Here is a 115,343-nt window from a genome sequence, read left to right on the forward strand (position 1 = left end):
GTTCACCACCCAATCGAGCCTGCGCAATGCAGGTAACTGCTCGATTGCTGCTACGCGCGCCGCCGATCTGACCCACTCAAGCGTCACGGCGTGACGATGTAACGAGTGGCTTGGTGGCTCTGCTGACGAGCTCAACTTGCACGCGTTCGTACCTCACCACATAACGACGTCTGGGTAACAAGTACGTGCGCATGCTCGCCCTACCGGCTTGGCGCCGGTGGCGTGCGGGTCCGAGCGATCTGCACTGCAACCTTAGGAACTTTCGGAGGTGCGTATGTCTTTCCGGCAATTTCCCGCAATCGGTGCAGATGGCGAGTCTTACGTCATCGTCGAATTCCGCGACGAACAGCAACCACGCGCAAATGCGCGATCGGCACCGCGTTACGAGCTCCCTGACGGACGACATCTGCAACGGCAGGGGCAGCGCTTTGTCACCGATGGCGGCGAGCTGCGCCTTTCTACGTTCTAAAGCGGCAGTTAACGGTAGCGAGCAGTTGTCTGTTGGGCCTGGACGGCGCGCGTGGGGACCGGTGTACAAGAGCGTCGCCGATTCCGAGCACCAGCCGCGCCCGACTGACAACTGCGCAGCAGATGCGTTGCGTGCTCTACACGGCACTGGTCAATTTTTCACCACTGAATGCGCAACCCTTGCGCGGCAGGGGCTGTGCGCATTTATCCACATGCTTGTGCAAGCTTCATCCACACCCTGTGTGGATGAAATCGATGGCGGCAGAAAGCCGTCCTCGTATCGCTGCATCGCAATCAGGAATCGGATCGCTCCAGTACACGGCCAATCCCACTGCGATCAATCTCGCTCGCCGCTTGCGCTAATGCCGCGCGATCACTTTCAGCCTCAAAGCCAATACGGAAATGCAGCTCGCCCATCGGCGTGCGCGATGAATGGATCGACGACAGGTTCACGCCGTGTCGCTCGAACACATGCAGCAAGGCGCGCAGCGAACCGGGCTGGTCTTCGGGTAGATACACGCTCAAGGTGAGCGGTTCGGTGAGATCGGCCAGCAGGTAGCCCACGCGCTCATAGGTGTAATTGCCTGCCGCAAGTGCGTCCTGCTGCAACGCTTGCGCGTTGTCGTGCAGGAATTGGCTGCGGAACTGCGCACGCGCCGCATCGTCGCCCTGCGCCACCAAGGCACGCAGCTGCTGCAATTGCAGCAGCAGCCGGTCGAGCATCTCGCCAACATATGGGTTACCGAACTGGATGTCTTCGTAGATCGATGGGTTGAGCGAGAGAATGCGCGCGATCACCGCGGTATCCAGTTCGAACGATGCCGAGCGATACGGCATCAGCGCGCGCAACTCGCCCAGCAGTGGCGCGTAGTCGCGCAAGGTGCCGGCCTGCGCCAGATGGGTGGCGTGCACCATCGCCTGCACCAGCGCCATCACGCGGTCGTGGTGCTCGGGGGTGGCGTACACGCATTCGGCCTGCAGCGCGCCGCACAAGCGCTGCACCCATGCCGACCAGTGCTGCAACCGCGCCGCGCAGACCACCATGACGCGCCCTTTCAAGGTCGGCGATTTGGGTGGAGCGGTCATTGGGTGCAGGCCGACGACTTCCGCCTGCGAGGTCAACATCGCAGCGACCGGCGCCTGCTTGATCGAGGTGACATCCAGCCACAACTGCGAGGCAGCGCGCGCGCCGGCAAGTTCCACATAGCGCTCGATCAATGCAGTGGTGTGCCGGATCGGCGCGGAAAAAATCAGCACGTCCGCGCGTTGCGCGAGCGTGGCCTCGTCCATGCTGCCGCTGTCGGCCGGGTCGAACCCGATCACCTCCAGCTGCATGCGCGCGCGCACGAACTGTGCCAGCCAGCGCCCGTACGCGCCGGCGATGCCGACGATGCCGACCACCGGCTGCGCGATCATGCCAATCGCTCGACGGCGAATCGCGGCGCAGCGGCAAGTGCTGCCGGCGCAGCAGCCATGACGTCGAACTCTTCGTAACCCGCCGCCAGTGTGGCTTCCAGCGCGCTATGCACGCCGCTGAGTGCGTGCCCCACCGCCTGCTCGAATGGCACATTGCGCAATAGCAGGCCGATCAGCAGCGCCATCAGCACATCGCCGGTGCCGGCAACATCCACCGGCAGATGCGGGCTGGCCCAGCGATACACCGCCGCGTCGCTGACCGCCAAGGTCACCAGCTCACCCGCGGCACCGGCCACGCTATGCGCAAGCACCCACTGCGGCCCACGCGCCAGCAACGCGCGCGCAGCAACGATGGCATCGTCCTGTTGCAGGCTCGGCAAGCCGGTCAACCGACCCAACTCAAACGCATTCGGTGTGACCAGCCAGGCATGCGGCAGCAAGCGCTCGGCGAACACGCGTTCCAGCCCGGGTTCCACATACGGGCCAGTGTGCGTATCGCCGATCACCGGATCCAGGCAATAGCGCAGCTGCGGCGCCTGCGGCAAGGTTTGCTCCAGCCAATCGGCGAATGTTTCGCCGTTGGCCAGGCTGCCGAAATAACCGGACACCAGCATGCGCGCACGCTGCGGCAGCCCGCGCTCGGTAGCGCCCAATAACAGATCCGCCAGCCAGTCGGCCGGCAGAATGCGCCCGCGCAGGGTTGCGTAAAACGGCGCGTTGCTCAGAAGCGTGGTCGGCACCTCCGCTACACGCACAGCCCCAGCGCGCGCAGCGGCGGCACCGCAGCGCTATTACCGGCATGGCCATAGACCAACTGCGATTGCACGGAGATCACATCGATCGGCGAAGGACCATCCGGACGCTGGCGGCGACCATGGACGAGGTGGTTGTCGGTTGCATCGCTCATAAAGGCGGCCGTGCTGGAAAGAGAAGGCAACGATTATCCGCGCAACCCTGCAAGTGTGCTGTGGATGCACGCTGCAATCGGCACCTAGCGTTTTGGAAATGGTGCACGGGCGATCTCACCATATCGAAACCAGATGCCGACGCCAACCGGCGCAGCGGTGCGCAATACCGCAGATATTCCCAACGAAACCGCTAAAAGTATGCCCGATTATGATGCACTTCGCTGGCCCGGCTTGCATCATTCAAGGCACAGCTTCGCTAGCGTTGCAGGCGACAGTGTTCTCGGCCAGGAAAAGCCGCGGGTGCGTCAAACGGGCATGTGTCACGCGAGCAACCCCGGCTGCTTCCGTCGCTTCACGCACACACGTTTGCATGCGCGTGATGTCTTGCAGCCAGCAAAAAAAATGGCCCGGCGTGCAGTCTGCTGCACGCCGGGCCATCGGTGCATCAGAAGGCTAAATCAGGACGTCATCCGATCCCAAAAACCCTTGACGCCGTCGATGAATGTAGCCGACTTGGGTGAGTGCTTACGTGCATCCTCACCGGTGAACGTCGCCTCGAACTGTTGCAGCAGTTCGCGCTGATCGGCCGTGAGATTGACCGGGGTTTCCACCACCACGCGGCAATACAGATCGCCTTCGCTGCGGCTACGCACCGAACGCACACCCTTGCCACGCAGGCGGAACAGCTTGCCGGTCTGGGTCTCGGCCGGGATGCGGATTTCCGCCTCGCCGCCCAGCGTTGCCACGCGCACGGTGTCCCCCAGTGCCGCCTGCGAAATACGGATCGGCACTTCGCAGTGCAGATCGTCGCCGTCGCGCTGGAAGATCGCATGCTCGCGCACGCGCACTTCCACATACAGATCGCCCGGCGGTGTACCGGCCGGGCCGGCCTCGCCTTCGCCTGCCAGACGAATCCGGTCGCCGGTGTCCACACCGGCCGGCACCTTGATCGACAGCACCTTGTCTTCTTCCACGCGACCGGCGCCGTGACAGACCTTGCACGGGTTCTGGATCAGCGTGCCGCGTCCATCGCAATGCGGGCAGCTCTGCTGCATGGCGAAGATGCCGCGCTGGATACGCACCTGGCCGCGTCCATGGCAGGTGCCGCAGGTTTCGATCTTGCCGTCTTCCGAACCGCTGCCATGGCAGGGTACGCATTCGATCAAGGTCGGAATCTCGATCCGTCGCTCGATGCCGGCGACGGCTTCTTCCAGATCCAGTTCCAGCACGTAACCGACGTCGGCGCCACGTCGCGCAGCGCGCGGACCGGCGGCGCCACCGCCGAAAATATTGCCGAAGATATCGCCAAAGATATCTCCCATGTCCGGGCCACCCGGCCCACCTCCACCACCGCCCATGCCGTGCTCGAAGGCCGCATGGCCGTGCGCGTCGTAGGCACGCCGCTTATTGCCATCGGACAGCACTTCGTAGGCTTCCTTGCATTCCTTGAACGCCGCTTCGGCAGCAGCATCGCCAGGATTGCGGTCCGGGTGGTGCTTCATCGCACAGCGCCGGTACGCCTTCTTCAGCTCCTCGTCGCTGGCGCCACGGGCAACGCCCAGCACTTCGTAGTAATCGCGTTTGCTCATAAGCGGGGATTTGGAATTCGTGATTTGAGATTCGTTGAAACGCAAAAGCGGACAGCATGTGCTGGTCCGCCTTGGCGACGCGACGCGTAAAGGATATCGGGATGGGGATCGGCAAGCTTTAGCGCTTGCCAATCCCCACTCCCCGACTCCCAAACCACGACTTACTTCTTGTCGTCCTTGACTTCAGTGAACTCGGCGTCCACCACGTCATCGGCGGCCTTGGAGGCCTGTGCGTTGCCGCTGGCGGCATCGGCGTTGCCGCCCTGCTCTGCTGCCGCAGCTGCTGCATACAGCGACTGGCCGGCTTCTTCCAGGGTCTTGCTGCGGGCTTCGATCTGCGCCTTGTCGTCGCTCTTCATGGCGGTTTCCAGATCCGACAATGCCGCTTCCACCTTGCCGATCACATCGCCACCGACCTTGCTGCCATGCTCGGTGATCGCGGTGCGGGTGGCGTGGATCAAGCCATCGGCCTGATTGCGGGCCTGCACCAGTTCCTGGAACTTCTTGTCTTCTTCGCGGTTGGCTTCCGCATCGGCGACCATGCGCTGGATCTCTTCATCCGACAGACCCGAACCGGCCTTGATCTCGACCTTCTGTTCCTTGTTGGTCTTCTTGTCCTTGGCCGACACGTGCAGGATGCCGTTGGCGTCGATGTCGAAAGACACTTCCACCTGCGGCATGCCGCGCGGCGCCGGCTCGATGCCGGACAGGTCGAACTTGGCCAGCGACTTGTTGAAGCGGGCCTGCTCGCGCTCACCCTGCAACACGTGCACGGTCACGGCCGACTGGTTGTCTTCGGCGGTGGAGAAGGTCTGCGACGCCTTGGTCGGGATGGTGGTGTTCTTTTCGATGATCTTGGTGAACACGCCGCCCATGGTTTCGATACCCAGCGACAGCGGGGTCACGTCCAGCAGCAACACGTCCTTGACGTCGCCGGCCAGCACGCCGCCCTGGATCGCAGCGCCTACGGCCACGGCTTCGTCCGGGTTGACGTCCTTGCGCGGTTCCTTGCCGAAGAAATCGGCAACTGCCTGCTGCACCTTCGGCATGCGGGTCTGACCGCCGACCAGGATCACTTCATTGATGTCGCTGGCGCGCAGGCCGGCGTCGTTCAACGCGGTGCGGCACGGCTCGATCGACTTCTTGACCAGGTCTTCCACCAGCGCTTCGAGCTTGGCACGGGTCAGCTTGATGTTGAGGTGCTTCGGGCCTGATGCATCGGCGGTGACGTACGGCAGGTTCACTTCGGTCTGCTGGCTGGTCGACAGCTCGATCTTGGCGCGCTCTGCGGCGTCCTTCAGGCGCTGCAGTGCCAACGGATCCTTACGCAGATCGATGCCCTGATCCTTGTTGAATTCGTCGACCAGGTACTCGATGACGCGGTTGTCGAAGTCTTCGCCGCCCAGGAAGGTGTCGCCGTTGGTGGCCAGCACTTCGAACTGCTTCTCGCCATCGACTTCAGCGATTTCGATGATCGACACGTCGAAGGTGCCGCCGCCCAGGTCGTACACGACAATCTTGCGGTCGCCGCCTTTCTTGTCCAGGCCATAGGCTAGGGCAGCCGCGGTCGGCTCGTTGATGATGCGCTTGACGTCCAGACCGGCGATGCGGCCGGCGTCCTTGGTGGCCTGGCGCTGGCTGTCGTTGAAGTACGCCGGCACCGTGATCACGGCCTCGGTGACCTTCTCGCCCAGGAAATCCTCGGCGGTCTTCTTCATCTTTTCCAGCACGCGCGCAGAGATTTCCTGCGGCGCCATACGCTTGCCGTCGCTGGTCTGCACCCAGGCATCGCCGTTGTCGTGGGCGAGAATGCCGTACGGCACGTGCGAGATGTCCTTCTGCACTTCGGCGTCGGTGAACTTGCGGCCGATCAGGCGCTTCACCGCGTAGAAGGTGTTCTTCGGGTTGGTCACCGCCTGGCGCTTGGCCGAGGCGCCGACCAACACTTCGCCGTCCTTGGTGTAGGCGACGATCGAAGGCGTGGTGCGATCGCCCTCGGAGTTTTCGATGACGCGGGCCTTGCCGCCGTCCATGATCGACACGCACGAGTTCGTGGTGCCGAGGTCAATACCAATGATCTTGCCCATGGATATGCTCCTGATGATTCTTCAGCTGTGTCCGGCGACGCCGGGTCTGGCTGAGATGTGGGGGTGGTGCGCAGGTGTTCAAGCCACCGGCGCACATCTGTGTTTCATGCCTGCGCCTGGCAGTTCAGCCGGCACTTCGGTTCAGTCGTGCTTGGCCACGACCACCAGGGCCGGGCGCAGCAGACGCTCGTTGAGCAGGTAGCCCTTCTGGAACACCTGCACCACGTGGCCCGGCGCGATGCCCTCGGCCTCGCCCTGGCTGATCGCCTGGTGCTGGTCCGGGTTGAACGGCTGGCCGACGGGATCGAGCAGGGTCAGGCCGTTGTCGGCGGCGACCTTGAGCAATTGCTTGTAGGTCATGTCCAGGCCATCGCGCAGCGGGCTGGGCTCGGTACCGGCTGCGGTCAGGCCGGCGTCCAGGCTGTCGAACACCGGCAGCAGTTCGCCCAGCAGCTTCTCGTTGGCGAACTTGCGCGCGTTCTCGACATCGCGCGCGATGCGCTTGCGCTGGTTTTCCAGGTCGGCGCGCTCGCGCAGGGCATCGGCCTTGACCAGCGCGATCTCGCTGCGCAGCGATTCGATCTCGGCCTTGAGCGGATCGGTCTCGGGCGGGTTCTGGGACAGGTCTTCGGAGTCGAATTCGGGGTGGTCTTGGTTCATGTGCAGTTCCCGGGCAAGCGGAACGCCCGCCCCAACGTCACCCCGTATATGGGCGCTCGCGCGCGTTTCAAGCAAACACGATCGCGCCGATCGATGCCGGTTATCGCGTGCCGGGCGACTCCATGGCCGCGCCCAGCACGTCGGCGGCGGTCTGCACCAGCGGAATCAGCCGGTCGTAGGCCATGCGTTTGGGCCCGATGACCCCCAGCACGCCCAGCACTTGGCCGTTGGCGGCGTAGGGCGCGGTGACCAATGAGACGCCTTCCAGCGAAACCACGCCGGTTTCCTCGCCGATGAAGATACGCACGCCCGGCGCCTGGATGGTGCGTTCGAGCAGCTGCAGGATCTCGCGCTTGCTGGCGAAGGCCTCGAACAGTTCGCGCAGGCGGTCCAGATCCGACAGGTCCTGCACGCCCATCAGCCGGGTCTGCCCGGCCATCACCATATCGTCGGCATCGGCCGGCACCAGCGCCTCGCTGGCCAGGTCAACGCTATGCGCCAACAGCTGTTCCATTTCGTTCTTGGCCATGCGCAGCTCGCGCAGCAGGCAGGCGCGGATGTCCGCCAGCGCGCGCCCGGCGAACTGCGCATTGAGATAATTGGCCACCCGTTCCAGCTCGGCAGGCTCGTAGGCGCGACGTGGCTCGATCACCCGGTTCTGCACCTCGTTGTCGGCAAACACCAGGATCGCCAGCACCCGGCGTGCGTCCAGCGCCACGAAATCGATATGCCGGAACGCGAACTGCTCGCGCCGCGGCGCACTGACCACTCCGACGAAGTGGCTCATCGCCGACAGCATCTGCGAGGCGCTGCCCAGCAGCGACTGGGTGCCGTTGCCGCTGGCCAGTTCCGCGCGCAGGCGGCGCACTTCTTCTTCGCCGGGCGGCTGCATCTGCACCAGGCTGTCGACGAATACACGGTAGCCATGCGCAGTAGGCACGCGCCCGGCCGAGGTATGCGGGGAGCTGAGCAGGCCCACGTCTTCCAGATCGGCCAGAATATTGCGGATGGTGGCCGGACTGACATCCAGCCCCGCATGCTGGGCCAGCGTCTTGGAGCCCACCGGCTCGCCATCGCGGATGTAGCGCGCGATCAGCGTGCGCAGCAACTGACGGGCGCGGGGGTCGAGCATTGGGGACTGGGACGCGCGCATGGGATCATCCGGTGAGACTGGGCATAGATAATGTCTGGCCCCGGGGATGGCAAGCGTCCGATTCCTTGTCTGCCCCCTTCCACCCTAAGCTTCCCCAAAGCGTTCACACTCGACCTCATGCTCAGACACCTCTCGATCAAGGATTTCGCCGTTGTCCGCGCCACCGAACTCGAATTCGGTCCAGGCATGACCGTGGTCTCGGGTGAAACCGGTGCCGGCAAGTCGTTGATGGTGGACGCGCTGGGCTTTCTGTCGGGCCTGCGCGCCGACAGCGGCGTGGTCCGCCACGGCGCTGACCGCGCCGAACTGTCTGCCGAATTCCAGCTGCCGGCCGAGCATCCGGGCCTGAGCTGGCTGGCCGACAACGAACTCGATGACGAGGCGCAATGTCAGCTGCGCCGGATCATCCGCGCCGACGGCGGCTCGCGCGCCTGGATCAATGGCCGCCCGGTCACTTCCTCGCAGCTGGCGGAACTGGCCTCCAGGCTGGTCGAAATCCACGGCCAGCACGAACATCAGGCGCTGATGGCCCGCCACAGCCAGCTCGCCCTGCTCGATGCCTATGCCCGTAACAGCGCCCAGCGCGAACAGGTGCGCCAGGCCAGCCAGCGCTGGCAAGCGCTGCTGGACGAGCGCGATGCGCTGTCGGCGCAAGGCGATGTCTCCGACCGGATCGGCTTTCTGGAGCACCAACTGGCCGAACTGGAACGCGAGGACCTGGACCCGGCCGCGATCGCCGCGCTGGACGTCAACCATCGCCGCCAGGCGCATGCCACCGCGCTGATCGGGGCCTGCGACAGCGTCGCCCAGCAGCTCAACGGCGACGACGGCGCCAGCGCGCTGGGTCTGTTGCAGGACAGCCGCCACGATATCGCCCGTGTCGCCGAGCACGAACCGCGGCTGGGCGAAGTGGACGCACTGCTGGACAGCGCCGTCATCCAGATCGAAGAAGCGCTGGCCCTGCTCGACCGCGTGCGCGACGACCTGGAGGCCGACCCGGCCCAGTTCGAAGCCATGGAGCGCCGCCTGGGCCGCCTGCACGACCTGGCCCGCAAACACCGCGTCACCCCGGACGAGTTGGCCGCGCACCGTGACCATCTAAGCGCCGAAGTCGAGAGCCTGCGCGGCGCCGACGAGCGCCTGCAGCAGCTCGACAAGCACATCGAAACCGCCACCGCGGCTTGGCGCAGTGCCGCCGGCGTGCTCAGCGACAGCCGCAGCACCGCCGCCGAAGCGTTGTCGGCCGCCACCACCACGCTCATCGGCGAGCTCGGCATGGGCGGCGGGCAGTTCCTGATCCAACTGCAGCCGCACGACAGCGCGCGGCCGGACCCCAACGGCGCCGAACGGGTGGAATTCCTGGTCGCCGCCAACGCCGGCCAACCGCCGCGCGCGTTGCGCAAGGTCGCCTCCGGCGGCGAACTGTCGCGCATTTCGCTGGCCATCGAAGTGGCGGCGCTCGGCCTGGACAGCGTGCCGACCATGGTCTTCGACGAAGTGGATTCGGGCATCGGCGGCGCAGTGGCCGACATCGTCGGGCAGAAGCTGCGCGCGCTTGGCGAAGAGCGCCAGGTGCTGTGCGTCACCCACTTGCCGCAGGTAGCCGCCAAGGGCCACGCGCATTACCGGGTCAGCAAGGCGCCGGTGGACGGCATGACCCAGAGCGCGGTCGAGCTGCTCGGCCCGCAGGCCCGCCAGGAAGAGCTGGCACGCATGCTGGGCGGCGTGGAAGTGAGCAAGGAAGCACGCGCAGCAGCCCGCAAGCTGTTGCAGAGCGCCTGATCCAGGCAAATAGCTCGCAAACTGTTGTAAAGCACCTGATCGGGCCGGCAGCGCTGCACCGGTGCTGCTAGGCCGGTGCTGCTACGCCCGTGCGATGGCGGCAACGCTAGACACGCGTAGCTTCACCGACGTTTTCGATGCATGCAGTGCCGTAACTGATCGGCGCCCCTGAAGCCGCCTGGGCGGGCTTCATGCATTGAGGCCCCATCCCAAGCTCCGTTCGCTTGTCCCGTTCGCGAGGCGCCCTCCCTGCCCGCGAGGTCTCTACTGACGAGACTCCTTGTTCTCGTCAGCGAGGTCAGATTCCCCGCTAACGGGGCTCCATCGCCCCCGCCAACGGGGAAGCGGCCGGAGGCCCGATTGAGCCGCGGGCCATGCAGCGAATCCACCACCGCACCCCACAAATGCAAAAGGCGGCCGAAGCCACCTTGTGCTTGCACCTGCAAAACGCGGAACTCAGCGCGGGCGTTTCTTGCGCACGTACAGCACCAGCGAGTGCTCTTCGAGCTCATAGCCGTGCTTGGCAGCGATCTGGCGTTGCAACGCCTCGATTTCCTCGCTCTCGAACTCGATTACATGACCGGTATCCACGTCGACCATATGGTCGTGGTGACCGCCGCGATCCAGCTCGTACACAGCCTGCCCGCCTTCGAAATTGTGCTTCAGCACCAGGCCGGCGGCCTCGAACTGGGTCAGCACCCGATACACCGTGGCCAGACCGATCTCGTCGCCGTGGTCGAGCAACTGGCGATAGATGTCTTCTGCGCTGAGGTGGTGGTGATTGCTCTTTTGCTCGAGCAATTCCAGGATCCGCATGCGCGGATGGGTCACCTTGAGCCCGACTTTGCGCAGGTCGTGGGTTTCCATATGTTCTCCGTTCATTGGCGATTTAGCGCCAGCTGCCATCAAACGGGTCGCGGCGACCGACGGAAGTGTATCATCGGCGTGATTTCCTCAGCACTTAATCCCCGATGCGTAATCTTCTGCTGGTCGCCGCCGTTGCTCTTTCCACCGCTGGCTGCGGCATCATCTACAAGCAGCCGATCTACCAGGGCAATCTGATCAAACAGACCGCCGTGGAGCAACTGCAGGTAGGCCAGAGCAAGCAGCAGGTCAGCGCGTTGCTGGGCACCCCTTCGATTCCCGACCCGTTCCATGCACAGCGCTGGGACTACACCTCCACGCAGCGTGTGGACCGTCTGGCGCACACCGAGGTCAAGAACTTCACCGTGTTCTTCGAGAACGAGCAAGTTGTGCGCTGGGAAGGCGACTATTTCCCGTCGCAGGACGAGCAGCTGGCCAAAGCCGCGCCCAAGCAGTTCGGCCGCAACCTGGCACGTGACAAGAAGAAGCAGCGCGGCCGTTGATGCGGTTGCTGGGCGGTCTTGCGATCGCCTGAGGCTGGCGGGACCAAAAAACGCATCCCGTCGAACGGATGCGTTTTTCATTTGCATGATCGGAAAACATGCTCGATAGAGTTGCAGCACCGAACTGGCTGGCGTCTCCGAAGATCGGTTCTTAATACCGCATCGCTTCTTCGACGAGCTGCTTCCTGCCGACCAAGACCTCGCACGTTCGCCAGGCGTTGCGCGTCGAAAAGCGAGTGCTCGAATCCAACGACAACGAATACGTTTGGCCCACTGCTGGGCAGTGATCGGAAGAGCTCGCTCTACCGCACAGCGCACGCATACCGCAGCACCGGCAAACCGGTTAGGTGTTGGGGCCGGCCTTTTTGCTTGGTCCGGCACGCCGACGCCGCGCCTCCTTTGGATCCAATAGCAGCGGCCTGAGCAATTCGACCCGGTCGCCTGCGCGCAATACCTGCTCCGGGCGCGCGATGAGCCCGTGCACTGCAAGTGCCACAGGCGTTTGCTCCAACGCCAAACCGGATGCGGCGACTGCTTCTGCCACGGTTGCGCCATCGGGCAACTCAAGCTGCACCACGTTATAGCGATCTGGCCAGGCCAGCACGACCTCGATGCGCATCCTGCAGTACTGCCTAGACGTCGCCGCGGTCGGCGACGCGCACGAAATCATTGACCATGCGGTCCGCCAGGCCCTGGAACCCCAATGCCAGCGCCGGACCCAGCAGGCGCGAGCTGGTTTCGACTTCCAGGGTCAGACTCACCTTGCAGGCGTTGTCGCCTAGCGCCTGGAATTCCCACAGCCCTTCCAGTCGCTTGAACGGGCCGTCGCGCAGATGCATGACGATGCGCTCGGGACGCTCAAGGATGTTCTCGGTGGTGAACCAGGTGCGGAACGACCCCAGCCCCAGATCCAGGCGCGCCACGATGTGCGCCTGGTCCTGCTCGAGCACATGGGCAGCGTCGCACCAGCCGAAGCGGCGCGGATAGGCTTCGACATCATTGACCAGATCGAACATGCGGGTGGTGCTGTGTTCGACCAGGGCGCTGCGACGGATGGTAGGCATTCGCTAACTTGTGAAAGACGGAAGATCGTTTGACGACACCGAATCGGCGACAATGGGCGGATGAGCAAGAAACCAACCAAGGATAAAGCAAACGGCGCGAAGGCCACGAAAACCATCGCGTTGAACAAGCGTGCGCGCCACGAATACCACCTGGAAGAACGCTACGAAGCTGGTCTGGCGCTGCAGGGCTGGGAAATCAAGGCGATCCGCGCCGGCCGCGCCAACATCGTCGACGGTTACGCCTATGTCCGCTCCGGCGAGATTTACCTGATCGGCGCGCAGATCACCCCGCTGATCCAGGCTTCCACCCACACCGTGCCGGTGGAACGCCGCGACCGCAAACTGCTGCTGCACCGGGCCGAGATCGACAAGGTACTTACCCGCGTGGAGCGCGAGGGCTACACCCTGGTGCCCACCGCGCTGTACTGGAGCAGCAACAAGGTCAAGCTGGAGATCGCCCTGGCCAAGGGCAAGCAGAATCACGACAAGCGCGACGCCGCCAAGGACCGCGACTGGCAGCGCGACAAGCAGCGCGTGATGCGGCGGCATAACCGTGATGCGTGAATCGGGAATTGGGAATTGGGAATCGCAAGGCAAGATCGCTTCCCGCGCCGGCCGGCGTTGTAGCTGCCTGAGCGCGAACTGAGGTCGTGCACGCTACGCCGCTTTTACAATTCCCGATTCCCCACTCCCAATTCCTCACGTCTTTCCAAGCATCCGCATCAAATTCGGCACGCCCCTGCCCTGCACATAGCGGTCGCGCTGCAGGTCAGTGCTGGTGTCCAGTAGCAGTTGCTTGACGCGGTCCGGGAAGCCGATGAACTCACGGCGCGCCGATAAGAAACCCGCTAGCACGCCGGAGACATGCGGTGCGGCCATGCTGGTGCCGCTCATTTCCACCATCAAACTGGCCGGATCGTTCGGGTCGAAATCGTAGTAGGCCGAGAGGATTTTTTCCCCTGGCGCGACCACGTCCGGCTTGCTGCGACCATCGGCGGTGGGCCCCCGCGAGGAAAAATACGACACGCCATAGTTATGCGGGCTGCTCTTGTGCACTGAGCCGACCACGATGGCGTCTTCCAGATTGCCAGGGTCGCTGATCGATAGATCCATGTTGGCCGCATATGCATCGCCATCGTTGCGCATCAACCAGGCCAGGCCTTCGTTGCCGGCAGCAATCACCACCAGCACACCTTGCCGCCACAACCGGCGCAATTCGTTACACAGCGGTGTAAACCCGCAGCCGTAGCTCTCCGGATCGAAGCAGCCACCCAGGCTCAGATTGACGCCATGAATGACCAGCTCGCCGGCGCGCTCGTTGATTGCAGCGATCTGCTGGATTGCTTTGATCATCCACGAATCGCGGCCATTTCCGGCATCGTCGAGCACCTTGAAGCCGTACAGCTGAGTGTCGGGCGCCATGCCGGCAAATTCCAGTGTGCGGCCGGGCGCACCACTCGCATCGGTAATCGAAGCGCGACACTCACCGGCAATGATTCCGGCAATGTGCGTGCCGTGGCCATGCCGATCGAGCCGGGTAAACGTGGCGCCGTCGGCACGGGTTAGTCGCTTGGGCGCACCACGCCGCGTGCAGTCCCACTGCGCCACCACGTTGTCGCGCTCGCCCTTGACGAAAAAATGCGGGTGACTGGCCGCGATGCCGGTATCCAGTACCGCCCACCCAATCTGTTGACCACGCGCGCGATACGCCGTGCGCGCCGCATCGGAATGCAGCACATTGCCGGATTCATGGATCAACGCGCGTTTGCCGGCGTCGCGCCACACCCGTCGAAAGCCCAACGCGCGATAGCGATCCTGCAGCAATTCGATCTCGAATCGGGTCAGCCGCGCAGACACGAAACGCTGCAGACTGTCTTCCAGTTCGATCGCCTCATCCAGCGCATCGCCGCTCAGGCCGGTGGTGCGTGCAGCGGCTTCGCGCACGTGCTGTACCAGCAGTGCGCGCACACCGGCGGGGTCGTTGCCCAACACGCGGCGATCCAGTTCGATCAGCACGTCGTGTCGGTGCTCCGGGCCATGCGCTTCGAGCTGCTCGCTCAGATCCTTGATCAGCACCGCATTGGACACTGGCTGATCGAAGCCCACGCCCACGGCCTGGCGCACCGCGGCGCGCACCTGCGGAATCGACAGATACCCAGAGCCCGAATGCGGGTTGTGCTGCCAGTCCGGATTCAAGCGCGCAGCGGCTAAATTTTCGAAGCGTCCTTTTGCGTTGGCGATGTCGTCGGTGAGATCCGGGTCCAGCGCGATCGCGTCGCGCGTTTCTGCAACATTGATCCAGCGCTGCACACACTCGGGAAACGGCAGTTTGCGCGTACCGGTCCAGCGCTTGAACATGCTGCGCACCTGCGGCAACCCCAGTGGCGAGCCCAGAGTGACGAACAGACTGACCTGGCAGTCGGCGGCCTTCAGCTGGCGCAGCACATTAGAAGGCGATCATCGAGCCCTGGCTATGCGCCACCACCACGAACGGCCCGCCCCCTGCGCGCAGCCGCTGCGCCAGACTTTCGCGCATCAGCGCCGCACGCTCCGGCACGAAGAACAGGTCGTGTACGTCCTGCAACAACGCAGCGGCAATCAGCCGTAGCAGCACCCGGTTGATCGCATCGATGGCGCCCATGGCTTGTACGCTGCCGGGTGCGGACGCCCCCTCCAGTTCGTCCAACAACTGATGCAGATCCGCGCGTTCCTGCTCGCTCTGCGCCAGCGCATCGGCCAACAGGTGGGGGGCCTGCTCGCCCGTTACCGGGCCGAGCGTGCTCAGGGCGCGCTGCACGCTCTGATTGAGCGCCGGCCCCACATCGCGCGCATCGCAATTGCCTGGCTCGGCCACCGGATAGCGCTCGCGATTGACCCAGTACGCCAGCCGCGTGCGCTCGCCCATCGGCCGCCCGAACAAAGCCTTGTCCCACTGACACCGCAGCACATCGGCCGGCGGCTTGTTGCCGATACCATGGATGTAAATCACCGTGCGCGCCTTGCCCTGCACGCGGGTCACGCTGGGCTCCTGCGGCTCGGCCTGCTGCGCGCGCCTTGCACGCGGCCGTGCCGGTTTTTCCGTGCTTGCAGCCGCCTTGCGCGGTGCTGCGCGCGCAGGCGTCGAACGTGGGGGCTTGCCTGTCGCCATCGCATCGCTCCTTCGTTTGCAGATTGTTCCGTTCGGTACGGACTGAAGCCACTGTAAGCGCTTCGCATCTCGCCACTTGTGAGAGGGCGCGCCGATCCCTACACTGGGCGAGTCAGCGTTTTAAAGCTTTCCCCGGGGGTGCACTGGTTTCGACGGGGGTCGCGAAGTCGCTTGGCGCATGCCGAGGGGGCAGCTTTCCTCGTTAATCCAGCAGCAAACTTTTAGTTGCCAACGATGACAACTACGGTTCGGACTTCGCTATCGCCGCTTAATTGGCTTTAGTTGTAGTTCTACAGCCGCCTAAGGCGAACCCCCGAACCTACTTGTGCCCGTGCTCGTAGGTGTAGGGTCATTATCACGGAACCATCGGTAGTGGCTGCCTGTCAGCTACCGGTTAGATAAAGCAGGCTGGTTTCCAGGTGCGCTTTGCCAACCGTGCTGCCTGGGAATGAGATCTAACGGAGGGCTAAGCATGTAGTGCTGGGGATGGAGTGCTTCCGGACGGCGGTTCGATTCCGCCCACCTCCACCATCTGATCGCGGAAAAGAGCAGTAAGTGCTTGATTTCGCGAAGGTTAGGCCCGGGGTTTGATGTTCAGTTTGAGCCTGCGTTAGGTATCAAACGAGGTATCAAACCCCGTGCCGAAGCCGTATTTTCTGCGCCGCCCTGCTGGGCTGTATGTGCGCTTCTTCGTCCCGACTGACCTTCAAGCCCTCATCGGCTCGCGCTACCTGGTCCGTCCCGTTCGCTTGTGTCTTGGTGATGCTGGCCGTTTGGCCGTAACACGAACTGCTGTGGCACTCTCGGAAGCATTCGATCGGATGCGGCAGGGAGAGGGCATGCAGGACGATTTGCTGAGCCAGGCTCTGGCCGCATTGCAAGGGAACGAAGCACGCCCCTACACCATCAAGGTCGGTGGCGTGGAGCTCTCTGCCAACAGAGCAGACGATCATGCGCGGCTGCTGGACGCACAGAAATACCTCCCCTTTCAGCAACTGGCTTCTGTGAAATGTAATGACCCACCGGTTTCTGCACAGGTCATGCGGTTAATGTAGCGGCATAGGCCGCGTTTGGGGTCATCATCTTCAGTGCCTGATGAGAGCGCTGTTGGTTGAAGGCGATCCAGTCAGCAATCACGCGCAGCGCGTGGGTTTGGCTCTCGAAGCGATGCCGGTGTACGCACTGCTCCTTCAGCGATCGGATCTGAGCCGCCCCGGGATTCCCGCAGGCTCCAACTCTTGAGAGGATGGAGTCATGAGCAAAGCAATGAAGGATTCGCCAGAGGTTCGTGAGCAAGCGGTGCGGATGGTGTTTGAGCACCAGAAGGATCACACCTGGCAGTGGGCGGCGATCGCATCGATCGCCGGGAAGATCGGTTGCACGGCGCAGACGCTCTGCAACTGGGTACGGCAGGCCGAGCGCGACCAGGGGCGGCGTGAGAAGCTGAGCACGTCCGAGCGCGAGAAAATGAAGTCGCTGGAACGCGAGGTGCGGGAGTTGCGGCAGGCCAACGCGATCCTGCGCAAGGCATCAGCGTATTTTGCCCAGGCGGAGCTCGACCGCCGGTTCAAGCCATGACGGGGTTTATCGACGAACACCGCAATGTCTACGGGGTCGAGCCGATCTGCAAGGTATTGCCGATCGCCCCCTCGACGTACTACCTGCATGCGGCCCGGCGTGCCGATCCCTCCAGGGCGTCGGCGCGTGCGCAGGCAGACACGCAGCTGTGCGCAGCCATTGGGCGGATCTGGGGAAGACAACCGCCGCGTTTACGGCGTGCGCAAGGTCTGGCGACAGCTGCGGCGCGACTGCGTGGAGGTGGCGCGGTGCACGGTGGAGCGGTTGATGTGCCGGCTGGGCCTGCGTGGGGTGGTGCGCGGCAAGGCAGCCAGGACCACGTACAGCGACAAGGCGCAGCCGTGCCCCCTGGACCGAGTCAACCGGCAGTTCCATGCCGCGCGACCGAATGCGCTGTGAGTGAGCGATTTTACGTATGTGTCGACCTGGCAAGGGGTGGTGTACGTGGCCTTCGTGGTCGATGTGTACGCCCGCCGTATCGTGGGCTGGAAGGTGTCCGGTTCAATGACGACGGACTTTGTCCTGGACGCGCTGGAGCAGGCCGTACATGCCCGGCAGCGAAGCGACGAGCAGACACTGATCCACCACAGCGACCGTGGCGTGCAATACCTCAGCATCCGTTACAGCGAACGGCTGGTCGAGGCCAGGATAGAACCGTCGGTCGGCAGCGTGGGCGACTGGTATGACAACGCACTGGCCGAGACGATCAACGGACTGTACAAGGCCGAGGTGATCCACCGCAGAGCGTGGCGCCATCGCGAGCAGGTGGAACTGGCCACGCTGGACTGGGTGCCCTGGTACAACCACAAACGCCTGTTGGGGCCGATCGGATACATCCCGCCAGCGGAAGCCGAAGCGGCTTATGATCGGCAGCAAACCGGTCAGGCCGAGGCGGCCTGACTCAAACCAAACGGCCTCCGACAAAACCGGGGCGGTTCACTCGGCGGCGTCCTGAGCACGTCGGAGCAAACCGCGTGCCAGCATTCAGGATCGGGCGCTCAGGCGTGTTCGCGCTGTTCTTGCGCCTTGGCGTACATGGCTTCGAGCGTGACCATGCCGGCGATGCGGGCGGCGGCCATGGCGCTTCGGTGGTCGGGGAAGGTTGACGAGAGCGCCGCACCTGCCAAATTCGCGGCCCGGCCGACGCCGATCTGCGCGACATCCCAGCCGGCAACCCAGCCGTGGGCGAGCGTGTCGTCCTTGGCGGCGTGACAGGTGAGCTGGTAATTACCTAGGAAAATGACCACGGGCGTTCTTCTGAATAGGTGCCTAGGAGGATACCGCCACGTCGCTGCGACCGGGCGCGCTGTGCCGTCTGCCAGCTGACTCAGTAAGCAGAGTGAAGCGTAGGCACGCGCCTTGCATCGGCCTCGACCAGACAATCGTGCCGGGGAACGCGGTGGTAACTAAACGAACGAAACGCCGCGCTGCCGGGGCACTGCTGGTGGGCGGGCTGATCTTTGTGCTGATCGGCGTGGGTGGTTATTTCACGACGCGGCAGTCGCTGTCGGATGCCAGCTGGGTGACGCATACGCAGGAGGTGATTGCCAGCATCGATGAGATTCAGGCCGGCATTCTGTCGGCGGAATCGTCGGTGCGCGGCTATGTGCTAACCGACAACGAGGCCTTTTTAGGGGTCTATGCCGATGCGATCGGCCGCTTGCCCGAACGTCTCGTGCGGCTGGATGCCTTGGTGCAGGACAACCCGCAGCAGCAGCGCAATGTCGCAACGCTCAGCCGGCTGGTGGATGGGCGCTTGGTGCAGATCGACGATCTATTGCACAGCTATCGCACGCAGGGCCTGGACGGCGCACGCACCTCGATTGCGCGCGGCATGTTCCAGACCTCTTCGTCGCTGCGCCGCCAAGTGCAAACCATGGCGGAGCTGGAGCGTCGGCAGTTGGTACTTCGTAACGACGCCACCACGCGCAGTGCGCAATGGGTGCTGTGGGTGACCGTGATCGGCATTGTCAGCGGGCTGCTGGTGATGCTGCTGGCCTACCGCTTGCTGTCGCGCGAGCTGGAACGGCGTACGCGCGCCGAAGACCAAGCCAGCCATACCAGCGAGCGTCTGACCGAATCGTTTGCGGCGCTTGAACGCACCTCTGCGGGTCTGGAGGCGCTGTCGCGCTACTCAGGATTGCTGCAGAACTGCCGCGATGCCGAAGAAGCGCTGGAAGTCACTGCCCGCACGATCGCGCCGCTGATGCCAGGTGCAGCAGGCGCGGTGTACCTGCTGCGTGCCTCGCGCGACCGCGCCGAACAAGTCGTCGCCTGGGGCGCGATGGCCGACGACGCCGGTGCCAGCATCGCACCGGACAACTGCTGGGCGTTGCGTCGCGACCGCACCCATGTGGTGATGGACGCCAGCCAGGGCATGCTGTGCCAGCATGCCGGCGTCAATCTCCCGCCGCAGGCGGGCACGGCCTGCATTCCGCTGTCGGCGCAAGGCACGCAATTGGGAATGCTGGCGTTGCGCAGCGAAGATCCAAGCGACCTCGCGTCGCTGACCGTCGCCGAGGCGGCAGCCGAACAACTGTCGTTGGCGCTGCACAACCTGCGCTTGCGCGAAACGCTGCGCCAGCAATCGATCCGCGACCCGCTGACAGGTCTGTACAACCGCCGTTATCTGGAAGAAACCCTCAATCACGAACTGGCGCGCTGTACGCGTCGGGTGCTGCCGCTGTCGGTACTGATGCTCGATGTGGATCACTTCAGGCAGTTCAACGACCTGCATGGACACAGCGGCGGCGACCGCGTGCTGGCGGCCATCGGCGCGTTGTTGTTGTCGCAGACGCGTGGCGAGGAAATCTGCTGCCGGTACGGCGGCGAAGAATTGACGATCATCCTGCCCGAGGTGGATCTGCTTACCGCCTGCATGATGGCCGAGAAGCTGCGCGTCGGCATCGAGGCTTTGCAGGTGATGGGCGATGGCGTCTCACTGCCCAAGGTCACCGCATCGTTCGGCGCGGCCAGCTTCCCCGATCACGCCGGCACCGTGGCGCAGTTGCTGCAGCGGGCGGACGAGGCGCTGTATCGCGCCAAACAGGGTGGCCGCAATCAGGTCGTGAGTGCGCACGTGCTCGCAACCGCGGCCTGAGCGCAGGCGTCACGCGTGCTCGCTGACCTTCTGCAAAGACATCGGTTATGTGGTCGATTTTTGCGCCCGCATCAAGCGCTTGCGCCAAGCGGTTCTAGGCGCGAGCGACTGCACGATGACGCTTGCGTCATTCACCCAAGCGCATTGCAGTGATGATCTATAAATCATACGAACTCGCACGTAGGGCGAAACATCAACCGCAGGAGTGCCCAGCGTCATCGCTAGGAATCAGGCCGGCGCCGGCCAGCATGCCATCGATGCGCGTGCGCACATAGGCTGCATCGTCCTGGGTCGCGCTGCTGATGATCGCTTCGGCACGCGCCTGGAAATCCAAATAGTCGAAGTCCGCATCTTCATCTGCAGACAACTTCGGCAACTGTTCCTGCAACGCGTCCAGGCGCATCTCGAGTTCTTCGCGGGTGGGCATGGCAGACTCCGACGACCAAAACGACACGGTTGCGGCAAGGCCGTCAAGGATGTGCGAAACCTTGCGCTGCAACGCTTCATTTTCCTATCCGACGCGCAGATGAAGACACGCTCAACTTTGACGACACCCCGCCGATAATGTTGCCGACTCCTACAGAACCTTTCCTGTGATCCTTCACCTGCGGCGGGATTTCCGCCTCGGCATCGTCAAGATGCTTGGGCCAATCACTGCGCTGTTGCTTTGCCTCTATGCGGTGTACCTGGCCATGACTGGTCAGGTGGTTGCTTGCCTGGTCACCACCTCGCTCGGCTTGCTGGCGATATGGCGCGGCTGGCAGATGCGCAGTGCCGAAGACACCGGCGCCGGCGGCGTGTGGCTGGCGTCGATCAATGTCGGCGGGTGCCTGGTGGCTTGCTGGACCGGTGGCGACGGCGCCCTGCCCTGGCTGTTCCCGGTCCTGGCCACCAATTATTTATTGTGCGGGCCGCGACGCGCGGTGTTGTTGAGCTTGCCACTGCTGGCGGCATTGCTGTTCTTGCCCGGTTTGATCACCAGCCCTGGCCAGGGCGTGTCGACGATTGTGGTGACACTGGTGACGCTGGCGGTGGGCTACGCGTTTTCGCTGCGGATGCAGGACGACCGCGTGCATCTGGAAGAGCTGGCCTCTCTAGATGCGCTGACGGGCTTGCCCAATCGCCGCATGCTCGAACGCGCACTCACCCATCAGATCGATCAACGCCAACCGCACGACCGGCTCAACAGCCTGATCATTCTGGATCTGGATCATTTCAAAGAGGTCAACGATCTGTACGGGCATGCCGCAGGCGATGCGGCGCTCTCGGATCTGGCCACCATCCTGCGCTTCGAAGTGCGCGAACCGCATCAGGTGTTCCGTTTTGGCGGCGAAGAATTCGTAGTGCTGCTACGTGCCGGTTCGCTGGCGGAACTGGAAGCGGCCACCGAACGCTTGCGCAAGGTGATTCGCACCGGCCTGCGCGGACCAGGCGGGCGTATCACGGTCTCGCTGGGTGCGGCACGTCACGACGGCGAAACGCATTGGCAAGACTGGTTCTCGCGTGCCGATGCAGCGCTGTATCTGGCCAAGAACAGCGGCCGCGATAGCGCACGGGTTGCCGACTAAGCGCCACCAGTAAGCGTCCATGCGACTGCGCATGCAGACGCACGCGGCAGATGGAGTGAAAGCAATCGGTCACGGATACGTTGCGCTGTCGACCGTGTCGGTAGCAGCGCGAAGCCCGGCGTGAGCGAACGCACGTCGACGGAGGCACGGCCGATCTTGCCAACGGTCATGCGTAATCGCGTTGGATCACAACCAACTGCCTATCGCTCTATCGCAACAACCAAACCGCGGGGCGACCCATTGGCCGCCCCGCCTGCATCGTTCAACGGTTGACCACGGCCACCGGTGCCGCAGGTGCTTGGTCCTGCTTCCAGCCACCGAGCGCCTTGTACACGCCGACCACCCCGACATTCACTGCCGCTTCGGCCTGCGCCAACGCATCGTCGGCGGCCAGCTGGGTGCGTTGCGCATCCAGCAGGGTGAGGAAGTCTTCCGAGCCCTCGCGGTAGCGGATTTGCGCCAACTGCTCGGCACGCCGCGCCGCTTTGGCCTGCTCCACCACGATGGCCAGACGTGCCTGCTGGCGGCCATAGCCAATCAACGCGTTTTCGGTGTCTTCCAGCGCCAGCAACACGGCTTGCTGATACTGCGCCAACGCGCCTTCGGCCTGCGCCTTGCTGGCACGCAAGCGCGCACGCACGGTGCCGAAATCGAAGGCGGCCCAGCTGATCGATGGGGTGATCGACCATGCCTTGGCGTTGCCCTCGGTCAACCGGGCCGCATCGCCGGACAGGAAGCCGACAAAGCCGCTTACGCTGATGCGCGGAAACAGATCGGCAGTGGCCACGCCCACTTGCGCGGTGGCTGCCGCCAATCGACGTTCGGCAACGCGCACATCCGGGCGCTGACGCAGCAAGCCAGCGGTATCGCCCAGCGGCAGCGGGCGCGCGAACGCGGGCATGGTGCGCGCAACCAGGGTGGCGTCCAGCGCATCCGGCTGCTGGCCGAGCAACACGGCCAGGCGATGACGGTATTGCGCTTCTGCGGTTTCCAGCAATGGAATATCCGCTTCGATCGCCTTCAACCGCGCCAGGCTGCTCTGCACATCCAGCTCGCTGCCGGCACCCAGGTCCCAACGCGTTTGCGTCAACTTCTGGGTGTCGTGCAGGTTGGCCAGCGTGCGCTTGGAGACCTCCAACTGCTTCTGGGTGCCGCGCAATTGGAAATAATTGCGCGCCACTTCGGCTGCAACGGTGACCTGCACGTCCTGCAGATTGGCCTGCTCGGCATCCAGGTCGGCACGCGCCGCCTCCGATGCACGCCGCTGCCGACCGAACAGATCCAGCTCCCAGGCCGCATCCAGACCGAGCGTGGTCTGCTCGGTGAGGAAGCGCTGATTGCCGGCGACCACCTGCTGCTGTTCGCGACGATCGAAACTACTTTGCGCGGTGATGTGCGGCGCCTGATCCAGACGGCGTTCGACGAACACCGCGCGTGCCTGCTTGACGCGCGACACCGCGATGCGCAGATCGTGGTTGGCGAACAAGGCGTCGCGCACCAGTTGCTCCAGCACCGGGTCGTCGAACTGAGACCACCAATTACCTACCGGCGACTCGGCGCTGTACGCCGGATCCTGCGCGCCTTGAAGCGTCACGGCGGCAGGCGGATCGGGACGGTAATCCGGCCCGACCGCGCAACCGCTGAGCACAAGCGCGGCCAGGGCCACGCTCAGGAAGTTTCTTACCATGGCAACACTTCTCCCAAATGCGTGAAGCTGCCGGTGGCACCGTGCGCGTCGAGCAGCGCCATCTGCACGCTGCTATGCGCACCCTGCTCCACTTCGATTTCGCCGCCACCACCGTTCATGTCGGTTTTGACGTAGCCCGGATGCACGGTGTTGACTTTGATGGCGGTGTCGCGCAACTCATGGGCCAGATGCACCGTCCAGCTGTTGACCGCGCTCTTGGAGGCGTCGTAGGCGGGAATCTTGAAGTCGTAGATCGGCGAGCCCGGCTGGGTATGCAGGGTCAGCGAGCCGAGCATGCTCGACACGTTGACGATGCGCCCGGCCAGCGAGCGACGCAGCAGCGGCAGGAATGCCTTGGTCACCTCGACCACGGCGAACAGGTTGGTGTCGAAGGTGCGCTTCCACACCTCCAGGCTCTGCTGCGACGGGGCGCGCTGCATGTCCTCGATCATGATGCCGGCGTTGTTGATCAGGATGTCCAGGTGGCCATGACGCTGCTCAACCGTGCCCACTGCGGCAGCAATGCTGATCTCGTCGTTGACGTCGAGCTGGATAGCCTCCACCGGCAGACCTTCGGCCTGCAACTTGAGTGCGGCGGCCACTGCGTCGTCGCGCTTGCGGCCTGCCAGCAGCGTATGCACGCCGGCGGCGGCCAATTGCCGAACGGTTTCCAGGCCGATGCCGCGGGTGGCGCCGGTGACCAATGCGATCTTGGTGTTGCTCATGTCTAAGTCCTTCGAATGTCTGTAGGGGGATGTAACGCGCTTAGGCGTTGACGTGCAGGTGATCGTGCGCAACCGCAGGCGGCGTCGCGGGCCCGCGACGGGTCACCCACTTGCGCAGCGCCACGTAGAACACCGGGGTCAGGAACAGGCCGAACAAGGTCACACCGAGCATGCCGGCGAACACTGTGATGCCGGTGACCGAGCGCACTTCGGCGCCGGCGCCATGGCCGAACACCAGCGGCACCGTGCCGGCGATGAAGGCGATGGAGGTCATCACGATCGGACGCAGACGCAGGCGGCAGGCTTCCAGTGCGGCTTCAACAATGCCCTTGCCATGCATTTCGAGTTCGCGAGCGAACTCCACGATCAGGATCGCGTTCTTGCACGCCAGGCCCATCAACACCACCAGGCCCACCTGCACGAACACGTTGTTGTCGCCACCGGTGAGCCACACACCGAACAGCGCAGACAATAAGGTCATCGGCACGATCAGGATCACTGCAAGCGGCAGGGTCCAGCTTTCGTACAACGCGGCCAGCACCAGGAACGCCAGCAACACCGCCATCGGGAACACGATCAACGCCGAGTTGCCTTGCGTGGACTGCTGATAGCTCAGATCCGTCCACTCGATGTTCATGCCGTTGGGCAGCACCTGCGGCGCCATGCTGGACAGCTTCTGCATTGCTTCGGTGGACGACAGCACGCGCGGGTCCGCTTCGCCGATGAGGTCGGCGGCCGGGTAGCCGTTGTAGCGGATCACCGGGTCCGGGCCGTAGGTCTGGCCCAACGTGACCATGCTGCCGATCGGCACCATGTCGCCGTTGGCATTGCGCGTGCGCAGGTTGGCAATGTCTTCGACGCTGTCGCGGAACTGTCCATCGGCCTGGGCGATCACCTGATAGGTGCGACCGAAGCGATTGAAGTCGTTGATGTACGAAGAACCCAGATAGGTCTGCAGCGTGTCGAACAGGTTGGTCAGCGGCACGCCCTGCGCCTTGGCCTTGTCGCGGTCGACCTTGGCGTCGAGCTGCGGCACGTTGGCCTGGTAGGTACCGATCGGTAACTGCATGCCGGGCGTTTGCGAGATCGCACCGGACATCGCATTCACCGCGCTCTGCAGCTGGCCATAGCCCAGACCTGCACGGTCCTGGATGTACAGCGAGTAGCCCGAGCCCTGGCCCAAGCCCAGAATCGGCGGCGGCATGAAGGCGAACGCAAAGCCCTGCTGGATCTGGCTGATACGCGCATTGATTTCCGCATTGATCTGCGCGGCAGTCCGGCTGCGCTGGCTGAACGGCTTGAGCGTCAGGAACACCGTGCCGGTATTGGGCGTATTGGTGAACTGCAGCGGGTTCAAACCGGGGAACGCGATGGCGTGATCCACGCCTTCGGTCTGCAGCGCGATCCGGGTGATCTGGCGAATCACCTCATTGGTGCGCTCCAGCGACGAACCTTCCGGCAGCTTGGTGCCGGCGATCAGATACAGCTTGTCCTGAGTCGGAATGAAGCCGCCCGGCACCACCTTGAACATGAAGCCGGTACCCACCAACAGCAGCAGATACACCACAAACACGGCACCACGCTTGCCCAACGCACGCGACACCGCACCCTGGTACTTGTGCGAGCTGGTGTTGAAGAAACGGTTGAACGGGCGGAACAACCAGCCGAACAAACGGTCGATCAACCGCGACGGACCATCCTTCGGTGCGTCGTGCGACTTGAGCAGCATCGCTGCCAGCGCCGGCGACAAGGTCAGCGAGTTGATCGCAGAAATCACCGTGGAAATGGCGATGGTCACCGCGAACTGCTTGTAGAACTGACCGGTCACGCCCGACAGGAACGCCATCGGCACGAACACCGCGCACAGCACCAGCGCAATGGCGATGATCGGCCCGGACACTTCGCGCATTGCCTGATGCGCCGCAGCCAGCGGGCTCAAGCCTTCTTCGATATTACGTTCGACGTTTTCCACCACCACGATCGCGTCGTCGACCACGATGCCGATCGCCAGCACCAAGCCGAACAGGCTCAACGTATTGATCGAGAAGCCCAGCAGATACAACGCGGCAAACGTACCGACCACCGACACCGGCACTGCCAGCAACGGAATGATCGAGGCGCGCCAGGTCTGCAGGAACAGGATCACCACCAGCACCACCAGCAGCACCGCTTCCAGCAGCGTGTGCACCACCGCGCTGATCGAGTCACGCACGAACACGGTCGGGTCGTACGCGGCCGACCACGCCATGTCCTGCGGGAACTGCTTTTGCAGCTCGGCCATCTTGGCGCGCACCGCATCGGACAATTCGATCGCGTTGGCACCGGGCGACTGGAACACGCCCATGCCCACGGCGTTCTGGTTGTCCAGCTGCGAACGCAAGGTGTAGTTACCGGCGCCCAGCTCCAGACGCGCCACATCGCTCAAGCGCACGATCTCGCCGCTGTTGCCGCTGCGGATGACGATATTGCCGAACTCTTCTTCGGTGGTGAGGCGGCCCTGCGCATTGATCGAGAGCAGGAAATCGCTCTTGTTGGGCATGGGCTCGGCACCGAGCTGGCCGGCGGAGACCTGCACGTTTTGCTCGCGGATGGCGGCGACCACATCGCTGGCGGTGAGCCCACGCGCGGCCACCTTGTCCGGGTTCAACCAGATGCGCATGGCGTAGTCGCCGGCACCGAAGATCTGGATCTGGCCCACGCCCGGCAGCCGCGACAGCTCGTCCTTGACCTTCAAGGTGGCGTAGTTGCTCAGGTACAGCGAGTTGTACTTGCCCTTGGGAGAGGTCAGATGCACGACCATGGTCAGCGTCGGCGATTGCTTCTGCGTGGTTACGCCCTGCCGGCGCACGTCTTCGGGCAGACGCGCCTGCGCCTGGCTGACGCGGTTCTGCACCTGCACCTGCGCCTGGTCCGGATCGGTGCCAGGCTTGAAGGTCACGGTGACCACCAGCACGCCGTCCGAGCCGGCCACCGACTTCATGTACATCATGTTTTCCACGCCGTTGATGGCTTCCTCAAGCGGCGTGGCGACGGTTTCGGCGATGACCTTGGGATTGGCGCCCGGATACACCGCGCGCACCTGCACGCTCGGCGGCACCACTTCGGGGTATTCGCTGATCGGCAGCAACGGCATGGCGATCAAGCCGGCCGCGAAGATGATGATCGACAGCACCGCGGCAAAGATCGGCCGGTCGATGAAAAAACGGGAAAAGTCCATTGGGATGGTCCTGAAAGAGGTTGCCGCCGGGTGGCGGCGCGGCACAGCGGGCCCGGGCCGGCCTGATGACGAGGCCGGCAGTCATGGGGTGCGATGCAGCGATGAATCAGTACAGCCGTGGCAGGTGGTGCGCAGTCGCCGGGCAGGCACGACGGCGCGCAACGTGCGTTGGCGATATCTAATTGGAAGCGGTGCGCTTGTCCGCCGCCGGCGCCATGGCCACGGTCTTGGCGTCCACCGGCATGCCGGGCATGAAGATCTTCTGCACGCCATCGACCACCACGCGGTCACCGGCAGCCAGGCCGCTACGCACGATGCGCAGACCATCTGCACTACGGCCAAGCTCCACATCGCGGCGCTGCGCCTTGCCGTGCTTGTCCACCACGTAGACGTACTTGCGGTCCTGGTCGGTCAGTACGGCCTTTTCATCGACCAGCATCGCCTTGAACTGGCCGCTGCCCAGCAACTGCACGTGCGCGTACAACCCCGGCGTGAACTGCCGCTGCGCGTTATCCAGCACCGCCCGCACGCGGATGGTGCCAGTGCTGCGGGTCACCTGGTTGTCCAGGAAATCCACGCGCCCGGTATGTGGGAAGCCCTGCTCGCCAACCAGCCCGATGCGCACCGGCAACTCGCCGCCACGTTCGTCGGGGCGCTCGCCGTTGCGGGCCATCTGCGAATAGCGCAAGAAGGTGCCTTCGTCGGCATCGAAATAGACGAACACCTTGTCCAAGGACACCAGGGTGGTCAGCACACTGGCGCTGTCGCCAGCCGTGACCAGGTTGCCGGCGGTCACCATCGCACGCCCGGCGCGGCCGTCGATGGGAGCGCGCACACGCGTCCAATCCAGGTTGAGCTTGGCGGTGTCCACCGCGGCCTGGGCGGCCTGCAGGTCGGCGTCGGCCTGATCGGCGGCAGCGCGGCGCTGCTCCCAGGTTTCGGTCGAGATCGCCTGCTGCTCGGACAACTTGCGGGCACGCGCTGCCTCGCTACGTGCCAGCGTGGCCTGGGTACGGGCACGCACCAGCGAGGCATTGGCACGCGCGAACTCGGCACGGTAGCTACGCTCGTCGATGGTGAAGAGCACATCGCCCTTCTTCACTTCGGCACCTTCGGTGTAGTTGACCTTGTCGATGTAGCCGGACACGCGCGGACGCAGCTCGACGCTTTCCACCGGCTCGATGCGGCCGCTGAATTCGTCCCACTGGCTGATTTCCTTCGTCAACACCGGCGCGACGCTGACGCTGGGCGGCGGCGGCGCGCCGGTCTCGGCGGCCTTGCTGCCGCAGCCGGCGAGCACGACCGCGAGCACGGCGCCCGCCAACACGGTACGTAAGGGAAAACGGAACGGGGTGGCGTTCGTGGTCATGGGGAAATCTCTCGGGTGGGGATGGGAAATTGCAGACCGGCGAGCCGGCTCGCCGACGGTGCGGCCGGCGGGCGACGACTGACGGTCACGATGGCTTGTCCGGGCTGGCCAGGCCCGGCAATGAGGGAAACGGCAGCGCGACCGACATCGATGGCGCGAATCCATTCCGGACACGCGTCCTTGGCGCGGCCGGGGTTACACACCGGCTGCTCGACCGACAGCAGATGCACGCGGACGCCCAATGGTTTGGCTTCCTCGTGCAACACCTGCGCGAGCATGCGGGTGGCGGAGGCGGCAACCGAGCGATCGCCATGCGCCGACCAGGCACGCAGCGCGCACGGGCTACCGAGCAGCAGATAGCGGCCACCGCCATCGGCCTCGGCCAGTAATGGCAGCAGATGGCGCGCGGCGGCCAGATGCGGCAGCACGTCGCGCTCCAGGCGGCGACGCAGCGCGGCCACCGGCCGATCCAGCAGACGCCCGGCCTTGGGCGGGCCACCTAGGCTTGCGATCACCGCGCCCAGCGGTCGGTGCCGCTGTGCCAGCTCTGTGGCCAGGCGCTGCGCGGACGCATCGTCGGCCACCGATCCCTGCACGATGTCCAGCAGTGGCGAGTCGCCATGCTGCGCGCGCAGGGCGTCTAGCTTGGCGGCGTCGCGTCCAATCACCACGGTCGGCATACCGGCGTCGAGCAGCGCAGCGACGATGCCCGCGCCCACGTTGCCCGCGCCACCGATGACGGCCGTCTCGGCTTGGACCATCCCAATCATGGGACTTTCACTCTCGAGATCGGGACAATTCCGCGCTGCACCCAGCGCGCTTGCAGTCCAGTCCGCTGCGCCGGCGCGCCGCCAGCCTGGCGTCGTGGCGAGCTGGAGAATTCGCGCGACACGCTGCTGCGAGACCGATTTCCGGCGGAAACGACCGGATCGAAGGCACTTTCGATGGCACTGCGGGAATTGGAAGAGGCGCCGAAAACCTTGCACAACCACATGGCCGTGCTCCTGCATGGAGGGGATGCCGCATAAGTTAGGCTTCAAAGCAGCACTTGATTAGTCTGGATTTAGGGGAATAATCGTCCCGCAAGCGGTCTAATCCCTCCTGACCCCGGAAGGCGTCCCATGACTCACGATCTCAACGACACCCTGATCTTCGTCAAGGTGGTCGAACAAGGCAGCTTCATCGCTGCCGCCAACGCGCTTGGGCTGCCCAAGACCACCGTCAGCCGCAAGGTGCAAGAACTGGAAACCCGGTTGGGTGCGCGGCTGTTGCACCGAACCACGCGCCGCATCGGCCTGACCGAAGCCGGCTCGGTGTATCACGAGCATTGCCAGCGCATCTCACGCGAACTGGAAGAAGCCGAAAGCGCGGTGGGGCAATTGCAATCCGGCCCGCGCGGCTGGTTGCGTTTCACCGTGCCGTATTCGCTGGGCATCACCTGGATCGCGCCATTGCTGGGCGAATTCCACGCGCAATACCCGGAAATCCAGTTGGACATGCATCTGGGCAACGAGAAGCTGGACCTCATCGGCGGCGAAGCCGATCTGGCCTTGCGCGTCGGTGCCCTGCCCGATTCCAATCTGGTGGCGCGCAAGCTCGGCAGCTTGCGCACGCAGGTATTCGCCAGCCCGTCGTACATCGAACGTTATGGCGAGCCGCTGCATCCGGATGAATTGCAATTCCATCGCACACTCGCTTTGCGCAAGAACCGCAACGTGCACAACAACCGCTTCTTCTGGTCGCTCAGCGATGGCAGCGATGTGCGCGATTTTCCGGTCAATCCGCTGATGGTGGCCAACGATCCGGCCGCGCTCAACGGCGCAGTGCTATGCGGCGAAGGCCTGTTGCTGACCGGCGATGTGATGGCGAAACCGTTCGTGCAATCGGGCCTGGTGCGGCGCGTGCTGGCCGGTTGGACCGGACCGGAAGTGGACTTCAACGCGGTGTTCGCCGGCGGGCGCCTGGTGTCGCCAAAAGTACGTGCGTTCGTGGACTTTTTGGTAACGCGCATGAACTTCGACGCGGACTACATGATGGCGCAATGCCCTGCCCGTCTGGCCGCACAAAAGGCCGATAACGACGCGAAAGTCCACGTGGGCGCAGACGCGAAATTGCGCGCCGAGGGCAAGCGCATTCTGGAAGATGTCACGGCGTAGTGCCGGATCGAATGCGCCGATGGTGTGAGCCGTCTGGCGCAGGCCGCAAGTTCATCGATGTAGCTGCGTGAGTGCATCTCTGTCACCAAGTTGCGTACAGCCGACGACAGATCGGCTGCTTTGCAAATGATCTCACTGCACTGAGTGGTGAGTTGGGAAGAAGAGACGTCAGTCGTGGTGTCGTTGCATGCGATCACCTGATGCGCGAAAGCAAACTTAGTCGGGCGTGCGGTGCCTGGCCACTCGCGTGACACGCCGTAAACCCGTCCATGGGGGCGCGATGGCGGCATCCATGCCGCCAACGGTCCCGCAATCGGCAAGGCACCGCACCAGCACGTTGGTCATTGCTTCGAGAAAAAGTGCTCGTTTTACCCAAGCGAAACGCAGGATGGCGACGCGCCAACGTTGAAGGAATGGTGAAGACCGGCTTGTTGCTTGGGCACTGCGAACTAGCCGCAACTCGCCACTAACCAGCGAACGTCGCCCATCGCATGCATCAACACACCGACCATCGCGACTGGTCCTTGCCCGCTCACCGTCGCGGGACCCCTGGCGGACGCCGCCACGGAGCTGACATGGACGTCGTTGCGGCGTGTCCTGCGATGGTGAGCGGGCAAGGGCCCTACAGCAACACTCAGATGCGCAGTTTTGAAGTTCTACAGTTCCGCAGACGCACCAGCCGAACGCAAGAAGGATCGAGACCTCAAAACCATGCAGACCAGCCGCTTTAAACCCAAACGATTGAGTTAGCTGCCCTTGATCACACCATGCAGCACAAAAAACAGGCCGCTTCCGCGACCTGTTTTCAATACATCAGCACATCGCGGCGAGTCATCCGACTCGCCGCGATTCACTGCATCACACTCAACGCATGCCGGTGTTGCTGGCAGCGCCTTCGGCACGCAACGGAATCAGGCGGATTTCGACGCGACGGTTCTTCGCGCGGCCGGCATCGGTGTTGTTGTCGGCAATCGGATAACGCTTGCCCGCGCCCATGGTTTCCATGCGCTCGCGCTGCACACCCTGCGCTGTCAGGTACTGCGCCACTGCACCGGCGCGCTCTTCGGACAAGCGCTGATTCACTGCATCGCTACCGACGCTATCGGTGTGCCCAACCACTTCCACCATGGTCTGGTTGTACTCGCGCAGCGTGGAGGCCACACCGTTCAGCGCGGTATAGAACTCGGGCTTCAATGCAGACTTGCCGAAGTCGAAGGTGATGCCGTCCGGCAGGTTCAGGCTGATGTTGTCGCCCTGACGCTGCACTTCGATGCCGGTGTTGGCGGTGCGCTCGCGCAACGCGCGCTCCTGCCGATCCTGGTACTGGCCGATTGCCGCGCCGCTCAGCGCACCGATACCGGCACCGACCATTGCGTGCTGACGACGCTCGGTGGCGCTGTCGCCGGTGAGCAGGCCCGCAGCCACACCGATAGCCGTACCGATCAGCGCATTGCGGCCGGTCCGATTCTGCTGTTGCGTCTGGTCGCCGTACTGATCACGCTGCACATACGAGCCGCCGGTGGCGCAGGCGGACAGCGCAATGGCGCTAGCCAGGGCAACGGCAAGACTCTTGGTGGCTGCTGGGGACATGATGTTCTCCTATGGCCGGACCATCCGGCACTCAATTCGTGTGCGCGAGGATAAACAGGCCCACGCGACTGCCGCATGATGAAAGCGCCGAAACAAACGCGTAGCAGGTACGTCATTCAGGAAAACGTTTTCGGCATGAAAACGCCACATTGCGCCATCAACTTCGCCAGCGCATGCCCGCAAATACATGCGCTCCCTGCCCCCGTAATATCTTTTGGGACGACGCGGCGCGCGCTGTAGCAACAGGCACACGCGCATCATTCAGCAGCGACTAAGCGCGCGATTTCGCATAGGCTGCCAGTGCCGCATCGCGCCCTTCGGCCAGGCCAATAATCGGTGCACGCGGGTACTCTGACGCAAAGCGCGCCAACGATAACGGGTGCAGCCAGGGCGCAAAGCGTTCCTTCACCGCAAGCTTGCCCAGCTCGGGCACCCAGCGTGTGATGTACGTGGCTTGCGGATCGAATTTTTCCGCCTGCGTCACCGGGTTGAACACGCGGAAATAGGGCGCTGCATCGGCGCCGGTGCCGGCCACCCACTGCCAGCCCAACGTGTTGTTGGCCAGGTCCGCATCCACCAACGTGTCCCAGAACCAGCGCGCGCCTTCGATCCAGTGAATGCGCAAATGCTTGCACAAAAAACTGGCGACGATCATGCGCACGCGGTTGTGCATCCAGCCGGTGTGCCAGAGCTGACGCATGCCGGCATCGACGATCGGAATGCCGGTGCGGCCGCGCTGCCAGGCCTGCAGCGCAACCGGATCGACCTTCGTCCAGTCGAATCCTTCGAAGCGCGGATTGAGGTTCTGGTTGGTGGTGTCCGGGAAGTGATGCAGCAGGTGATAGGCGAAATCGCGCCAGCCCAGCTGGCGGATATAGCCATCGATTTCTGCGCCATTGCGCGCAGTGCGACGCGCTTCCAGCGTGCTGGCAATGCGCCACGGCGCGATCTCGCCGAAGTGCAGATGCGGCGAGAGTTGCGAGGTGCCAACGCGATCGGGGCGGTCGCGGTTTTCGCGATACCCGGACAGCGCGCCATCGATGAAGATCTCCAGCATTTCGTGGGCGCCGGCTTCACCAGGCTGCCCGTGCTCCCAGAAGCCCTGGTCCCAGTTCAAGCTGGGCACCAACTGCAGCGTGTCGAGTGCATCCGTCTTCAACGCCGCAGGCAGCGGCGGCAGGCTGCGCGGCGCAGGCACGGCGGCGGGCAAGTGCAGCTGCGTCAGCGCATTGCGCCAGAACGGCGTAAACATTTTGTACGGGCCGCCCTGCTGCGTGGACAGCTGCCACGGTTCAAACAGCAATGCGGAATTGCAGCTCTGTGCCTCGATGCCACGCTCGCGCAATGCGCGCTTGATCTGCGCATCGCGCGGCTGCGTGGCCGGTTCGTATTTGCGGTTCCAATACACCGCTACCGCGCCGGTCTGCGCGATCACCTCATCCAGCACCTGTGCGCTATCGCCGGCGCGGATGACCAAGCCACTGCCACGCGCACGCAACGCATCATCCAGCGCTGCAAGCGAGCGATGCCGCCAGGTGCGCGATGCGACGCCGGGCGTCCATTCGCCTTCTTCGTGCGGTGCGTCGATATACAGCGGAATCGGGTGGTGCCCGGCGTCGAGTGCGGCACGCAAAGCCGGGTTGTCTTCCAGACGCAGATCGCGACGGAACCAGACGATGGCGTATGACATACGAACTCGGCAGCGAACGATGAGGCTGCGCAGCATAAGCCAGCGGGCGCAACGATGGCGCGATGCCGGGCGACGGGTGGCCGCCCAGCGGGTCCACTGCGCTTACTCGAAACTGCCCACCGAATCGTGCGCCAGATTGTCGAACCGGGTGTATTCACCGAAGAACTTGAGCTTGCACGACCCGGTCGGACCGCCGCGGTGCTTGCCGATGATGATCTCGGCCAGGCCCTTGTCCGGCGAATTTTCCTTGTTGTAGTAATCGTCGCGGTAGATGAAGACGATCATGTCCGCGTCCTGCTCGATTGCGCCGGATTCGCGCAAGTCGGCCATCACCGGGCGCTTGTCGGTACGCGTTTCCAGCGAGCGGTTGAGCTGCGACAACGCGATCACCGGCACGTTGAGTTCCTTCGCAAGACCCTTGAGGCCACGCGAAATTTCCGAGATTTCGGTCGCGCGGTTTTCGCTGTTGCCGGGCACAGACATCAGCTGCAGGTAGTCGATGACGATCAGGCCCAGGTCGTGTTCGCGCTTGAGGCGGCGGCACTTAGAACGCAGCACTTCCGGCGATACGCCCGGGGTGTCGTCGATGAAGATCTTGGTTTCCTTGAGCATCTTGATCGCGCCGGTCACGCGCGCCCAATCCTCGTCCTCCAACGCACCGGTACGCAGGCGCTGCGCATTGATGCGGCCATTGGAAGAGATCAGACGCATTGCCAGCTGCGAGGCCGACATTTCCATCGAAAACACCGCCACGCCTTTCTTCGACTTGATCGCCGCGTATTCGGCGATATTCAGCGCCAGCGTGGTCTTGCCCATCGCCGGACGTGCGGCAAGGATGATCAGATCGGTCGGCTGCAAGCCGGCGGTCATCGCATCGAAATCGGTGTAGCCGGTCGGCAGGCCGGTGATATTGCCGCCGTTTTCGAAGCGGTTACGCAACTCTTCGAAGGCGTCCTTCAAGGCGCCCGGCATTGCGACGAAATCGGTCCGCCCGCGTGCGCCGGCTTCGGCGATCTTGAACACCGCTTTTTCTGCAGAGGCCAGCAGCTCCACGCTCTCGCGGCCTTCCGGCTGGAAACCGTCATTGACGATCGTGGTGCCAACTTCGATCAGCTGCCGCAGCACCGCCTTGTCGCGCACGATTTCCGCATACGCGGCAATGTTGGCCGCCGACGGTGTGGTGCTGGCCAACTCGATCAGGTAGGCGCCATCGCCCACCTGCTCCAGCTTGCCCTGTGATTCGAACCATTCGCCCAGCGTCACCGCATCGAACGGACGGTCTTTTTCGTTCAATTCGCGAATGGCGCGGTAGATCAGCCGATGGTCGCGTCGGTAGAAGTCGTTTTCGGTGAGCTGATCGTTGACCCGGTCGAACGCGTCCGGCGCCAGCATCAAGCCACCCAGCACCGCCTGCTCGGCCTCGACCGAATGCGGCGGCACCCGCAACTGGTCCAGACGCGGCTCGGGACGATCGTAATCGTCGTCGTCGCGATCGCGATTGCGCTTGGAACGGAAACCAGGACGAGCGGACATGGACAAACAAACCTGACGCGGGGAGACGAGGGCAGGAAGCATAGTCATCGGCGGCGCCGGCGACTATGCACAACTCTGTGGATAACTGGTGGATAGCCGTGTACCGGCGTTCTACGCGCCGGCCGTCGCAGATGCCGAGACCCTTGCGCCTATTGGCCTTCCGCCCTGCCCCCAAGCCCAGCGGAGCGCCGCACGCGAGCGCGGCGCCGCTGTGGTCAACTCAGCGCTTGAGGTGCCTGATCAGGTCCAGGAACTGGTCGATGAAACCCTGCAGGAACTTGCGGCTGTCGGCATTGACAATCTGGTCGTCGGCGCCGAACAGGCCGTCCTTGTACTGCAGAAACACTTCCGGCTGACCGAGCACGTGCATGTTCAGATACGCCAGCACGTTGCGCAGATGCTGCTGCGCGGTGGCGGTGCCAATCGCGCCGACCGAAATGCCGACCACCGCCGCCGGCTTGCCGGAAAACGCGCTATCGCCATAGGGGCGCGAGCCGGTGTCGATGGCATTTTTGAGCACGCCGGGAATCGAGCGGTTGTATTCGGGGGTCACGAACAGCACCGCATCAGCAGCGCGGATCTGCTGCTTCAGACGCGTGCCTTCGGCCGGGTAATCGCCGTCGCGGTCCTGGTTGTACAGGGGGATATCGCCGATCTCCAGGTACTCGAACACGGCCTTGTCGCCAGCCAGATGCTCCAGTGCACGCGCCAGCTGACGGTTATACGACTCTGCGCGCAGGCTGCCGACCAGCACGGCAATGGTGAGCTTGCTCATGGGAATCTCCGTGGAAACAGGCCCCACCCTACTCAGCTCAATGCTCAGAGCTGGTGAAACGCCGCCCGGTGGCGTCTGCGTTCACAGACGGCGTGAGCAACTGCCAACCACTGTCCACACCGCAGCGCCAGGCGTCAGCGCACCACCGCCGCGCGCTGTTCGCGCCAGTGCGACTGCCAGGCCTGGAACATCAGCACCGTCCACAGGTGCGTATGCCATTTGCGCTCACCACCGTTGAAGTCACGCCACAAGCCAGCCACCGTATCGGCGGCGAACACGCCCTCGCGCTCCAGCGCGCCGTGGGCCAGCAGATCGTCGGCCCAGCCGTGCAGATCGCCACGTAGCCATGCGCTGACCGGAGCGCCGAAGCCACGCTTGCCGCGGTACACCATCGTGTCCGGCAGGTAGCGGCACAACACGCGCTTGAGCAGATATTTGCTGACTCCATCGCGGTACTTCAGCGACAGCGGCAGCGACCAGGCGAATTCGGCCACGCGCCAGTCCAGCAGCGGTGCGCGTGCTTCCAGCCCCACCGCCATTGTGGTGCGGTCCACCTTGCACAGCAGATCGTCGGGCAGATACGCGGCGAAGTCCGCCAGCATCATCGCGTCGGCCGGCGTGCCGGACCCATGCAACGGGTCGGCCAGGCTGTAAAAACTATCGGGTTCGGTGGCACCCAGCACCACCGCGGCCGGGTCGCGCCAGCGCGAAATCCGGTTGCGATAGATATCGCCGATGCCGCGCGCGCCGGCCTCGGCCACCAGTGCGGCCAACCCACCGGTGCGCGAAGACTCGCCAGTACTGCGTGCCGCCACCGCCATCAGGCGACGCAGCGGACCGGGCACCAGGCCGTGCATGCGCCAGTTGCGCAGCGCACGTTGATAACGGCCATAGCCGAAGAACAATTCGTCGCCGCCGTCACCAGACAGCGCCACCGTCACTCCGCCGCGCGCCAGGCGTGCGACCAATGCAGTCGGCACTTGCGAGGCGTCAGCGAAGGGCTCGTCGAACATGTCCGGCAGGTTCGGCACCACCGCAAGCGCATCGGCGCCGCTGACATAGAGCTCGGTGTGGTCGGTGTGCAGGTGCGTGGCGACGTCACGCGCCAGCGGCGCTTCGTCGTGGTGCGAGCCCTCGAACCCGATGCTGAAGGTGTGCACCGGCTGCGCGCTCTGCGCCTGCATCATTGCGGTGACGATGGACGAATCGGTACCGCCGGACAGGAACACGCCCACTGGCACATCGGCCACCATGCGCAAGGCCACCGCATCCCGCAGCACGCTATCCAATTGGTCTTCGGCCTGCGCGTCGGTGCCGGTGAACGGTGCGGCGAGCGCGCGTTGCATCGCTTCGCGCGCATTCCAGAACGGTTGCTGCGCCTGATCAGGGCGATGCGCGGCAGCGCCGGCTGCCACCGCCTGCGCATCCATGCGCAGCACGCGGCCAGGCATCAGCTTGAAGGTGTGCTCGTGGATGCAGGCCGGTGCGGGGATATAGCCCAGCCGCAACAGCAGCGTGAGCGCATTGCGGTCGACGCCGTTGTCGAAATCCGGGTGCTGCCACAAGGCCTTGAGTTCGGAACCGAACACCAAGGTGTCGCCGGCCCACCCGTAGTAGAGCGGCTTCTTGCCGACGCGATCGCGGGCCAGAAACAGGCAGTTGTCGCGCTCATCCCACAAGGCAATGGCGAACATGCCGTTGCAGCGGGCCAGAGTGTCGTCCAGGCCCCACTCCACTACGGCCGCCAGCAATACTTCGGTATCAGAGTGGCCGCGGAAGCGATGCCCGAGCGCGGACAGTGCCGCGCGCAGCTGCGCGAAGTTATAGATCTCGCCGTTGTAGGCCAGTACGTAGCGGCCATCGGCCGAGCGCATCGGCTGATGGCCGAGCGGCGACAGATCCAGAATGCTCAAGCGCTGATGCGCCAGCGCAACGCCGGCCTGCGCATCGCACCAGGTACCCGCATCGTCCGGGCCACGATGGCGCACAGTGGCGCCCATCGGCCGCACCAGCGCATCGAGCTGTTCGCCATGCAGACGCGGCGACGCCAGCAATAGTCCTGCCAATCCGCACATCGTCAGTGCTCCTGCCTGCCGGTAACGGGGAGTAACCGGAGGTCGCCCACACGCGTCACGCGCAGCGCGCGCCCGTGCAAGTGCGCGGCGAATGCGGATGCGGATGAAAAAGAATTAAGACGGGCATCCACCAAACACGCAGTAGTGCTGCCGGCAGCGTCATGCAGATCGCGCGCGCCGCTCATGCCGTCACCGACACAACTGCCGGCATCGGCACAAAGCGCGGCAGCGCATGCACGCGTTGCAACCAGTCCGTGATCGCCGGCCAGCGCTCCAGATCGAAACCGCCGTCTTCAGCGCAATGGGTATATGCAAACAGCGCGATATCGGCGATGCCGTAGTCGCTGCCGGTAAACCAGGCCTGCTGCTTAAGGTACTGCTCCATCACCGCCAGCGCCTGCTCGCCGCGCGCACGCAACTGCGGCAACTCGGCGCGGCGTGCGGCATCGCGCGGCGTCCACAAGCTGATGAAACGCGCCACCGCCACATACGGCTCATGGCTGTACTGCTCGAAGAACATCCAGCTCAGTGCCTGCGCGCGCTGCCACGCATCGGTGGGCAGATACGGGGTGCCTTCGGCCAGCCAGAACAGGATCGCATTGGACTCGGTCAGCACGCGGCCGTCGTCGCGTTCTACCATCGGCACCTTGCCGTTGGGATTCTTGGCCAGGTACTCGGGCGTGCGGGTCTGCCCGGCCACGCTGTCCACCTCAACCCAGTGGTAGCGGCTGCCCAGTTGCTCCAGCAGCAAACGCACCTTGTAGCAGTTGCCGGAACTGGACATGCCATGGACGGTCAACGGGGGACGCACGGTCGACATCTAGCTGGCTCCGCGGCAGCAACAAGGGTTGGCAGTGTCACAGCCCGGCGTGCCTTTGCAAAGCCCTGCACACAGCGGCGGCACGCCGATGCCACGCTTGCGTGCGCTGCCGCCGCCGGGCCGTGCACGCGCTGTCGCGCCAACCCGTTCAGGCGAATGCCAGCACCGCCACCGGCACACTCAAGACGGCGATCAGGATGCCCAGTGCCGCCACCGTCAGCGCCCATGCACCGAATGCGCGCGGACGCGCACAGCCACTGGCGGCAGCCACCGCCTGCACTGCACAGACCGAACACCACAGCGCGCCCAGCATCAGCAGCAAGATGCATGTCGCCAATTGCGCCATGCCGGCCGGATCGGTCGCGCCGGTGCGCAGCAACGCCACTTGACCCTTAAGCGCGACCACGGCTGCCAGCAGGCACACCAGCCACGGCAAAGCGCAGCCCGCCATGGCCGGCAACACGTGCGTGAGGCGCGTGCCGCTGCCCATCCAGCGCAAGATCAGCTTGAGCAGCACGCATCCCAGCACGGCGATTGCCACGACCACGATGACGCCACCGGCCTTGGCCCACCACGGCAACGCGTGCAGCCACACCCATGCCGACAACAGCGTGGTCGCCGCGAACACGGCCCAGGCGCTCTACCGCAGCCCGGCGTGCTGCGGCATCCGCGTCACCGTGGCATAGGGATCGAACATGATTCCGCCCAGCCCACCGCCGCGCCACCAGAGCAGGCACGCCACCAGCAGCACCACCAGGGCGATCAAACCGGCCAGCGGGTAGCTGAGCGCGCGCCACTCGGGCGGCTGGGTACGTCGCTGCGGCTTGAGATCGTGATTGAAGTACAACAGGTCGCGCGCGCGTTCCATGTCGGCGCAGCACGCGCCACGCCGTTGGCCGGAATGCGGTCGGTGAAGCGCTGCCATTCGCCCACGATGACCAGCTTGCCGTCGCGCATCGCGATGCTGCGCGAAAAGCGGAACCACGGGTTGGCAACCACTTGCGTGTCCGCTTCTACCTGCGTCGCCGGGTCGCTGTGCACGCGCACGGTCTGCCGCGCCAGCCGCGGGCCGCCCAGCGCCAGCGGACCTTTACGCGCCTGCTTCGGTAGCGCATCCATCCACTCGCCGAGCTGGAACAATGGGAAGCCCAGTTCATCGCCCTCGTTCGCCGGCCATTCCAGCCGGTAGGCCTCGTGCGTGCGCACATTCAGCGGGTCGGCATCATCGATGCTCGGCACGCTCACCTGCGTCAGCGCGGTGTAGTACTGCTGCATGAATTCCAGATAGTGCTCGCCCACCGTCTGCGCACCATCGTCGTCGAAGCTGCTGGCGACACGCTCGGCGCGGCCCTGGCGATAGATGGTATCCACGGTGAAGCTCGCCCAGCGCTGCGGCTTGCGCAGCGAAATGGTGATGTCTTCGTTCACTTCGATTTGCGGCAACGCAGGCATCGGCGCTGGCACTTCGACCAAGCTGTCCTGCCCTGCCATCACCGGCAAGCCGCGCACGAAAGGCAGCGGCCGGCGTTGCGCCAACGGACCGTCCTCGCGGTCGCGTGTGGCATCCACCCACACCTCGCCCTGCGGCAGATGCGCGCGCACCACCACATGATCGAAGGCGTACGGACTGGGCAGCCGCTTCTCCAGCCCGTGGCCCTGGTCGCTGTTGACCAGCACCGGCTCGGCACGGATGCCGGCCAATTGCAGCAGTGCGATCAGCAGCGTCGCCTTGTCCTTGCAGTCGCCGTAGCGGTTACGCAGCGTCACTTCGGGCGCGTGCGGGGCGTGCGAGTTTTCGCCCATGTCCAGGCCGACGTAGCGGATCTCGCCCTGCACGAACGCCACGGCGCGCAGCAGTGCACCTTGCGGGTCGTCGCTGCGCAATTTCAGGCTCTGCACCATCCTGGCGGCCACTTGCGCGTCCTTGAACGCCTCCGGATACAGCTGCGCCGCCCAGGCAGCCACCGCGCCCCAACTGCCGGCGCTGGACACTTCAATCAAACCGTAAGGGTCGAGATCGTCCGGCGCGTCTTTTTCCTCCTGCACCGCCGCGATGTTGCTCGCGCCGATGTTCAACAGTGTCACGCCATCAACCGTGCGCACGTTACGGCCAAAACCCGGCGCGCTGATCCGCCACTGCAACGCCATGCGGGAGGGATAGCGCACCCGCACCCGGCGCTCGCCCAACGGCACGCCGTAGCGCGCTTCGAACACGTCGTAATAGCCTTTGCCGAACACTGGATTGCTGCCGCTGATGGTCACACCGTAGTCGACCCGGTCACCCACGCGCAGGTCCGGCAAGGTGATCGACAGCGTCAGCGCGCCATCGATCAAGCCGTTCTCCAGGCCGCTTTCGCGCCGCAATTTGGCGTAATGCGCCGAGGTGCGCATATCGATGCGCTTGCCGGCGCGCCAGACATCCAGGCTGTTGAGTTCCAGCTGCTGATACTGCGGCTGGTAATCGATGGAAATCTGCCCGGCTTCCTCCAGGCTTTTGGCACGCTGCACGGTGTAACTGAGCCGGCGGTAGGCCTGCGGCACGCGGCCGGTCAGATCGACCTGGTCGGACACCAGCTCATAGCGCAGCCCGGTGGCGCCAGGCACGTTGTCGGGCACGGCATCGGCCACCACCCACACCGGCGTCGGCGCCATGCGTGGCGCTTCGTTGGCCTGCGCTGGCGCAATTGCCATGCCGGCGAGCGAACACACGCTCCAAAAGACGCCGCGCAGGCGTCGCATCACGTCCTTGCTGATCAATCACCCACTCCTCGTCAAAACGCATTGAGTCCTGTCAGCGCACGCCCCACCACCAACTGATGCACGGTTTCGGTGCCCTCGTAGGTGATCACCGATTCCAGATTCAGCGCATGCCGGATCGCCACATGCTCGGTGGTGATGCCGGCCGCGCCCAGCAGGTCGCGGCATTCGCGCGCCACATCCAGCGCCATGCGGCAATTGTTCCATTTTGCCAGTGAGATCTGTTCCGGCCGCAGCGTACCGGCTTCCTTCAAGCGGCCGAGCTGCAAGGCGAGTAGCTGGGCGGTGGAAATCCGCCGCGCCATGTCGGCCAGTTTGATCTGCGCACTCTGCGTGGCCGCCAGCGGCCGGCCGAACAGGATGCGCTCGCCGGCATAGGACAGCGCCTCGCGCAGGCAGGCCACCGCCGCGCCGATCGCGCCCCAGGCGATGCCGTAGCGCGCCTGGTTGAGGCAACTCAGCGGCGCCTTCAAACCAGCCGCCTCCGGCAACCGCATCTGCTCCGGCACGAAGACATTATCCAGGAACAGGGCCGAAGTGACCGACGCACGCAGGCTCATCTTATGGCTGATGTCCTGCGCGCTGAAGCCGGGGCTGTAGGTCTCGACCAGAAAGCCACGCACGCCATCGTCGGTGTGCGCCCAGATGATCGCCAGCCCGGCGATGCTACCGTTGGTGATCCACATCTTGGCGCCATTCAAGCGCCAGCCGTCGCCCTCGCGCACCGCGCGCGTCGTCATCGCGGCGGGATCCGACCCGCCCTGCGCCTCGCTCAGGCCGAAGCAGCCGATCACCCGGCCGGCCGCCATCTCCGGCAGCCAGCGCTGCCGCTGTTCGTCGCTGCCATAGGCGTGGATGGGATACATGCACAACGAAGACTGCACGCTGACGAAGCTGCGCAGCCCGCTGTCGCCGCGCTCCAGTTCCTGGCAAATCAATCCGTAGGAGACCGCACCAAGGCCCGCATCGCCGTCGCGCACCGGCAGGCTGGCGCCCAGCAAGCCCAGTTGCGCCAGTTCCGGAATCCACTCGCGCGGGAAGCGCCCAGCATCGAAGGCATCGCCGATCGCCGGCACTACCCGCGTATCGGTAAAACGCGCTACCGCCTCCTGCACCGCCCGCTCTTCGTCGGTGAGCAGCGCGCGTACGTCGAACAGGTCATCAGGGCGTACCGGCATGTTGGCTTCCATCGCAAGCGTAAGACGCGATTATCTGCCAGTTGCCGGCCGAACATCGTGCTGCCAGCCGGCACGGGAATGGCACAAATGAAAAGAGCCGGCAATGCCGGCTCTTTTCTCACCACTGCGCTACTCGCGCCACGCTTCGGTTTGCCCGTTACTGACGAGTGCTCATGCTGTCCTGACGCATGTTGGAATCGCCGGCCGTCGATGCCATCTGCGTCACCAGCTGACCATCGACCACCGGCAGACGGTCGCTCGTCGGCTTGTCGTTCATGCGCACGGTCTTTTCGAAACCGTCGTAGCGGTAGGTGACGTCATAGGCAACCACGTTGTCGGCATCGCCTAGCGAAATGCGCTCGCCCGGCTTGCTGTCCATGCGCATGGTGCCGGTGGTGCCATCGGCATTGCGGTAGGTCACGTCGTAGCCGACCACACGCGAGGACTGCGAATTGGCATTTTCGGTGTGGCACTGACGCTCGGTGCGATCGACCACGCGGCCACCGACGTGGTCGCGGTCAATGCGGTTACCGATGAAGCCACCACCCACGGCGCCTGCAGCGGTTGCCAGCTTGCGGCCGTTGCCGCCGCCCACCTGGTTGCCGAGCAGGCCACCAATGACTGCACCGACCACAGTGCCGCCGACATTGCCGTCACGCTCCGGCAGACGTTCCTGCACCACCACATCGCGGCACACTTGGCGCGGCGAGGTGCTGGTGGTGGTTTCGCGGATGGCGTTGCTGTTGATCACCTGCGCATATTGCGGCTCACGCTGGCTGATCGGGGCCACATTGACCACGTCGGCATATTCCAGGCCACGCGGCGCCGGCTGGCCATTGGCCACAAAGTCGCCGGACGACGGACGGTTATTCATGAAAGCGGCAGTGGCCACGCCTCCGACCAACAAGGCACCAGCAGCGACCAGTATAGTTGTCGTATTACTCTTCATAACCAGCTCCCTGCGGACGCACCGCGTTGTTGACGGCCGTGATTCCAGCACGGGAACCCTGAACGAAAACACCCTCGCTCATGAACACGACGGTTAAGTTCAGCTAGCGGTTACTTCATGCATCTCTAACAGCCGGAGCATTCGCATGCGAAATCCACTCACCGCACGCGCCCTGGATTGGGCCAGCAAGCTGCGCTACCCCACTTTGTTCAAGCTGGCCGCCGCGCTGTTTTTGGTGGATCTGGTGATGCCAGACCCAATCCCGTTCCTGGACGAATTGCTGTTCGGCCTGACCACGCTGCTGTTGGCCAACTGGAAAACCCGCAAGGCCCCACTGCCGGCACCGGTGCGCCGCGACTGATGCAGTTGATCGACAGCCATTGCCATCTAGACGCCGGCGAATTCGACCACGACCGCGCAGCGGTGATCGCGCGCGCGCAGGCCGCAGGAGTCATCCAGCAAGTGGTGCCGGCGATTACCGCTGCCAGCTGGCCGGGCTTACGCGCGGTCTGCACCCAGGCGCGCGGCCTCTACCCTGCCTACGGCCTGCATCCGCTATTTCTGGACCAACACCGCCCTGAGCATCTGGAGCTGCTGGCCGAGTGGATCGACCGCGAGCGCCCCTGCGCGATCGGCGAGTGCGGACTAGATTTTTTTGTCGACGGGCTGGATGCGCGGACCCAGCGCGACTACTTCGACGGCCAGTTGCAGCTGGCCAAGCGCTTCGACCTGCCGCTGATCGTGCATGCGCGCCGCGCCACCGAGGAGGTCATTGCCCGCATCAAGGCGGTGGTTGGCCTGCGCGGCGTGGTGCATAGCTTTGCCGGCAGCCCAGAGCAAGCGCAACAGTTGTGGAAACTGGATTTCATGATTGGCCTTGGCGGCCCGGTGACCTACCCACGCGCCAATCGCCTGCGCGGGCTGGTGGCGAGCATGCCGCTGCAACATCTGCTGCTGGAAACCGACGCGCCCGATCAGCCCGACGCCAGCATCCGCGGCCAACGCAACGAACCGGCATACCTGCGCACGGTGCTGGACTGCATCGCCGAACTGCGTGGCGAAGATCCCGCGCACATCGCTGCGCAAACCACCGCTAACGCGCGCAGCTTGTTCGGCTTACCGCACTGAGCGGAGCAGGTGCGTCACTGCGGCCGCGTAATCGAGGCGACCGCGCAATGCACACGCGACATTAGGAGGCGGCGATCGCCTCAACCGACGAAGTCGACACTGCAGCCTTGGGCTTGAGCAGCATCTCCAACGCCTTGCCCACCGCCACGAATGCGAAGGTTCCGGTGATATGCGTGGCCGCGCCCAGCCCTGCCCCGCAATCCAGCTTGAGCGTGGCATCGGCATCGAGCTGCGGGCGGATGCCGCAGACGCTGCCATCGGCCTGTGGGTATTTGACGTTTTCCAGCGAATACACCGCCGGCACACCGAAGTAGCGCTGCGGATTCTTCGGGAAATTGAATTCACTGCGCAGCTTCTTGCGGATCAGCGCCAGCATTGCATCGTGCTCGGTGCGCGAGACGTCGCGCACGCGCACCAGGGTCGGATCGGTGCGCCCGCCAGCCGCGCCCACGGTCAACAGCGGCAATTTGCGCCGCCGGCACCAGGCAATGGTTTCTACCTTGACCCGGAAACTGTCGCAGGCATCGATCACCAGATCGAAGCCCTCGCCCAGCAGCGTTTCGATATTGCCGGAGGTCAGAAACGCCTCCACCGCATCGGCTTCGATGTCCGGGTTGATTGCCACGCAGCGCTCGGCCATTGCGCGCGCCTTGTTGCGCCCGTACTGCCCGGCCAGTGCCGGCAACTGCCGGTTGGTATTGGAAACACACAGATCATCGGCATCGATCAGGCGGATGTGTCCCACCCCGGTGCGCGCCAGCGCTTCGACCACCCACGAGCCCACGCCGCCCATCCCGACCACGGCCACGCGGCACGCCGACAAGCGCTCGACCGTGCCGACTCCATACAGCCGGTCGATACCGGCAAAGCGTTCACGCCATTGTGCTTTCATCGGCCCATTTTACGCGCCTCGCCAAAGGCGCGCCCACGCCGCCGCGACGAACGTTGCGTCCCAGGAGCCATCGATGCAGACCCCGCCTCCCAACCAATCCCGCGCGGCCCGTTACGCCCTCATGCTGGTGCTGGGCGTGCTGATCGGGCTGGTCGCCACCGCCATGGTGGCTAACGCGCTGCAAGCGCGGCGCGACCCGGTGCCCGACAGCCTGATGCAGGTCATGGCCTACCAGTTACGCGCGCTGCGACACGACACAGGTGCTTCCTGCACGCCGGCGCTGCAACAACGACGACTGCAATCGCTACGCCTGCTGGCCGACGAGGTCGAGCCGGCATTTCCCGGCATTGGCGAAGACCGTCGCTTCGGCGAGCACGCACGCGCACTGCGCGCCGTGCTGGGTCAGGCGCAGCGCGTGCCGCTGGCCGATTGCAAAGCGATGGGCCAGATGCACACACGCATTTCCGATGCCTGCGAGGCCTGTCATCGCGACGTTCGCTGAGGTTTGATGAATACGGCGCTCGGGCTTCGTTAAGCCTGCGGTGAACCAGTTGGCAGACCGTTCACCTGGACCATCACAGGATGACGTCGCCGCGGCCCTGTCCGCCTTTTCGAACCACCCCGGAGAGACCTCATGAAGACCCGACTGCTTGTCATTGGCCTGGCTGCAACCGCGACCCTGGTTGGCTGCGCCACCTCTCAGCCCCAGTACGGCAGCTATCGCGGCGACCGCGGTTACGACCAGGGGTATTCGCAGCAGAGCCAGCGCTGCGTGGATTGCGGCATCGTGACCCGGATCGACGAAGTCGCCCCGACCCGCTCTGCGCCCACCGGCGCCGGCGCGGTCCTCGGCGGCATTGTGGGCGCCGTCGCCGGCCGCCAGATTTCCAAGGACACCGGCGGCAGCACGGGTAACAAGAACGTCTCGGCGGTCGCCGGCGCTGCGGCCGGTGCGCTGGCGGGTAACGCGATCCAGAACAACGTCACCAGCTCCAGCTTCGACGTGCAGGTGCGCATGGACGACGGCCGCGTGATCGTAGTGAACCAGCGCGACCTGGCCGGCGTGCAAGAAAACGCGTATGTGCGCGTGGTCAACGGCAAGGTCGTGCTGCGCTGATCCATGCGTGTGTGCGAATGCGGTATCGCTGCCGCATTGCCGGCAGACACGACGCGTGCCAGAAACCAGCTAAGCGTCGTGCCCGACATGACCTAGGCAAGCTGATCTCAAGCGCCCCTCATGGCCGCATCGGAAGCTCACTTCGCCATACATGCTGAGTGCGGCGACAAGATAAAACCGCAAAAACAGAAAGGCCCGATCACGGGCCTTTCTGCTGTCTGCGTAATGCGCCTTGCGCAGGGGTGGACTCAGACCACCTGCACTGCGTCGGCCTGCAGGCCCTTCTGGCCTTGCACGACCGTGAAGCTGACCTTCTGACCCTCCTTGAGGCTCTTGAAGCCCTGGATCTGGATCGCACGGAAATGGACGAAGACGTCTTCGCCATTTTCGCGGCTAATGAATCCAAAACCCTTGGCATCGTTGAACCACTTCACGACACCATTCTCGCGTTCGATGTTGGACATCTCGACTGACTCCCTACGACACTGTGATGGACTGGCGGTGGTGGCTGTGATTGCAAGGAGGAAGCGAGGTACAAGGATGTAGCGGATCGGACGATCTACCGCATCAGGCCACGATTCACGGTGACCTTTGCAAACAACAGCGGCTGCAACTTAACCCGCACCAAACCAATTTTCAAGCACCTTTTGCACCTTTCTGTCAAGCCTGAAATAGGACATTTCCAAACCATCATGGACACCACCGTCGTTTACTACCTCCTGGCTGCAGCACTGGTGCTGATCGGCCTTGCGGGCGTAATTCTGCCGGCCCTGCCGGGCTTGCCACTGGTGTTTGCCGGTCTGCTGGTCGCGGCGTGGGCCGACCACTTCACCCACGTCGGCTGGGTCACGCTGGTCGTGTTGGGGCTGATCACCGCGCTTTCGTTTCTCATCGACTTCTTGGCCACGCTCTACGGGGCGCAGCGCGTGGGCGCCAGCAAGATGGCGTTGTGGGGCTCGGTGATCGGCGGCATTGCCGGCATTTTCTTCATGCCGATCGGGCTGTTTGTCGGTCCGTTCGCTGGCGCATGGATCGGCGAGTACTACCAGACGCGCAAGACCGGCCAGGCCACCAAGGTCGGCATCGGCACCTGGGTGGGGATCATGCTTGGCACCGCCACCAAGCTGGCGCTGGGTCTGTGCATGCTCGGCGTGTTTGCCATCGGCTGGTTTTTCTAGGGCTTCCGAATGGCCTGGCGGTGGCACACGGTTTCCGTCGAGGATGAGCGCAGTGACCGAGCAGGTCATCCGGCTGACCTGCATACCAGGCGCTTGCCGGACGCGCACGCGCCTCCCCAAGGAACTGCAAGGACCGCCCTGGCGAAGCGACCTGATCGGATGTTAGGCCACCGTGTACACACTGCGCATGCAGACGCGACCGTTAAGCTACGTGTCTCTGCGCCTGCCTGGCGCCTTTACCTCGGCCAGACTGCTCATGTCCAAGCACCGCACCCGCCCATTGATGCTCATCGCCCTGGCCGCTGCGCCATTGGCCCAGGCGCAGGAAATCGCACCCCAGCCGGCCTCGCCGCAAGCCTGCACCTCGGTGAGCTCCGATGCCGCGCGTTTGGCTTGTTACGACAAGGCGCTGGGCAATACACCGCAGCTAACCGCGGAGGCGGATGCCGCCGCGCAATTGGCCAAGCAGAAGGAAGCCAAGTCCGACGATACGCGTGCGATCAGCCGGGTCGGCGATTTCTTCCGCGCCGACGGCCAGGACCAACCGAAAGAAGAAGCGGTGGCCAATGCCGGCCGCGGCTCGTTGCTGGATCGCCGTTGGGAACTGGCCAAGGACTCCAAACTTGGCACCTTCCAGCTGCGTGGCTACAAGCCGGTGTAAAGGACTCCAAACTTGGCACCTTCCAGCTGCGTGGCTACAAGCCGGTGTATCTGTTGCCGGCGTTCTGGACCAGCGACACCAACCGCACCCCGCAGTCGCCGAATCCGGCCAACTCGGTCAACACGCCGCAGCAACTGGACAGCACCGAGCTGAAGTTCCAGCTCAGCTTCAAGACCAAGGTGGTCGAGGATCTGTTCGGCGACAACGGCGATATCTGGATGGGCTACACCCAGAGCTCGCGCTGGCAGGCCTACAACGCCGATGCGTCGCGCCCGTTTCGCGAGACCAATTACGAGCCCGAAGCGATGCTGGTGTTCCGCAACAGTTACAGCATCTTCGGCTGGAAGGGCCGCATGAGCGGCATCAGCCTGAATCACATGTCCAATGGGCGTGCCGACCCGCTGTCGCGCTCCTGGAACCGGGTCATCCTGAACTTCGGCCTGGATCGCGAGAACTGGGCCCTGACACTGCGCCCGTGGTTCCGCATCAAGGAAGACCGCGCCGACGACAACAATCCCGATATCGAGGATTACATGGGCCGCGGCGATGCAACGCTGGTGTACAACAAGGATGGCCACGAATTCGCGCTGATCGCACGCCATTCGCTGCGTGGCGGCGACCGCTCGCATGGCTCGGTGCAGCTGGATTACGGCTTCCCGATCACCAACCTATTGCGCGGCCATGTGCAGGTGTTCGATGGCTACGGCGAAAGCATGATCGACTACAACCACAAGGCAACTTACATCGGCCTGGGCGTGTCGTTGCTGGAGTGGTTCTAAGCGCATGCAGCAACGCTACTGAGCAGTCGTCAGGCGGGCACTGATACTGCTGATCTATCGCATGCGCCAGGCGCCCGGCAAATCGGGCGATGGACTTCATCGAAAAATTGCCCCGAGTTAATCCAAGAAAAAGCCGGCATGTGCGCATGCCGGCTCTTTTACTTACAACCGTATTGCAAGCACTTTGCTTGCCCAGCACCGTCAACATCACTGTCGCCGCGGCTTCTGCAGTCCGACTCAGACGTCGAAGAAATCTACTTTGCCGTCCTGCAGGGTGTAATACGCGACCACATGCACTTCGCCAGCGCGCAACGGTTCGGGTTCGAGCAGGGCAGGTTCGGATGCAGGGCGCAGGCGGTCGACGGTGCGCTTGACGTTGGCTTTGACCGAATCAGCCAGCAAGTTGGTGCCGCCTTTGGCCTTTGCTGTCAGCACGGCCGGGACGATGGGCTCGATCATGGAGCCATCGCGCCGGGGAAGAACGTGTTCTGCTCCACCACCGAGACCGCCGCCACCGCACCGCAGCTTTCGTGGCCCATCACAACGGCCAGTGGCACGCCGAGTTGGCTGACCGCATTATTCGATCAAGCCTAGCGCCGTGGTGTCGACGGTATTGTCGGCGTTGCGGACGATGAACATCTCGCCCAGGCCGCGACCGAACAGCAATTCGGCGGTACCCGGGAATCCGAACACGACACCGGGATGACGAACGGGGTCTGGCCCAGCGCAAGTTCCAGACCGCGCTTGCTGTCGGAGATCACCTTCTTGGGGCGGTTTTCGACGGACGCGGTGTTGCCGTCGCGCCGGATCTGTAGCGCCTGCTCGGCATTCAGATCGGTTTTCTTGGACGGCGCCGCACGCAAGGCGAACGGCAGGAAGCGGCAGCGGCCGCGATCGGCGCGCAACAGCTGCATTGCAGCATTTTCGACGCGATGCGGAATGCGACATGGACGAGCTCCTGCTCTCTGGTTGGTATGGCGATCCTAATCGGCGGCGAACGCAGCAGAATGACCCAAGTCGAGATTCTGCAAACAGGAGGACGCAGTCCGCGACGCGGGCTCAGGTCCAGTCCGTCAGGCCTTCGCGGCGATAGGTTTCCTGAAAAGCTGGGCGCGCCTTCATCAACGTTGCATGTGCCTGCAGCGCCGGCCAGGTATCGGTCGGGCGTGGCATGTTGCGCGACCAGCGCATCAGCATGGTCAACATGAAATCGGCCGCCGACACGGTGTGCCCGAGCAGATACGGACCATGGGCCTGCAGATGCGCATCGACTTGGGTCCAGGCCGCTTCGAGTTTGCGGCGGGCTTGAACCTGCGCAGCCTCGGCATGCTCGGCACCGGCCGGCTCGCTCGGGTAGAACCAGGCGCGGTACGCCGGCTGCAAGGTGTTGGCGCAGAAGAACATCCATTTGTAGTACGCCGCACGCTCGGGTGTGCCGAGCGCGGGGGCCAGCTTTGCCTGTGGATGCAGATCGGCCAGCTGGAGCGCGATGGCCGCAGCCTCGGTGAGCACGTGCCCATCCAGTAACAGGGTGGGCACCACGCCGGCGGGATTGATCGCCAGATACTGCGGCGATTTGTGCTCGCCGCGCTCGAAATCCAGCGGGTGCAGCTCGTGCGGCACATCCAGTTCGATCAGCAGCCAATGCACCACGAACGCTGCGGTGCTGGGGGTGTGGTAAAGCGTCGTCGCCATGCAGATTCCTGAGTGTGAGCGCGTACCAAACCTACTACACAGCCGCCCGGTAGAGGCGGCTGATGCGCTGAGCCGACATATCCCATTCGTGCACTGCGATTAATGCGCGTCGTCCATGCCGCCTGACGACTGCGCGCTACGTGTTGCTAGCCGCGCTTATTCCACTACCACCGGAATCTTGCCGATGCGCGACTGCCACAGCCGCGGGCCGGTCTTGTGCACCGACTCGCCGGTGGAATCCACCGCCACGGTGACCGGCATGTCCTTGACCTCGAATTCGTAGATCGCCTCCATGCCGAGGTCTTCGAACGCGAGCACGCGAGCGGCCTTGATTGCCTTGGACACCAGGTAGGCCGAACCGCCGACTGCCATCAGGTACACGGCCTTGTTGTCGCGGATCGCATCGATGGCCGCATCGCCGCGCTCGGACTTGCCGACCATGCCCAGCAGGCCGGTCTGCTCCAACATCTGGCGGGTGAACTTGTCCATGCGCGTGGCGGTCGTCGGGCCGGCCGGGCCGACCACTTCATCGCGCACCGGGTCGACCGGACCGACGTAGTAGATGAAGCGATTGGTGAAATCCACCGGCAGCGTTTCGCCACGGTTGAGCATGTCGATCATGCGCTTGTGCGCGGCATCGCGGCCGGTCAGCAGCTTGCCGTTGAGCAGAATCACCTCCCCCGGCTTGAAGCTGGCGACTGCTTCGCGGGTGATGGTGTCCAGATCCACCTGGCGTGCATTGGTCGGGTTGTAAGTGAGCTTGGGCCAGTCTTCCAGCGACGGCGGATCCAGCATTACCGGGCCGCTGCCGTCCAGGGTGAAGTGTGCGTGGCGGGTCGCCGCACAGTTGGGAATCAACGCCACCGGCAGATTGGCGGCATGGGTCGGGTAATCCTTGACCTTGATGTCCAGCACCGTGGTCAGGCCACCCAAGCCTTGGGCACCGATGCCGAGCGCGTTGACCTTTTCATACAGCTCAAGCCGCAGCTCTTCGGCGCGATTGGAGGCGCCACGCGCCTGCAGGTCGACGATGTCGATCGGCTCCATCAGCGCCTCCTTGGCCAGCAGCATCGCCTTTTCGGCAGTACCGCCGATACCGATGCCGAGCATGCCCGGCGGGCACCAGCCGGCGCCCATGGTCGGCACGGTCTTGAGCACCCAATCGACGATGGAATCGGACGGGTTGAGCATGGCAAACTTGCTCTTGGCCTCCGAACCACCGCCCTTGGCCGCGACGATCACCTCGACGTGGTCGCCCGGCACGATCTTGGTGTTGACCACTGCCGGCGTGTTGTCGCGGGTGTTGGTGCGCTTGCCGGCCGGGTCGGCCAGCACGCTGGCGCGCAGCTTGTTGTCGGGGTGGTTGTAGGCGCGGCGCACGCCTTCGTTGACCATGTCTTCCACGCCCATCGTGGCGTCGTCCCAGCGCACCTGCATGCCGATTTCCAGGAACACGGTGACGATGCCGGTGTCTTGGCAGATCGGGCGGTGGCCTTCAGCGCACATGCGCGAATTGATCAGGATCTGCGCGATGGCGTCCTTGGCGGCCGGCGATTCTTCGCGCTCATAGGCGGCGGACAGATTCTTGATGTAGTCGACCGGGTGGTAGTAGCTGATGTACTGCAGCGCATCGGCGACGGACTGGATGAGGTCTTCCTGCTTGATCGAGGTCACGGCTGGCTCTACGGCTGGCGGGGGTGGAATCCGGGCATTTTAGAGCAAACAGCAGGCGCGTCCGGGCGCGGCGTCTATCGCTGCGATTGAGCTGGGCGAGATATTGCCCTGGCGGCGATGCACTGCTGCGCCGGTGTCGCCGGGTGGCAGGCGAAGAATCCGTTCACCGCTGCCGGTGCAGCGGCTGGGGCTACGCCCGGCGCCCCGATGGGCAAGCACGCATCCGACCCTGCCCCTTATCCGTTCTCCAACACCGCGCGCCCACGCCGGGCGCGGCACACTAGCGCGATGTCAGCTTCCCGTTCCGGCGCCACTGCGCCTGCCGCTCCCCGTACCGGCCCCACCCTGCGCGAGCGCCTGGATGCGCTGCGTAATCTCCCGCCGTTCCTGCGCCAGATCTGGCAGACCAGCCGCTGGCTGAGTGCCAGCAGCATCGGCTTGCGCGTGCTGCGCGCGCTGATGCCGGTGGCGACGCTGTACATCGGCAAATTGATCATCGACGAGGCGATCCACCTGGTCGGCCAACCGCCGGCGTTCGAGTCCTTCGCGCAGGCGCTGGGCAGCGGCCGCCTGAACCGCTTGCTGGAATTGCTGGCGCTGGAACTGGCGCTGGCGATCGGCTCGGACCTGCTCGGGCGATTGGTCGGCTATGCCGATGCACTGCTGTCGGAGCTGTTCAACAACGCCGCCAGCGTGCGCCTGATGGAACACGCCGCGCAGCTGGATCTGGAGGATTTCGAAGACCCCGATCGGCAGGACAAGCTGGATCGTGCGCGGCGCCAGACCATGAACCGTATGAACCTGATGAGCCAGCTGTTCGGCCAGGTGCAGGATGCCATCACCGTGGTCAGCCTGGCGGTGGGCCTGGTGGTCTATGCGCCGTGGTTGATCGTGCTGCTGGCGGTCGCGCTGATTCCAGCCTTCATCGGCGAGGCGCACTTCAATGCGCTGGGGTATTCGCTCAATTTCCAGTGGACGCCGGAGCGGCGGCAGCTGGATTACCTGCGCCAGGTCGGCGCCAGCGTGGAGACGGCCAAGGAAGTCAAAATCCTCAACCTGCATCGCTTCCTGATCGCGCGCTATCGCCGGCTGGCCGACAAGTTTTTCCAGGCCAACCGCGCGCTGGCACGCAAGCGTGCGTTATGGGGCGCGCTGCTGGCCGCGCTGGGTACGTTGGGCTATTACATGGCCTACGGCTACATCGCCTGGCGTACCGTGCGCGGCGATTTCAGCATCGGCGACCTGACCTTTCTGGCCGGCAGCTTCCTGCGCTTGCGGCAGTTGCTGGAAGGCTTGCTGATTGGTTTTTCGCAGGTCGCGGGCCAGGCACTATATCTGGACGACCTGTATTCGTTCTTCAACATCGTGCCGGAAATCCGCTCGCGCCCGGACGCGCTGCCGGTGCCCCGGCCGATTCGCCAGGGCTTCGTGTTCGAAGATGTGGGCTTTCGTTATCCGGATGCCGAACAGTGGACGGTGCGGCATCTGGATTTCGAATTGCGCGCCGGCGAAGTGCTGGCGCTGGTCGGCGAAAACGGCGCCGGCAAGACCACACTGGTCAAGCTGCTGGCGCGTCTGTACGACCCCGATGAAGGGCGCATCCTGCTCGATGGCCACGACCTGCGCGATTACGATCTGGACGATCTGCGCGCCAATCTGGGCGTGATTTTTCAGGACTTTGTGCGCTATCACCTGAGCGTGGGCGAGAACATCGGCGTCGGCCAGGTCGATGCAATGGACGATGCGCCACGCATCCACGCCGCCGCGCGGCGCGCGATGGCCGGCGAGCTGATCGACAGCCTGCCGGACGGTTACAACCAACTGGTGGGACGCCGTTTCAAAAACAGCGTAGATCTGTCCGGTGGGCAATGGCAGAAGATCGCCATCGCGCGCGCCTACATGCGCGATGCGCAGCTGATGATCCTGGACGAGCCCACCGCCGCACTGGACGCGCGCAGCGAATTCGAGGTATTCCAGCGCTTCGAGGAATTGTCGGACAACCGCACCGCCGTGCTGATCTCGCACCGCTTCTCCAGCGTGCGCATGGCCGACCGCATCCTGGTGCTGGCAGCAGGCCGCATCGAAGCCAACGGCACCCACGAAGAGCTGATGGCGCAGGGCGGGCGCTACGCGGAGCTGTTCGAGCTGCAGGCTGCGGGGTATCGGTGATTTTGGGGATTGGGCATTCGGGAGTGGGGATTGGCTTGATCCACAACGCACCCGCTAGCCCCATACCGTTCAGACCCCAAGGATCCGCTTTTGGCGAATCCCAATCCTGACTCCCAAATCGCGGCACCCAAATGAGATTCCATCTCATTTGGCCAGCTTGAGGTAGAATTGACCGGTACTCCTCCCACGAACTTATCGGTATGTCTTCCGCTTTCGGCGCCGAAACGGTGCTTGAGGTCCGTCATTGGACCGATGCCTACTTCAGCTTCACCACGACCCGCGATGCCGGTTTCCGTTTCGAAAACGGCCAGTTCGTGATGATCGGGCTGGAAACCGAAACGCGTCCGTTGCTGCGCGCGTATTCGATCGCCAGCGCCAATTGGGAAGAACATCTGGAGTTCTTCAGCATCAAGGTGCCGGACGGACCGCTGACCTCGCGGCTGCAGCACATCCAGCCCGGCGACAAGGTATTGGTCGGCAAGAAGCCCACCGGCACGCTGTTGATCAGCGACCTGCACCCTGGACGCAATCTGTATCTTCTGGGTACCGGTACCGGTCTGGCGCCATGGCTGTCGATCATCAAGGACCCGGAAACCTACGAGCGCTTCGACAAGGTGATCCTCACCCAGGGCGTGCGGTTTGTGCAGGATCTGGCCTACCGCGATTACTTCGAACGCGAGTTGCCGCAGCATGAATTCCTAGGCGACTTGCTGCGCGAGAAATTGCTGTACTACCCGGCGGTCACGCGCGAAGACTTCGCCAATCAAGGCCGTTTGACCGAGCTGATGGCCGATGGCCGCATGCAGCAGACACTTGGGTTGCCGACGCTGGATCCGGCCAACGACCGCTTCATGATCTGCGGCAGCCCGCAAATGCTGGCCGACCTGCGCACTCTGCTGGATAGCCGCGGTTTCCAGACGTCGCCGCGCATCGGTACGCCCGGGCATTACGTGTTCGAGCGTGCGTTCGTCGAGAAGTGATGCACCGCGCGTGAAACGCCAGCGATGGTGCGGCGTTTTACGTAGACCGCATCGCCAGCACGTGCGTCCCAGGAGCGCCCTGGGCGCGATGAAGCATTACCGGTAACGCCTCATCGCACCCAGGCGCGCTCCTACGTCTGACCAACACGCCCTGCAATGTCATGCGTCCAGCGCGCGTTCGATATCCGCGGCCAACGCTTCGGGCTTGGTGGTCGGCGCATAACGCTCCAACACCGTGCCGTCGCGGCCGATCAGAAATTTGGTGAAATTCCACTTGATCGCTTCGGATCCGAGCACGCCGCGCTGTTCGTGCTTGAGCCATTGCCATAGCGGATGCGCACCGCTGCCGTTGACCTCGATTTTTTCCGCCAGCGGAAAGTCCACCGCATAGTCGAGCGAGCAAAATTGACGGATCTGCGCCGCATCGCCCGGCTCCTGATGCCCGAACTGATCGCACGGGAATCCGATCACCACCAGCCCACGCTCGCGATAGCGTTGCCATAAAGCCTGCAAACCGGCGTACTGCGGCGTAAAACCGCATTTGGATGCCACATTCACCACCAGCAGCACCTTGCCGGCGTAGTCGCGCATCGTCTGCGTGCGACCCTCAAGGTCAGTGAATTCAAACGTGGAGAGATCGCTCATGCCGGGCTCGGTTGTTCACAGGGACGCCAGCGTAGCGCAGCTGTCGGCGTGCAGCACTGCCGTCGTCCTGCATGCTCGGCAGCCGTACCCATTACCGCCGGCTATACGGTCGCGCTCGCCCCTTCGCTCAACGACATTCGCCAATTGGCCGCACTGTGACCTTGCCGCCATGCCTTTTGTCACACGCCTGTCCCGCATGGCTGGGTTAGCCTCCGCGGTTCGCACTTTGGAGCAACGCTCTTGACCACCCGTCTCTCTTTTGCCCTGGCCGCTTCCCTGGGACTCGCCATGCCGTCCTACAGCATCGCCGCACCCACCGCCACGCAGGCCGCCACCCAAGCCAACCCCTTCTTTGCCGACAGCACGCTGCCGCTGCACTACCCGCAGTTCGACAAGATCAAGGACAGCGATTTCGCACCTGCCTTCGATGCCGGCATGGCCGAGCAATTGAAGGAAGTGGAAAAGATCGCAAATCAGAAAGCCAAGCCGAGCTTCGACAACACCATCGTCGCGCTGGAAAAGAGCGGCGCCACGCTCGACCGCGCCACCACGGTGTTCTTCAATCTGGTGGGCGCAGACACCAACGACGCACGCAAGAAGCTGCAGGCCGACTACTCGGCCAAGTTTGCAGCGCACCGCGATGCGATTTCGCTCAACGGCAAGCTGTTCGTGCGTATCCAGTCCTTGTACGACCAACGCGCCAAGCTGGGGCTGGACGCGCAAGGCGTGCGCCTGGTCGAGAAGTACTACAGCGACTTCGTGCGTGACGGCGCCAAGCTCTCCGACGCCGACAAGACCACGCTCAAGGCGATGAACGCCGAGCTGGCGAACCTAGGTACCACCTTCAGCCAGAACGTGCTGGCCGAAGTGAATGCCGCCGCAGTCGTTGTCGATGACGTCAAGCAGTTGGATGGTTTGTCGGAGGAGCAGATTGCCGCTGCCGCCGAAGCCGCCAAGGCACGCAAGCTCGACGGCAAATACGTCATCGCGCTGCTCAATACCACCGGCCAACCGCCGCTGACCCAGCTGAAGAATCGCGAGCTGCGCAAGAAGATCTACGACGCCTCGGTATCGCGCGGCAGCCACGGCGGCCAGTACGACAACACCGCGCTGGTGGCGCGCATCATGAAGCTGCGTGCCGACAAGGCCAAGCTGCTCGGCTTCCCGACATACGCGGCGTATTCGCTGGAAAACCAGACCGCCAAGACGCCTGAAGCGGTCAACGCGATGCTGGGCAAACTGGCACCGGCCGCAGTGGCCAACGCCAAGCGCGAAGCAGCCGATCTGCAGGCGATGATCGACAAGGAACAGAAAGCCGCGCGCAAGCCGACCTTCAAACTCGAAGCCTGGGATTGGGCGTACTACAGCGAAAAGGTGCGCCAAGCCAAGTACAACTTCGACGAATCGCAGCTCAAGCCTTACTTCGAGTTGAAGAACGTGCTTGAAAACGGCGTGTTTTATGCGGCCAATCAGGAGTACGGCCTGACCTTCAAGCAGCGTACCGACCTGCCGACCTACCGCGACGACATCACCGTCTACGACGTGTTTGATGCCGACGGCAAGCAGCTGGCGATCTTCATCGCCGACATGTATGCGCGCGAATCCAAGCGCGGTGGCGCATGGATGAACTCGTACGTATCGCAGTCGGAGCTGACCGGTTTCAAACCAGTGGTGGCCAATCACCTCAACATTCCCAAGCCGCCGGTTGGCCAGCCGACGCTGCTGACCTGGGATGAAGTCACCACCATGTTCCATGAGTTCGGGCACGCACTGCATGGCATGTTCTCCGACGTCAAATACCCGTATTTCTCCGGCACCAGCGTGCCGCGCGACTTCGTCGAGTTCCCCTCGCAGGTCAACGAAATGTGGGCTGACGAGCCGTCCATTCTGAAGAACTACGCCAAGCATTATGAGAATGGCTCACCGATGCCGCAGGCATTGTTGGACAAGGTGATTGCCGCGTCCAAGTTCAATCAAGGCTTTGCCACCACCGAGTATCTGGGTGCGGCAATGCTGGATCAGAACTGGCATCAGGTTAGCGCCAACCAAGTGCCCGACGCCGCTGGCGTGATGGCATTCGAAGCCAAGGCGCTGCAGCAGGACGGCATTGCCTATGCACCGGTGCCGCCGCGCTACAAGACCCCGTATTTCAGCCACATCATGGGCGGTTACGCGGCCGGCTATTACGCTTACATCTGGTCGGAAGTGCTGGACGCCAATACCCAGCAATGGTTCAAGCAACACGGCGGCCTGAGCCGCGCCAATGGCGATCGTTTTCGCAAGACCCTGCTCTCGCGCGGCGGTAGCGTGGATGCGATGGAGCTGTTCCAGAACTTCGCCGGGCATGCGCCGCAGATCGAGCCACTGCTCGAAAAGCGTGGCCTGACCGAGACAGCGGAAACGCCAAAACGCTAAGCGCATTATTGCGGGTGATGACGCATTGTTCGCTGGCCCGCTATCAACCCGTGCGCTCTCTCCCGCCTGTGGGAGAGGGCTGCACACAATGCTTGCGTGTAGATGCCACCCATCGCATGCAGTGCACCGCCCCAGCATTCCCAGACCGCGTTTGATCGCAGAGTTTGCCGAAACGATCTTCTGCTACGCATGGAAGGCACCCGAAGTGCGGACAACAGCGACTCCCGCAGTGATGCGCTGATGCGGCATGTCGGCATGGCAGGCATGGATGCCGGACTGCCATCGGCGCAGGTGCAATTGACACGCCCAGTGCGTTCAACTCAATGGCATGTCGGTCATTGACGCTCTACACAAACAACAACGGCGCCCGGTGATCCGGACGCCGTTGAACTTCTCAGCACTCACTAGCGCGCATCTATTCGCGCGGATGCATCAGGTCAGGTCACTGCCCCTGGCCCGAGGCGCTGGCATCGACGCCAGCACCAACCGAACCGCTGGCATTGCCCTGGCCATTCCCGCCCTGCACAGCACCGGACCCGTATGCGCCGGCCCCGCCCGACACCCGTGCCGACGACGGGCTCAGGTTGGCGTTAGCGGTGTGCGATGCGCTGCCGCCAGCTGCGCCACTGCCGCTCAGCGCCGGAGCACTACGTGCCATCTCCGCGGTGTTACGGGCTGTCGCTACGCCACTGGCTGCTGTGGTCTCGGTCATGGTCTTCGCACCCATGGCGGCATCGCCGGCCGCATCCTTCGTCGCCGAGGCGGCGGCGGCACCGCGCGCGGCGGTGCGCTGCGCTGCGCCACGCACATGCCGCGACTGCGCATCGATCGCACGCTGCCCGTGTTCGAGCGTAGACCCTGCGTCCAGGGTGCCCGCGCCGCCCACGTTACCGCCAAGCGTCGCACCGCCCACCCCACCGACCGTGCCACCCACCGCCCCGGTGAGTCCACCGGCACCGCCGAGCGCCTGCGCGCCAGCCAGGCCGGGGCCCAGCGCCAACACCGCAACCATCACCGTACTGGAGATCAAGGTCTTGTTCTTCATCGCTATCTCCTCCGCTGCCGCAGACAATCTGCGGCCTTACCCAAGCATACGAACCGAACGCAAGCGTTCATACCGCCGTGACCGTAGGTAGACAGGAAGCATTCACCGCCCCGGCGCCCGCTGCAGTGGGAGCTCTTCGCCCAGCACACCGTAGCCGTACACCGTGTCTACGCCGCTGACCCCAAAGCCGCGGCTGCGCCAGGGATTGCGCCGCGATCCGCGCCACCAACGGCGCAGCGAGAGAGGTGCCGCGCTGCCGTTTCCACTGCGCTTGCGGCGCGGCAGCAATGACGTCGCCGACCGCGGCAAAGGCCACCTGAGAACCGCGCCCGGCCTCTGGCAGGACACGCAGCCGCGTGTCGACTGCGGTCACGCCGATCACACCGGGATAGGAGGCCGGATACAGCGGCGGAGCCGCCGGTCCATCATTGCCGACAGCCGCCACCAGCACATGACCGCGTGCCACTAGTGCTGCCACCGCACGTTCCAGCAGCCGGTTCGGTGCGCCGACCAGGCTGATATCGATCACCGCAACATCTTGCAGCGCCATCCAGGCCCACGCAGCGACCAGTTCGACCGCTGCACCGTCGCTTGATTTCCCGCAATACAGATCGGCCGCATATAAGGTGCGCGCGATGGGACCATGCGTGACCGCGCGTCCGGCCAACAGCGATGCCACCGCAATGCCGTGGAGCTGAGCGGGCGCCTCTCCGTCACACCCCCAGCGCTGGACCTGCACACCAGCCAGCGCAGGATGCGCCGCGTCGACACCGCTATCGATCAGTCCCACCCGAAACCTTGCCGCTGCATCGGCCTGAGCTGGAACCGGGGCGCCTGTGCAGCAGACGCCGCGCCGGCCAGGGACTCGCTATAGAGATGGTTGTAGACATATTCGCCCTGCGGGTCGAGCTGGCGCAGCCGCTGCATCGCCTGTTGCGTTGCCAGACCCGGCGGCGCGCGCAACACCACCACGCGCAACCCAAACGCATCGAAGCCGCGTTGTTCTGCGACGACGAAACCCGCGGTCTGCGCTGTCTGCAAGGCCGCTGGACTCGGCGCCAACGCCACGATCTGACCACACATCACGATCGCGCCATCGGCATCGCGATCCAGATCGCGCGGCCGCGCACGCACAAGCGCATCCAGGCGCAGCCTGCGCAACTGCCGCAAATCGCCCTGCGCTTGCTGCACCACGCGATCCGGCGCAGCCGACAGCGGTGGTACGGCTTGCGTCACGTCATTCGCCAGGCCCCCGACAGAGGGCAACGCAAGTTGCGCCGACACCGGCTGGCCGAAGGCCAGTATTGCAAGCCAGCACCAGCGCATTGCCCGGATTCTTGCGATCGCCTACCCCACCATGGTTGTTGTTGCACGCCATGCCACACTAATCACGCCTCGCAGACGCACCGTGCACGCCTTGCAGCGTGCGCGGAAGAACACCACTTCGCCAGACGTATAGCGGATGAACGAGCTTGATCCTGTGGCAACCGTCAGCGACGGCATCTGTGCACTGCTACCGCGACTTAGACGCTTCGCATGCGCCATTGCCGGTCATCCGGCCGATGCCGATGATCTGCTGCGAGTGGCGATCGAACGCGCGTTGCGTCATTACGCGCACTGGTGACCGGAAACGCCGCTGCAATATTGGCTGTTTGGCATCATCCGTCATGCATGGCTCGATGAAGTTCGCGCGCAGCGGCGCAGACGCCAGCTGTTCGTCAGCGCCGCAGAAGGAGAAGGAGAACAGGTCGGCGACAGTCCGATGGAGCGCCAGCAGGAGTGGATAGCGGTACAGGCGGCAATGGCCCGGTTGCCCGACGAGCAACGGTGGCCGATCGCCTTGGTGTTGATCGAGGGATTGTCGTATCGGGACGCTGCGGCGGTCCTGGAGATCCCGATCGGCACCGTGACCAGTCGCCTGGCACGCGGCCGCGACGCGCTACAGGCGTTATTAGAGGAAAATCGTGAAGGCCATCGACGAATCCACTCTGCAGGCCTACGCAGACGGCGCGTTGACACCCGACCAGGCCGACGCGTCGAAGCCGCGCTCGCGGCAGATCCGCAGCGGGCTGCGGACGTGCGCCAGTTGCAGCAGGTCAAAGCGCGACTACGTAACGGCTATGCACGGTGCTCGAGGAACCCATCCCGGCGCACTTGCTGGATGCGGCACGACACCGCCCGCGGGCATCGCCGCAGAGCGCTGTCATCTCGGCCGCCGCCCAGATTCAAGCGCAGACGCCAGCAACGCGGCGGCACGCAACGCAGCGTTGGGCCGTGCCCAGTTCGATCGCGGCCGCGCTGCTGATTGGCCTCTGGCTCTGGCAACGCCAGCCGCCGCAGCCTGCGCCATCTGCCGTGCTGGCCGAGCAAGGGTACGATGCCAGCGCTGCACTTGCGCTGGCGCTGGACCGTCTTCTTTCCGGCGAGCAGCAGGGCAAGGTTGGCATGGGCCTGAGTTTTCGCGCGCGCGATAGACGCTATTGCCGCAGCTATTCGCTGCAATCCAGCCACGCTGGATTAGCTTGTCGTCAGGGTGAGCGTTGGCGCATCGAAGTGGTTTCGCCACTGCAGCCGCAGGGCAACGACAGCGAGTTGCGCATGGCCTCCAGCACACTGCCGACAGCCTTATTGGATGCCATCGACGGCCAGGCCCTCGACGCCGAAGGCGAGCGCAATGCGCGCGACCATCACTGGCGTTAACCCGCGCGCCGAATGCACTCCGGCGTTGGCGTATAGCGCACCGGCACTCGACCGCGAACCGCACAACAGTGTTCGCACCGTCCGGCAGCGCTCATTCGGAGATCGCGTCTACACCATCAAGCATCTTCTTCAACAGCTTCTCCAAACGCACTTGCTCGGCCTCGCTCATGCTGGCCGTTTCTGCATTCACCAACGTGCAGACATCGGGCAACAGGCTTTCGATCAAGGCCAACCCCGCAGGCAGCATGGTCAATACGATTTTGCGTCGATCGTCCGGGCTACCCGAACGCGTAATCATCCCCTTTTCGCACAGCTGATCGGTGAGCCGGGTAATGTTGGCTGGTTTTTCGCTGGCGGCTTCGGCTACCTCGGTCGGCGTAATCGCTTGCGCAGGTGTGCCGTAAAGCATCATCAGAATCTCGTATTCCGGCGGACTGATGCCATACGGCTTGAGCAGCGTGCAGCCCTGCGTATGCAGTCGCTTGTAGAGATGCTTGATCAGTCTCACCAGCATTGCCGGCTCCCGCGGGAACGCCGGATAACGCACGCAGGTATGGTCCACGCGACTTGCGGTTGGATCGAAACTACTCATATCACCCGTCGGATTGCATTACTGAATGGCCCAGCCATTCAATCACATCATGCTCAGCGCAACACCTCAGCGAGCGAAGAGATGTACATATTCCGGTGCGACCCAAGGCAATAACAGGGTGGCAGCGACCTCTGCCGTTTGCGTGCCATCCGAGTATGGGCCCACGTGATACGGCGGAAACACGAACCTCACCGCAGTAATCTGCCCGCTCGCATTCAAGACCGGGACGAATTGCGCAAAATTATCCACTTGCGCTGAAGTACCTTCGGCAATCATGCGATCGGCCGATGCAACCTGCTCTGCCTGCTCTTCGACCGGCACGCGATCCGCTTGGACGCGCTGGGTCGCTGCAGCATGTAATTGCGCCGCCACCTCGCCACCGATCTTTTCCCAGCCTGCCGGGTCAGGAATCAGCGCCTGCGCGGTCAATTGCTTGCGCTCCTTGACCAACCAGACGAAGCGCGCCACCAGCGGCTCGGCATGCGCACCGCCAGTGTATCTACTGCCGTCGGCGGAAATCACGATCAGGTCAGGGGTCTGCAACATGGTCTCGAACGCCAGCGACAATTCATACGGCACGGCCGGCTTGTCGTTGCCCAGGCCGGACACGGCCTGCATCAGCTCGGCGCGCGCATCCTGCGCATAGCCGCGAAGCAGCGCAGTGAGTTCCGGATACGCATCCAGCCCGTGCGGATAGCTGATGCCAATCATGTAGGCGGGCGCATGTTCGATCACATCTTGCAGCGGTCCGCTCTCTACGACGGTCGGCTCTGCAGGCGGTGCTGCCGCGGCCGCTGTATCGGCTGCAGGCTCGCTCGGCTCTGCGGTTGCTGGTTCGCGTTGCGTACACCCCGCCAAAACGCCCAGCACCAACAAGCCCTGTACTGCCTTCACTCCAAACAACCGCCCCATTACCGCCCGCTCCCCTGATTCATAGTGTTACGAAAAGACGCGTTTGCTAGTCAAGCCAGCAGATCCTGAAATTGCGGATGTCGCCGCACATAAGCATCGGCATAACTGCAGGCCGGCACCACTTTCAAACCGCTTTGGCGTGCATAGTTCAGAGCAGCCTCGACCAACACGGCAGCGATACCGCGTCCGCCGATCGCGTCTGGCACCTGCGTGTGGGTGATGGTCATGATCTCACCCTCGCGGCGATACGCCAGCTCGGCGCGATGTCCATCGGTGTCTATGGTGAAACGCTGCTGGGCCAGATCGTGTTCTGCGTGCACTGTCGACGCCTCTTTCATTGTCTGCGCCAAGCAGGCAGTGGTCATCAGTGTGACCAGCGCGATGCCGCGCCTGCGTGAAAGTGAATCGATGCTGTGATCGGCCGTGCAGCTTGCAGAAGGCGCCCTCAAGTTCGTTCGGAAGGCGCCGATAGCTGACCCGAAGGCAATCGCTGCAACCGCTCTGCGGAAGCCGCCAATGTCTTCGCCTATCTAAGAAGGAGCCACCGCATGAACCACGATTCGGCCGGACACAGCGCAGACAGCGACAGCTCGTTGCTGGAAAACTTGTTCCAGTTCGCCCTCAAAGGCGATACCCAAAATCCGGATTTCACGCAGCTCAACGATACGGTGTACGAGCGCCTGCAGCAGGCCTACGGCGTGGCATCCAGCGCTGACAAGGAACGCAACGCGGCCTGAGTAGCGTCGCTGCGCGGTGGCGGTCTCGTTTGCTGCGCAGTCGTTGATCGCATCAGCAAGCCGCCGACGGCTGCAGACCGACGGCGTGCCTGAAACCGGAACAAAGCAGAGGTGCAGGCTAGTTCAGGCATCGCTGCACCTGTCCCGTGACTGCGCGACCCTCTTGCAAGCCGCGGTCATCGCCAAGCCCCGCACCATCACGCATCGGGCCCGGCTCTGCGTTGTCAAACCCGCTCCTTATCCGCTTCCCGCAACGGCCCCGTCCGTTCGAACCTGCTGCCGTCGAGCGCCACATTGCGCTTGCTGCAACCACGGTTCGCGCCAAGCGACGCCTCAGAAACATCCGCTATCAACAGACGACTGCAGGTAGGCCGGCGGCCTTACGCCAGCGCGACCGCCTTACCAGCCCCGCTCACCCGAAGCGCGGATTGGACAGCTGCTCCAAAAACACCTGCCACACGCGCGGCTCCATGATCAGCATGAACATCACGCCGAACGCGGCGCCGGCCAGATGCGCACTGTGGTTGATGCGGTCGCCGCCACGGCGATCCATCCACAGGCTGTAGCCCACATAGAACACCGCATAGAGGATCGCCGGTGCCGGAATGAACAGCACCAGGATGATCGTCCATGGCTGCAGCAGGATGAAGGCGAACAACACCGCCGAGACCGCGCCGGACGCACCCAGACTGAGGTAATTCGGATTCTTCTGATTCTTCAGGTAGCTCGGCAGGATCGAGACCACCAGTGCAGCAAGATAGAACAACGGATAGGTCAGCACGCTGCCGGTGAGCTCGGCCATCACGTTCTCGATCACCCGGCCGAAGAAGAACAGCGTCACCATGTTGAAGACCAGGTGCCCCAGGTCGGCGTGGATAAAGCCGTAGGTCACCAGGCGGTCGTACTGATTGTGCTTGTCCACCGCCGGCGGCCACAGGATCAGCCGGTCGCTCAACTTGCGGTTGTTGAACGCCATCCACGAGACGATGCCGGTGATGGCGATCAGGATCAGGGTAATCATGCAGACCTCAGGCAGTACGGTAATTGTCGACCATGCGATACCGGCGCGCATACAGGCCGAAGGCCAGTGCCGCCAGGAATGCAAACGCCGCGAAGAAGAACATCAAAAATGCCGCTTCGCTGAGCCCAGTATCGGCGATATGCGCGGTCACCGTCTCGTTGCGCACCGCCACGTTCGACAACAGCACCCACAGGTTGCCGACGGTGGTGGTGAGATACCAGAAACTCATCACCACGCCCTTCATCGAGGGCGGCGCCTGGCTGTAGGCAAACTCGATGCCGGTGGCCGACACCAGCACCTCGCCAAAGGTGAGCAGCGCATACGGCAGGATCTGCCAAGCGATGTGCATCGGCTCGCCCCCATCCATGACCATCTGGATCGCCCCCACCGCAATCCAGGCCACGCCACTGAAGGCGATGCCGCTGGTCATGCGGCGCAGCGGTGTCGGCTCCCAGCCGCCACGGCGTAGCAGCGGATACAGCACCAGGTTGTTGAAGGGAATCAGCAGCATTACCAGCAGCGGATTGAGCGCCTGCATCTGCGAGGCGGTGAACCAGGCCGGCATGGTCATCTCGCGCCCCTGCAGCACCCAGGTCGACGCCTTCTGGTCGAACAATGAGAAGAACGGCGTCACCAGCGCAAAGATCACCAGCACCCGTAACAGTGCGCGCACGCCTTCCACCGCAACGACCGGATGCGTGCCGCGGGCACGCTCCAGTTGCCACCAGGTGCCACCGCCGATGCCGGCCAACAACAACACCAGCGCGATGCACAGGCACACCACGATGCCCAATTGCTCGACCAGCGCCAACCCAGCCAGCGCCAGTAGCACCGAAACGACTGCCAGCATCAGGCCAGGACGGCCCTGCCCCGGCGCATGCGCCAGCAATGCAGTCCGCACCACCGCGCCGAAACCATGCGGATCCTTCGGCGGCAGCGGCACCAGCACATAGCGCTTGCGCCCCAACCAAAACACCAGGGTGGCCACGAACATCAGGATGCCGGGAATACCGAATGCCCAGGCCGGGCCAAGATTCTTCAGCGCCAGCGGAATCAGTAGAGAGGCGAACAACGAGCCGAAATTGATGATCCAGTAAAAGGCGTCGAACACCACCTTGGCCAAGTGCTTGTTGGACTGGTCGAACTGGTCGCCCATGAACGAGGCCACCAGCGGTTTGATCCCACCTGCGCCCAGCGCAATCAGGCCCAGGCCGACCAAGAACCCGTCGCGGCTGCCTTCGAACAACGCAAGACAGGCATGCCCCGCGCAATAAATCAGACTGAACCACAGAATGGTGTTGTATTTGCCGAAAAAGCGGTCGGCCAGCCAGCCGCCCAGCAGCGGGAAGAAATACACCCCAATCATGAAACTGTGCAGGATGTGCTTAGCCTCGGCTTCGCGCCCGGGGCCGCTGATTTCCTGCAGCAACAGCGAGGTGATCAGGAACTGCACCAGGATGTTGCGCATGCCGTAGAAGCTGAAACGCTCGCAGGCTTCGTTGCCGATGATGAAAGGAATCTGGCGCGGCAGCCGCGCGCCGGCAGTAACGCCTGGCGAGATGGAGGTGGTCAAAGGCAGTCCGGCGATGCTGAAAACAAGCCCTATCCTACCGGCGCGCACCCGCCGGCCGCCATTGCTCGCCCGAGCCGCCGTGCGCGACGCTGGGCGGGTGCAGATGGCGATGTTCCTCCAGGCAATCGCAATATCCTGTGGTTACCCGCCATCTTGATGGCATCACCATTGCGCCGAATTCGCGCTGCCTACACCTGTTTCCACCTCGCTCGCGTGGCAATGGGCATAACTTGTCGCGCCCGCTTGAGATCCGCGTGCTGCACGGGTCGCAGTGACACCATGACGCAGTGCAGATTGGCCTTGCACGCTGGCTCGGCTACATTGCAAACGTTTTCCTGGAACACTGGACCGCTGGATGCCCCGCTTCACCCGCCTGGCCCTGAGCCTGTTGCTACTGACTTCCGCCCCTGCCGCCCTGGCTGCCGCGCCGCTGACCACGCAGGCAGAGCGCAGCGGTTTCGTGCAGACCGGGCGCTACGACGAAGTCATCGCGCTGTGCGATGGGTTTGCGCAGCGCTATCCTCAGGCGGTGCGCTGCATCCAGTTCGGTACCACCCCGGAAGGGCGGCCGATGAAGGCCTTGGTCGCCTTCACCAGTGGCGTGCTCGACGCGCAATCGGCAACGCAGCGCAAACTGCCGGTGGTGCTGATCCAGGGCGGCATCCATGTCGGCGAGATCGATGGCAAGGACGCGGGCTTTCTGGCGCTGAGCGAGTTGCTCGACGGCAAGACCGGCAACGTTGTGCTCGACAAGGTCGTGTGGGTGTTTGTGCCGGTGTTCAACGTGGATGGGCATGAGCGCTTCGGTGCCTGGAACCGCCCCAACCAGCGTGGCCCCGAACAGATGGGCTGGCGTACCACCGCGCAGAACCTCAATCTCAACCGCGATTACGTCAAGGCCGATGCGCCGGAAATGCAGGCGATGCTGCAACTGGTGCAACAGTGGGACCCGCTGATGTACGTTGACCTGCACGTCACCGATGGTGCCAAGTTCGAGCACGATGTGTCTGTGCAGGTGGAACCGGTGCATGCCGGCGATGCGACCCTGCAGCGCGATGGCACCCGCTGGCGCGACGCAGTGCTTGCCGACCTGAAAAAACAGGGCTCACTGCCGCTGCCGTATTACCCGTCCTTCGTGCACGAAGACGACCCCAGCTCCGGCTTTGCCGACGATGTGCCGCCGCCGCGTTTCTCGCACGGCTATTTCCTGCTGCGCAATCGCTTCGGCATGTTGGTGGAAACGCATTCGTGGAAGGATTACCCCACACGCGTGCGGGTCACCCGCAATGCCATCGTCTCGGTGCTGCAGCAGGCCGCACGCCACGGCACCCAGTGGCGTGCCGATGCACTGGCTGCCGATCAGCGCGCCACGCACCTGGCTGGCACGTCCGAGCCGCTGAGCTTTGCGGCCGGCCCGGACGCGCGCACGGTCGCGTTTCGTGGCTACGCGTATACGCGCACGCCGTCGCCGATTTCCGGCGCGCTGATGACGCACTACGACGAGAGCAAGCCGCAAATCTGGAAGGTACCGCTGCGCGACCAGATCACGCCCGATGTGGTGGTGGAGGCGCCGCGCGGCGGCTATCTGATACCCGCTGCGCAAGCCGCCTTGGTTGGCGAAAAACTGGGCCTGCATGGCATAGCGTTTCAGACGATCAACAATGCAGCCGAGCACCCGGTACAAAGCTTCCGCGCCGATACCGTCAAGTTCGCGGCGCGCTCCAACGAAAGCCATCAGGCCGTCGAACTCAGCGGGCAATGGCGCGATGAAACCCGCGCAGTGCCGGCTGGCTCCTTGTTCGTGCCGATTGCGCAACCCAAGGCGCGTCTGGTGATGGCGATACTGGAACCGCAGGCACCGGATTCGCTGCTGCAATGGGGCTTTTTCAACACCGCGTTCGAGCGCAAGGAATACATGGAAGCCTATGTCGCAGAAGACGTGGCGCGCGACATACTTGCGCACGATGCCGCATTGAAGGTGCAATTCGAACAGCGCATTGCCAGCGATCCGGACTTTGCCAAAAACCCGCAGGCACGCCTGGAATTTTTCGCCAAGCGCCACGCATCGTGGGATGAGCGCTACCAGCTCTACCCGGTACTCCGCACCGCGCAGACCGACTTCTAACCGCCCCGCCGATTCCGGCATGCGGCTGCGCGGCACCGTCGCGCGTCGCCGATTCGGGCACGTCAGTGCCCGCCACGATTTGTCATGACCCAGCACTAAAAGGACACCCCGTGCCACAACTCGATATGAAAACGTTTACAGCCCGCGAAAACCGCCCTCGCCCCTTGGTTCTTGCGGTCGTCATGGGGCTTGGCATCGCCCTGTCTGCACCATTGGCAGTCGCGCAAGGCGCACCGTCTTCGCAGCCGTGGATGGACACCGCGTTGACTGCAGATCAACGCGCCGACCGCTTGCTGGCGCAACTGACCGAAGACGAAAAATTCCAGATGCTGCGCAGCTATTTCGGCCTGGGCACCGACAAGATTCCCAAGCCCGAAGGCGCGCTGGGTTCGGCTGGCTATGTGCCCGGTATTGCGCGCTTGGGCATCCCCGCGCAGCAGCTGGCCGACGCGGGCGTGGGCGTGACCAACCCCGGCGGCATACGCAAGGGCGATTACGCCACCGCGATGCCGTCGGGCCCATCCACCGCATCGAGCTGGAACCGCCAACTGGCGTATGCCGGTGGCAAGACCATGGGCCGCGAATCCTGGCAACAGGGCTTCAACGTGTTGCTCGCCGGCAGCGTCAATCTGCAGCGCGACCCGCGTAACGGGCGCAATTTCGAATACGCCGGTGAAGATCCGTTACTGGCCGGCAGCATGGTCGGCGAATCGATTCGCGGCGTGCAAAGCGAACATGTGCTATCGACGATGAAGCACTTCGCCCTCAACGACATGGAAACGCGGCGCAACTTCCACAGCGCGCAGATCGGCGAGCAGGCGATGCACGAATCCGACCTGCTGGCTTTCGAGATCGCCCTGAAGATCGGCGACCCGGCCTCGGTGATGTGTTCGTACAACAAGATCAATGGCGTCTACGGTTGCGAGCACGATTACCTGCTCAACCAGGTGCTCAAGCAAGAATGGAAATACCCCGGGTACGTGATGTCCGATTGGGGCGGCGTGCACAGCGGCTCCAAGGCAGCCTTGGCGGGACTGGATCAACAATCGGCCGGCGAAGTGTTCGATGCGGCGGTGTTCTTCGATGCGCCGTTGCGCATGGCAGTGTCTGCCGGCGTGGTGCCGCGCGCGCGCTTCGATGACATGGTCAAGCGCATCTTGCGCAGCCTGTTCGCGCATGGCGCCTTCGATTACCCGACCCAGCGCCAGCCCATCGATGGCAAGGCCGGTCTGTTGGCTGCGCAACATGTAGCCGAAGAAGGCAGCGTCTTGCTGCGCAACGAGCAGGCCATGTTGCCGTTGTCCAAGGACGTGCGCCGCATCGCCGTGATCGGCGGCTACGCCGACAAGGGCGTGATGTCCGGGGGCGGCTCCTCGCGCGTGGACTACACCATCAAGGGCGGCAACGCGGTGCCCGGCATCACCCCGAGCACCTGGCCTGGCCCGGTGATCATCCATCCGTCCTCGCCGCTGCAGGCATTGCGTGCTGCCTTGCCGAACGCGCAGATCGATTACGTGGACGGCAAGGACCACGCCGCTGCCGCACGCGCCGCCAAGGCGGCCGATGTGGCGATAGTGTTCGCCACCCAATGGGCGGCCGAATCGGTCGACCTGCCGGACATGCGCTTGCCCGATAACCAGGACGCACTGATCGACGCGGTGGCCAAGGCCAACCCCAAGACCACCGTGGTGCTGGAAACCAACGGACCGGTGCGCATGCCGTGGGCCGAGCGCGTGCCGGCGGTGTTGCAAGCGTGGTACCCGGGCATTGGTGGCGGTGAGGCGATTGCCAACCTGCTGACCGGCGCGGTGAATCCTTCCGGCCATCTGCCGGTGACCTGGCCGGTGGACGAATCGCAGCTGCCGCGCCCATCGATTCCCGGCCTGGGCTTCAAGCCGGCCAAGCCGGGCGGAGACACAATCGACTACGCCATCGAAGGCGCCAATGTCGGCTACAAGTGGTTCGCCGCGCGCAAGCTGACCCCGCGTTATCCGTTCGGCCATGGCCTGTCGTACACGCAGTTCCGCATGGGTGGGCTGCGGGTGGAGGCGAACGGCAGCCAGCTCACCGCCAGCTTCGAAGTGGAAAACATCGGTCGGCGCGATGGTGCTGCCGTGCCGCAGCTCTACGTCACCCTGCCCGACGGCCACGCCACCCCGCTGCGTCTGATTGGCTGGCAGAAGCTCACGCTCAAGCCGGGCGAAAAGCGCAGCCTGCAAGTGATTGCAGAGCCCAAGACGCTGGCCGACTTCGACGCCAATGCACGTCGCTGGACGATTGCGGCGGGCACCTACCGCGTGCAACTGGCGCGCTCGGCGAGCGAACCGGTGCAGAGCGCGGAGGTCACTTTGCAGGCGGCACAGTTGCCGTAAGCGCACGCAGCGCACGCACTGACACGTGCGTGCGCCAGCTCGGGTTGGTCCGCTTGCCATGCGGCGCACGTCGCCACGAAAAAATGCGCAGGATGCGTTGACAGTCTTGCGCGCAGCTTGCACAATTCGCCCCCTGAGTCGCCCAGGTGGCGGAATTGGTAGACGCACTAGCTTCAGGTGCTAGCGGGGGCAACTTCGTGGAGGTTCGAGTCCTCTCCTGGGCACCACGACTCACGGTAGATCGTAAAAAACCTCGCTTCGGCGGGGTTTTTTACGTTTTAGCGGTTGTCTGATAGATCGCTCGCTGTCGTCACTCGCGTTTGACGACGACGCACCCAAAGCCGGCGAGCGCCATGCGGCTCCGCGTCAGCGCACGCCGCACGCGCACAATGCACTGGTCGCGGCTTGCAGACAGTGCGGAGCTTCAGCGTGATCCAGCCCCTACCGTGCGACGCAGTGACTTTCGACACGCGTGGCTGGTCGTCATCACAGGTGCGTTGACGGCGCGAGTCTAGTAGCCCCTCAACAGGGGCTCAGTGGCCCCCGGCCGCCGCTGCACCACCCGCACCCGCGCCGAACGGCGGTTTGGCCAGCCACAGGAAGAAGATGATCGCCAGAAAGGTCCAACCAAGCAGATAGAAGATGTCGTTGAAGCCCATCTGCGAGGCTTGGTGGTTGATGCTGTTGTTGAGGAAGGCGGCGCCGCGTTGCAGATCACCCTGCCCCATCGCGGTGACCTGCTCCTGCATGCCGGGCGTATAGACCGAAATGTGCTCGGTGATATGCGCATGGTGCACCTGGGTGCGGCGTGCCCACAGATATGTGGTCAACGACGCAGCGAAGCTGCCGCCCAGTGTCCGCAGGAAGGTAGCCAGACCGGAACCTGCCGCGATTTCGCGCCCATCCAGATCCGACAGCAGGATCTGCAGCACCGGCATGAAGAACAACGCTACGCCTACGCCCATCACCAGCTGGATAGTCGCCACATGGCTGAAGTCCACCTGCAGGTTGAAATTGGAGCGGAAGAAGCAGGTGAACGACATGAAGATAAAGGCGATGGTGGCCAGCATGCGCAGGTCGAAGCGCAGCGCATATTTGCCTACGAACGGCGTCATCAGCACCGGCAGGATGCCGATCGGTGCGGTGGCAAGGCCGGCCCAGATCGCGGTGTAGCCCATGTCGCGTTGCAGCCATTGCGGGATCAGCAAGCTCACGCTGAAGAACGCGGCATACGCCACCACCATTGCCAAGGTGCCGGCGCGGAAATTGCGATGCCGAAACAGCTTGAGATCGACGACGGGGTCTTTGTCGGTCAGCTCCCAGATCACGAACACCACCAGCGCCACCGCAGCGATGCAGGCCAGCACCACGATCTTGTCGGAAGAGAACCAGTCTTCGTCATTGCCCAGGTCCAGCACCAGCTGCAGTGCGCCCACACCGACCACCAGCAGGATCAGGCCGATGTAATCCATGCGCGGTCTTTCGAGTTGTTCGGGGCGATGCCGCAACTGCGAACCCACGATACTGCTGGCGATGATGCCCAGCGGCACGTTGATCAAGAAGATCCATTCCCAGCTGTAGTTGTCGGTGATCCAGCCACCGAGAATCGGTCCGGCGATTGGCGCCACCACGGTAATCATCGCCAGCAACGCCAGCGCCTGCCCGCGTTTTTCGCGTGGATAGATCGACACCAGCAGACTCTGGGTGATGGGATACATCGGCCCGGCAACAAAGCCCTGCAACGCACGCGCCACCACCAGCATGCCCATGCTTTGGGCAAGACCGCACAGCAGAGAGGCAATGGTGAATGCCAGCGTGGACCACACGAACAATTTGGTTTCGCCGAAGCGCCGACTCAACCAGCCGGTCAACGGCAACGCGATCGCGGTACTGACCGCGAACGAAGTGATGACCCAGGTGGCCTGCTGCGAACTGGCGCCGAGATTGCCAGCGATGGTGGGCAGCGAGACGTTGGCGATGGTGGTGTCCAGCACCTGCATGAACGAGGCCATGGCCAGGCCAACAGTGCACCACGCCACGCTGGCCGGGCGAAATCCGGCAGCGGGCGCCGCCGGACCGCCGGGCGCGGTGGAAGCTTGCGAAGACATGGTGGCTTAGCCCGCCTTGCCGGCAGCCTGCGACGGCAGGTTGTCCTGGATGATGCGTTGGATGTCGGCGTCAGCGGCCTTGAGCTGCTGCGCATACACCTCGGTGGAGAACACCGCGCCATTGGCCAGCTTGGTGGGCAACACGCTGCCCTGTTGATCGTGCAGATTGACCTCGACCTTCATCGACAACCCAATCCGCAGCGGATTGCTGGCCAGCTGCTTGCTGTCCACCGCAATGCGCACCGGCACGCGCTGCACGATCTTGATCCAGTTGCCGCTGGCGTTTTGCGCCGGCAACAGCGAGAACGCGCTGCCGGTGCCCAGGCCCAGGCTTTCGATACGGCCGGTGTAGTTGACGCCGCCGCCGTACAGATCCGAATGCAGCTCCACTTCCTGGCCCAGGCGCATGTGCTTGAGCTGGGTTTCCTTGAAGTTGGCTTCCACCCACACCTGCTCCAGCGGCACCACGGCCATCAGCACGCTGCCCGGCTGCACACGCTGGCCAACTTGCGCCGAGCGCCGTGCGACATAACCCGACACCGGCGCGACCACGCCGGTGCGCGCATGATTCAAATACGCCTGACGCAGCTGCGCGGCAGCGGTTTGCACGTCCGGCTGGTTGGCCACCGCACTGTCGTCCACCAACGCACGGTTACGCTCGAAGCTCTCGCGCGAGCCGCTCACTGCCGCTTCGGCCGCAGCCAGTTCGTCGCGGGCGTGTGCCAGTTCTTCGTTGGAGATCGCGCCGGTGGCAGCCAGATTCTTGCGCCGTGCGAAGTCGGAGCGCGCACTGCGCAGCGTGACTTCGCGTGCCGACAATTCGGCCTGCGCGCTTTCCACGCTGCGATACAGACCGCGTACCTGGCGTACGGTCTTGGCGAGGTTGGCTTCGGCCTGCTGCACGGCGACCTCGGTGTCGGCCGGGTCCAGCTGCACCAGCAACTGGCCGCGCTCCACGCGCATGCCGTCTTCGGCGCCGATGCTGACCACAGTGCCGCCCACCATCGGGGTGATCTGCACCTGGTTGCCCTGCACATATGCGTCGTCGGTGTCTTCGTGCCAACGGCCGACCAGGAAGTACCACACCACCAGGCCGATGATCGCCAGGATCACCACAAAGGCCACGATGCGCAGCGCAGCACGGCGCTTGCTGGGCGCGGCGGGTGCGGGTTGAGGAGAAGTTGAAGTCGTCTGGCTCATCGTCGATGTCTCAGGAATTCGGTTGTACGGAAGTGGGCGCGGTGTGTGCGGTATCGCGTGCGGGCTCCGGCGTGAATCCGCCGCCCAGCGCACGCTGCAACCTCACCGAGGCCAGGAGTTGTTGCGACTGCAGCCCGGCCATGCGTTGGCGTGCGACGAGCAGCTGCTCCTGCACGCTGAGCACTTCCAGATAGCTGCCAATGCCGGCGCGGTAGCGCTGCTGGGCCAGATCGAAGGCCTCCGTTGCGGTCTGCACCGCGTCGTTCTGCGCCTGCGCGCGTTGCTCCAGCGAGCGCACGGCGGTGACCTGGTCGGCCACTTCGCGCAGCGCAGCGATCACTTTCTGGTTGTAGTCGGCCACAGCCAGGTCGTACTGCGCGTCGCTGCCGGCCAGATTGGCGCGCAGCTTGCCGCCGTCGAAGATCGGCAGACTCAGCGCCGGCGCGACCAGACCGAACACCGAGCCACTTTCCAGCAACTTGCCGACATCCGGGTACCGCGATGTCCTTGTCGGCCGCCTCCACGCGCCAGCGCGCGGCGACCACGTCGGGACGACGGCCAAGCAGATCGGCCGGCAGCATGCTCGGCAACTGGGTGGCGATGCCCGCGCCCAATACCGGGCGAGCAATGTCCAAGCCGCGATCCGGGCCCTGCCCGACCAACGCCGCCAGCGCGGTGCGGGCTTCGTCGATCTGCTGCTGCGCGGACTGCACCTGCTGCTGCGCAGCCGGCACACGCGCTTGCGCCTGACGCACCTGCAACTCGCTGTCGATGCCGGCGCTGCGGCGTTGCCGGGTCAGCTCCAGCAGTTTCTGCGCGCGGTTTAATTCATCGTTGGCCAGATCATGCTGGCTCCACGCGTAAGCGAGCTGCGCGTAGCCTTCGGCAATTGCTGACGACAAATTCAATCGCGCCGCATGCGCATCCACTTCGGCCGCATGCGCCTGATCGACCGCAGCTTCCCACGCACTCCGCTTGCCGCCCCACAGATCGACGCCGTAGCGGAAATCCAACGCGAGCTGCGCACTGCCGCCGTACTTGCCACCGAGTTCTTCGCCGACCATGGATTCGGGCAGCTGCAGGCCGGTGTAGCCACCGGACACCGACAAGCTGGGGCCGCGATTGGCCTGCGCAGTGTCGATACGGGCCTGCGCCTGATGCAAGCGCGCATCGGCCGCAGCCAGACTGGGGCTGTGTTGCAGGCCTTCGGCGATCAGCGCGTCCAGCTGCGCATCGCCCAGCGCACGCCACCAATCGCTGGCCGGCCATGCGGCCGGGCTCAGCGTGGTCTGCTGCGACAGGGTGCGTTCGGCGTGCAGCGTGCCGGGGTCCAGCACGGCGCCTTGCGGGGTGAGGCCACGGCTGCTGGCACAGGCGGCCAACGCCAGCGCCAGGGCAGTGATAACGAACGGCCGCGCCAGGCGCATCGAGCGCGAGCGCAGCGTATGGGTCGGGGAACTAGCAGCGTTCATGAGTTGAGTGCATCGCGGACACGGATAAGAAGTGAGGTAAGAAGTTCGCGCTCGGGCGCAGACAGATCGCGCAGGCCGTGCTCGATGGCGCGTTCGCCGCGCAAGCGCAGCCGCTCCCAGAGCGCCACGCCCTGTTCGGTCATGACGATCTGCAGTGCGCGCCGGTCCTGCGCATGCGGCTCGCGCCGCACCGCGCCCAGCGCTTCAAGCTTGTCGAGCAGGCGGGTCACCGCGCTCGGGGTCTGGTCCAGTGCCAGCGCCAATTCGTTGGCTGTGCACGGCGAGCGCACTGCCAGGATCTTCAGGCCCACGTAGTGGCTGAAGCCGAAATCGGGCAGTTCGCCCTTCATCTCGGCATCGAGCTGGCGCATCAGCGCATCACGCACCTGACGCAGCAACAGGCCAAACGACGGCGCAGCGGTAGACGAAACATTCATGCAGTACATTTTGTTACATGAAATATATTTGTCAAAGCAATTATCTCATAAGGGATTAAACCATCTGCAAGGATCGCCACCTTAATCGGCCAGCGGACTGGCTCGGTAATACAATTCGGCCAATGAGTATCGAAAACCCGCCAACCCAGATCGACGCACTGCCGCCAGGCGTGCGCGCCAGCTTCGAAAAAGCCGATGGCCCGGTGCTGATCGCGTTCTTGGCAGAGCTGCGCGAGGTCTGGGCGCCGGAAACCGCCTGGCACGCGCATGTCCGCGGCCAGCTGATGTATGTGGAACACGGCGTCTTGACCGTGCACACCGAGCAGGGGACCTTGTCGTTGCCGCCGGGCTGCGCCGGCTGGATGCCGCCCGGCCGACAGCACACCGTGGAACTGGCCGGGCCGCTGCGTGGCTGGGGCGTGGTGGTGCGCCCGGATGCCTGCAGCGCCTTGCCAGCGCAAGGCGGGGTGATCCGACTCACCGGACTGGCCCGCGAGGCCATCATGCGGGCCGCCGACTGGCCACTGGATCAGCCGCTGGACGCCGCCCAGCAACGCCTGGCCGCAGTGCTGCTGGACGAGCTATGTCAGGTGCAGATCGACTACCTGCACCTGGCAATGCCGGCCGACCGCCGGCTGCTGCGAATCGCCCGCCAGCTGCTCGACACCCCAGCCGACCCGCGTTCGCTGGAGCAATGGGCCGACTGGGGCGGACTGTCGCCGCGCAGCCTGAGCCGGCATTTCCGCGACGAGACCGGCCTGAGTTTTGCGCAGTGGCGACAGCAGGCCCGGCTGACCGAAGGCCTTCGGCGGCTGAGTCAGGGCAGCGCAGTGGCACAGGTGGCCGAGCAGCTCGGCTACAGCAGCCCCAGCGCCTTCGTCAGCGTCTTCCACCGCCATTTCGGCGCCCCGCCCGCCCGTTATTTAGCCAACCCCCATGCGCGCGGCGTGGCATCCCCCGCCGCATCCGGATAATCGGCGCTCTTCGAGTCCGCGCCCCGGTGCGGTTCCTCTTCACGCAGGACCTGGCTTTACATGACCGATCTGACCCGCCCCACCTTCCATGGCTTCGAACAGCTGCCACTGCGCGAGTACGCCGAACGCGCCTATCTCGATTATTCGATGTACGTGGTGCTCGACCGCGCCCTGCCGTTCCTGGGCGACGGCCTGAAGCCGGTGCAGCGGCGCATCATCTTCGCCATGAGCGAGCTCGGCCTGAATGCGGCCGCCAAGCCGAAGAAATCCGCGCGCACCGTGGGCGATGTGATCGGCAAGTACCACCCGCATGGCGACAGCGCCTGCTATGAAGCGCTGGTGCTGATGGCGCAGCCGTTCTCGTACCGTTACCCGCTGATCGAAGGCCAGGGCAACTTCGGCTCCACCGACGATCCCAAGTCGTTCGCGGCGATGCGCTACACCGAATCCAAGCTGACCCCGATCGCCGAAGTGCTGCTGGGCGAAATCAGCCAGGGCACCACCGACTGGGCGCCCAACTTCGACGGCACCCTGGAAGAGCCCACCTGGCTGCCGGCACGCCTGCCGCACCTGTTGCTCAACGGCACCACCGGCATTGCCGTGGGCATGGCCACCGACGTGCCGCCGCACAACCTCAACGAGATCGTCAGCGCGCTGCTGCGGCTGCTCGACAACCCCGATGCCACCGTCGCCGAACTGTGCGAACACGTGCTGGGCCCGGACTACCCGACCACCGCCGAAATCATCACCCCGGCGGCCGACCTGCGTGCGATCTACGAAACCGGCCACGGCAGCGTGCGCGCCCGCGCCACCTACAAGAAAGAACACGCCAACATCGTCATCGACGCGCTGCCGTACCAGGTGTCGCCGTCCAAGGTGATCGAGCAGATCGCCCAGCAGATGCGTGCCAAGAAGCTGCCGTGGCTGGAAGACATCCGCGACGAATCCGACCACACCAGCCCGGTGCGGGTGGTGCTGGTGCCGCGCTCCAATCGCGTCGATGCCGAACAGCTGATGGGCCACTTGTTCGTCACCACTGATCTTGAGCGCAGCTACCGCTGCAACCTCAACGTGATCGGCCTGGATGGTCGCCCGCAGGTCAAGAATCTGCGCCAGTTGCTGAGCGAATGGCTGACCTTCCGCAGCGACACCGTCACCCGCCGCCTCAACCATCGCCTGCAGAAGGTCGAGCGTCGTTTGCACCTGTTGGAAGGCTTGTTGATCGCCTTCCTCAACCTGGACGAAGTGATCCGCATCGTCCGCAGCGAAGACGAACCCAAGCCGGTGCTGATCTCGCGCTTTGCGCTGAGCGAGGAACAGGCCGAATACATCCTGGAAACCAAGCTGCGCCAACTGGCGCGCCTGGAAGAAATGAAGATCCGCGGTGAACAGGAAGCGCTCGCCAAGGAGCGCGCGCAGATCATGGCGATCCTGGAAAGCAAGACCAAGCTGAAGAAGCTGATCAAGGACGAGCTGATTGCCGACGCCAAGAAGTTCGGCGATGCGCGCCGTTCGCCGCTGGTGCAACGTGACGCCGCGCAGGCCATCGACGAAACCGAGATGGTCGCCAGCGAACCGATGACCGTGGTGCTGTCGGAAAAGGGCTGGGTGCGCGCCGCCAAGGGGCATGAAGTGGATCCGGCCGGCATGTCCTACCGCGATGGCGACGGCCTGCTGGCGGCGGTACGCAGCCGCAGCACGCACCAAGTGGCGTTCCTCGATTCGGAAGGCCGCGCCTATTCCACCGCCGTGCATACCTTGCCCTCGGCGCGTGGCAATGGCGAACCCTTGACCGGCCGCTTTTCGCCGGCTTCGGGCGCAGCGTTCCAGGTCATGGCCAGTGCCGACAATGCCACCCGGTTCGTGCTGGCGTCGTCGCACGGCTACGGCTTTGTCACCCGCTTTGAAAACCTCACTGGCCGCAACAAGGCCGGCAAGGCGATGCTCAATCTCACCGCCGGCTCGCACGTGCTGACGCCGGCGCAGGTGAGCAACCCGCAAACCGATCGCATTGTTGCGGTCACCAGCGCCGGCAATCTGCTTGCAGTGCCGGCCAGCGATGTGCCTGAGTTGGACAAGGGCAAAGGCAACAAGATCATCGAGATCCCCAAGGCCAAACTCGGTACCGAACGCGTGGTGGCAGTGGTCGCGGTAGCACCGGGCAACACGCTGCTGGTACGCAGCGGCGCACGCACCATGAGCCTGTCGTTCAAGGATCTGGACACGTATGTGGGTGCACGTGCAAGCCGTGGGTCGCTGTTGCCGCGCGGGTGGCAGAAGGTTGATGGATTGGAAGTGCAGTAAAGGCGATTCACTCATCTGGCGCGCGGCGGCGCGGCTAGAACTGCGGTCGCCTCAGGCTGCTGAGGCGCGGCAGAAGGTTGATGGATTGGAAGTGCAGTAAAGGCGATTCACTCATCTGGCGCGCGGCGGCGCGGCTAGAACTGCGGTCGCCTCAGGCTGCTGAGGCGCGGGAGTGCAGTAACGGTTGCTCGCCAGATCGGCGCGCGGCGGCGCGACCGGCATTTTTGCGCCTCAAGGCACCTGAGGCGCGCTCGTTGAGCCAGGAGGATGCATGCAGTATTCGAATGGGCATGAAGCGAAGTCAGGCGATCTGATTCAGATCGACACGCTGTCTCGCGGCAAGGTCATCGCCTGCATGGACACAGCTGATTACCTTCCGGAACAGGAAACCTGGGCATACCTCGGCGAGGGCATCATGGTCGATACGGATTTCTGCGGCCTAGTCCACTACACGCAAGAGTCTGCGGTTGCCGGGGAACTGATCCTTCTTCAACGGGGCACGTCTACCATGCAAGGCAATTGAATCTCCACTCCTCCTGCGCAATGCGACCAAGTGCCTGAACACGTGTCGCGTTTTAGCAGATAAAAATTGCTGCAGCACCGGCATTGCGTCACCCGCTCTTCTAGGCGTAACAGCTGCAAGCGCTGAGCTCACCGCCACCCCTGAGCACTGCATCAGAACGCGCGATGACCCGCCATTTCAAAAGACCACAGCGGGCAACAACCACTGACAAGGCGATGCATGGACGCGAATTCTGGTTGGAACGTTGGCAGCTCGGACAGACCGGCTTTCATCAGCAAGAGGTATTGCCGCTACTGCAAAAGCACTGGCCTGCGCTGCAATTGCCGAAAGAGGGACGCGTGCTGGTTCCCCTATGCGGCAAGACGCTGGACATGCATTGGCTGGCAGCGCAAGGCCATCGCGTGCTCGGCGTGGAGCTATCGCCGCTGGCGGTAACGCAATTCTTCGATGAGGCAGGACCGCAACCGCAGCGGCATATCAGCGCTGCAGGCGAGCATTTCATCGCTGGCCCGATCGAGATCATCTGCTGCGATGCATTCGCGTTGGACGCTAACGTGTTGGCCGATTGCACTGCCGTCTACGACCGCGCCGCACTGATCGCGCTACCGGCCGATTTGCGCCAGCGTTATCTGCAAACGGTCTACGCGCAGTTGCCAACACCCTGCCGTGGCTTGCTGATCACCCTGGAATATCCGCAGGCAGAGAAGGCCGGCCCGCCGTTCTCGGTGGGCGCAACAGAAGTGCACGCACTTTTCGATGCCGCGTGGCAGGTAGACCAGCTGGAAAACCGCGACATCCTCAATCAGGAACCACGCTTCCGCGCTGAGGGCGTCACTGGATTATCGACCGTTGTCTATCGCCTGCAACGCCACTGAACGCAGTGGTCGAACGCTGCATGGCGACTGACGCTGGTGGCTAAGAGTGGGTAACAAAACGTAGCAGTCGTCGGTGGGCGCGGATGGCGCGGAGGAACCGCAGTGTGCGAGCAGTACATGACGATTCCGAGCGCCGGCGGTGACCGTCTGGCAGTTGCGCGGTCGTTTTGTTAGCTGCTCTCAGTAGTTTGCATAGAGCAAGTGCCGCTAGCCAAGCAAGACCGCGCGGCATCGCGCCACACGGTGGTTCTGCATAGCAAAGCAATGAAAATAAATCCGGCAAACAGCTGCAGCAAATAGCCGGCAGGTCGCACGGGCAATAACCGGGAATGGCAAAGCACTCGTATTAAATACCGAGCCGATACCCCCGCTGCGTCAGCCAGGCGGCTACGCAGCATCGGTCACCGGCTTAACCTGCAACGTGCCCCTTGTCGATCTTCGAGGTCTGGTAAAGCTCCAGACCAATGCGCTTGATCAAGCCAAGCTGCTGCTCCAGCCACCACGCATGATCTTCTTCGGTGTCCTGCAGCTGCTTGAGCAGCATGTCGCGGCTGACGTAATCGCCGTGGTCTTCGCACAATTTCATGCCGGCGGCGAGCGCGGCGCGCACTTCGTATTCGACGACGAGATCGCGCTCGAGCATCTCCACCACGGTCTTGCCGGGCGAAAATTCGGCCGGGCGCATGTCCGGGTCGCCTTCCAGGAACAGGATGCGCCGCAGCAGCGCGTCGGCGTGCTCGGTTTCCTCTTCCATCTCGTGGTTGATGCGCTCGTACAGCGCCATCAGGCCCTGATCCTCGTAACGGCGCGAATGCAGGAAATATTGATCGCGTGCCGCCAATTCGCCGCGCAGCAGCTGCTTGAGGTAATCGACGACTTCGGGATGGCCTTTCATGATGTGCTCCAGCGACGCAATGCGCGCATGGTGCCCTAAGCCGGCGGGCAATGATCTAATCGGAATCACTTTCAGTTGCGCTTGCGGCCAGACCCGCCACGGTCAAGTCCGCCGGCCACACTTCAACCGGGCTCAAGGAACCGACAATGCGTAAATGGCTGGGCCGGCTGCTGCTGGCAATCGTGCTGCTGGCCCTGACGGCAGGCCTTGCGCTCTATCTATTGATGCGCGGCAGCTTGCCGCAGCTGGATGGCGACGCCGCCCTGAGCGGCCTGGCTGCGCCGGTCAGTGTGCAGCGCGATCAGCTGGGCGTGGTCACCATCGATGCCACAAACCAGCTCGACGTGATGCGGGCGCTCGGCTACGTGCACGCGCAGGAACGCTATTTCGAAATGGACCTGATGCGCCGCGCGCCGGCCGGCGAGTTATCCGAACTGTTCGGCCCCAAGGCCGTGGACCTGGACAAGCGCAACCGCGTGCACCGCCTGCGCGCCCGCGTGCATGCCAACCTGGACATCGCCGCCGGCAGCCAGCACGCCGCATTGCAGGCTTATACGGATGGCGTCAACGCTGGGCTTGCCGCGCTCCGCGTGCGGCCCTGGCCCTACTTGCTGCTGCGCCAGACACCGCGCGCATGGACGCTGGACGATTCCATCCTCACCGGCCTGGCGATGTACGCGGACCTGCAAGACAACAGCAACCAGACCGAATTGGCTGCTGCGCGCATCCGCGCCGTGGTGCCGCCTGCGCTGGCGGCGCTGCTCGGCCATCAGGGCTCCAGCTGGGACGCGCCGTTGTTCGGGCCGCCGCAGGGCGACGCCAGCTTACCGGATGCCGCCACGCTGGACTTACGGCGCCTGCCGCATCCGGCGACCGCACCCCACGCGGAAACGCCGACACCAGGCAGCAACAACTTCGCGGTAGACGGCAGCCTCACCGCCGACGGCCGCGCCATCGTTGCCGACGACATGCACCTGGGCCTGCGCGCGCCCAACATCTGGTTCCGCGCACGCCTGCGCTATGCAGACAGCAATGCACCCAATGGCAAGGTGGATGTCACCGGATTCACCCTGCCCGGCCTGCCGGCGGTGGTGGTCGGCAGCAACGGGCATGTGGCCTGGGCGTTCACCAACAGCTACATCGACACCGCGGATTTCGCACGCATTCCTGCGCCCACGCCGGGCCATCGGCAAGCGCTGACCACGAATGTGGAAACCATTCGCGTGGCTGGCGCGGCGCCGATGCGTTTCGAGGTGCGCGAAGCGGCGTGGGGACCGGTGTTGCACACCAACGCGGACGGCAGTGTGCTGGCGTTGCGCTGGGCCGCGCAGCTACCGGGGGCGATTCGGCTGGACTTCGCACAGATGAGCACAGCGGGCGATCTGCAAGCTGCATTCGCGGTGGCCGACCGCTCCGGCATTCCGACGCAGAACCTGCTGCTGGCCGATCGCAGCGGGCGTATCGCCTGGCGTCTGATCGGTGCGCGCCCAGAACGCAATGCAGGATGCAGCCCAAGTGGGATTGCCGAACTTGCAACGTCGGCGCCTGTGCCAAACGCAGCAACCAGCGCACCTGCGGATACGGCTGCAACGCCGTCCATGCCAGGCATTTGCCTGCCGTGGTCGCTGCGCAGCGATGCGGCGCCTGCGCTGATCGACCCGCCGTCGCATCGGCTCTGGACCGCCAATAGCCGTATCGTCGATGCGCAGCAACTGGCCACGCTTGGCAGTGCCGGTTACGACCTTGGTGCGCGTGCGCAGCAGATTCGCGATGATCTCTTTGCAAAGCAGCGCTTCAACGAACGTGATCTGCTTGCCATCCAGCTCGACGATCGCGCCGTGCTGCTTACGCGTTGGTGGCACTTGCTGCGCAGGGTGGTCGACCACAGCAAGGATCCGGCGCTGCAACAGATCGCACCCGTCACACGCGATTGGGATGGGCATGCCTCCACCCAGTCGGCCAGCTATCGCATCGTGCGCGAATTCCGTACCAAGACCATCGATGCCGTGGAAGCCGGCCTGCTGGCACCCGCCCACGCCGCACTCGGCGAGGATTTCTTGACGCCACGTCGCGCGCAGCTGGAAGGCATCGTCTGGCCGTTGCTGCAACAGCGCCCGGCCAACCTGCTACCGCCAGCCTTCGCAAGTTGGGATCAATTGCTCAGCGATGCCGCGCGCAACGCGCAATCAGACGTGATCGCAGAAGACGCACAGAGCGAGCACCGCGGCCAGCACACCTGGGGCCAGCGCAACACCGCTGCCATCTGCCATCCCATCGCGCGCGCATTGCCCGCCCTCGCCAAGCGTTGGCTGTGCATGCCGCCGGATCAACTACCGGGCGACCGCGACATGCCGCGCGTGCAAGGCCCGGCCTTTGGCGCCTCCGAACGCATGGTGGTCTCGCCCGGCCACGAGCAGGACGGCATCGTGCACATGCCCGGCGGCCAGAGCGGACACCCGCTATCGCCGTTCTGGGGCGCAGGCCACGACGATTGGGTGCATGGAAGACCAACACCGTTTCTGCCCACTGCCGCGCGCTACACGCTGCAATTGCGCCCGCAGTAAAAGCGGCTAGCCCCTCTGCTGCGCAGCGGCCTGAGAAGGGAAAAAGGACGGAGGCGATCAAGCATCGCCGCTCCGCAAAAGCCCCTCTCTCCTCGGGAGAGGGGTTGGGGTGAGGGTACGGCCATCACGCAGCATTCGATTAGTGCGCAAGGTGGCCCTGCCCTTAGTCATTCAAAAACGCTCGGCACACGAGCGCATGAGACTTCGCACGTACCCTCATCCGCCCTTCGGACACCTTCTCCCCCATGAAGGGGACAATGTCCCAGCGGGAGAAGCGAGACCACGCTCTCGTACGTTCTGCTCTGCCTGCTCTGCCTTATTTGACTGCCTTACCCGCCTTGCCTTCTGCATTTTCAGGCTTCTACGACTCCGCGTTTCGCGTGCATACCTCCACACCTGTACATGCATTTGCACACAGCACATCGCACCTCCGCTCAAAGCCTCGTGCCCATCATTGCAGCGGCCTCTGCAATTCACCAAACACACCATGCTAAGATGCATTTGATAACCATTCCCATTAGTGACCAATGCGCCCCACGCTTCTTGTCACCGCGCTCGCCGCTGCGCTCGCTCTGCATACCCAGCCTGCCTTCGCTCAACATACCGCCAGTCCCGCCGTAACCGAGCTGGACGGCGTGGATGTCGTCGGCCGTGCGCAGACGCTCTACAAATCCGAAGACGCTGCCGTTGCCACGCGCACCGATACGCCATTGGCGCTGGTGCCGCAGTCGGTGCAGGTGTTGCCGCGCGAGTTGATCGACGACCAGGCTGCGCGTCAGATCACCGATTTGTATCGCAGCATCAGCGGCATCAGCTTCTTCAGCTATGCCGGTGTGACCTTGCGCGGTTTCCGCCAGGAAAACGTGCTGTACGACGGCCTGCGCGGCGACCCGTATGCCGGCTTCTCAGTGCCGCAGCTGTTCAACATAGAGCGCGTGGAAGTGCTCAAAGGCCCGGCCGGCGCGCTGTATGGCGGTGGCGAACCGGGTGGCGTCATCAACTATGTCACGCGCAAACCCGGCCATCAGGCTGAGCGGCGCATAGAACTGCAGGTCGGCAATCAATCCTTCGGCGCGGCCTCGTTCGAAGCCACCGGGCCGGTGCGCGAAGATGGCCGTGTCCGCTACCGCATCGGCGCCTATGCCGATGGCGAAGATGGGTTTCGCTGGAACACCGATAGCCAAAGCCAGATCGGCGATGCGTCAGTGGCCTTCGATATCGGCGACACTGGCGAGCTAACCCTGCAGTACACCGACATCACCCAAAACCTGGGCGGCAATCGTCTGCGCGGGGTGCCGGTGGATAACGCCGGCAACTTCCTCACCGACCGGCGTTGGAATCACAACGAGCCCACCGACTTCCTGGACATGCGCGCAAAGGTGGCGTTTGCGCAGTACCGGTTCGCACCGTCCAGCGCGTGGGATGTGGACATGGCGCTGCGCTGGTTCAAGAACGACGAGCATCAGATCTATCACGAGCCGATGGGCTTGATCGACCGCGATCGCGATGGCACTGCCGAATGGATGACCCGACAGTTGCGCAATCAGTACCGCGACAACGATGCGATCTCCAGCAATGTCAATGCGGTGTTCCGCACCAGCACCGGTGCGATCGAGCACAAGCTGCTGATGGGCGCGGACTACTACCGCCTGGATGCTGATTTCCGCGCGCAAACCGCTAATACCGCCGACACCGGCCGCGTACGTGGCCCAGTGCCGGGTATCGATCTGTTCAACCCCGTGTACGGGCGCAGCGGCTTCTACGATTACGGCTTGGACACCTTGCCATGGCGCGCAACCAGCACGCGCGGTCAACGTTATGGCGCATATCTGCAGGACGAACTCACACTGACCCCGCGCTGGTATGCAATGGCCGGGCTACGCTGGGATGGCTTCAGGGACGACAACCTGCTGGACGGCTCACGCGTTACCGGCAACGATATGAGTTGGCGCGTCGGCAGCACTGTCGTGCTGCGCGAGGGCATCAATGCCTACGCAAATTACGCCAGCGGTTTCTTGCCGCAGGACGCCGCCAATCAGGACAGCAGCGTGGGCGGCCCGTTCGACCCGGAACGCAGCACGCAATGGGAAGTGGGCCTGAAGACTGCCCTCAACGACGGTGGGTTGACCCTCAACACGGCGCTGTATCGCATCGAGCGCAGCAACATCGTGCAGGCCAACGGCCGCATCGTCGATGGCGTCAATCAGCTCTCTGCACTTGGCCTGGTGCGCAGCGAAGGTCTGGAAGTAGACCTGCTGGCCGATCTCACCGAGCGCTGGGTACTTAACCTCACCTACGCTTACAACGATGCACGCGTGCTCGATGCAGGCACCGACGGCATCACCAATGCGGCCGGCGATCGCTTCGCCAATGCACCGCGCAACATCTTCGGTTTATGGACACGCTACGACCTGCCGGTGTGGCGCTCGGCAATCGCCTTTGGTGCCGACTACGTGGGCGAACGCGTCAGCCTGGACGGGCAGCGCGTCAAACCGTATGCCATTTACGACATCAGCTGGCAGACGCAATGGGACGCGTGGAAACTGCAGATCAACGTCAAGAACCTGTTCGACAAGGTGTATGCGGTGAGCGGTTTCAACACCCGCGCCGGGCATTTCCCTGGCGAGCCGCGCCGCATCTATGCGCAGTTGGCATACAGCTTTTGACGGTGGCGCAGCTGGTGTACGCGCTGCATCCGCCGGCACCTGCGATGTCAGCAAGCATCACGCATCACGCGTGCGATACGCATTGACGCAGCACCGGCATGACGCTCGCTTCAGGCGTCGAATAACGCACGGGCTGCGGCTGGGCGCATGCAGACGCATGCGAAAACAGCATGCAAACACTCCACCACGACTGCGAGCACCGTTGTTCGATAGATGATCGCGCAAATCACCTTGTTTCGTCAGCACTGTGACGCACGTCAACCGATGCGACTGTATGCAATGGCCAATGCAGCCTCGGCTGCAGCAGTGGAATGAACCTGTACCGAATCGCGCAGGCACATGTGGGCTGGAATTTAACGTCCGGTGGGACACACTAGAGCCCGTCGCGATGTCGAGCCTCGCTCCACACATTGCCCTCTTCCCCCCACTGACCGGAATCCGCATGCCTTTGCTTGCCCGCTCCGTTTCCGCCCTGTTGCCACTGATGTTTGCGACTGCCTGCTCTGCCGCGCCGCCAGCCAAATCCGGCCCGCCGGCTGCGCCTGTGGCTGCATGCACCGCCAAAGCACGTCCTGGCCAGGACCTGCAAAAAGCCATCGACAAGTTGCCGCAAAGCGATACGCCGGCGGTGTTGTGCCTGGAAAAAGGCGAGTTCCCGCTTAATGGCCTGGTATCGATCCACCGCGGCAACCTCACCCTGCGCGGTCAAGGCCCCAGCACCATCGTGCGCATGGCCGACGGCGTGCAGCAGCCGGTTCTGGTGGTCGGCGATTACGAAAACCAGCAGCCCACCGGCGTGATCCGCAATGTCAGCATCGAAGACATGCAGATCGTCGCCAGCACTGGCGACAAAGAATTCATGCCCGAGCGCCCCTATCTAAGCAATAGCGCAGTAGTGGTGCGGTCCGGGCAAGGCATCCGGCTTGCCGGCCTGCAGGTCAACAAGTGCCGTAGCGCGTGTCTGCTGAGCGAGTATGACACCCGTGAAATCACCATCGAAAACAACGATGTGTCTGGCGCAATCTGGGACGGCGTGTCGTTCAACCGCACCGCCAAGGTCACGATGGTCAACAACTACATCCACGACAACGTGGCTGCTGGTTTGACCACCGAACACCTGGAAGACAGCGAGATTCGCAACAACCGCTTCGAGCGCAATGGCAGCCAAGGTATCTATCTCTCGGATGCACGGCGCAATCGCTTCAGCAACAATCAATTCGACGGCAACAAAGTGGCTGGCGTGTTTCTGGCCTGCGCGATTCGTTATCGCACACCGGAAATTTTGTGCTGGGACAACAGCATGAGCCAGGACAACGTATTCGAGAACAACCGTTTCGCCAACATGCCGTTCACCTACACCATCGGCGTGGACCGGGCAGCCAACTGCACGGCGGCCGACTTCAAGCCGAATCTATGGCGCAACAACCAGGCCGACATGGCCGGTGTGGATATCGATCCGCAGCGCTATGGGTACTGCGTGCGTCTGGAGCAATGAGACGCGTGCACTAAGAACAGCGGCCAGGCGTGCAGCAATGCACGCCCGGCCGCTGCAGTTACGGCAGCCTTACGAGGCCAGCGCCTGCTCGTGCACCCCGGCAATTGCGCGGCCCGATGGATCTGCCATCGCGGCAAAACTCGCATCCCAGGCGATCGCGGTTGGCGAAGAACAGGCGATCGACTTGCCACCCGGCACCGTTTCCGCCGCCGCCTGGCTGGGGAAGAATTGCTCGAACAAGGTGCGATAGAAATACGCTTCCTTGGTCTGCGGCGGGTTGACCGGATAGCGTCGATCGGCAGCGGCAAGTTCGCGATCGCTCACCTGCGCTGCGGCGTGCGCTTTCAATCCGTCGATCCAGCCATAGCCGACGCCGTCGCTGAACTGCTCCTTCTGACGCCACAGAATCGATTCCGGCAGATAGCCCGCGAATGCTTCGCGCAGCACGCCCTTTTCCATGCGCGTGGCGCCGCTGCTGGTCTTGTCGATCATTTTGAAACTGGCGTCCATGCGCATTGCGACATCCAGGAATTCGCGGTCCAGGAATGGCACGCGCGGCTCCACGCCCCAGGCCATCATCGACTTGTTTGCGCGCAGGCAATCGTAGTTGTTGAGCGCCTCGAGCTTGCGCACCAGCTCTTCATGGAATTCACGCGCGTTCGGCGCCTTATGGAAGTACAGGTAGCCGCCGAAGATCTCGTCGCTGCCTTCGCCGGAGAGCACCATCTTGACGCCCATCGCCTTGATCCGCCGCGCCAACAAAAACATCGGCGTGGAAGCGCGAATGGTGGTGACGTCGTAGGTTTCGATGTGGCGAATGACGTCAGGCAACGCATCCAACCCTTCTTCGAAGGTGTATTCGAAACCGTGGTGCACGGTGCCCAGCGCTGCGGCAGCCACTTCCGCCGCAGCCAGATCGGGCGAGCCTTTCAAGCCGATCGCGAACGAATGCAGCCGCGGCCACCACGCTTCGGTTGTGTCGTTTTCTTCGACGCGGTGACGGGCGTAGCGCGAAGCAACTGCTGCAACCAACGAGGAATCCAGCCCGCCCGACAACAACACGCCGTACGGCACGTCGGTCATCAGCTGGCGGTGCACGGCACGCTCGAAGGCCTCGCGCAATTCCTGCAGTTGCACCTGCACGCCTTCCACTTCGGCATATTCGCGCCAGGCGCGTTCGTAGTAACGGCTCAGCACCCCGGTGGCGCTGTCGTACCAATGACCCGGCGGGAACTGCGCCGCGTCGGCGCAATCGTCCACCAGCGATTTCAATTCAGATGCCACCCGCAGGCGGCCTTCGCGGTCGTGCCCCCAGTACAGCGGCACCACACCGATCGGGTCGCGCGCGATGATCACCCGCCCTTCCGTCTTGTCCCACAGCGCGAACGCAAAGATGCCGTTGAGGCGGTTGAGATACGAGGCCGGCGCATCTTCGCGATACAGCGCATTGATCACCTCGCAATCGGAGCCGGTCTGGAAGGCGTACGGGTGCAGCAGTTCGGCCTTGAGTTCGCGATGGTTGTAGATCTCGCCATTGACCGCCAAGGCGAGCTGCCCGTCTTCGGATAGCAGCGGCTGCGAGCCGCCGGCCGGGTCGACGATGGCAAGGCGCTCGTGCACCAGAATGGCACCGGTATCGACGTAGACGCCGCTCCAGTCGGGCCCGCGATGACGCTGCCGCTGCGAACATTCCAGTGCCTGCCGGCGCAGCGCCTGCAGATCGTCACCGGGTTGCAGGCCGAAAATACCGAAGATGGAACACATGGATACACTCCTGAAAAACTGCGGGGGTTGGCGGCCGGTGAGAGACCGTGCTGCATGAAAATGACACCCAAAAAAAAACCCGCATCGGCCGATGCGGGTTTTCTGATTCCTGGGCGTTTGGTGGATTTCGCCTAGTCGCAGACCCGCATCGGCCGCGCACGATTATTCGTGCGCAGATTGTTGCGGTTGGCGTTATTGAGGTTGGCAAAGCGAATGACCATGTGGCCGACGCTAACCGTTCGGTTTCATCGGCGCAACTGTTTCAGCGGCAACGACGGCGTGCACGTGACCCGATCACCCGACCAGCAAGCGCTCGATCAGCGTGCGATACAGCGCCGGCAGCGCCTGCAGATCGGCCACACGCACGTGCTCGTCGACCTGATGGATGCTGGCGTTGACCGGGCCGACTTCGATGCACTGCGCGCCCAGCGGTGCGATGAACCGCGCGTCGGAAGTACCGCCACCGGTGCTCTCTTCCGGCGGCGCACCGGCGAACTCACCCAACACCTCACGCGCGACACTGCGCAAGCGCCCTTCCGGTGTGTAGAACGGCTCGCCGCTGCGATGCCAGCGCAACGCATAGTCCAGCGCATGCCGATCGAGCAGTGCAGTGATTTCGGCCTCCAGGCGCGGCGCGTCCCAGTGGGGCGTGTAGCGCAGATTGAAGGCCACCTGCAGCTCGCCGGGGATCACGTTATTGGCGCCTGTGCCGGCGTGGATATTGGAGAGTTGCAGACTGGTCGGCGGAAAACTTTCGAAGCCATCGTCCCATTGCCGCGCGACCAATTCGGCCAGCGCAGGCGCTGCCAGATGAATCGGATTGCGCGCCTTCTGTGGGTACGCCACGTGCCCCTGCACGCCCTTGACGGTGAGCGTACCGGACAGGCTGCCGCGACGACCGACGCGCAACAGATCACCCAAGCGCTCGGTAGACGATGGCTCCCCGGTAATGCACCAATCGATCGCCTGCCCGCGTTCGCGAAATAGGTTAGCGACACGGCGCACGCCATCGATGGCATCGCCCTCCTCATCAGAAGTCAGCAACACTGCCAGCGTGCCGGCATGCGTGGGATGCGCGGCAACGAACTGCTCCGCGGCAACCACGAACGCAGCGACGCTGCCTTTCATGTCAGCCGTACCGCGCCCATACAGCACGCCGTCGCGGATCTGCGGATCGAACGGATCGCTGGTCCACACTTCGCGCGGGCCCGGCGGTACCACATCGGTATGCCCCAGCAGCACCAGCACCGGCGCGCCACTGCCATGCGTGGCCCATAGATTGTCGACCTCGCCCAGTCGCAAGTGCTCGCAAGCAAAGCCGGCGGCAGTCAAGCGCTCTGCAAGCAGCGCTTGGCAACCAGCATCATCAGGGGTCACCGAGGCGCGTGCGATCAGATCGCAGGTCAGCTTCAGCACATCGTTCATGTCGTCAGGCCTTTTTGATCACACGGTTGATTTATGCGTCGCTGGGGCAGCATCCGGGCCATGCCACTGCATCGCCTGCACGCGCACCGCAACACGCTCGTGTCCCGGCATACAGCCGTGGCGGCCGGTGATGCCAAAGCCGCAGCGTTGGTAGAACGCCAGTGCCGTGTCATTTCCTTGCAGCAATTCCAGCGACAGGACGTTCGGGCGGTCCTGCGGGACCGCTGCAACCAGCGCTGCGCCCACGCCGCGTCGTTGCGCGTCCGGCGCCACAGACAGCCAGGCGAGTTCCTGCGCATCGTAGGCCACCCATCCCACCACGCGTCCGTCGAGCTCGCCACGCGCAACATATAGTCGAACGGTGACTCACGCTCGGCGGCGATCGGCAGGGGTAGAAACGCTTTCGGCAAGCCGGCCGCCCGCAGCGCCTGCTGCCGCGCCGCATCGTGTACGGCACACAGCGTGAGCCAGTCCTCGGCCTGGTAGGGCCGCACGTTCACTCGATGTCGAACCGCTTCTTGAAGCCGTTATCGGAGAATCCTTGGCTCAACGCGTCGTCGTCGGTGACGACCAGGGGCCGTCGGATCAGCTGCGGATACTCGCGCAGCAGCAGCTTCCATTCGGCCTGCGAGCCAGGCGTCTTTTTGTTGTCCGGCAACTGGCGCCAGGTGGTCGAGGACTTGTTGATCAATGCATCGAATCCGCCGGCCTGTTCGGCCCAGGCGACCAGCGTTTCCGGCTCGGGTTTTTGCTCGCGGTAATCGACGAACGTGTAGGCCACGCCGAAGCGATCCAGCCACTTGGTTGCCTTCTTGCAGGTGTCGCAATTCTTCAATCCGTACAGCGTGGTCATGGTGTGCCCTTCTGGACTGCGCGGCGCACGCTTGTGCTCGCCGACAGGGTGTTTGCCAATTGATGGTGTTCAAGGCCGCGTGCGGGGAGAAACACCACATCGGCGCGTTCGCCATGGAATTTCAGCGCCATCCGCAGCGGCGGAACGAGTGCAGGCGCCAGCCAACGCAGAATGTCCAGCTGCTGCGGAATGCCATCGCGCATCAGCGAGCCGGCGATGTAGACCGCCACCCATCCCAACCAGAGGGTCGGGATGCCCCAACGGATCCAGCCACCGGGCGAACGCGACAGCATGGCGCCGACAGGCTGCGTGGCACTCAATCTGCCAGACCGCGCAGCAACTCGTTGACGCTGGTCTTGCTGCGCGTCTTGGCATCGACCTGCTTGACGATCACTGCGCAGTACAGCGAGTGCGAGCCGTCCTTCGAGGGCAACTGGCCGGACACCACCACGCTGTACGGCGGCACGTATCCATAGGAAATCTCGCCGGTTGCGCGGTTATAGATGCGCGTGCTCTGTCCGATAAACACGCCCATGCCGATCACGCTGTGGTGGCCGATGACCACGCCTTCCACCACTTCCGAACGTGCGCCGATGAAGCAATGATCTTCGATGATGGTGGGACTGGCCTGCAGCGGTTCGAGCACGCCGCCGATGCCGGCGCCGCCGGAGAGATGGCAATGCTTGCCGATCTGCGCGCACGAACCCACCGTGGCCCAGGTGTCGACCATGGTGCCTTCGCCGACATACGCACCGATGTTGGTGAAGCTCGGCATCAGCACCACGTCCCTGCCGAAGTAACTGCCGCGACGCGCCACCGCACCCGGTACCACGCGCACGCCGGCCTTGCGGAATTCGGCTTCATGGAAGCCGGCAAAGCGCGATTCCACCTTGTCCCAGAACGGCGCGGGCTGGGCATCGATCACCGCCATCTCGTTGACGCGGAAATACAGCAGCACGGCTTTCTTCAACCACGCGTTGACGGTCCAGCCGCCCTGCCCGTTCGGCTCGGCGACGCGGAACTCGCCGCTTTCCAGGCCGTCGATCACGCGCGTGACCATTGCGCGCGTGGAGCCGTCGATCTCGTCCATGGTCAGCGTGGCGCGACGTTCGAACGCGCTTTCGATACCGAACTTGAGTTCATCGTTGCCGACCTGCACTGCAGCGCTGTGCACGGCCTGCTCGGCAATCGGCAGCTTCTTTGCCGCCGCCGCCTTCTTTGCAGCCGGTGCAGCAACCACCTTGGTCGGCTGCTTGGCCACGCGCGGCGCAGCGGCAGTCGCGGTCTTGCCGACTATCTTCTTATCAGCGGTCTTCTGGCGTGCTGGCCTCGATGCAACGGCCTTGTTGCCGGCAGCGCCAGCGGCATTCTTCTTGCCAGCGCCGGCGACCGGCTTGGAGGCGGCCGCAACGGGCGCCTTCGCAGCCTTGCCGCTTGTGGCGCTCACGCGCTTGGGCGTTGCGCTGGTGGGAGTGGTCGCGGTGGTCGCGCTCTGCTTGCGCGCGGTCTTCTTGCTGGTGGCCATGGGGTTCTCCGGAGTGCTAGACAGGGTCGAGGCAGGCACACAGCGCATCGCGCAGTGCCTGCCGGGCGGATTCGGACAACGGGCGGTCGTGCTCGTCGGTGATCTGGAACTGGTCTTCGGCGCGCTCGCCGAAGGTGGCGATGCGCGCATCGTGCACACGCAGGTGCTGGATGCGCAGCACATGCGCCACATCGGCAAGCAGGCCGGGACGGTCGGGCGCGACCAGGCTGATGCGTGTGCGGCGGCCGCCGGCGCTTTCGCTGAACTCCACCCGCGGTGCGAAGCGGAAATGCCGCAGCTGGCGCGGCACTGCGCGCCGTGCCGGACGCACCTTCTGCAGGTCGCCGGCAAGCACCTGGCGCAGTGTTGCCGCCAGCCGCTGCGGGTCGCCGTCGGCATACGTTTCCTGCGGCAGCACTTCGAACACGTCGAAGATCGCATCGTGCGGCGCGTCCAGCACGCGTGCGCGGTGAATACCGTAGCCCTTGCGATCGAGCGTGGCCACGATGGCCGCAAACAGTCCATCGCGGTCCGGCGAATACACGAACACTTCCAGTGCATCGTTGTCCGGCACCACACGCCGCGCCTTGACCAGGGTCTGGCCGATGTCCACTTCGATCAGCGACGCTGCCTGCCAGGCCAATTGCTCGGGACGGAAGCGCAGGAAGTTTTCGTCCGGCATGCCGCCGAATTGCCGGTCGATGGTGGCATCGTCATGCCCTTGCGCCTGCATCAATGCACGTGCGGATTCGCGTGCTTCGCGTAGACGTTCTTCGCGCGGCGGCGGATGTTCCAGGCCTTCGCGCAAGGCGCGGCGTGCAGCGAAATACAGATCCGCCAATAGCCGGTCTTTCCATGCATTCCACAGTTTGGGACTGGTGCCGGCGATGTCGGCGCAGGTGAGCAGATACAGATAATCCAGACGCTCGCGTGTGCCGACCAGAGTGGCGAAACGGTGGATCACTTCCGCGTCGGAGATGTCCTGCTTCTGCGCGGTAACCGACATGCGCAAATGCTGCTCCACCAACCAGGTCACCAGTTCGGTATCACCTTCGCTCAGACGATGCGCAAGGCAGAACGCGCGCGCATCCACCGCGCCCAGTTCGGAATGATCGCCGCCACGGCCTTTGGCGATATCGTGAAACAGGCCGGCCAGTAGCAGCAGTTCCGGCTTGCGCAGACGCGGCCAGACTTCATGCGCAATCGAGAAACGCTCGTCGGCGCGGCCGGCGGCAAACAGCGCGATGTTCCGCAACACCATCAGGGTGTGCTGATCCACCGTATAAACATGGAACAGGTCGAACTGCATGCGCCCGGAAACGCTGGCGAATGCCGGAATCCACTGCCCCAACACACCGAGCCGCGCCATGCGATTGAGCGTTTCCACCGCACGCGGGCCGCGCAACAGCGCCATAAAGCGCTCGCGGGCAGTGGCATCTGCCATGTCGTACGCCGGCAACTCGCGCAGCACCTCGGCCAGCGCGCGCGCAGTCAACGAATGCAGGCCGCGTACCTCGCGGTGTGCCGCCCATTGCGCGAACAGTGCAAACACCTGCAACACATCGTTGCCCGGCCAGCTGTCCGAGTCGGCAGCCAAATAGCCGCGGCGCAGGCTGAAGCCATCGCGCAGCGGTTCCAGTGTCGCTTCGCCATCGAACTGTTCTTCGAAGCGCTGCAGCAGCCGGTCGCTGATGCGACGAATCAACGCAGCGCTGCGATAAAAGCGCTGCATCATTTTTTCCACACCCAGGCTTTCCAGGTCGTCAGCAAACCCCAGCCGTTCGGCGAGGGTCTTTTGGTAGTCGAAACGCAGGCGCTCTTCCGGCCGGTTGGCCACGATGTGTAGACCGAAACGCAGGCGGGCGAGCTCTTCGCGCTCCCGACGCAATGCGGCGGCTTCGTCGAAACCGACATGGCCCAGCCCGACCAAGGCTTCCAGATCCTTGACCCCGAACGCACGCAGCGCCATCCAGCCGAGCGTCTGCAGATCGCGCAGGCCGCCGGGGCCATCCTTGATGTCGGGTTCCAGGTTGTCGGCGGTGTCGCCGAAGCGCTGATGGCGCGCCAGTAATTCCTCGCGCTTGGCCTGGAAGAAATCGCGCGGCGGCCACACCTGTGGCGGCGCGATCGCCGCGGCCAGTGCAGCGCGCGCGGCGGCATCGGCCACCAGCGCGCGCGATTCGATCAAGGCAGTGAGCACGGTCTGGTCGGCCGCTGCCGCCGTGCACTGCGCTGGCGAGCGCACCGCATGACTGATCGGCAGGCCCACATCCCACAGCAGCGCAAACAAGCGCGCCAGGGCCTGCTCGTGCTGCTGCTGCGCGACGCTTTCGCCCAGCACCAACACATCCACATCCGAGCGTGGGAACAGTTCGCCGCGCCCATAGCCGCCGACCGCATGCAGCGACAAACCGCTATCGGCCGGAATGCAGCGGGTCCACGCATTGCGCATCAATTGGTCGACCGCGCGTGCGCGCAGAACGACCAGCCGCTCGATCGGTTCGCCCTGATCGAAGCGTTTGCATAGGCGCATGTCCGCATGCACCAGCAGCGGACGGGCCTGCGCGGCCCATTCCGCGTCGCCGGCGACGCCCGGGTCGGGTCGCTCCGCCGGCGTCTCCGTCATACCGGCGCTGGCGAATTGGCCGACAGCGTCAGCACATCCACGCCGTCTTCGGTGACTGCCACCATGTGTTCCCACTGCGCCGACAACTTGCGGTCCTTGGTGACCACGGTCCAGCCGTCCGGCAGCGTCTTATGGTGATAGGTGCCTTCGTTGATCATCGGCTCGATGGTGAAGGTCATGCCCGGCTTGAGCACCAGCCCTTCGCCCGGACGGCCGTAATGCATCACCTGCGGCTCGTCGTGATAGACCTTGCCGATGCCGTGGCCGCAGTAATCGCGCACCACGCTGAAGCGCTCGGATTCGGCGAACTTCTGGATGGCATGGCCCACATCGCCCAGGGTGGCGCCCGGCTTGACCGCGCGGATGCCTCGCCACATCGCTTCATACGTCGTCTCGACCAAACGCTTGGCCATCACCGACGGGGTGCCCACGTAGTACATGCGGCTGGTGTCGCCGTGCCAGCCATCCTTGATGACGGTGACGTCGATATTGACGATGTCGCCGTCCTTCAACACCTTGGCGGCGCTCGGAATGCCGTGACAGATCACGTTGTTGACCGAGGTACACACGCTTTTGGGGAAGCCGCGGTAGCCGACATTGGCAGGAATGGTGCCCTGCACGTTGACGATGTGGTCGTGGCAGATGCGGTCCAGCTCGGCCGTGGTCACGCCCGGCTGGACGTGGGGGCCCACAACATCGAGCACTTCGGCGGCCAGGCGGCCGGCGACGCGCATCAGTTCGATTTCTTCTTTAGTTTTTAGATTGACGCTCATGGCCGCGATTATCGCCGATTCGGGCTAATCTGAACGACCCGCGTCTGGGTTTTTTGTAGAACGCATCAGCTGGGCGCACGCGGACGGAACGGCATAAAACCGTCGCGCTCGCCTATTCATGTGTGACGCAGTCCATTTAGCGTCAAAACTTGCATTAACGAAGTCATCCGTGGGACATCGCAATTTCACGAAAAAAACCAGCTGAGGCAACTAGATAGCATGTGAATTCGGCGTTATGTTTGGCACAGCTGATGCATTACAGGGGATGCGACGAGTCGTCGCGTCATCGATGACCAGAACGGTCAAGGAAATGTCCATGCGCACTGTCCGCCCTGTCCTGTTGTCCCTCGGCCTCCTCTCGACCATTGGCATGGCGAGCGCGGCAGATACCACCACCTTCAACGTCAAGATCGCGGTCACCAAGGCCTGCACGATCACCGCCGCGTCCGCCACGGACGTCGACTTCGGTTCGGTGCTCTCCACCTCCACCACCAACGTCGACGCCAACGGCAGCGTCACCGCGCAATGCACCGCATTGACGCCTTACAACATCGCACTGAGCGCCGGTGGCAATGCCGGCACTGCCAATGACGTCACCACCCGCCGCATGAAAAATACGGACCCGCTGGTGACCACCAACAACTTCATCGCCTACCAGCTCTACCAAGACTTAACTCGCAGCACGGTTTGGGGCAGCACCACCGGCACCAATACGCTCAGCCGTACCGCCACCGGTATCAACCAGGTCTACCCGGTCTACGGTCGTGTGACCAACCCGGCAGCCAGCAATGCCGCGACCGGTAGTTACCAGGACACGATCACTGCCACGATCGTTTATTGAGCACGCGCATGCTTGTGCATCACCGCCTGTTGTCACGCTTCCCCGCCTGGCTGACGTCAGCCGGACTGGCGATGACGCTGGTCATGGTCAACGGCGTCTTGCTGACGCCGGCACACGCCGCCAGCTTGCAGCTGGCGCCGACCTCGCTGAGCCTGAGCGCGCAGCAAGCCGCCGACGGCTTATGGCTAAGCAATAGCGGCAGCGCGCCGGTACAGGTGCAGACCCGCGCGTATCGCTGGACCCAGCGCGATGGGCAGGATCAGCTGGAACCCACCCAGGACCTGCTGGTCAGCCCACCGATGCGCACCCTGGCCGCCGGCGAGCGCCAGGTGATCCGCGCCGGACCTGCGCCCACCGGGCAGGAGCACTGTTACCGCATCATCGTCGACGAGCTGCCCAGCGCCGATGCCGACCGCAAGGGCATGCAGTTCGTGCTGCGTTATTCGGTGCCAATCTTCCTGCTGCCACCCGGCACCACCGAACCCACACCAACATTGAGCGCGCAAGTGGTTGCCGGCAGCGATGGCAAGGCGCAGATCCAGATCAGCAATACAGGCAACGGACATGCCCAGGTCGCCGACCTGCGGCACCAAATCGATGGCGCGACCAAGACCACATTGAATGGTTTGGTTGGTTATGTGCTGCCCGGTCAGACCATGCGTTGGTCGCTAGGTGCGCCGCTGGCGCAGTTCGGCCGCGGCACCATCATCGCAAGGATCAATGGTGAGGCTGACGAACGCACTTTGTTGGCCTCGCCGACGGCGCCGTGATGCGGTTCGGCTGGCGATGACGCTGCTGGCGACCGCCACCTGCCTGGGCACCGCCGCAGCCGGCGATCTGGCCGATGTGACATCGCTTCCCGATCAGCCGCCGCCAGGCGCCACGCTACAGGCGCAAACGCTGTATCTGGACGTCACCTTGAACCAGGCCGACCGCGGCCTGGCGCCATTCGAACTGGTCGATGGCCGGCTGCGCGGCTCGGTGGAAACTTTGCGCAAACTCGGCTTTATCCTGGCCGACCGCGCGCCCGCCGACTTGGTCGATCTGGACCGCCTGCCCGATGTGGAAGTGCGTTACGACGCCGCGCTGCAGCGGCTCGCGCTGCAGGTGCCCCTGGCGCAGCTGTCGTTGTCCACCACGGTGCTGAAGGCCGAACAAGTGGCCCCGCCCAGCGCCACCGCATCGCCGGGCCTGCTGCTCAATTACGACCTGTATGCCACCCGTAATGCCGGCACCAGCAGCGCGTCGCTGGCGACCGAACTGCGCGCCTTCGGCATTGGCCGCGGCATGGTCGACACTACCGCCATTTTCCTGGCCTACGACCGCCCAGAGGACGAACGCTGGCGGACCGAAGCAGTGCGTCTGGACAGCGCCTGGCAAATGGATTTCCCGGACAGCGCCACCAGCCTCAGCGTGGGCGATTTCTATAGCGGCTTTGTCGACTGGAGCCGTTCGCTCCGCCTGGGCGGCGTGCAGATCGGCCGCAATTACGCCTTGCAGCCGTATCGCGTGCTGACGCCGACGCCGAGCTTTCTCGGCGAAGCGACAGTGCCCTCCACCGTGGAGCTGTACGTGGACGGGCTGCGCCAATACAGCGGCCAGGTGCCGGCCGGCCCATTTCAGCTGGCAGCGCAGCCGGGCATCAGCGGCACCGGTCAGGCGCAGATCGTGGTGACCGATGCCTTCGGCCGCGTGCGCCGGCTGGATTTCGCGTTCTATGGCACACCGCAGTTGCTGGCACGCGGCATTTCCGAATGGTCGGCCGGCATCGGCCATCTGCGCCGCGAATACGGTGTGCGCTCGTTTTCCTATGATCCACGTCGTGTAGCCAGTGCCACGTTTCGCAAAGGCCTACGCGACGATTTCACGATCGAAGCGCATGCCGAAACCGGCGGCGGCGTGATCAATGCCGGCGCAGGCGGCGTGTGGTTGCTGGGCATAGGCGGTGTGTTCAATGCCGCCTACGCGCACAGCCGGATGGACGCGCTGCGTGGTGGCCAGTACGTGCTGGGCTACGGCTGGAACAACCGGCGTTTCAACGTCAATCTGGGCACCCAGCGCACCCATGGCGATTACCGCGACCTGGGCGCGTTGCAAGGCGCATTGCCGGCGCGCGTCAGCGACCGTGCAGCGCTGGGCGTCAACGTCGGCCAGATCGGTTCGCTCGGCACCAGTTATGTGCGGCTGAGCTATCCGCAGGGCGATACCTCGCGCTATGCCAGCGTGTTCTGGTCGCGCAACTTCGGGCGCAACTGGGCTGCCAACCTGTCGGGCAATCAGAATCTGGATGTGTCCAGTGATCGCAGCCTGTACCTGTCACTGTCGACCACCTTCGGCGAACTGCGCCAGGCCAGCGCATCGATGCAGCGCAACGGCAACCGCACCGGCTTTGTGGCCGATATCAGCCAGCCACTGCCCGGCGATGGCGATCTGGGCGGCATTGGTTGGCGCCTGCAGGGACGTGCCGGCGACGATGCCAGCGGCGGACTGGCCGAACTGGGCTGGTTGAACCGGGTCGGCCGTTACAACTTCGGCGCAGCAACCCAGGACGGCGACAGTTTCGGCTATGCCAGCGCCAGCGGCAGCCTGGTATGGATGAACGGCCGCGCCTTCGCCGCGCGCGATATCCAGGACGCCTTCGCGGTGGTCTCCACCGACGGCCAGCCCGGCATTCCGGTGCGGCTGGAAAACCGCTTGATCGGGGTCACCGATGCACGCGGCACCCTGCTGGTGACGCCGTTGCAATCGTGGCAGCGCAACCAGTTATCCATCGATACCCTGACCCTGCCGGCGGACCTGCGCGTGGACCGTGTCGACACGGCGGTGACGCCGCGCCAGCAATCCGGCGTCGCCGTGCACTTCGGCATCACCCGCGTGCGCGCCGCCATCGTCGTGCTGCACGATGTGCAGGGCGCGCCGCTGCCAGTTGGCAGCGTGGTGCAGCGCGACGGCAGTTCCGAACGCGTCGTGGTCGGCTACGACGGCGAAACCTATCTGGACAACCTGCAACGCGACAACCGCATTCTGGTGGACCTGCCGCAGGGCCGTTGTGTCGCGCAGTTCGCGTATCCGGCCGACCCGGGCGGCATTCCGCGGGTAGGTCCGCTGCCGTGCATCCTTGAGCAGACAACGCCATGAAGATGTCCACGCTTTGGCACCTGGCGCTTGCGCTGATGATCGCGCTGTCATGGCTCGCGCCCAGCGAGCGTGCGCACGCGGACACCACTTGTACCGTCGCCCTCGGCACTCCACTGGCCTTTGGCAACGTGGCGGCCAACGGCACCACCGATGCAGTGGCAACGCTCACTGTGTCCTGCGCGACCGCCGCGCTCAGCGTGCTGGGCTATGCACAAGTGAGCCTTTGCCTGGACCTTGGCCCGGGCAGTGCCAGCAGTGGCGTGTACGCACCACGCCGCATGCTCAACTCCACCAGCGACAGTCTGGACTTTCAGATCTACAGCGAGGCAACGCGTACGCAGATCTGGGGCGCCACCGGGTCAGCAGCACCCTCGCCACGCACGCTGACACTTTCCTATAACGTCCCGGTGATCACCGGCGGCTCGCAGACGGCCACCGTTACCGTGTACGGGCGAATTCCGGCCAGCCAGATTCTGTCGGTCGGCAACCACACCAGCAACTTTGGCGGCGCCGACACCGTGCTGCGCTACTCCTATAACGAAAGCATCACCGGTGTGCCGCTTGCGCCGAGCAGTTGCACAGCTGGCGGCAGCGGCTCCAAGACTGCCAGTAACGCGTTTCCGTTCACCGCCTCGGCCAACGTGCCGGCACGCTGCAATACCTACGTCACCACCGACCTGGATTTCGGCAGCATCGCCGGCACCATCGACGCCGCCATCGATCGGACCTCCACCATCAGCCTGGCCTGCACCAACCGCACCGCCTGGAATATCGGGCTGGACAATGGCAGCAATGCTACCGGCAGCGTCCGACGCATGCGCCACGCCAGCAGCGCCAATTACGTTACCTACGAGCTCTACAGCAACGCCGGCCGCAGTACGCGGTGGGGCACCGTCACCGGGGTGGACACGCTATCGGGCACCGGCAATGGCACGGCGCAGACAGTCACGGTCTACGGCCGCGCGCCGGCCCCACAACTGCCCATTGCCGGCGCCTACACCGACACGGTGACTGTCTCGATCACTTACTGACAATTAATAAAGTTCGCATCGGGGGCGTCGCTAATGTTACGTCTCCAATGCAAACGATTGCCTTCATGACGCTGGTCGCATTACTGAAGCGCCTGATTTTGGTTACCCTCGCTTGCGCCGCTACCTCGACTGCAGCGAGCGCGACCACCGCGAAGGGGCCGGAAAACTCCACGCTGCACATCGGCCTGCGCCTGCTGAGCGGCTGCGAACTGCGCACCACGCCGCCGCACGCCAGTTGCTCCAGGGGCACGCCGATGGCAATCGCCGAGCCGGTCGGCAGCAGCGAAGCCTCCTCTGTCACCAGCACGGGCCAGGACGCCAGCGCACTCGCCGGGCCGGCGCCCGCCGGCAGCGCGCGCATCACCACCATCGCGTTTTGAGCATGGCCGCGCCCCGCCACCTTCGCGCTCTGCTGACCCCGCTCTTGATCATGGCCTGTGCGGCAGGAAGCGGCGCCGCCGGCGCTGCCGAGATCGCCATCGCCCCGACCACCGCGCATATTCCGGCTGACAGCGACCAGGCCACCGTCTGGCTCTACAACCAGGCCGCGCAACCATGGCGTGCCGATGCCAAGCTCTACCGCTGGCGTCAGGACGGCGAACGCGAACTGCTTGAGCCGGCGACCGGCATCACCGTCAGCCCGGCGCATTTCGAAATTCCGTCGCAAGGCCGGCAGCTGCTGCGCGTGATCCGCCTCGGCCCCAGCCCCACCCAGGCCGAAGAAAGCTACCGCCTCGTCGTCACCCAGCACGCCATCGGCAACGAGACCGAACTGCTGCGCTATTCCACCCCGGTGTTTGCACAGCCCAGCCAAGCCAGCGCACGGCAACCGGCACTGCAGGCCACCCTCGCCGGGCATGGTAGCGACCGCACGCTGCGCATCTACAATCCCGGGGTCAGCCATGCACGCCTGGCCGATCTTGCCTATATCGACGCCGGCGGCACCCGCCGCCGCATCCGCAACGACCTGGCCGGCTACGTCCTGCCCGGCCAGACCCGCCAATGGGCCCTGCCCGCCAACCTGCCCGCAGGCAGCGGCCGCTTTGTCGCGCGTATCAATAGCGATATCGAAACCACGCTGGCATTGGAGCCCTGAGGGCTGAGATCGGGAATTCGGGATTAGGGATTCGCAAAAGCGTTGCTGGCCTCACGTCCTTCGGCTGTGCGACACAGCCGGTCATTCGCGATCCGCTCTAAACAAATCCCTAATCCCGACTCCCGAATCGCCCAGCGATCACTGTCAGCTGCCTTAGAACCGGACCAATTGCACCAGACCACGCCGCCCGCTATAATCCCCCGGCTGTTTTGCGTCTCTCACGCACTGCGTCGTTTACGTCGGACGTCACCGACGAATTCACACCTGCTGCCGCCATCCGCGCCGGGGTGCCCTCACAAAGGGTTCGTCGCGGAGGCAACAGGGAAGCCCAACCCCGGAATCGTGTGCGCATCCTTTCGCAAGGGCCCGCACATCCATGTGCGGACTCTTCAAAAAGTCAGGTCCGCGCATAGCGATTCCGCTCTCAGGAGTTACTGCAATGCCCCAAGTCACCATGCGTCAGATGCTGGAAGCCGGCGTCCATTTCGGCCACCAGACCCGCTACTGGAACCCCAAGATGGCGCCGTACATCTTCGGCGCGCGCGGCAAGATCCACATCATCAACCTCGAGAAGACCGTTCCGCTCTTCAATGACGCGATGAACTTCCTTTCCTCGATCGCGCAGAAGCGCGGCACCGTGCTGTTCCTGGGCACCAAGCGCAGCGCGCGCGAGTCCATCAAGGAAGAAGCCGAGCGTTGCAACATGCCATTCATGACCCAGCGCTGGCTGGGCGGCACGCTGACCAACTTCCGTACCGTCAAGCAGTCGGTCGCCCGCCTGAAGGAACTGGAAGCAGCCGAGACCGATGGCACCTTCGAAAAGCTGGTCAAGCACGAAGTGCTGGGCCTGCGTCGCGAGCGCGAAAAGCTGGACGCCTCGCTGGGTGGCATCAAGGAAATGAACCGTCTGCCCGACGCGATCTTCGTGATCGACATCGGCCATGAAGACATCGCCATCAAGGAAGCCAAGAAGCTCGGCATCCCGGTGATCGCTGTGGTCGATACCAACTACGACCCGGCCCTGGTCGACTACGCCATCCCGGGTAACGACGACGCCATCCGTGCCGTGCAGCTGTACGCACGCGCCGCTGCTGATGCCGTACTGGAAGGCAAGGCTGCTGCGCCGAACTCGGCGTCGGTGCGTGAAGAAGAGTTTTCGGCCGAAGCCGCCGACGAAGGCAAGGGCCGTCGCGCTCCGGCCAAGAAGGGCGAGAAAAAGGCAGACGCTCCGGCTGCCGAGTAATCGGCATGCAATGCGGCCGCACCATGCTGTGCGGCCGCAGCCCCGACGGCGCCCTCGCGGCCCGTCGCTGAGGCCACTGACTACATCTACGGGGGCGGCGGCACGCTGCACCGTCTCCTACTGGCGGAAACACTTCCGCCGCACGCATTCGTCCATATGAGGTAATTCCATGGAAATCACTGCTTCCCTGGTCAAAGAGCTGCGCGAGCGCACCGGCGCCGGCATGATGGAGTGCAAGAAGGCACTCGTCGAAAACGCAGGCGACATCGACGCCGCGGCCGAGTGGCTGCGCAAGTCGGGTCTTGCCAAGGCTGACAAGAAGGCCGACCGCGTTGCCGCCGAAGGCCGCATCGCCACCGCACAGGCCGGCGGCAAGGCCGTACTGGTCGAAGTCAACTCCGAGACCGACTTCGTTGCCAAGGACGAGAACTTCCTGGCCTTCACCCAGGTTGTGGCCAATGCCGCACTGAACTCGGACGCTGCCGATGCCGAAGCGCTCAAGAGCGTCAAGCTCGACAGCGGCGAGACCATCGAAGAGCGTCGCGCTGCGGTGATCGCCAAGGTCGGCGAAAACCTGCAGGTGCGTCGCCTGGTCCGTATCGACAGCGCCAACAACGTCGCGGCCTATGTGCACGGCGGCCGTATCGGCGTGCTGGTCGAGCTGAAGGGTGGCGATATCGAGCTGGCGCGCGGCATTGCCATGCACATCGCGGCGATGAACCCGCCGCACGTCAAGGCCTCCGACGTTCCGGCCGAATTCGTTGCCAAGGAAAAGGAAATCGAACTGGCCAAGATGTCCGAGAAGGACAAGTCCAAGCCGGCCGAGATCCTGGAAAAGATCATCAGCGGCAAGATCAGCAAGATCGTCAACGAAGTGACGCTGTACGGCCAACCGTACGTGCTGAACACCGACCAGACCGTCGAGCAGGCAGTCAAGGCCGCTGGCGCCGAAGTGATAGGCTTCCAACGCCTGGCTGTTGGCGAAGGCATCGAGAAGGTGGTGGAAGACTACGCCGCCGAAGTGATGAAGCAGGCCGGTCTGGCCTGATCTTCGCCACTCAGAAAAAACCGCGGCATGCCGCGGTTTTTTTTTGCCTGCACGTCACGCATCCGCAGCGCGGCGCGATCCTGAAGCGAACGCGTCCGCCACGCCATCACGCGCCCCCAACTCTACAGATGTGGTCGGCGTTGCCGTTACCTCAAGACACCGACCAGGCTTTGAGCGTCCATATTGCCGTGTGGCAATGGCGGAGCATGGCGCGCCCCACTCAACGACCGCAGCTGTATGCTTGCGGTCACTGTCGGCGATGACTCAATGCAACCAGATCTTCAGGCCGCCCTGCACTACTGCCGTAACCTGCCATCGCCGCCCGGCGTTGCGCTGCGCATCATCGAACTTGCGCAGGACCCGGACGTGGACATGACCACCACGGCCAACGTCATCGGCATGGATATGGCATTGAGCGCGCGCATGCTGCGGGTGGCCAATTCGCCGCTGTACGCCAGCCGACGTCGCATCGACAACCTCGGCCAAGCGCTCACCATGCTCGGCCTCAACGCAACCCTGAGCCTGGCACTAGGGTTTTCGATGGTGCACGGCGTGCGCAGCACCTTCATCGCGCATCCATTGCATGAGCGTATCTGGCGTCGCGCCGGCCTGTGCGCGCTGGCCAGCCGCATCCTTGGCCAGGCTTACGGCATCCGCAAACCCGAAGAATTGATGCTGGCCGGGCTGCTGCAGGACATCGGCAAGCTAGCCCTGCTGGAAGGCGCGCCGGAACTGTACGGGCCGCTGCTGGAACAGGCGCCCGACAACGCCTCATTGCTGGACGCCGAACGCGAGCACCTGGGCGCCACCCATGCCGAAGTCGGCGCGTGGCTCGCGCATCAGTGGCAATTGCCGCCGTATCTGCAGAATGCGATCGCACAGAGCGAAGAAGAACCGGCGGGTCTGGAGCCGTTTATGGCCTGCGTGGCGCTGTCCGGACGCCTGGCCGATATCTGGCTCTCGGCCAGCGCGGTCACCGCCACCGAACATGCGCAGCGGCAGGCACAGGATGTGCTGGAGCTGGATGCCGAGCGCTTCGAGAAAGTGATCGAACGCATCGCCGAATCGCTGCCGGAACTGGAAGCGCTGTTCGACATTCGCGTGCCGCAACCCGAGCACATCCAGATGATCTTCGAGCAGGCGCGCGAGCTGGCAATGCTGCGCAATCTGCGTGAATTGCAGGATGTGGCAGAGGCGCGCCGGCATGCCGGCGAATCGGAAAACCGCATGCGCCATCTGGCCGAACAGGCCAGCCGCGATGCGCTGACCGGGGTGTTCAACCGGCATCAACTCGGCACCGCGCTGACGCATGAATTCGAACTGGCCTCGCGCCAGGGCTGGCCGCTGTCGATCGCCTTCATCGACCTGGACGACTTCAAGCGCGTCAACGATGCGCACGGGCATCTGGTCGGCGACGAAGTGTTGCGCAACTTCGCGCAGACGCTGCAACGCATGGTGCGCACCAGCGATTTGGTTGCGCGCTACGGCGGCGAAGAATTTCTGGTGATCCTGCCCAAGACACCTGCAGATGCGGCACTGATGGTGATCGAACGCATCCTGACCGAAACCGCACGCACGCCGATGGCGCAACTGCCGGGCGGCCCATTGCACATCACCTTCTCTGCAGGCCTTGCCACGCACGGCGGTGTTGAGCGCCAGTTCGAAAGCATCGAACATTTGTTGCAGGCGGCAGACAGCACGCTGTATCGCTCCAAGCATCGCGGCCGCAACCGCGTCACTGCGTACGATGCGAACGACGTCGCCACACCGCCAAACTCGCGCGCGCACTGAGCAGCCGATCACGCCGCTGCCAACAAAGGAATTTTTACCACGCCAGGTGACGGGCTTCCGCTAGAATTGCCGGCGTTTGCAGATCCCCTACCCCCGAGGCCTCCCCATGTCTGAACTTTCCTATCGCCGCATTCTTCTCAAACTTTCCGGGGAGGCGCTGATGGGAGACGGGGATTACGGCATCGACCCGAAGGTGATCAATCGCCTTGCACACGAAGTGATCGAAGCCCAGCAGGCCGGCGCGCAGGTGGCACTGGTGATCGGCGGCGGCAACATCTTCCGCGGCGCCGGCCTGGCTGCCAGCGGTATGGACCGCGTCACCGGCGACCACATGGGCATGCTGGCCACCGTGATCAATGCGCTGGCAATGCAGGATGCGCTGGAAAAGCTCGGCGCCAAGGTGCGCGTGATGAGCGCAATCAAGATCAACGACGTGTGCGAAGACTTCATCCGTCGTCGCGCAATCCGTCATCTCGAAAAGGGCCGCATCGCGATCTTCGCCGCCGGCACCGGCAACCCGTTCTTCACCACCGACTCGGGCGCAGCGCTGCGCGCGATCGAGATCGGTGCCGATCTGCTGCTCAAGGCAACCAAGGTCGACGGCGTGTACGACAAGGACCCGAAGAAGCACACCGACGCGGTGCGCTACGACACCCTGACCTACGACCAGGTGATCATGCAGGGCCTGGAAGTGATGGACACCGCCGCCTTCGCACTGGCACGCGACAGCGACTTGCCGTTACGCATCTTCGGCATGAGCGAGCCGGGCGTGCTGCTGCGCATCCTGCACGGCGAACAGATCGGCACGTTGGTGCAGGGCCGTAGCTGAGGTTCGGGTTCGGGAGTCGGGATCGGGGATTCGTAAAAGCGTGGTGCGATGCACTGCGCTGATGGCTGATCAAGATCGGTAGCCGCTGTGAAACGCTGCTGCAGGTGAACCGGCTGCGCAGGTCCTGGCGGCTTGCGAGTCGGGAACCTCAGTCCCGGCTATAATCCCCGGATTCAGCTCCACACGGATTCCGGCGATGCTCAACCAGATCAAACAAGACGCGCAGACGCGCATGACCAAGAGCATCGATGCTCTGCGCCATTCCCTGACCACCGTTCGCACCGGCCGCGCCTCGCCGGCACTGCTGGACGGCATCAAGGTCAAGGCTTACGGCACCGACACGCCCCTGAATCAGGTCGCCAGCATCAGCGTGTCCGAAGGCCGCTCGCTGGTCATCAGCCTGTTCGACAAGGGCATGATCAAGGACGTGGAAAAAGCCATTTATGCCTCGGATCTGGGCCTGACCCCGACCGTGGTCGGCACCGTGATCCGTCTGAACCTGCCGCCGCTGACCGAGGAGCGCCGCAAGGAGCTCAGCAAGTCCGTGCATGGCGAAGGCGAAGACAGCAAGGTGGCCATCCGCAACATCCGTCGCGATGCCAACCAGCAGGTCAAGGATCTGCTCAAGGACAAGGCCGTCACCGAAGACGAAGCCCGCGGCGCCGAAGACGATATTCAAAAGCTCACCGACAAGGCCATCAAGGATGTGGATGAGGTCGTCAAGGCCAAGGAACAGGAATTGATGACGGTCTGATCGCGGCATCGCCTGCCATGCCTCCAGTCCCTTCTGCCGCAGACGTACCGCGCCACATTGCCATCATCATGGATGGCAACGGGCGTTGGGCGCAGCGCCGGCGGCGTCCGCGCGTGATCGGCCACCGTGCCGGCGCGCGCGCAGTCAACCGCACGATCGATTTCTGCCTGGAAAAAGGCGTGTCGGCGCTCACCCTGTTCGCGTTCTCCAGTGAAAACTGGGGCCGTCCGCAGGATGAGGTCGATGCGCTGATGAAGCTGTTTCTGCATGCGCTCGACCGCGAGGTTGAAGAACTGCAGCGGCGTGGCGTGCAGGTGCGCTTCATTGGTGACCGCAGCCGCTTCGCCGCACCCTTGCGCGACCGGATGGCTGGCGCCGAGCGCAGCACCGCCGCCAATTCGCGGCTGGTGCTGAGCATCGCGGCCAGTTACGGCGGCCGCCAGGACATTGCCGCGGCTGCCCGCGCATTGGCCGAAGACGTGGCCGCCGGCCGCTTGCAGCCAGAGCAGATCGACGAAGCGCTGCTGTCCAGCCGGGTCGCGTTGGCAGACCTGCCGGCGCCGGATCTATTCATCCGCACCGGTGGCGATACCCGCATCAGCAATTTCCTGTTGTGGCAGCTGGCCTACACCGAGCTGTGGTTTACCGAAACCCTGTGGCCGGAGTTCGATGCCGGCGTGCTGCAGCAAGCGCTGGACGACTATGCCGGGCGCGAACGCCGCTTCGGCCTGACCAGCGCACAGATCGCCGACAAGGCGACGGAGACGTCCTCCGCATGACCAAGACCCGCGTGATTGCCGCGCTGATCATGGCGCCGCTCGCGATTTGCGCGATCGTGCTGCTGCCCACCCAATGGCTGGCAGCGGTGGCGGCGATCCTGTTCCTGACCGGCCTGTGGGAGTGGCTCAAGCTCTCCGGCATCGACGACAGCCTGCCGCGCACCGTGCTGCTGATGCTCAATCTGCTGCTGATGGTGCTGATGGTGTGGGCCTCGGCCGGCTCCATGGTGCTGTTCCAGATTGCATCGCTCGTGGGCGTGGCGTGGTGGTTGCTGGCGCTGCTGTGGCTGCGCTTTTTCACCTTCGGCGCCGATCATGGCAACGGCCAGGCACGTGCGCTCAAGCTGGCCGCCGGCACTTTGGCGGTGCTGCCGGCATGGGCGGCGCTGGTGCTACTGCATGCCAGCCCGGACAAGGGCAACCTGTGGCTGCTGACGTCGCTAACCATGGTGTGGGCGGCCGACTCCGGCGCCTACTTCGCCGGCCGCGCGTTCGGCAAGCGCAAGCTCGCGCCGCGGGTCAGCCCCAACAAGACCATCGAAGGCCTGCTCGGCGGCCTGCTCGCCGGCGTTGCGGTGGCCTGCGCGTTTGGTTGGCTGGCCGGGCTGACGCTGGCGCATGTGCCGCAGCTGGTGCTGGTTTCCGCGCTGGCAGTGCTGGCATCGGTGCTCGGCGACTTGTTCGAGAGCCTGCTCAAGCGCCACGCCGGCGCCAAGGACTCGGGCACCCTGATCCCGGGCCACGGCGGCGTGTTGGACCGTATAGACGGCGTGCTCGCCGCCCTGCCGGTGTTCGCGCTCGGCAAGGAGATTCTCGGATTCTAGGCATGACGGGCACTTCTCTTCGTCAGGTCGCCGTGTTCGGCGCCACCGGCTCGATCGGCGCATCGGCGCTGGACGTGATCGCGCGCCACCCCGAGCGGCTGCGCGCCAGCGTGCTCTCGGCCGGCAGCAAGGTCGATGACCTGCTGGCCCTTTGCGCCACCCACCGGCCGGCGCATGCGGTGATCGCCGAGGCGTCGCTGTATCCGGCGCTGCGCGATGGCCTGCGCGCGCTTGGCCTGGCGACGCAGGCGCACGCCGGCGCCGAGGCGCTGGACGCACTGGCCGGCAGCGACGCCTGCGACACCGTGGTGGCAGCGATTGTTGGCGCGGCCGGGCTGCCGTCTACCCTGGCCGCAGCGCGCGCCGGCAAGCGCCTGTTGCTGGCCAACAAGGAATCGCTGGTGCTGGCCGGCGAGCTGCTGACCCGCACCGCAGCCGCCGCCGGCGCTGAAATCATCCCGATCGACAGCGAACACAGCGCCATCTTCCAGTGCCTACGCTCCTGCGACGCCAGCCGCGGCGTGCGGCGGGTGATCCTGACCGCCTCCGGCGGCCCGTTCCGCGGCTGGGACCGCGCCGCGCTGGCAGCGGTCACGCCTGCGCAGGCGGTGGCGCATCCCAAGTGGTCGATGGGGCCGAAGATTTCGGTGGATTCGGCCACCCTGATGAACAAGGGCCTGGAAGTGATCGAGGCGCATCACCTGTTCGGCCTGCCTGGCGAGCAGATCGATGTGCTGGTGCACCCGCAAAGCCTGGTGCATTCGCTGGTGGAATTCGTCGACGGCTCCACCCTGGCCCAGCTTGGCCTGCCGGACATGCGCACCACGTTGGCGGTAGGCCTTGCGTGGCCGGAGCGGGTCGAATCCGGGGTCGGCGGGCTGGACCTGCTGGCCCAGGGGCGACTGGATTTCGAGGCGCCCGACACCGCCGCATTCCCGTGCCTGCGCCTGGCCTGGGACGCATTACGCGCTGGCGGCACCGCGCCGGCAATACTGAACGCGGCCAACGAAGTGGCGGTTTCAGCGTTTCTTCAGGGCCAGGTGGGTTTCCTAGCGATCCATGCGTTGATCGAACACACGCTGACAACGCTGCCGCGGCACAATGCCGACACCCTCGACACCCTGCTTTTTGCCGATGCGCAAGCCCGGCAAATCACTGAACGCGCCCTCGCCCACCACGCCCTTCATGCCTGATCGATCCACGTCCGCGAGCTGCACACATGGGTGACTTCATCGGTTCGGTCTGGTGGATGATCGTCAGCCTGGGCGTGTTGGTGACTTTCCATGAATTCGGGCACTTCTGGGTCGCGCGACGCTGTAGGGTCAAGGTGCTGCGTTTTTCGGTGGGCTTCGGCAAACCGTTGTGGATGCGCCGCGACCGCCATGGCACCGAGTTCGTGGTTGCCGCGATTCCGCTGGGTGGCTACGTCAAGATGCTCGACGAGCGCGAAGGCGACGTGCATCCGGCCGAGCTGGACCAGGCCTTCAATCACAAGACCGTGTGGCAGCGCATCGCCATCGTTGCGGCCGGCCCCATCGCCAACCTGTTGCTGTGCATGGCAATGCTGTGGGCGATGTTTGTGGTGGGCAAGCAGGATTATTCGGCGACCGTTGGCCGCGCCGATGGTCTGGCCGCCGCAGCCGGGCTGACGCCGGGCGAGCGCATCGTGCGCATCGACGGCCGCAGCGTGAGCAGCTGGAGCGATGCCAGCATGCAGCTCACCACCGCGGCGATGGACAAGCGCGATGTCCGCGTCCTGACCGCTTCCGACACGGCAAGCAGTGCCGAACACACTCTGCGCCTGTCGCAGCTGCCGGTGGGTTTCGACGAGCGCCGCGTGGCTGCGCTTGCCGGCATCGGCTGGCAGTTCATGCTGCAGCCGCCGGTCGTGGACAAGGTGGTCGCCGGCTCGGCGGCAGATGGCCTGCTCAAGCCCGGTGACCGCATTGTGGCCATCGACGGCCAGCCGATCCGCTCGGCCAGCGACGTGCCTGCCCAACTCCAGGCGCTGGGCACACACGGGGGCGCCGGCATGATCGAGGTCGCACGTCAGGAGGACCGGCTGGCGCTGGAAATCGTGCCGCGCAAGTCGCCCGAAGGCCAGTGGATGCTGGGCGTGGGGTTTGCGGCCACTGCGGCCCCGGAATACGACACCCGTCAGCAATACGGGCTGTTCGCCGCCGTGCCGGCGGCGATCCGCGAAACCGGCCGAATGACGGCCGATTCGCTGGGCATGATGAAGCGCATGCTGACCGGCCAGGCCTCGGTCAAGAACATTTCCGGCCCGGTCACCATTGCGCGCGCCGCCAATGCCTCGGCCGAACGCGGGCTCGACTGGTTCCTGTATTTTCTGGGATTGCTGTCGCTCAGCCTGGCGATCATCAACCTGATGCCCATCCCGATCTTGGACGGGGGGCATCTGCTGTATTACCTTATCGAGTTGATCAAGGGCAGCCCGATCAGCGAACGGGCCATGATTGCCGGACAATACGTCGGCCTGGCAGTCCTGGCCGGGTTGATGGGACTGGCGTTCTACAACGACATCCTCGGCTTGGTTCCACGATGAAGCTGCTCCACTCTTTCCGCCTGTTGTCGTCGTCATACGCCGGCATCCAGCAACACCCGAATACGACTCCAACCGGATGTGACATGACGCGTCTTCCCACTCGCC

Annotated in this window: 94 protein-coding genes, 1 tRNA gene, 3 other RNA genes, 8 pseudogenes and 1 other annotated feature (1 of these 107 running past the window's edge); of the genes and pseudogenes, 50 read left to right on the forward strand and 56 right to left on the reverse strand. The window is 64.0% G+C overall.

Annotated features, from left to right (window positions below; all coding sequences use genetic code 11):
• Positions 1-274: 274 nt before the first annotated feature.
• Positions 275-469, forward strand: coding sequence for a hypothetical protein (locus KWO_RS14195; protein ID WP_010380230.1), 195 nt, complete (start codon positions 275-277; stop codon positions 467-469).
• A 293-nt stretch (positions 470-762) separates the two neighbouring features.
• Here KWO_RS14195 and KWO_RS14200 read toward each other — a convergent pair whose 3' ends face one another.
• The 6 genes and pseudogenes from KWO_RS14200 to hrcA all read right to left on the reverse strand — a co-directional run bounded on the left by KWO_RS14200 (position 763) and on the right by hrcA (position 8,260).
• Positions 763-1,884, reverse strand: a complete 1,122-nt coding sequence (locus KWO_RS14200; protein ID WP_010366368.1) for a prephenate dehydrogenase — start codon at positions 1,882-1,884, stop codon at positions 763-765.
• Positions 1,881-2,791 (reverse strand): annotated as a pseudogene (gene pdxY / locus KWO_RS14205) (pyridoxal kinase). The gene KWO_RS14200 and the pseudogene pdxY overlap by 4 nt, the downstream one beginning before the upstream one ends.
• 459 nt (positions 2,792-3,250) lie before the next feature.
• The gene (dnaJ, locus tag KWO_RS14210; RefSeq protein ID WP_010366364.1) at positions 3,251-4,381 is read right to left on the reverse strand and encodes a molecular chaperone DnaJ; all 1,131 of its coding nucleotides are present in this window, start codon (positions 4,379-4,381) and stop codon (positions 3,251-3,253) included.
• Between the two features lie 161 nt (positions 4,382-4,542).
• On the reverse strand, positions 4,543-6,468 hold the full coding sequence (gene dnaK, locus KWO_RS14215; protein ID WP_010380232.1) for a molecular chaperone DnaK: 1,926 nt from the start codon (positions 6,466-6,468) through the stop codon (positions 4,543-4,545).
• Between the two features lie 141 nt (positions 6,469-6,609).
• A complete protein-coding gene (grpE, locus tag KWO_RS14220) occupies positions 6,610-7,128 on the reverse strand; it encodes a nucleotide exchange factor GrpE (protein ID WP_010366360.1) in 519 nt (172 codons plus the stop codon).
• Between the two features lie 100 nt (positions 7,129-7,228).
• Entirely contained in the window at positions 7,229-8,260 is a 1,032-nt protein-coding gene (gene hrcA, locus KWO_RS14225) for a heat-inducible transcriptional repressor HrcA (RefSeq protein WP_010366358.1), read from the reverse strand.
• 138 nt (positions 8,261-8,398) lie between these two features.
• Here hrcA and recN point away from each other — a divergent pair, with 138 nt between their 5' ends.
• A complete protein-coding gene (gene recN, locus KWO_RS14230) occupies positions 8,399-10,063 on the forward strand; it encodes a DNA repair protein RecN (RefSeq protein ID WP_010380234.1) in 1,665 nt (554 codons plus the stop codon).
• A gap of 456 nt (positions 10,064-10,519) precedes the next feature.
• On the opposite strand, the gene fur is transcribed toward recN, so the two are convergent.
• Positions 10,520-10,930 carry a ferric iron uptake transcriptional regulator gene (gene fur, locus KWO_RS14235; protein WP_002804358.1) on the reverse strand — a complete coding sequence of 137 codons (411 nt, stop codon included), beginning with the start codon at positions 10,928-10,930 and terminating at the stop codon, positions 10,520-10,522.
• Between the two features lie 104 nt (positions 10,931-11,034).
• Between fur and KWO_RS14240 the strand changes: the two genes are divergently transcribed.
• Positions 11,035-11,430 carry an outer membrane protein assembly factor BamE gene (locus tag KWO_RS14240; protein ID WP_010366350.1) on the forward strand — a complete coding sequence of 132 codons (396 nt, stop codon included), beginning with the start codon at positions 11,035-11,037 and terminating at the stop codon, positions 11,428-11,430.
• A 343-nt stretch (positions 11,431-11,773) separates the two neighbouring features.
• Here the strand turns inward: KWO_RS14240 and KWO_RS14250 are convergent, their stop codons facing one another.
• Positions 11,774-12,049, reverse strand: a complete 276-nt coding sequence (locus KWO_RS14250; protein ID WP_010380236.1) for an RnfH family protein — start codon at positions 12,047-12,049, stop codon at positions 11,774-11,776.
• A 13-nt stretch (positions 12,050-12,062) separates the two neighbouring features.
• Positions 12,063-12,494, reverse strand: coding sequence for a type II toxin-antitoxin system RatA family toxin (locus KWO_RS14255; RefSeq protein WP_010380238.1), 432 nt, complete (start codon positions 12,492-12,494; stop codon positions 12,063-12,065).
• 60 nt (positions 12,495-12,554) lie between these two features.
• On the opposite strand from KWO_RS14255, the gene smpB reads away from it, so the two are divergent.
• Complete coding sequence (gene smpB, locus KWO_RS14260; RefSeq protein WP_010366344.1) at positions 12,555-13,058, forward strand: SsrA-binding protein SmpB; 504 nt, start codon at positions 12,555-12,557, stop codon at positions 13,056-13,058.
• 135 nt (positions 13,059-13,193) lie between these two features.
• Here smpB and KWO_RS14265 read toward each other — a convergent pair.
• Positions 13,194-15,642, reverse strand: a pseudogene (locus KWO_RS14265) (S8 family serine peptidase).
• A 134-nt stretch (positions 15,643-15,776) separates the two neighbouring features.
• Between KWO_RS14265 and ssrA the strand changes: the two are divergent.
• Together ssrA and KWO_RS14275 are read left to right on the forward strand one after the other, a co-directional pair.
• Positions 15,777-16,173: a transfer-messenger RNA gene (gene ssrA, locus KWO_RS14270) on the forward strand.
• A gap of 107 nt (positions 16,174-16,280) precedes the next feature.
• Positions 16,281-16,673 (forward strand): annotated as a pseudogene (locus tag KWO_RS14275) (integrase); the annotation flags it as partial.
• A gap of 7 nt (positions 16,674-16,680) precedes the next feature.
• Here the strand turns inward: KWO_RS14275 and KWO_RS23055 are convergent.
• Positions 16,681-16,974 carry an integrase core domain-containing protein gene (locus KWO_RS23055; protein ID WP_309546598.1) on the reverse strand — a complete coding sequence of 98 codons (294 nt, stop codon included), beginning with the start codon at positions 16,972-16,974 and terminating at the stop codon, positions 16,681-16,683.
• Between KWO_RS23055 and KWO_RS14285 the strand changes: the two are divergent.
• Positions 16,897-18,120: pseudogene (locus KWO_RS14285) on the forward strand (IS3 family transposase). The gene KWO_RS23055 and the pseudogene KWO_RS14285 overlap by 78 nt on opposite strands.
• Positions 17,175-17,291: a sequence feature (AL1L pseudoknot), on the forward strand. It overlaps the preceding pseudogene by 117 nt.
• A 98-nt stretch (positions 18,121-18,218) precedes the next feature.
• Here the strand turns inward: KWO_RS14285 and KWO_RS14290 are convergent.
• A complete protein-coding gene (locus tag KWO_RS14290; RefSeq protein WP_010380253.1) occupies positions 18,219-18,467 on the reverse strand; it encodes a hypothetical protein in 249 nt (82 codons plus the stop codon).
• A gap of 197 nt (positions 18,468-18,664) precedes the next feature.
• Here KWO_RS14290 and KWO_RS14295 point away from each other — a divergent pair, with 197 nt between their 5' ends.
• Positions 18,665-20,320, forward strand: coding sequence for a sensor domain-containing diguanylate cyclase (locus KWO_RS14295; RefSeq protein ID WP_010380255.1), 1,656 nt, complete (start codon positions 18,665-18,667; stop codon positions 20,318-20,320).
• A gap of 193 nt (positions 20,321-20,513) precedes the next feature.
• Here KWO_RS14295 and KWO_RS14300 read toward each other — a convergent pair whose 3' ends face one another.
• Positions 20,514-20,819 (reverse strand): hypothetical protein, encoded by a 306-nt coding sequence (locus tag KWO_RS14300; RefSeq protein WP_010380256.1) that lies wholly within the window; start codon positions 20,817-20,819, stop codon positions 20,514-20,516.
• Positions 20,820-20,913: 94 nt separating this feature from the next.
• Here KWO_RS14300 and KWO_RS14305 point away from each other — a divergent pair, with 94 nt between their 5' ends.
• Positions 20,914-21,888: a GGDEF domain-containing protein gene (locus KWO_RS14305; RefSeq protein WP_010380258.1), complete on the forward strand. Its 975-nt coding sequence runs from the start codon at positions 20,914-20,916 to the stop codon at positions 21,886-21,888.
• Positions 21,889-22,150: 262 nt separating this feature from the next.
• Here KWO_RS14305 and KWO_RS14310 read toward each other — a convergent pair whose 3' ends face one another.
• The 6 genes from KWO_RS14310 to KWO_RS14335 form a co-directional block, all read right to left on the reverse strand.
• Positions 22,151-23,575 carry an efflux transporter outer membrane subunit gene (locus KWO_RS14310; protein WP_017112791.1) on the reverse strand — a complete coding sequence of 475 codons (1,425 nt, stop codon included), beginning with the start codon at positions 23,573-23,575 and terminating at the stop codon, positions 22,151-22,153.
• Entirely contained in the window at positions 23,569-24,300 is a 732-nt protein-coding gene (locus KWO_RS14315) for an SDR family oxidoreductase (protein WP_010366320.1), read from the reverse strand. The genes KWO_RS14310 and KWO_RS14315 overlap by 7 nt, the downstream gene beginning before the upstream one ends.
• Positions 24,301-24,340: 40 nt before the next feature.
• Complete coding sequence (locus KWO_RS14320) at positions 24,341-27,517, reverse strand: efflux RND transporter permease subunit (protein WP_017112790.1); 3,177 nt, start codon at positions 27,515-27,517, stop codon at positions 24,341-24,343.
• A 178-nt stretch (positions 27,518-27,695) separates the two neighbouring features.
• Positions 27,696-28,886, reverse strand: a complete 1,191-nt coding sequence (locus KWO_RS14325) for an efflux RND transporter periplasmic adaptor subunit (RefSeq protein ID WP_010366317.1) — start codon at positions 28,884-28,886, stop codon at positions 27,696-27,698.
• Positions 28,883-29,656: an SDR family NAD(P)-dependent oxidoreductase gene (locus tag KWO_RS14330; RefSeq protein ID WP_017113226.1), complete on the reverse strand. Its 774-nt coding sequence runs from the start codon at positions 29,654-29,656 to the stop codon at positions 28,883-28,885. The genes KWO_RS14325 and KWO_RS14330 overlap by 4 nt, the downstream gene beginning before the upstream one ends.
• Entirely contained in the window at positions 29,653-29,880 is a 228-nt protein-coding gene (locus KWO_RS14335; protein ID WP_010380268.1) for a hypothetical protein, read from the reverse strand. Before KWO_RS14335 ends, KWO_RS14330 begins: the two co-directional genes overlap by 4 nt.
• Positions 29,881-30,007: 127 nt before the next feature.
• Here KWO_RS14335 and KWO_RS14340 point away from each other — a divergent pair, with 127 nt between their 5' ends.
• A complete protein-coding gene (locus KWO_RS14340) occupies positions 30,008-31,042 on the forward strand; it encodes an XC_2801 family transcriptional regulator (protein ID WP_010380270.1) in 1,035 nt (344 codons plus the stop codon).
• 864 nt (positions 31,043-31,906) lie between these two features.
• Here KWO_RS14340 and KWO_RS14345 read toward each other — a convergent pair.
• From KWO_RS14345 to KWO_RS14400, 9 genes and pseudogenes are all read right to left on the reverse strand, one after another.
• The gene (locus tag KWO_RS14345; RefSeq protein WP_010380273.1) at positions 31,907-32,632 is read right to left on the reverse strand and encodes a YiaD family glycine zipper/OmpA-like lipoprotein; all 726 of its coding nucleotides are present in this window, start codon (positions 32,630-32,632) and stop codon (positions 31,907-31,909) included.
• 271 nt (positions 32,633-32,903) lie between these two features.
• The gene (locus tag KWO_RS14355) at positions 32,904-34,322 is read right to left on the reverse strand and encodes a cryptochrome/photolyase family protein (RefSeq protein ID WP_017113227.1); all 1,419 of its coding nucleotides are present in this window, start codon (positions 34,320-34,322) and stop codon (positions 32,904-32,906) included.
• Between the two features lie 102 nt (positions 34,323-34,424).
• Entirely contained in the window at positions 34,425-35,855 is a 1,431-nt protein-coding gene (locus tag KWO_RS14360; protein WP_010380278.1) for a replicative DNA helicase, read from the reverse strand.
• A 220-nt stretch (positions 35,856-36,075) separates the two neighbouring features.
• Positions 36,076-36,630, reverse strand: coding sequence for an NADPH-dependent FMN reductase (locus KWO_RS14365; RefSeq protein ID WP_010380280.1), 555 nt, complete (start codon positions 36,628-36,630; stop codon positions 36,076-36,078).
• A 134-nt stretch (positions 36,631-36,764) separates the two neighbouring features.
• Complete coding sequence (asnB, locus tag KWO_RS14370) at positions 36,765-38,705, reverse strand: asparagine synthase (glutamine-hydrolyzing) (RefSeq protein ID WP_010366300.1); 1,941 nt, start codon at positions 38,703-38,705, stop codon at positions 36,765-36,767.
• Between the two features lie 181 nt (positions 38,706-38,886).
• Entirely contained in the window at positions 38,887-39,525 is a 639-nt protein-coding gene (locus KWO_RS14380) for a glutathione S-transferase family protein (RefSeq protein ID WP_017113228.1), read from the reverse strand.
• A gap of 148 nt (positions 39,526-39,673) precedes the next feature.
• Positions 39,674-42,216, reverse strand: a pseudogene (locus KWO_RS14385) (DUF3857 domain-containing transglutaminase family protein).
• Positions 42,217-42,296: 80 nt separating this feature from the next.
• The gene (locus tag KWO_RS14390) at positions 42,297-43,472 is read right to left on the reverse strand and encodes an acyl-CoA dehydrogenase family protein (protein ID WP_010380292.1); all 1,176 of its coding nucleotides are present in this window, start codon (positions 43,470-43,472) and stop codon (positions 42,297-42,299) included.
• Between the two features lie 145 nt (positions 43,473-43,617).
• The gene (locus KWO_RS14400; RefSeq protein ID WP_010366292.1) at positions 43,618-44,409 is read right to left on the reverse strand and encodes a glycine zipper 2TM domain-containing protein; all 792 of its coding nucleotides are present in this window, start codon (positions 44,407-44,409) and stop codon (positions 43,618-43,620) included.
• Between the two features lie 145 nt (positions 44,410-44,554).
• On the opposite strand from KWO_RS14400, the gene KWO_RS14405 reads away from it, so the two are divergent.
• Together KWO_RS14405 and KWO_RS14410 are read left to right on the forward strand one after the other, a co-directional pair.
• The gene (locus KWO_RS14405; protein ID WP_010366290.1) at positions 44,555-44,770 is read left to right on the forward strand and encodes a DUF6116 family protein; all 216 of its coding nucleotides are present in this window, start codon (positions 44,555-44,557) and stop codon (positions 44,768-44,770) included.
• Complete coding sequence (locus KWO_RS14410; protein WP_010366288.1) at positions 44,770-45,537, forward strand: TatD family hydrolase; 768 nt, start codon at positions 44,770-44,772, stop codon at positions 45,535-45,537. Before KWO_RS14405 ends, KWO_RS14410 begins: the two co-directional genes overlap by 1 nt.
• Positions 45,538-45,598: 61 nt before the next feature.
• On the opposite strand, the gene KWO_RS14415 is transcribed toward KWO_RS14410, so the two are convergent.
• The gene (locus KWO_RS14415; protein ID WP_010366286.1) at positions 45,599-46,429 is read right to left on the reverse strand and encodes a tRNA threonylcarbamoyladenosine dehydratase; all 831 of its coding nucleotides are present in this window, start codon (positions 46,427-46,429) and stop codon (positions 45,599-45,601) included.
• A 73-nt stretch (positions 46,430-46,502) separates the two neighbouring features.
• Between KWO_RS14415 and KWO_RS14420 the strand changes: the two genes are divergently transcribed.
• On the forward strand, positions 46,503-46,931 hold the full coding sequence (locus KWO_RS14420; RefSeq protein WP_010380294.1) for a hypothetical protein: 429 nt from the start codon (positions 46,503-46,505) through the stop codon (positions 46,929-46,931).
• 132 nt (positions 46,932-47,063) lie between these two features.
• A complete protein-coding gene (locus tag KWO_RS14425; RefSeq protein ID WP_010366283.1) occupies positions 47,064-47,546 on the forward strand; it encodes a glycine zipper 2TM domain-containing protein in 483 nt (160 codons plus the stop codon).
• A gap of 248 nt (positions 47,547-47,794) precedes the next feature.
• Here KWO_RS14425 and KWO_RS14430 read toward each other — a convergent pair whose 3' ends face one another.
• Positions 47,795-48,010, reverse strand: coding sequence for a cold-shock protein (locus tag KWO_RS14430; RefSeq protein ID WP_003483561.1), 216 nt, complete (start codon positions 48,008-48,010; stop codon positions 47,795-47,797).
• A gap of 228 nt (positions 48,011-48,238) precedes the next feature.
• Between KWO_RS14430 and KWO_RS14435 the strand changes: the two genes are divergently transcribed.
• Positions 48,239-48,724 carry a DUF456 domain-containing protein gene (locus tag KWO_RS14435; protein WP_010366275.1) on the forward strand — a complete coding sequence of 162 codons (486 nt, stop codon included), beginning with the start codon at positions 48,239-48,241 and terminating at the stop codon, positions 48,722-48,724.
• 256 nt (positions 48,725-48,980) lie between these two features.
• Positions 48,981-50,164: pseudogene (locus KWO_RS14440) on the forward strand (phospholipase A).
• A 237-nt stretch (positions 50,165-50,401) separates the two neighbouring features.
• On the opposite strand, the pseudogene KWO_RS14445 reads toward KWO_RS14440, so the two are convergent.
• Both KWO_RS14445 and KWO_RS14450 read right to left on the reverse strand, forming a co-directional pair.
• A pseudogene (locus tag KWO_RS14445) lies at positions 50,402-51,039 on the reverse strand (carbonic anhydrase).
• 184 nt (positions 51,040-51,223) lie between these two features.
• Positions 51,224-51,859: a glutathione S-transferase family protein gene (locus tag KWO_RS14450; RefSeq protein ID WP_010366273.1), complete on the reverse strand. Its 636-nt coding sequence runs from the start codon at positions 51,857-51,859 to the stop codon at positions 51,224-51,226.
• A gap of 77 nt (positions 51,860-51,936) precedes the next feature.
• Here KWO_RS14450 and KWO_RS14455 point away from each other — a divergent pair.
• Positions 51,937-52,011: non-coding RNA, sX9 sRNA (locus KWO_RS14455), on the forward strand.
• A gap of 4 nt (positions 52,012-52,015) precedes the next feature.
• On the opposite strand, the gene KWO_RS14460 is transcribed toward KWO_RS14455, so the two are convergent.
• On the reverse strand, positions 52,016-53,533 hold the full coding sequence (locus tag KWO_RS14460; RefSeq protein ID WP_010366272.1) for a fumarate hydratase: 1,518 nt from the start codon (positions 53,531-53,533) through the stop codon (positions 52,016-52,018).
• A 288-nt stretch (positions 53,534-53,821) separates the two neighbouring features.
• Here KWO_RS14460 and KWO_RS14465 point away from each other — a divergent pair, with 288 nt between their 5' ends.
• Both KWO_RS14465 and KWO_RS14470 read left to right on the forward strand, forming a co-directional pair.
• A complete protein-coding gene (locus KWO_RS14465) occupies positions 53,822-55,702 on the forward strand; it encodes an ABC transporter ATP-binding protein (RefSeq protein WP_017114335.1) in 1,881 nt (626 codons plus the stop codon).
• A 200-nt stretch (positions 55,703-55,902) separates the two neighbouring features.
• Positions 55,903-56,682 carry a ferredoxin--NADP reductase gene (locus KWO_RS14470; RefSeq protein WP_010366270.1) on the forward strand — a complete coding sequence of 260 codons (780 nt, stop codon included), beginning with the start codon at positions 55,903-55,905 and terminating at the stop codon, positions 56,680-56,682.
• 159 nt (positions 56,683-56,841) lie between these two features.
• On the opposite strand, the gene KWO_RS14475 is transcribed toward KWO_RS14470, so the two are convergent.
• Positions 56,842-57,327 carry a glutathione peroxidase gene (locus KWO_RS14475; protein WP_010380308.1) on the reverse strand — a complete coding sequence of 162 codons (486 nt, stop codon included), beginning with the start codon at positions 57,325-57,327 and terminating at the stop codon, positions 56,842-56,844.
• A 240-nt stretch (positions 57,328-57,567) separates the two neighbouring features.
• Between KWO_RS14475 and KWO_RS14485 the strand changes: the two genes are divergently transcribed.
• Positions 57,568-59,742, forward strand: coding sequence for a M3 family metallopeptidase (locus KWO_RS14485; RefSeq protein ID WP_017113230.1), 2,175 nt, complete (start codon positions 57,568-57,570; stop codon positions 59,740-59,742).
• A gap of 442 nt (positions 59,743-60,184) precedes the next feature.
• On the opposite strand, the gene KWO_RS14490 is transcribed toward KWO_RS14485, so the two are convergent.
• The 3 genes from KWO_RS14490 to KWO_RS23060 form a co-directional block, all read right to left on the reverse strand.
• The gene (locus KWO_RS14490; RefSeq protein ID WP_010380311.1) at positions 60,185-60,787 is read right to left on the reverse strand and encodes a hypothetical protein; all 603 of its coding nucleotides are present in this window, start codon (positions 60,785-60,787) and stop codon (positions 60,185-60,187) included.
• Between the two features lie 67 nt (positions 60,788-60,854).
• The gene (locus KWO_RS14495; RefSeq protein ID WP_017120211.1) at positions 60,855-61,577 is read right to left on the reverse strand and encodes a S8 family serine peptidase; all 723 of its coding nucleotides are present in this window, start codon (positions 61,575-61,577) and stop codon (positions 60,855-60,857) included.
• Positions 61,568-62,023, reverse strand: coding sequence for a hypothetical protein (locus tag KWO_RS23060; RefSeq protein WP_227479749.1), 456 nt, complete (start codon positions 62,021-62,023; stop codon positions 61,568-61,570). The genes KWO_RS14495 and KWO_RS23060 overlap by 10 nt, the downstream gene beginning before the upstream one ends.
• 226 nt (positions 62,024-62,249) lie before the next feature.
• On the opposite strand from KWO_RS23060, the gene KWO_RS23585 reads away from it, so the two are divergent.
• Genes KWO_RS23585 through KWO_RS14510 form a run of 3 tightly spaced genes read left to right on the forward strand, consistent with a single transcriptional unit; the run spans position 62,250 to position 63,487 of the window.
• Positions 62,250-62,411, forward strand: a complete 162-nt coding sequence (locus tag KWO_RS23585) for a sigma factor (RefSeq protein WP_227479750.1) — start codon at positions 62,250-62,252, stop codon at positions 62,409-62,411.
• A 36-nt stretch (positions 62,412-62,447) separates the two neighbouring features.
• Positions 62,448-63,092, forward strand: coding sequence for an RNA polymerase sigma factor (locus KWO_RS23070; RefSeq protein WP_301280310.1), 645 nt, complete (start codon positions 62,448-62,450; stop codon positions 63,090-63,092).
• The gene (locus KWO_RS14510) at positions 63,062-63,487 is read left to right on the forward strand and encodes a hypothetical protein (protein WP_227479751.1); all 426 of its coding nucleotides are present in this window, start codon (positions 63,062-63,064) and stop codon (positions 63,485-63,487) included. Before KWO_RS23070 ends, KWO_RS14510 begins: the two co-directional genes overlap by 31 nt.
• Positions 63,488-63,578: 91 nt before the next feature.
• Here the strand turns inward: KWO_RS14510 and KWO_RS14515 are convergent, their stop codons facing one another.
• From KWO_RS14515 to KWO_RS14525, 3 genes are all read right to left on the reverse strand, one after another.
• Positions 63,579-64,079, reverse strand: a complete 501-nt coding sequence (locus KWO_RS14515) for a MarR family winged helix-turn-helix transcriptional regulator (RefSeq protein ID WP_010366256.1) — start codon at positions 64,077-64,079, stop codon at positions 63,579-63,581.
• A gap of 66 nt (positions 64,080-64,145) precedes the next feature.
• Positions 64,146-64,991: a DUF3298 and DUF4163 domain-containing protein gene (locus tag KWO_RS14520; protein WP_020477321.1), complete on the reverse strand. Its 846-nt coding sequence runs from the start codon at positions 64,989-64,991 to the stop codon at positions 64,146-64,148.
• 50 nt (positions 64,992-65,041) lie between these two features.
• Positions 65,042-65,356, reverse strand: coding sequence for a GNAT family N-acetyltransferase (locus tag KWO_RS14525; RefSeq protein ID WP_010366253.1), 315 nt, complete (start codon positions 65,354-65,356; stop codon positions 65,042-65,044).
• Positions 65,357-65,539: 183 nt separating this feature from the next.
• On the opposite strand from KWO_RS14525, the gene KWO_RS14530 reads away from it, so the two are divergent.
• Positions 65,540-65,728, forward strand: coding sequence for a hypothetical protein (locus KWO_RS14530; RefSeq protein WP_010366250.1), 189 nt, complete (start codon positions 65,540-65,542; stop codon positions 65,726-65,728).
• 412 nt (positions 65,729-66,140) lie between these two features.
• On the opposite strand, the gene KWO_RS14535 is transcribed toward KWO_RS14530, so the two are convergent.
• Both KWO_RS14535 and KWO_RS14540 read right to left on the reverse strand, forming a co-directional pair.
• Positions 66,141-66,749: a rhomboid family intramembrane serine protease gene (locus KWO_RS14535; protein WP_010366248.1), complete on the reverse strand. Its 609-nt coding sequence runs from the start codon at positions 66,747-66,749 to the stop codon at positions 66,141-66,143.
• Between the two features lie 7 nt (positions 66,750-66,756).
• Positions 66,757-68,322 carry a POT-type proton-dependent oligopeptide transporter gene (locus KWO_RS14540; RefSeq protein ID WP_010366246.1) on the reverse strand — a complete coding sequence of 522 codons (1,566 nt, stop codon included), beginning with the start codon at positions 68,320-68,322 and terminating at the stop codon, positions 66,757-66,759.
• A gap of 355 nt (positions 68,323-68,677) precedes the next feature.
• On the opposite strand from KWO_RS14540, the gene KWO_RS14545 reads away from it, so the two are divergent.
• The 3 genes from KWO_RS14545 (at position 68,678) to KWO_RS14555 (ending at position 73,046) form a co-directional block, all read left to right on the forward strand.
• Positions 68,678-70,447, forward strand: coding sequence for a M14 family metallopeptidase (locus KWO_RS14545; RefSeq protein ID WP_010380323.1), 1,770 nt, complete (start codon positions 68,678-68,680; stop codon positions 70,445-70,447).
• 182 nt (positions 70,448-70,629) lie between these two features.
• Positions 70,630-72,819 carry a beta-glucosidase family protein gene (locus tag KWO_RS14550; RefSeq protein WP_026113258.1) on the forward strand — a complete coding sequence of 730 codons (2,190 nt, stop codon included), beginning with the start codon at positions 70,630-70,632 and terminating at the stop codon, positions 72,817-72,819.
• Between the two features lie 140 nt (positions 72,820-72,959).
• Positions 72,960-73,046, forward strand: a tRNA-Leu gene (locus tag KWO_RS14555).
• A 306-nt stretch (positions 73,047-73,352) separates the two neighbouring features.
• Here the strand turns inward: KWO_RS14555 and KWO_RS14560 are convergent.
• The 4 genes and pseudogenes from KWO_RS14560 to KWO_RS14575 all read right to left on the reverse strand — a co-directional run bounded on the left by KWO_RS14560 (position 73,353) and on the right by KWO_RS14575 (position 78,036).
• Complete coding sequence (locus tag KWO_RS14560; protein ID WP_010380329.1) at positions 73,353-74,927, reverse strand: DHA2 family efflux MFS transporter permease subunit; 1,575 nt, start codon at positions 74,925-74,927, stop codon at positions 73,353-73,355.
• A gap of 6 nt (positions 74,928-74,933) precedes the next feature.
• The gene (locus KWO_RS14565; protein WP_010380331.1) at positions 74,934-76,127 is read right to left on the reverse strand and encodes an HlyD/EmrA/EmrK family protein; all 1,194 of its coding nucleotides are present in this window, start codon (positions 76,125-76,127) and stop codon (positions 74,934-74,936) included.
• Positions 76,128-76,137: 10 nt separating this feature from the next.
• Positions 76,138-77,599: pseudogene (locus tag KWO_RS14570) on the reverse strand (efflux transporter outer membrane subunit).
• Complete coding sequence (locus KWO_RS14575) at positions 77,596-78,036, reverse strand: MarR family winged helix-turn-helix transcriptional regulator (protein ID WP_010366221.1); 441 nt, start codon at positions 78,034-78,036, stop codon at positions 77,596-77,598. The pseudogene KWO_RS14570 and the gene KWO_RS14575 overlap by 4 nt, the downstream one beginning before the upstream one ends.
• 122 nt (positions 78,037-78,158) lie before the next feature.
• Between KWO_RS14575 and KWO_RS14580 the strand changes: the two genes are divergently transcribed.
• The 4 genes from KWO_RS14580 (at position 78,159) to KWO_RS14595 (ending at position 82,712) form a co-directional block, all read left to right on the forward strand.
• The gene (locus KWO_RS14580) at positions 78,159-79,010 is read left to right on the forward strand and encodes an AraC family transcriptional regulator (protein ID WP_010380333.1); all 852 of its coding nucleotides are present in this window, start codon (positions 78,159-78,161) and stop codon (positions 79,008-79,010) included.
• 60 nt (positions 79,011-79,070) lie between these two features.
• The gene (gene parC / locus KWO_RS14585; protein ID WP_010366217.1) at positions 79,071-81,314 is read left to right on the forward strand and encodes a DNA topoisomerase IV subunit A; all 2,244 of its coding nucleotides are present in this window, start codon (positions 79,071-79,073) and stop codon (positions 81,312-81,314) included.
• A 271-nt stretch (positions 81,315-81,585) separates the two neighbouring features.
• On the forward strand, positions 81,586-81,837 hold the full coding sequence (locus KWO_RS14590; RefSeq protein ID WP_010380335.1) for a hypothetical protein: 252 nt from the start codon (positions 81,586-81,588) through the stop codon (positions 81,835-81,837).
• A 215-nt stretch (positions 81,838-82,052) separates the two neighbouring features.
• Positions 82,053-82,712, forward strand: a complete 660-nt coding sequence (locus tag KWO_RS14595; protein WP_010380336.1) for a thiopurine S-methyltransferase — start codon at positions 82,053-82,055, stop codon at positions 82,710-82,712.
• A 48-nt stretch (positions 82,713-82,760) separates the two neighbouring features.
• On the opposite strand, the gene KWO_RS14600 is transcribed toward KWO_RS14595, so the two are convergent.
• A non-coding RNA gene (locus tag KWO_RS14600) (sX9 sRNA) lies at positions 82,761-82,831 on the reverse strand.
• A gap of 290 nt (positions 82,832-83,121) precedes the next feature.
• Positions 83,122-83,607 (reverse strand): bacterioferritin, encoded by a 486-nt coding sequence (gene bfr, locus KWO_RS14605; protein WP_010366200.1) that lies wholly within the window; start codon positions 83,605-83,607, stop codon positions 83,122-83,124.
• A 146-nt stretch (positions 83,608-83,753) separates the two neighbouring features.
• Between bfr and KWO_RS14610 the strand changes: the two genes are divergently transcribed.
• The 3 genes from KWO_RS14610 (at position 83,754) to hpaM (ending at position 90,332) form a co-directional block, all read left to right on the forward strand.
• Positions 83,754-86,171 carry a penicillin acylase family protein gene (locus KWO_RS14610; protein ID WP_010366199.1) on the forward strand — a complete coding sequence of 806 codons (2,418 nt, stop codon included), beginning with the start codon at positions 83,754-83,756 and terminating at the stop codon, positions 86,169-86,171.
• A gap of 527 nt (positions 86,172-86,698) precedes the next feature.
• Positions 86,699-88,837: a TonB-dependent siderophore receptor gene (locus KWO_RS14615; protein WP_010380344.1), complete on the forward strand. Its 2,139-nt coding sequence runs from the start codon at positions 86,699-86,701 to the stop codon at positions 88,835-88,837.
• A gap of 442 nt (positions 88,838-89,279) precedes the next feature.
• Positions 89,280-90,332, forward strand: coding sequence for a type III secretion-associated outer membrane-bound protein HpaM (hpaM, locus tag KWO_RS14620; protein ID WP_010366196.1), 1,053 nt, complete (start codon positions 89,280-89,282; stop codon positions 90,330-90,332).
• A gap of 69 nt (positions 90,333-90,401) precedes the next feature.
• Here hpaM and asnB (KWO_RS14625) read toward each other — a convergent pair whose 3' ends face one another.
• The 8 genes from asnB (KWO_RS14625) to map all read right to left on the reverse strand — a co-directional run bounded on the left by asnB (KWO_RS14625) (position 90,402) and on the right by map (position 99,298).
• Positions 90,402-92,096 (reverse strand): asparagine synthase B, encoded by a 1,695-nt coding sequence (gene asnB / locus KWO_RS14625; RefSeq protein WP_017113238.1) that lies wholly within the window; start codon positions 92,094-92,096, stop codon positions 90,402-90,404.
• Positions 92,097-92,390: 294 nt separating this feature from the next.
• A complete protein-coding gene (gene dapE / locus KWO_RS14630; protein WP_010366193.1) occupies positions 92,391-93,521 on the reverse strand; it encodes a succinyl-diaminopimelate desuccinylase in 1,131 nt (376 codons plus the stop codon).
• Positions 93,522-93,539: 18 nt separating this feature from the next.
• Positions 93,540-93,830 carry a GNAT family N-acetyltransferase gene (locus KWO_RS14635; RefSeq protein ID WP_010380349.1) on the reverse strand — a complete coding sequence of 97 codons (291 nt, stop codon included), beginning with the start codon at positions 93,828-93,830 and terminating at the stop codon, positions 93,540-93,542.
• Positions 93,831-94,017: 187 nt separating this feature from the next.
• The gene (locus KWO_RS14640) at positions 94,018-94,374 is read right to left on the reverse strand and encodes an arsenate reductase (RefSeq protein WP_010380351.1); all 357 of its coding nucleotides are present in this window, start codon (positions 94,372-94,374) and stop codon (positions 94,018-94,020) included.
• The gene (locus tag KWO_RS14645) at positions 94,371-94,694 is read right to left on the reverse strand and encodes a hypothetical protein (RefSeq protein ID WP_010380353.1); all 324 of its coding nucleotides are present in this window, start codon (positions 94,692-94,694) and stop codon (positions 94,371-94,373) included. The genes KWO_RS14640 and KWO_RS14645 overlap by 4 nt, the downstream gene beginning before the upstream one ends.
• Positions 94,691-95,899, reverse strand: coding sequence for a 2,3,4,5-tetrahydropyridine-2,6-dicarboxylate N-succinyltransferase (gene dapD / locus KWO_RS14650; RefSeq protein WP_010380355.1), 1,209 nt, complete (start codon positions 95,897-95,899; stop codon positions 94,691-94,693). The genes KWO_RS14645 and dapD overlap by 4 nt, the downstream gene beginning before the upstream one ends.
• 16 nt (positions 95,900-95,915) lie before the next feature.
• Positions 95,916-98,525, reverse strand: a complete 2,610-nt coding sequence (locus KWO_RS14655; protein WP_017113769.1) for a [protein-PII] uridylyltransferase — start codon at positions 98,523-98,525, stop codon at positions 95,916-95,918.
• Positions 98,522-99,298, reverse strand: a complete 777-nt coding sequence (map, locus tag KWO_RS14660) for a type I methionyl aminopeptidase (RefSeq protein WP_010366184.1) — start codon at positions 99,296-99,298, stop codon at positions 98,522-98,524. The genes KWO_RS14655 and map overlap by 4 nt, the downstream gene beginning before the upstream one ends.
• Before the next feature lie 316 nt (positions 99,299-99,614).
• On the opposite strand from map, the gene KWO_RS14665 reads away from it, so the two are divergent.
• The 16 genes from KWO_RS14665 to bamA all read left to right on the forward strand — a co-directional run.
• Positions 99,615-100,139: a Csu type fimbrial protein gene (locus tag KWO_RS14665; RefSeq protein WP_010380360.1), complete on the forward strand. Its 525-nt coding sequence runs from the start codon at positions 99,615-99,617 to the stop codon at positions 100,137-100,139.
• Between the two features lie 8 nt (positions 100,140-100,147).
• Positions 100,148-100,909: a fimbrial biogenesis chaperone gene (locus tag KWO_RS14670; protein WP_010380362.1), complete on the forward strand. Its 762-nt coding sequence runs from the start codon at positions 100,148-100,150 to the stop codon at positions 100,907-100,909.
• 16 nt (positions 100,910-100,925) lie between these two features.
• Positions 100,926-103,277, forward strand: a complete 2,352-nt coding sequence (locus KWO_RS14675) for a fimbria/pilus outer membrane usher protein (RefSeq protein ID WP_010380364.1) — start codon at positions 100,926-100,928, stop codon at positions 103,275-103,277.
• Positions 103,274-104,308, forward strand: a complete 1,035-nt coding sequence (locus tag KWO_RS14680) for a Csu type fimbrial protein (RefSeq protein ID WP_010380366.1) — start codon at positions 103,274-103,276, stop codon at positions 104,306-104,308. Before KWO_RS14675 ends, KWO_RS14680 begins: the two co-directional genes overlap by 4 nt.
• A gap of 47 nt (positions 104,309-104,355) precedes the next feature.
• Positions 104,356-104,688, forward strand: a complete 333-nt coding sequence (locus KWO_RS14685) for a hypothetical protein (RefSeq protein ID WP_010380368.1) — start codon at positions 104,356-104,358, stop codon at positions 104,686-104,688.
• A 2-nt stretch (positions 104,689-104,690) separates the two neighbouring features.
• The gene (locus KWO_RS14690; RefSeq protein WP_010380371.1) at positions 104,691-105,404 is read left to right on the forward strand and encodes a fimbrial biogenesis chaperone; all 714 of its coding nucleotides are present in this window, start codon (positions 104,691-104,693) and stop codon (positions 105,402-105,404) included.
• A 439-nt stretch (positions 105,405-105,843) separates the two neighbouring features.
• The gene (gene rpsB / locus KWO_RS14695; protein ID WP_010366170.1) at positions 105,844-106,647 is read left to right on the forward strand and encodes a 30S ribosomal protein S2; all 804 of its coding nucleotides are present in this window, start codon (positions 105,844-105,846) and stop codon (positions 106,645-106,647) included.
• Positions 106,648-106,816: 169 nt separating this feature from the next.
• Entirely contained in the window at positions 106,817-107,695 is an 879-nt protein-coding gene (gene tsf, locus KWO_RS14700; protein ID WP_010366169.1) for a translation elongation factor Ts, read from the forward strand.
• A 267-nt stretch (positions 107,696-107,962) separates the two neighbouring features.
• Positions 107,963-109,486 (forward strand): sensor domain-containing diguanylate cyclase, encoded by a 1,524-nt coding sequence (locus tag KWO_RS14705; protein ID WP_017113766.1) that lies wholly within the window; start codon positions 107,963-107,965, stop codon positions 109,484-109,486.
• Positions 109,487-109,592: 106 nt separating this feature from the next.
• Positions 109,593-110,315: a UMP kinase gene (pyrH, locus tag KWO_RS14710; RefSeq protein WP_010380378.1), complete on the forward strand. Its 723-nt coding sequence runs from the start codon at positions 109,593-109,595 to the stop codon at positions 110,313-110,315.
• Between the two features lie 196 nt (positions 110,316-110,511).
• On the forward strand, positions 110,512-111,069 hold the full coding sequence (gene frr, locus KWO_RS14715) for a ribosome recycling factor (protein ID WP_010366165.1): 558 nt from the start codon (positions 110,512-110,514) through the stop codon (positions 111,067-111,069).
• Between the two features lie 17 nt (positions 111,070-111,086).
• Positions 111,087-111,848, forward strand: coding sequence for a polyprenyl diphosphate synthase (uppS, locus tag KWO_RS14720; RefSeq protein WP_017113243.1), 762 nt, complete (start codon positions 111,087-111,089; stop codon positions 111,846-111,848).
• On the forward strand, positions 111,845-112,672 hold the full coding sequence (locus KWO_RS14725) for a phosphatidate cytidylyltransferase (RefSeq protein WP_010366162.1): 828 nt from the start codon (positions 111,845-111,847) through the stop codon (positions 112,670-112,672). Before uppS ends, KWO_RS14725 begins: the two co-directional genes overlap by 4 nt.
• Positions 112,673-112,674: 2 nt before the next feature.
• The gene (locus tag KWO_RS14730) at positions 112,675-113,865 is read left to right on the forward strand and encodes a 1-deoxy-D-xylulose-5-phosphate reductoisomerase (protein WP_010366159.1); all 1,191 of its coding nucleotides are present in this window, start codon (positions 112,675-112,677) and stop codon (positions 113,863-113,865) included.
• A gap of 26 nt (positions 113,866-113,891) precedes the next feature.
• Positions 113,892-115,238 carry an RIP metalloprotease RseP gene (gene rseP, locus KWO_RS14735; protein WP_010380385.1) on the forward strand — a complete coding sequence of 449 codons (1,347 nt, stop codon included), beginning with the start codon at positions 113,892-113,894 and terminating at the stop codon, positions 115,236-115,238.
• An 83-nt stretch (positions 115,239-115,321) separates the two neighbouring features.
• Positions 115,322-115,343 carry the 5' portion of an outer membrane protein assembly factor BamA gene (gene bamA, locus KWO_RS14740; protein WP_010380387.1) on the forward strand. The gene runs 2,345 nt beyond the window's last position, so 22 of the gene's 2,367 nt are visible here — the first part of the coding sequence; its start codon is at positions 115,322-115,324; the stop codon falls past the right edge of the window.

The organism is Xanthomonas vasicola pv. musacearum NCPPB 4379, assembly GCF_000277895.2.
Lineage (GTDB): Bacteria > Pseudomonadota > Gammaproteobacteria > Xanthomonadales > Xanthomonadaceae > Xanthomonas > Xanthomonas vasicola.

Bases quoted from the DNA above. Each gene is read 5' to 3' on its own strand.
- KWO_RS14195 (WP_010380230.1), top strand. From the start codon at position 275: ATGTCTTTCCGGCAATTTCCCGCAATCGGTGCAGATGGCGAGTCTTAC.
- KWO_RS14200 (WP_010366368.1), bottom strand. From the start codon at position 1,884: ATGATCGCGCAGCCGGTGGTCGGCATCGTCGGCATCGCCGGCGCGTAC.
- dnaJ (WP_010366364.1), bottom strand. From the start codon at position 4,381: ATGAGCAAACGCGATTACTACGAAGTGCTGGGCGTTGCCCGTGGCGCC.
- dnaK (WP_010380232.1), bottom strand. From the start codon at position 6,468: ATGGGCAAGATCATTGGTATTGACCTCGGCACCACGAACTCGTGCGTG.
- grpE (WP_010366360.1), bottom strand. From the start codon at position 7,128: ATGAACCAAGACCACCCCGAATTCGACTCCGAAGACCTGTCCCAGAAC.
- hrcA (WP_010366358.1), bottom strand. From the start codon at position 8,260: ATGCTCGACCCCCGCGCCCGTCAGTTGCTGCGCACGCTGATCGCGCGC.
- recN (WP_010380234.1), top strand. From the start codon at position 8,399: ATGCTCAGACACCTCTCGATCAAGGATTTCGCCGTTGTCCGCGCCACC.
- fur (WP_002804358.1), bottom strand. From the start codon at position 10,930: ATGGAAACCCACGACCTGCGCAAAGTCGGGCTCAAGGTGACCCATCCG.
- KWO_RS14240 (WP_010366350.1), top strand. From the start codon at position 11,035: ATGCGTAATCTTCTGCTGGTCGCCGCCGTTGCTCTTTCCACCGCTGGC.
- KWO_RS14250 (WP_010380236.1), bottom strand. From the start codon at position 12,049: ATGCGCATCGAGGTCGTGCTGGCCTGGCCAGATCGCTATAACGTGGTG.
- KWO_RS14255 (WP_010380238.1), bottom strand. From the start codon at position 12,494: ATGCCTACCATCCGTCGCAGCGCCCTGGTCGAACACAGCACCACCCGC.
- smpB (WP_010366344.1), top strand. From the start codon at position 12,555: ATGAGCAAGAAACCAACCAAGGATAAAGCAAACGGCGCGAAGGCCACG.
- KWO_RS14310 (WP_017112791.1), bottom strand. From the start codon at position 23,575: ATGGTAAGAAACTTCCTGAGCGTGGCCCTGGCCGCGCTTGTGCTCAGC.
- KWO_RS14315 (WP_010366320.1), bottom strand. From the start codon at position 24,300: ATGAGCAACACCAAGATCGCATTGGTCACCGGCGCCACCCGCGGCATC.
- KWO_RS14320 (WP_017112790.1), bottom strand. From the start codon at position 27,517: ATGGACTTTTCCCGTTTTTTCATCGACCGGCCGATCTTTGCCGCGGTG.
- KWO_RS14325 (WP_010366317.1), bottom strand. From the start codon at position 28,886: ATGACCACGAACGCCACCCCGTTCCGTTTTCCCTTACGTACCGTGTTG.
- KWO_RS14330 (WP_017113226.1), bottom strand. From the start codon at position 29,656: ATGATTGGGATGGTCCAAGCCGAGACGGCCGTCATCGGTGGCGCGGGC.
- KWO_RS14335 (WP_010380268.1), bottom strand. From the start codon at position 29,880: ATGTGGTTGTGCAAGGTTTTCGGCGCCTCTTCCAATTCCCGCAGTGCC.
- KWO_RS14340 (WP_010380270.1), top strand. From the start codon at position 30,008: ATGACTCACGATCTCAACGACACCCTGATCTTCGTCAAGGTGGTCGAA.
- KWO_RS14345 (WP_010380273.1), bottom strand. From the start codon at position 32,632: ATGTCCCCAGCAGCCACCAAGAGTCTTGCCGTTGCCCTGGCTAGCGCC.
- KWO_RS14355 (WP_017113227.1), bottom strand. From the start codon at position 34,322: ATGTCATACGCCATCGTCTGGTTCCGTCGCGATCTGCGTCTGGAAGAC.
- KWO_RS14360 (WP_010380278.1), bottom strand. From the start codon at position 35,855: ATGTCCGCTCGTCCTGGTTTCCGTTCCAAGCGCAATCGCGATCGCGAC.
- KWO_RS14365 (WP_010380280.1), bottom strand. From the start codon at position 36,630: ATGAGCAAGCTCACCATTGCCGTGCTGGTCGGCAGCCTGCGCGCAGAG.
- asnB (WP_010366300.1), bottom strand. From the start codon at position 38,705: ATGTGCGGATTGGCAGGACTATTGCTGGCGTCGCCGCGTCTGCATGGC.
- KWO_RS14380 (WP_017113228.1), bottom strand. From the start codon at position 39,525: ATGTCGACCGTGCGTCCCCCGTTGACCGTCCATGGCATGTCCAGTTCC.
- KWO_RS14390 (WP_010380292.1), bottom strand. From the start codon at position 43,472: ATGGAAGCCAACATGCCGGTACGCCCTGATGACCTGTTCGACGTACGC.
- KWO_RS14400 (WP_010366292.1), bottom strand. From the start codon at position 44,409: ATGAAGAGTAATACGACAACTATACTGGTCGCTGCTGGTGCCTTGTTG.
- KWO_RS14405 (WP_010366290.1), top strand. From the start codon at position 44,555: ATGCGAAATCCACTCACCGCACGCGCCCTGGATTGGGCCAGCAAGCTG.
- KWO_RS14410 (WP_010366288.1), top strand. From the start codon at position 44,770: ATGCAGTTGATCGACAGCCATTGCCATCTAGACGCCGGCGAATTCGAC.
- KWO_RS14415 (WP_010366286.1), bottom strand. From the start codon at position 46,429: ATGAAAGCACAATGGCGTGAACGCTTTGCCGGTATCGACCGGCTGTAT.
- KWO_RS14420 (WP_010380294.1), top strand. From the start codon at position 46,503: ATGCAGACCCCGCCTCCCAACCAATCCCGCGCGGCCCGTTACGCCCTC.
- KWO_RS14425 (WP_010366283.1), top strand. From the start codon at position 47,064: ATGAAGACCCGACTGCTTGTCATTGGCCTGGCTGCAACCGCGACCCTG.
- KWO_RS14430 (WP_003483561.1), bottom strand. From the start codon at position 48,010: ATGTCCAACATCGAACGCGAGAATGGTGTCGTGAAGTGGTTCAACGAT.
- KWO_RS14435 (WP_010366275.1), top strand. From the start codon at position 48,239: ATGGACACCACCGTCGTTTACTACCTCCTGGCTGCAGCACTGGTGCTG.
- KWO_RS14450 (WP_010366273.1), bottom strand. From the start codon at position 51,859: ATGGCGACGACGCTTTACCACACCCCCAGCACCGCAGCGTTCGTGGTG.
- KWO_RS14465 (WP_017114335.1), top strand. From the start codon at position 53,822: ATGTCAGCTTCCCGTTCCGGCGCCACTGCGCCTGCCGCTCCCCGTACC.
- KWO_RS14470 (WP_010366270.1), top strand. From the start codon at position 55,903: ATGTCTTCCGCTTTCGGCGCCGAAACGGTGCTTGAGGTCCGTCATTGG.
- KWO_RS14475 (WP_010380308.1), bottom strand. From the start codon at position 57,327: ATGAGCGATCTCTCCACGTTTGAATTCACTGACCTTGAGGGTCGCACG.
- KWO_RS14490 (WP_010380311.1), bottom strand. From the start codon at position 60,787: ATGAAGAACAAGACCTTGATCTCCAGTACGGTGATGGTTGCGGTGTTG.
- KWO_RS23585 (WP_227479750.1), top strand. From the start codon at position 62,250: ATGAACGAGCTTGATCCTGTGGCAACCGTCAGCGACGGCATCTGTGCA.
- KWO_RS14515 (WP_010366256.1), bottom strand. From the start codon at position 64,079: ATGAGTAGTTTCGATCCAACCGCAAGTCGCGTGGACCATACCTGCGTG.
- KWO_RS14520 (WP_020477321.1), bottom strand. From the start codon at position 64,991: ATGGGGCGGTTGTTTGGAGTGAAGGCAGTACAGGGCTTGTTGGTGCTG.
- KWO_RS14525 (WP_010366253.1), bottom strand. From the start codon at position 65,356: ATGACCACTGCCTGCTTGGCGCAGACAATGAAAGAGGCGTCGACAGTG.
- KWO_RS14530 (WP_010366250.1), top strand. From the start codon at position 65,540: ATGAACCACGATTCGGCCGGACACAGCGCAGACAGCGACAGCTCGTTG.
- KWO_RS14535 (WP_010366248.1), bottom strand. From the start codon at position 66,749: ATGATTACCCTGATCCTGATCGCCATCACCGGCATCGTCTCGTGGATG.
- KWO_RS14545 (WP_010380323.1), top strand. From the start codon at position 68,678: ATGCCCCGCTTCACCCGCCTGGCCCTGAGCCTGTTGCTACTGACTTCC.
- KWO_RS14550 (WP_026113258.1), top strand. From the start codon at position 70,630: ATGGGGCTTGGCATCGCCCTGTCTGCACCATTGGCAGTCGCGCAAGGC.
- KWO_RS14560 (WP_010380329.1), bottom strand. From the start codon at position 74,927: ATGTCTTCGCAAGCTTCCACCGCGCCCGGCGGTCCGGCGGCGCCCGCT.
- KWO_RS14565 (WP_010380331.1), bottom strand. From the start codon at position 76,127: ATGAGCCAGACGACTTCAACTTCTCCTCAACCCGCACCCGCCGCGCCC.
- KWO_RS14575 (WP_010366221.1), bottom strand. From the start codon at position 78,036: ATGAATGTTTCGTCTACCGCTGCGCCGTCGTTTGGCCTGTTGCTGCGT.
- KWO_RS14580 (WP_010380333.1), top strand. From the start codon at position 78,159: ATGAGTATCGAAAACCCGCCAACCCAGATCGACGCACTGCCGCCAGGC.
- parC (WP_010366217.1), top strand. From the start codon at position 79,071: ATGACCGATCTGACCCGCCCCACCTTCCATGGCTTCGAACAGCTGCCA.
- KWO_RS14590 (WP_010380335.1), top strand. From the start codon at position 81,586: ATGCAGTATTCGAATGGGCATGAAGCGAAGTCAGGCGATCTGATTCAG.
- KWO_RS14595 (WP_010380336.1), top strand. From the start codon at position 82,053: ATGCATGGACGCGAATTCTGGTTGGAACGTTGGCAGCTCGGACAGACC.
- bfr (WP_010366200.1), bottom strand. From the start codon at position 83,607: ATGAAAGGCCATCCCGAAGTCGTCGATTACCTCAAGCAGCTGCTGCGC.
- KWO_RS14610 (WP_010366199.1), top strand. From the start codon at position 83,754: ATGCGTAAATGGCTGGGCCGGCTGCTGCTGGCAATCGTGCTGCTGGCC.
- KWO_RS14615 (WP_010380344.1), top strand. From the start codon at position 86,699: ATGCGCCCCACGCTTCTTGTCACCGCGCTCGCCGCTGCGCTCGCTCTG.
- hpaM (WP_010366196.1), top strand. From the start codon at position 89,280: ATGCCTTTGCTTGCCCGCTCCGTTTCCGCCCTGTTGCCACTGATGTTT.
- asnB (WP_017113238.1), bottom strand. From the start codon at position 92,096: ATGTGTTCCATCTTCGGTATTTTCGGCCTGCAACCCGGTGACGATCTG.
- dapE (WP_010366193.1), bottom strand. From the start codon at position 93,521: ATGAACGATGTGCTGAAGCTGACCTGCGATCTGATCGCACGCGCCTCG.
- KWO_RS14640 (WP_010380351.1), bottom strand. From the start codon at position 94,374: ATGACCACGCTGTACGGATTGAAGAATTGCGACACCTGCAAGAAGGCA.
- dapD (WP_010380355.1), bottom strand. From the start codon at position 95,899: ATGGCCACCAGCAAGAAGACCGCGCGCAAGCAGAGCGCGACCACCGCG.
- KWO_RS14655 (WP_017113769.1), bottom strand. From the start codon at position 98,525: ATGACGGAGACGCCGGCGGAGCGACCCGACCCGGGCGTCGCCGGCGAC.
- map (WP_010366184.1), bottom strand. From the start codon at position 99,298: ATGAGCGTCAATCTAAAAACTAAAGAAGAAATCGAACTGATGCGCGTC.
- KWO_RS14665 (WP_010380360.1), top strand. From the start codon at position 99,615: ATGCGCACTGTCCGCCCTGTCCTGTTGTCCCTCGGCCTCCTCTCGACC.
- KWO_RS14670 (WP_010380362.1), top strand. From the start codon at position 100,148: ATGCTTGTGCATCACCGCCTGTTGTCACGCTTCCCCGCCTGGCTGACG.
- KWO_RS14675 (WP_010380364.1), top strand. From the start codon at position 100,926: ATGACGCTGCTGGCGACCGCCACCTGCCTGGGCACCGCCGCAGCCGGC.
- KWO_RS14680 (WP_010380366.1), top strand. From the start codon at position 103,274: ATGAAGATGTCCACGCTTTGGCACCTGGCGCTTGCGCTGATGATCGCG.
- KWO_RS14685 (WP_010380368.1), top strand. From the start codon at position 104,356: ATGCAAACGATTGCCTTCATGACGCTGGTCGCATTACTGAAGCGCCTG.
- KWO_RS14690 (WP_010380371.1), top strand. From the start codon at position 104,691: ATGGCCGCGCCCCGCCACCTTCGCGCTCTGCTGACCCCGCTCTTGATC.
- rpsB (WP_010366170.1), top strand. From the start codon at position 105,844: ATGCCCCAAGTCACCATGCGTCAGATGCTGGAAGCCGGCGTCCATTTC.
- tsf (WP_010366169.1), top strand. From the start codon at position 106,817: ATGGAAATCACTGCTTCCCTGGTCAAAGAGCTGCGCGAGCGCACCGGC.
- KWO_RS14705 (WP_017113766.1), top strand. From the start codon at position 107,963: ATGCAACCAGATCTTCAGGCCGCCCTGCACTACTGCCGTAACCTGCCA.
- pyrH (WP_010380378.1), top strand. From the start codon at position 109,593: ATGTCTGAACTTTCCTATCGCCGCATTCTTCTCAAACTTTCCGGGGAG.
- frr (WP_010366165.1), top strand. From the start codon at position 110,512: ATGCTCAACCAGATCAAACAAGACGCGCAGACGCGCATGACCAAGAGC.
- uppS (WP_017113243.1), top strand. From the start codon at position 111,087: ATGCCTCCAGTCCCTTCTGCCGCAGACGTACCGCGCCACATTGCCATC.
- KWO_RS14725 (WP_010366162.1), top strand. From the start codon at position 111,845: ATGACCAAGACCCGCGTGATTGCCGCGCTGATCATGGCGCCGCTCGCG.
- KWO_RS14730 (WP_010366159.1), top strand. From the start codon at position 112,675: ATGACGGGCACTTCTCTTCGTCAGGTCGCCGTGTTCGGCGCCACCGGC.
- rseP (WP_010380385.1), top strand. From the start codon at position 113,892: ATGGGTGACTTCATCGGTTCGGTCTGGTGGATGATCGTCAGCCTGGGC.